Source organism: Pseudomonas sp. ok266 (genome assembly GCF_900110195.1).
Classification (GTDB): Bacteria; Pseudomonadota; Gammaproteobacteria; order Pseudomonadales; family Pseudomonadaceae; genus Aquipseudomonas; species Aquipseudomonas neuropathica.
Window position 1 is genome coordinate 1 of the sequence record NZ_FOCU01000011.1, and the last position, 112598, is coordinate 112598.

At 59.3% G+C, this 112598-nt stretch carries 116 protein-coding genes, 2 tRNA genes and 1 pseudogene (1 of these 119 running past the window's edge); 32 read left to right on the forward strand and 87 right to left on the reverse strand.

Annotation, left to right across the window (positions count from 1 at the left end):
* The first annotated feature begins 167 nt into the window (after positions 1–167).
* The 9 genes from BMY54_RS20320 to pdeM all read left to right on the forward strand — a co-directional run bounded on the left by BMY54_RS20320 (position 168) and on the right by pdeM (position 10656).
* Positions 168–1202 carry a ligase-associated DNA damage response exonuclease gene (locus BMY54_RS20320; RefSeq protein WP_093436318.1) on the forward strand — a complete coding sequence of 345 codons (1035 nt, stop codon included), beginning with the start codon at positions 168–170 and terminating at the stop codon, positions 1200–1202.
* Positions 1199–2887 carry an ATP-dependent DNA ligase gene (locus BMY54_RS20325; RefSeq protein ID WP_093436322.1) on the forward strand — a complete coding sequence of 563 codons (1689 nt, stop codon included), beginning with the start codon at positions 1199–1201 and terminating at the stop codon, positions 2885–2887. The genes BMY54_RS20320 and BMY54_RS20325 overlap by 4 nt, the downstream gene beginning before the upstream one ends.
* 234 nt (positions 2888–3121) lie before the next feature.
* The gene (locus BMY54_RS20330; protein ID WP_093436327.1) at positions 3122–3904 is read left to right on the forward strand and encodes a transporter substrate-binding domain-containing protein; all 783 of its coding nucleotides are present in this window, start codon (positions 3122–3124) and stop codon (positions 3902–3904) included.
* Between the two features lie 56 nt (positions 3905–3960).
* The gene (locus tag BMY54_RS20335; RefSeq protein WP_093436331.1) at positions 3961–4689 is read left to right on the forward strand and encodes an ABC transporter permease; all 729 of its coding nucleotides are present in this window, start codon (positions 3961–3963) and stop codon (positions 4687–4689) included.
* Positions 4686–5396, forward strand: coding sequence for an ABC transporter permease (locus tag BMY54_RS20340; RefSeq protein WP_093436336.1), 711 nt, complete (start codon positions 4686–4688; stop codon positions 5394–5396). The genes BMY54_RS20335 and BMY54_RS20340 overlap by 4 nt, the downstream gene beginning before the upstream one ends.
* A 28-nt stretch (positions 5397–5424) precedes the next feature.
* Positions 5425–6543, forward strand: coding sequence for a succinylglutamate desuccinylase/aspartoacylase family protein (locus BMY54_RS20345; RefSeq protein ID WP_093436341.1), 1119 nt, complete (start codon positions 5425–5427; stop codon positions 6541–6543).
* Between the two features lie 13 nt (positions 6544–6556).
* Positions 6557–7321 (forward strand): ABC transporter ATP-binding protein, encoded by a 765-nt coding sequence (locus BMY54_RS20350; RefSeq protein ID WP_034154958.1) that lies wholly within the window; start codon positions 6557–6559, stop codon positions 7319–7321.
* 192 nt (positions 7322–7513) lie between these two features.
* Positions 7514–10003 (forward strand): ligase-associated DNA damage response DEXH box helicase, encoded by a 2490-nt coding sequence (locus tag BMY54_RS20355; protein WP_093436346.1) that lies wholly within the window; start codon positions 7514–7516, stop codon positions 10001–10003.
* Positions 10000–10656 carry a ligase-associated DNA damage response endonuclease PdeM gene (gene pdeM / locus BMY54_RS20360; RefSeq protein ID WP_093436351.1) on the forward strand — a complete coding sequence of 219 codons (657 nt, stop codon included), beginning with the start codon at positions 10000–10002 and terminating at the stop codon, positions 10654–10656. The genes BMY54_RS20355 and pdeM overlap by 4 nt, the downstream gene beginning before the upstream one ends.
* A gap of 46 nt (positions 10657–10702) precedes the next feature.
* On the opposite strand, the gene BMY54_RS20365 is transcribed toward pdeM, so the two are convergent.
* Both BMY54_RS20365 and dcd read right to left on the reverse strand, forming a co-directional pair.
* Positions 10703–10912, reverse strand: a complete 210-nt coding sequence (locus BMY54_RS20365; protein ID WP_093436355.1) for a hypothetical protein — start codon at positions 10910–10912, stop codon at positions 10703–10705.
* A 107-nt stretch (positions 10913–11019) separates the two neighbouring features.
* Complete coding sequence (gene dcd / locus BMY54_RS20370; RefSeq protein WP_093436360.1) at positions 11020–11586, reverse strand: dCTP deaminase; 567 nt, start codon at positions 11584–11586, stop codon at positions 11020–11022.
* Positions 11587–11940: 354 nt separating this feature from the next.
* Between dcd and BMY54_RS20375 the strand changes: the two genes are divergently transcribed.
* Complete coding sequence (locus BMY54_RS20375; protein WP_002554837.1) at positions 11941–12150, forward strand: cold-shock protein; 210 nt, start codon at positions 11941–11943, stop codon at positions 12148–12150.
* Positions 12151–12268: 118 nt separating this feature from the next.
* Here BMY54_RS20375 and BMY54_RS20380 read toward each other — a convergent pair whose 3' ends face one another.
* Entirely contained in the window at positions 12269–13276 is a 1008-nt protein-coding gene (locus tag BMY54_RS20380; RefSeq protein ID WP_093436364.1) for a DUF481 domain-containing protein, read from the reverse strand.
* Between the two features lie 165 nt (positions 13277–13441).
* On the opposite strand from BMY54_RS20380, the gene BMY54_RS20385 reads away from it, so the two are divergent.
* From BMY54_RS20385 to BMY54_RS20400, 4 genes are all read left to right on the forward strand, one after another.
* A complete protein-coding gene (locus BMY54_RS20385) occupies positions 13442–13795 on the forward strand; it encodes an MGMT family protein (RefSeq protein WP_093436367.1) in 354 nt (117 codons plus the stop codon).
* A gap of 43 nt (positions 13796–13838) precedes the next feature.
* The gene (locus BMY54_RS20390; protein WP_093436370.1) at positions 13839–15398 is read left to right on the forward strand and encodes an AmpG family muropeptide MFS transporter; all 1560 of its coding nucleotides are present in this window, start codon (positions 13839–13841) and stop codon (positions 15396–15398) included.
* A gap of 129 nt (positions 15399–15527) precedes the next feature.
* Positions 15528–17243 (forward strand): proline--tRNA ligase, encoded by a 1716-nt coding sequence (locus BMY54_RS20395; RefSeq protein WP_093436373.1) that lies wholly within the window; start codon positions 15528–15530, stop codon positions 17241–17243.
* Between the two features lie 17 nt (positions 17244–17260).
* On the forward strand, positions 17261–18214 hold the full coding sequence (locus BMY54_RS20400; protein WP_093436376.1) for a hypothetical protein: 954 nt from the start codon (positions 17261–17263) through the stop codon (positions 18212–18214).
* Between the two features lie 110 nt (positions 18215–18324).
* Here the strand turns inward: BMY54_RS20400 and dinB are convergent, their stop codons facing one another.
* On the reverse strand, positions 18325–19386 hold the full coding sequence (gene dinB / locus BMY54_RS20405; protein WP_093436380.1) for a DNA polymerase IV: 1062 nt from the start codon (positions 19384–19386) through the stop codon (positions 18325–18327).
* Positions 19387–19666: 280 nt separating this feature from the next.
* Here dinB and BMY54_RS20410 point away from each other — a divergent pair.
* The 5 genes from BMY54_RS20410 to BMY54_RS20430 all read left to right on the forward strand — a co-directional run bounded on the left by BMY54_RS20410 (position 19667) and on the right by BMY54_RS20430 (position 25286).
* Positions 19667–19743: transfer RNA gene (locus tag BMY54_RS20410), tRNA-Met, on the forward strand.
* Between the two features lie 222 nt (positions 19744–19965).
* A tRNA-Met gene (locus BMY54_RS20415) sits at positions 19966–20042 on the forward strand.
* 279 nt (positions 20043–20321) lie between these two features.
* Positions 20322–22961 carry a bifunctional lysylphosphatidylglycerol flippase/synthetase MprF gene (mprF, locus tag BMY54_RS20420; RefSeq protein WP_093436385.1) on the forward strand — a complete coding sequence of 880 codons (2640 nt, stop codon included), beginning with the start codon at positions 20322–20324 and terminating at the stop codon, positions 22959–22961.
* On the forward strand, positions 22961–24256 hold the full coding sequence (locus BMY54_RS20425) for a virulence factor family protein (RefSeq protein ID WP_093436391.1): 1296 nt from the start codon (positions 22961–22963) through the stop codon (positions 24254–24256). The genes mprF and BMY54_RS20425 overlap by 1 nt, the downstream gene beginning before the upstream one ends.
* 718 nt (positions 24257–24974) lie before the next feature.
* Positions 24975–25286 (forward strand): DUF3077 domain-containing protein, encoded by a 312-nt coding sequence (locus BMY54_RS20430; RefSeq protein ID WP_175559639.1) that lies wholly within the window; start codon positions 24975–24977, stop codon positions 25284–25286.
* Between the two features lie 196 nt (positions 25287–25482).
* Here BMY54_RS20430 and BMY54_RS20435 read toward each other — a convergent pair whose 3' ends face one another.
* On the reverse strand, positions 25483–27324 hold the full coding sequence (locus tag BMY54_RS20435) for a potassium transporter Kup (protein WP_371748304.1): 1842 nt from the start codon (positions 27322–27324) through the stop codon (positions 25483–25485).
* 350 nt (positions 27325–27674) lie between these two features.
* On the opposite strand from BMY54_RS20435, the gene rimO reads away from it, so the two are divergent.
* The 3 genes and pseudogenes from rimO to BMY54_RS31390 all read left to right on the forward strand — a co-directional run.
* A complete protein-coding gene (gene rimO / locus BMY54_RS20440) occupies positions 27675–29012 on the forward strand; it encodes a 30S ribosomal protein S12 methylthiotransferase RimO (protein ID WP_093436402.1) in 1338 nt (445 codons plus the stop codon).
* 316 nt (positions 29013–29328) lie between these two features.
* Positions 29329–29802, forward strand: a complete 474-nt coding sequence (locus BMY54_RS20445; protein WP_093436409.1) for a GNAT family N-acetyltransferase — start codon at positions 29329–29331, stop codon at positions 29800–29802.
* A 191-nt stretch (positions 29803–29993) separates the two neighbouring features.
* Positions 29994–30119 (forward strand): annotated as a pseudogene (locus BMY54_RS31390) (S4 domain-containing protein); the annotation flags it as partial.
* A gap of 340 nt (positions 30120–30459) precedes the next feature.
* Here the strand turns inward: BMY54_RS31390 and BMY54_RS31395 are convergent.
* Positions 30460–30510 (reverse strand): SEC-C metal-binding domain-containing protein, encoded by a 51-nt coding sequence (locus BMY54_RS31395; protein ID WP_225919992.1) that lies wholly within the window; start codon positions 30508–30510, stop codon positions 30460–30462.
* A gap of 266 nt (positions 30511–30776) precedes the next feature.
* On the opposite strand from BMY54_RS31395, the gene BMY54_RS20455 reads away from it, so the two are divergent.
* The 3 genes from BMY54_RS20455 to tsaA all read left to right on the forward strand — a co-directional run bounded on the left by BMY54_RS20455 (position 30777) and on the right by tsaA (position 33013).
* A complete protein-coding gene (locus BMY54_RS20455) occupies positions 30777–31247 on the forward strand; it encodes a YehS family protein (protein WP_007908719.1) in 471 nt (156 codons plus the stop codon).
* 129 nt (positions 31248–31376) lie between these two features.
* Complete coding sequence (locus BMY54_RS20460; protein WP_093436415.1) at positions 31377–32147, forward strand: SDR family oxidoreductase; 771 nt, start codon at positions 31377–31379, stop codon at positions 32145–32147.
* Positions 32148–32314: 167 nt separating this feature from the next.
* Positions 32315–33013 (forward strand): tRNA (N6-threonylcarbamoyladenosine(37)-N6)-methyltransferase TrmO, encoded by a 699-nt coding sequence (tsaA, locus tag BMY54_RS20465; protein WP_175559640.1) that lies wholly within the window; start codon positions 32315–32317, stop codon positions 33011–33013.
* A 100-nt stretch (positions 33014–33113) separates the two neighbouring features.
* Here the strand turns inward: tsaA and fpr are convergent, their stop codons facing one another.
* Positions 33114–33893, reverse strand: coding sequence for a ferredoxin-NADP reductase (fpr, locus tag BMY54_RS20470; protein ID WP_007908723.1), 780 nt, complete (start codon positions 33891–33893; stop codon positions 33114–33116).
* Between the two features lie 133 nt (positions 33894–34026).
* On the opposite strand from fpr, the gene BMY54_RS20475 reads away from it, so the two are divergent.
* Complete coding sequence (locus BMY54_RS20475) at positions 34027–34953, forward strand: LysR family transcriptional regulator (RefSeq protein ID WP_093436421.1); 927 nt, start codon at positions 34027–34029, stop codon at positions 34951–34953.
* Here the strand turns inward: BMY54_RS20475 and BMY54_RS20480 are convergent.
* Together BMY54_RS20480 and erdR are read right to left on the reverse strand one after the other, a co-directional pair.
* Positions 34950–35312 (reverse strand): diacylglycerol kinase, encoded by a 363-nt coding sequence (locus tag BMY54_RS20480; RefSeq protein WP_003222276.1) that lies wholly within the window; start codon positions 35310–35312, stop codon positions 34950–34952. The genes BMY54_RS20475 and BMY54_RS20480 overlap by 4 nt on opposite strands.
* A gap of 74 nt (positions 35313–35386) precedes the next feature.
* Entirely contained in the window at positions 35387–36037 is a 651-nt protein-coding gene (gene erdR, locus BMY54_RS20485) for a response regulator transcription factor ErdR (protein WP_093436424.1), read from the reverse strand.
* Here erdR and BMY54_RS30640 point away from each other — a divergent pair.
* Complete coding sequence (locus BMY54_RS30640) at positions 36030–36188, forward strand: hypothetical protein (RefSeq protein WP_156685511.1); 159 nt, start codon at positions 36030–36032, stop codon at positions 36186–36188. The two genes, erdR and BMY54_RS30640, sit on opposite strands and share 8 nt — an antisense overlap.
* Positions 36189–36260: 72 nt before the next feature.
* Here the strand turns inward: BMY54_RS30640 and BMY54_RS20490 are convergent, their stop codons facing one another.
* On the reverse strand, positions 36261–37010 hold the full coding sequence (locus BMY54_RS20490; RefSeq protein WP_007908736.1) for a tRNA-uridine aminocarboxypropyltransferase: 750 nt from the start codon (positions 37008–37010) through the stop codon (positions 36261–36263).
* A gap of 186 nt (positions 37011–37196) precedes the next feature.
* Here BMY54_RS20490 and BMY54_RS20495 point away from each other — a divergent pair, with 186 nt between their 5' ends.
* Positions 37197–37622: a PA3611 family quorum-sensing-regulated virulence factor gene (locus BMY54_RS20495; protein WP_016985722.1), complete on the forward strand. Its 426-nt coding sequence runs from the start codon at positions 37197–37199 to the stop codon at positions 37620–37622.
* On the opposite strand, the gene BMY54_RS20500 is transcribed toward BMY54_RS20495, so the two are convergent.
* Positions 37623–37817 (reverse strand): hypothetical protein, encoded by a 195-nt coding sequence (locus tag BMY54_RS20500; RefSeq protein WP_077571372.1) that lies wholly within the window; start codon positions 37815–37817, stop codon positions 37623–37625. It lies immediately after the preceding gene.
* A gap of 350 nt (positions 37818–38167) precedes the next feature.
* Here BMY54_RS20500 and BMY54_RS20505 point away from each other — a divergent pair, with 350 nt between their 5' ends.
* Entirely contained in the window at positions 38168–39286 is a 1119-nt protein-coding gene (locus tag BMY54_RS20505; RefSeq protein ID WP_093436427.1) for an LOG family protein, read from the forward strand.
* A gap of 55 nt (positions 39287–39341) precedes the next feature.
* Here BMY54_RS20505 and recX read toward each other — a convergent pair whose 3' ends face one another.
* From recX to BMY54_RS20735, 46 genes are all read right to left on the reverse strand, one after another.
* Complete coding sequence (gene recX, locus BMY54_RS20510) at positions 39342–39812, reverse strand: recombination regulator RecX (protein WP_093436430.1); 471 nt, start codon at positions 39810–39812, stop codon at positions 39342–39344.
* An 8-nt stretch (positions 39813–39820) separates the two neighbouring features.
* Complete coding sequence (gene recA / locus BMY54_RS20515; protein ID WP_007908746.1) at positions 39821–40876, reverse strand: recombinase RecA; 1056 nt, start codon at positions 40874–40876, stop codon at positions 39821–39823.
* 83 nt (positions 40877–40959) lie between these two features.
* Entirely contained in the window at positions 40960–41460 is a 501-nt protein-coding gene (locus tag BMY54_RS20520; protein WP_093436433.1) for a CinA family protein, read from the reverse strand.
* A 67-nt stretch (positions 41461–41527) separates the two neighbouring features.
* The gene (locus tag BMY54_RS20525) at positions 41528–42046 is read right to left on the reverse strand and encodes a lysis system i-spanin subunit Rz (protein ID WP_093436436.1); all 519 of its coding nucleotides are present in this window, start codon (positions 42044–42046) and stop codon (positions 41528–41530) included.
* Positions 42025–42591: a glycoside hydrolase family 19 protein gene (locus BMY54_RS20530; RefSeq protein WP_093436439.1), complete on the reverse strand. Its 567-nt coding sequence runs from the start codon at positions 42589–42591 to the stop codon at positions 42025–42027. Before BMY54_RS20530 ends, BMY54_RS20525 begins: the two co-directional genes overlap by 22 nt.
* A 36-nt stretch (positions 42592–42627) precedes the next feature.
* Positions 42628–42882 carry a hypothetical protein gene (locus tag BMY54_RS20535; RefSeq protein ID WP_093436442.1) on the reverse strand — a complete coding sequence of 85 codons (255 nt, stop codon included), beginning with the start codon at positions 42880–42882 and terminating at the stop codon, positions 42628–42630.
* A complete protein-coding gene (locus tag BMY54_RS20540) occupies positions 42882–44042 on the reverse strand; it encodes a glycine-rich domain-containing protein (RefSeq protein ID WP_093436445.1) in 1161 nt (386 codons plus the stop codon). Before BMY54_RS20540 ends, BMY54_RS20535 begins: the two co-directional genes overlap by 1 nt.
* Positions 44043–44060: 18 nt before the next feature.
* Positions 44061–44507, reverse strand: coding sequence for a tail fiber assembly protein (locus BMY54_RS20545; RefSeq protein WP_093436448.1), 447 nt, complete (start codon positions 44505–44507; stop codon positions 44061–44063).
* Entirely contained in the window at positions 44508–45404 is an 897-nt protein-coding gene (locus tag BMY54_RS20550; protein WP_093436451.1) for a gp53-like domain-containing protein, read from the reverse strand. It lies immediately after the preceding gene.
* Positions 45405–45439: 35 nt separating this feature from the next.
* On the reverse strand, positions 45440–45907 hold the full coding sequence (locus BMY54_RS20555) for a phage tail assembly chaperone (protein WP_093436454.1): 468 nt from the start codon (positions 45905–45907) through the stop codon (positions 45440–45442).
* Complete coding sequence (locus BMY54_RS20560; RefSeq protein ID WP_093436457.1) at positions 45907–46833, reverse strand: glycine-rich domain-containing protein; 927 nt, start codon at positions 46831–46833, stop codon at positions 45907–45909. The genes BMY54_RS20555 and BMY54_RS20560 overlap by 1 nt, the downstream gene beginning before the upstream one ends.
* Positions 46834–46972: 139 nt before the next feature.
* Entirely contained in the window at positions 46973–47488 is a 516-nt protein-coding gene (locus BMY54_RS20565) for a phage tail protein (RefSeq protein ID WP_093436460.1), read from the reverse strand.
* Positions 47485–48642, reverse strand: a complete 1158-nt coding sequence (locus BMY54_RS20570) for a phage tail protein (protein ID WP_093436463.1) — start codon at positions 48640–48642, stop codon at positions 47485–47487. Before BMY54_RS20570 ends, BMY54_RS20565 begins: the two co-directional genes overlap by 4 nt.
* Before the next feature lie 70 nt (positions 48643–48712).
* Positions 48713–49132, reverse strand: coding sequence for a tail fiber assembly protein (locus BMY54_RS20575; RefSeq protein ID WP_093436466.1), 420 nt, complete (start codon positions 49130–49132; stop codon positions 48713–48715).
* Between the two features lie 17 nt (positions 49133–49149).
* Positions 49150–50031 (reverse strand): gp53-like domain-containing protein, encoded by an 882-nt coding sequence (locus BMY54_RS20580; RefSeq protein ID WP_093436469.1) that lies wholly within the window; start codon positions 50029–50031, stop codon positions 49150–49152.
* A gap of 14 nt (positions 50032–50045) precedes the next feature.
* Positions 50046–50645, reverse strand: a complete 600-nt coding sequence (locus BMY54_RS20585) for a YmfQ family protein (protein WP_093436472.1) — start codon at positions 50643–50645, stop codon at positions 50046–50048.
* The gene (locus BMY54_RS20590) at positions 50633–51679 is read right to left on the reverse strand and encodes a baseplate J/gp47 family protein (protein ID WP_093436475.1); all 1047 of its coding nucleotides are present in this window, start codon (positions 51677–51679) and stop codon (positions 50633–50635) included. The genes BMY54_RS20585 and BMY54_RS20590 overlap by 13 nt, the downstream gene beginning before the upstream one ends.
* Positions 51669–52067 (reverse strand): phage GP46 family protein, encoded by a 399-nt coding sequence (locus BMY54_RS20595; protein ID WP_093436478.1) that lies wholly within the window; start codon positions 52065–52067, stop codon positions 51669–51671. Before BMY54_RS20595 ends, BMY54_RS20590 begins: the two co-directional genes overlap by 11 nt.
* The gene (locus tag BMY54_RS20600) at positions 52067–52576 is read right to left on the reverse strand and encodes a phage baseplate assembly protein V (RefSeq protein ID WP_093436481.1); all 510 of its coding nucleotides are present in this window, start codon (positions 52574–52576) and stop codon (positions 52067–52069) included. The genes BMY54_RS20595 and BMY54_RS20600 overlap by 1 nt, the downstream gene beginning before the upstream one ends.
* A gap of 135 nt (positions 52577–52711) precedes the next feature.
* The gene (locus BMY54_RS20605) at positions 52712–53761 is read right to left on the reverse strand and encodes a phage baseplate assembly protein (RefSeq protein WP_093436484.1); all 1050 of its coding nucleotides are present in this window, start codon (positions 53759–53761) and stop codon (positions 52712–52714) included.
* A 2-nt stretch (positions 53762–53763) separates the two neighbouring features.
* The gene (locus tag BMY54_RS20610) at positions 53764–55002 is read right to left on the reverse strand and encodes a DNA circularization protein (RefSeq protein ID WP_093436487.1); all 1239 of its coding nucleotides are present in this window, start codon (positions 55000–55002) and stop codon (positions 53764–53766) included.
* A complete protein-coding gene (locus tag BMY54_RS20615; RefSeq protein ID WP_093436490.1) occupies positions 54989–56764 on the reverse strand; it encodes a phage tail tape measure protein in 1776 nt (591 codons plus the stop codon). Before BMY54_RS20615 ends, BMY54_RS20610 begins: the two co-directional genes overlap by 14 nt.
* A 130-nt stretch (positions 56765–56894) precedes the next feature.
* A complete protein-coding gene (locus BMY54_RS20620) occupies positions 56895–57191 on the reverse strand; it encodes a phage tail assembly protein (RefSeq protein WP_007908778.1) in 297 nt (98 codons plus the stop codon).
* Positions 57188–57535, reverse strand: coding sequence for a phage tail tube protein (locus BMY54_RS20625; RefSeq protein WP_007908779.1), 348 nt, complete (start codon positions 57533–57535; stop codon positions 57188–57190). Before BMY54_RS20625 ends, BMY54_RS20620 begins: the two co-directional genes overlap by 4 nt.
* Before the next feature lie 67 nt (positions 57536–57602).
* Complete coding sequence (locus BMY54_RS20630) at positions 57603–59099, reverse strand: phage tail sheath subtilisin-like domain-containing protein (protein WP_093436493.1); 1497 nt, start codon at positions 59097–59099, stop codon at positions 57603–57605.
* Complete coding sequence (locus tag BMY54_RS20635; RefSeq protein WP_093436496.1) at positions 59099–59278, reverse strand: DUF2635 domain-containing protein; 180 nt, start codon at positions 59276–59278, stop codon at positions 59099–59101. Before BMY54_RS20635 ends, BMY54_RS20630 begins: the two co-directional genes overlap by 1 nt.
* On the reverse strand, positions 59275–59859 hold the full coding sequence (locus tag BMY54_RS20640) for a phage tail terminator protein (RefSeq protein WP_093436499.1): 585 nt from the start codon (positions 59857–59859) through the stop codon (positions 59275–59277). Before BMY54_RS20640 ends, BMY54_RS20635 begins: the two co-directional genes overlap by 4 nt.
* A 179-nt stretch (positions 59860–60038) precedes the next feature.
* Positions 60039–61067 carry a phage tail protein gene (locus BMY54_RS20645; RefSeq protein WP_093436502.1) on the reverse strand — a complete coding sequence of 343 codons (1029 nt, stop codon included), beginning with the start codon at positions 61065–61067 and terminating at the stop codon, positions 60039–60041.
* Between the two features lie 9 nt (positions 61068–61076).
* On the reverse strand, positions 61077–61289 hold the full coding sequence (locus BMY54_RS20650) for a tail protein X (RefSeq protein WP_093436505.1): 213 nt from the start codon (positions 61287–61289) through the stop codon (positions 61077–61079).
* Positions 61282–61665: a phage tail protein gene (locus tag BMY54_RS20655; RefSeq protein WP_093436508.1), complete on the reverse strand. Its 384-nt coding sequence runs from the start codon at positions 61663–61665 to the stop codon at positions 61282–61284. The genes BMY54_RS20650 and BMY54_RS20655 overlap by 8 nt, the downstream gene beginning before the upstream one ends.
* The gene (locus tag BMY54_RS20660) at positions 61665–63881 is read right to left on the reverse strand and encodes a phage tail tape measure protein (protein ID WP_093436511.1); all 2217 of its coding nucleotides are present in this window, start codon (positions 63879–63881) and stop codon (positions 61665–61667) included. The genes BMY54_RS20655 and BMY54_RS20660 overlap by 1 nt, the downstream gene beginning before the upstream one ends.
* Positions 63882–64010: 129 nt before the next feature.
* Positions 64011–64592 (reverse strand): phage tail assembly protein, encoded by a 582-nt coding sequence (locus tag BMY54_RS20665; protein WP_093436514.1) that lies wholly within the window; start codon positions 64590–64592, stop codon positions 64011–64013.
* Between the two features lie 178 nt (positions 64593–64770).
* Positions 64771–65277, reverse strand: a complete 507-nt coding sequence (locus BMY54_RS20670) for a phage major tail tube protein (RefSeq protein ID WP_016985055.1) — start codon at positions 65275–65277, stop codon at positions 64771–64773.
* Entirely contained in the window at positions 65277–66443 is a 1167-nt protein-coding gene (locus tag BMY54_RS20675) for a phage tail sheath protein (protein WP_034154903.1), read from the reverse strand. The genes BMY54_RS20670 and BMY54_RS20675 overlap by 1 nt, the downstream gene beginning before the upstream one ends.
* Positions 66444–66445: 2 nt before the next feature.
* Positions 66446–66631: a hypothetical protein gene (locus BMY54_RS20680; RefSeq protein ID WP_003222199.1), complete on the reverse strand. Its 186-nt coding sequence runs from the start codon at positions 66629–66631 to the stop codon at positions 66446–66448.
* 158 nt (positions 66632–66789) lie between these two features.
* On the reverse strand, positions 66790–67368 hold the full coding sequence (locus BMY54_RS20685; RefSeq protein ID WP_139213424.1) for a hypothetical protein: 579 nt from the start codon (positions 67366–67368) through the stop codon (positions 66790–66792).
* A 9-nt stretch (positions 67369–67377) separates the two neighbouring features.
* On the reverse strand, positions 67378–68994 hold the full coding sequence (locus BMY54_RS30975; RefSeq protein WP_256573923.1) for a phage tail protein: 1617 nt from the start codon (positions 68992–68994) through the stop codon (positions 67378–67380).
* Entirely contained in the window at positions 68995–69630 is a 636-nt protein-coding gene (locus BMY54_RS20695) for a phage tail protein I (protein ID WP_093436520.1), read from the reverse strand. It abuts the gene before it with no gap.
* Positions 69627–70622: a baseplate J/gp47 family protein gene (locus BMY54_RS20700; protein WP_093436523.1), complete on the reverse strand. Its 996-nt coding sequence runs from the start codon at positions 70620–70622 to the stop codon at positions 69627–69629. Before BMY54_RS20700 ends, BMY54_RS20695 begins: the two co-directional genes overlap by 4 nt.
* Positions 70619–70951, reverse strand: a complete 333-nt coding sequence (locus tag BMY54_RS20705; RefSeq protein WP_093436526.1) for a phage baseplate protein — start codon at positions 70949–70951, stop codon at positions 70619–70621. Before BMY54_RS20705 ends, BMY54_RS20700 begins: the two co-directional genes overlap by 4 nt.
* Before the next feature lie 15 nt (positions 70952–70966).
* Complete coding sequence (locus tag BMY54_RS20710; protein WP_093436529.1) at positions 70967–71575, reverse strand: phage baseplate assembly protein V; 609 nt, start codon at positions 71573–71575, stop codon at positions 70967–70969.
* 3 nt (positions 71576–71578) lie between these two features.
* Positions 71579–72100, reverse strand: a complete 522-nt coding sequence (locus tag BMY54_RS20715; RefSeq protein WP_093436533.1) for a hypothetical protein — start codon at positions 72098–72100, stop codon at positions 71579–71581.
* Positions 72101–72171: 71 nt separating this feature from the next.
* Complete coding sequence (locus tag BMY54_RS20720; protein ID WP_093436536.1) at positions 72172–72510, reverse strand: phage holin family protein; 339 nt, start codon at positions 72508–72510, stop codon at positions 72172–72174.
* 126 nt (positions 72511–72636) lie between these two features.
* On the reverse strand, positions 72637–73065 hold the full coding sequence (locus BMY54_RS20725) for a tail fiber assembly protein (RefSeq protein WP_093436539.1): 429 nt from the start codon (positions 73063–73065) through the stop codon (positions 72637–72639).
* 526 nt (positions 73066–73591) lie between these two features.
* Positions 73592–74326 carry a LexA family transcriptional regulator gene (locus BMY54_RS20730; RefSeq protein WP_093436542.1) on the reverse strand — a complete coding sequence of 245 codons (735 nt, stop codon included), beginning with the start codon at positions 74324–74326 and terminating at the stop codon, positions 73592–73594.
* 225 nt (positions 74327–74551) lie between these two features.
* Entirely contained in the window at positions 74552–75298 is a 747-nt protein-coding gene (locus tag BMY54_RS20735; RefSeq protein WP_175559641.1) for a class I SAM-dependent methyltransferase, read from the reverse strand.
* 250 nt (positions 75299–75548) lie between these two features.
* On the opposite strand from BMY54_RS20735, the gene mutS reads away from it, so the two are divergent.
* Positions 75549–78119, forward strand: a complete 2571-nt coding sequence (mutS, locus tag BMY54_RS20740) for a DNA mismatch repair protein MutS (protein ID WP_175559642.1) — start codon at positions 75549–75551, stop codon at positions 78117–78119.
* Positions 78120–78282: 163 nt separating this feature from the next.
* Positions 78283–78606, forward strand: a complete 324-nt coding sequence (fdxA, locus tag BMY54_RS20745) for a ferredoxin FdxA (RefSeq protein ID WP_007908827.1) — start codon at positions 78283–78285, stop codon at positions 78604–78606.
* 511 nt (positions 78607–79117) lie between these two features.
* Here the strand turns inward: fdxA and rpoS are convergent.
* The 8 genes from rpoS to BMY54_RS20785 all read right to left on the reverse strand — a co-directional run bounded on the left by rpoS (position 79118) and on the right by BMY54_RS20785 (position 86326).
* Complete coding sequence (rpoS, locus tag BMY54_RS20750; RefSeq protein ID WP_038357938.1) at positions 79118–80128, reverse strand: RNA polymerase sigma factor RpoS; 1011 nt, start codon at positions 80126–80128, stop codon at positions 79118–79120.
* Between the two features lie 106 nt (positions 80129–80234).
* Positions 80235–81104 carry a peptidoglycan DD-metalloendopeptidase family protein gene (locus BMY54_RS20755; protein WP_093436549.1) on the reverse strand — a complete coding sequence of 290 codons (870 nt, stop codon included), beginning with the start codon at positions 81102–81104 and terminating at the stop codon, positions 80235–80237.
* Between the two features lie 212 nt (positions 81105–81316).
* Positions 81317–81952 (reverse strand): protein-L-isoaspartate(D-aspartate) O-methyltransferase, encoded by a 636-nt coding sequence (locus BMY54_RS20760; RefSeq protein ID WP_171057346.1) that lies wholly within the window; start codon positions 81950–81952, stop codon positions 81317–81319.
* Positions 81953–81993: 41 nt separating this feature from the next.
* A complete protein-coding gene (gene surE / locus BMY54_RS20765) occupies positions 81994–82743 on the reverse strand; it encodes a 5'/3'-nucleotidase SurE (protein ID WP_007908831.1) in 750 nt (249 codons plus the stop codon).
* Complete coding sequence (truD, locus tag BMY54_RS20770; RefSeq protein ID WP_093436552.1) at positions 82731–83789, reverse strand: tRNA pseudouridine(13) synthase TruD; 1059 nt, start codon at positions 83787–83789, stop codon at positions 82731–82733. Before truD ends, surE begins: the two co-directional genes overlap by 13 nt.
* Positions 83786–84259, reverse strand: coding sequence for a 2-C-methyl-D-erythritol 2,4-cyclodiphosphate synthase (gene ispF, locus BMY54_RS20775; protein WP_034149878.1), 474 nt, complete (start codon positions 84257–84259; stop codon positions 83786–83788). Before ispF ends, truD begins: the two co-directional genes overlap by 4 nt.
* A 43-nt stretch (positions 84260–84302) precedes the next feature.
* A complete protein-coding gene (fghA, locus tag BMY54_RS20780) occupies positions 84303–85148 on the reverse strand; it encodes an S-formylglutathione hydrolase (RefSeq protein ID WP_093436555.1) in 846 nt (281 codons plus the stop codon).
* Positions 85149–85213: 65 nt separating this feature from the next.
* Positions 85214–86326, reverse strand: coding sequence for an S-(hydroxymethyl)glutathione dehydrogenase/class III alcohol dehydrogenase (locus BMY54_RS20785; RefSeq protein ID WP_093436558.1), 1113 nt, complete (start codon positions 86324–86326; stop codon positions 85214–85216).
* A 116-nt stretch (positions 86327–86442) separates the two neighbouring features.
* Between BMY54_RS20785 and BMY54_RS20790 the strand changes: the two genes are divergently transcribed.
* Complete coding sequence (locus tag BMY54_RS20790) at positions 86443–87339, forward strand: LysR family transcriptional regulator (protein WP_093436561.1); 897 nt, start codon at positions 86443–86445, stop codon at positions 87337–87339.
* 143 nt (positions 87340–87482) lie between these two features.
* On the opposite strand, the gene ispD is transcribed toward BMY54_RS20790, so the two are convergent.
* The 22 genes from ispD to tsf form a co-directional block, all read right to left on the reverse strand.
* A complete protein-coding gene (ispD, locus tag BMY54_RS20795) occupies positions 87483–88190 on the reverse strand; it encodes a 2-C-methyl-D-erythritol 4-phosphate cytidylyltransferase (RefSeq protein WP_093436564.1) in 708 nt (235 codons plus the stop codon).
* Positions 88187–88465, reverse strand: a complete 279-nt coding sequence (gene ftsB, locus BMY54_RS20800; RefSeq protein WP_007908838.1) for a cell division protein FtsB — start codon at positions 88463–88465, stop codon at positions 88187–88189. The genes ispD and ftsB overlap by 4 nt, the downstream gene beginning before the upstream one ends.
* Before the next feature lie 171 nt (positions 88466–88636).
* Complete coding sequence (gene eno, locus BMY54_RS20805) at positions 88637–89926, reverse strand: phosphopyruvate hydratase (protein ID WP_093436567.1); 1290 nt, start codon at positions 89924–89926, stop codon at positions 88637–88639.
* Between the two features lie 157 nt (positions 89927–90083).
* Entirely contained in the window at positions 90084–90929 is an 846-nt protein-coding gene (gene kdsA / locus BMY54_RS20810) for a 3-deoxy-8-phosphooctulonate synthase (RefSeq protein ID WP_016985082.1), read from the reverse strand.
* Positions 90930–90934: 5 nt separating this feature from the next.
* Positions 90935–92566 carry a CTP synthase gene (locus BMY54_RS20815; RefSeq protein ID WP_093436570.1) on the reverse strand — a complete coding sequence of 544 codons (1632 nt, stop codon included), beginning with the start codon at positions 92564–92566 and terminating at the stop codon, positions 90935–90937.
* 274 nt (positions 92567–92840) lie between these two features.
* Positions 92841–94169 carry a tRNA lysidine(34) synthetase TilS gene (tilS, locus tag BMY54_RS20820; protein ID WP_093437036.1) on the reverse strand — a complete coding sequence of 443 codons (1329 nt, stop codon included), beginning with the start codon at positions 94167–94169 and terminating at the stop codon, positions 92841–92843.
* A gap of 146 nt (positions 94170–94315) precedes the next feature.
* Positions 94316–95263 (reverse strand): acetyl-CoA carboxylase carboxyltransferase subunit alpha, encoded by a 948-nt coding sequence (locus tag BMY54_RS20825; protein WP_038357918.1) that lies wholly within the window; start codon positions 95261–95263, stop codon positions 94316–94318.
* A gap of 139 nt (positions 95264–95402) precedes the next feature.
* The gene (dnaE, locus tag BMY54_RS20830) at positions 95403–98924 is read right to left on the reverse strand and encodes a DNA polymerase III subunit alpha (protein WP_038357916.1); all 3522 of its coding nucleotides are present in this window, start codon (positions 98922–98924) and stop codon (positions 95403–95405) included.
* Between the two features lie 76 nt (positions 98925–99000).
* On the reverse strand, positions 99001–99627 hold the full coding sequence (gene rnhB, locus BMY54_RS20835; protein ID WP_093436573.1) for a ribonuclease HII: 627 nt from the start codon (positions 99625–99627) through the stop codon (positions 99001–99003).
* A gap of 11 nt (positions 99628–99638) precedes the next feature.
* Entirely contained in the window at positions 99639–100769 is a 1131-nt protein-coding gene (lpxB, locus tag BMY54_RS20840) for a lipid-A-disaccharide synthase (protein WP_093436576.1), read from the reverse strand.
* A 2-nt stretch (positions 100770–100771) separates the two neighbouring features.
* Positions 100772–101548 carry an acyl-ACP--UDP-N-acetylglucosamine O-acyltransferase gene (lpxA, locus tag BMY54_RS20845; RefSeq protein ID WP_038357910.1) on the reverse strand — a complete coding sequence of 259 codons (777 nt, stop codon included), beginning with the start codon at positions 101546–101548 and terminating at the stop codon, positions 100772–100774.
* A complete protein-coding gene (gene fabZ / locus BMY54_RS20850) occupies positions 101545–101985 on the reverse strand; it encodes a 3-hydroxyacyl-ACP dehydratase FabZ (protein ID WP_003222142.1) in 441 nt (146 codons plus the stop codon). Before fabZ ends, lpxA begins: the two co-directional genes overlap by 4 nt.
* A 106-nt stretch (positions 101986–102091) precedes the next feature.
* A complete protein-coding gene (gene lpxD, locus BMY54_RS20855; RefSeq protein WP_093436579.1) occupies positions 102092–103147 on the reverse strand; it encodes a UDP-3-O-(3-hydroxymyristoyl)glucosamine N-acyltransferase in 1056 nt (351 codons plus the stop codon).
* 3 nt (positions 103148–103150) lie between these two features.
* Positions 103151–103654, reverse strand: coding sequence for an OmpH/Skp family outer membrane protein (locus BMY54_RS20860; protein WP_007908849.1), 504 nt, complete (start codon positions 103652–103654; stop codon positions 103151–103153).
* Positions 103655–103699: 45 nt separating this feature from the next.
* Positions 103700–106075, reverse strand: coding sequence for an outer membrane protein assembly factor BamA (bamA, locus tag BMY54_RS20865; RefSeq protein ID WP_093436583.1), 2376 nt, complete (start codon positions 106073–106075; stop codon positions 103700–103702).
* A gap of 74 nt (positions 106076–106149) precedes the next feature.
* A complete protein-coding gene (gene rseP / locus BMY54_RS20870; RefSeq protein ID WP_093436586.1) occupies positions 106150–107502 on the reverse strand; it encodes a sigma E protease regulator RseP in 1353 nt (450 codons plus the stop codon).
* A 54-nt stretch (positions 107503–107556) separates the two neighbouring features.
* Complete coding sequence (ispC, locus tag BMY54_RS20875; protein ID WP_093436589.1) at positions 107557–108747, reverse strand: 1-deoxy-D-xylulose-5-phosphate reductoisomerase; 1191 nt, start codon at positions 108745–108747, stop codon at positions 107557–107559.
* The gene (locus tag BMY54_RS20880; RefSeq protein WP_093436592.1) at positions 108744–109550 is read right to left on the reverse strand and encodes a phosphatidate cytidylyltransferase; all 807 of its coding nucleotides are present in this window, start codon (positions 109548–109550) and stop codon (positions 108744–108746) included. Before BMY54_RS20880 ends, ispC begins: the two co-directional genes overlap by 4 nt.
* A complete protein-coding gene (uppS, locus tag BMY54_RS20885) occupies positions 109550–110305 on the reverse strand; it encodes a polyprenyl diphosphate synthase (protein WP_007908854.1) in 756 nt (251 codons plus the stop codon). The genes BMY54_RS20880 and uppS overlap by 1 nt, the downstream gene beginning before the upstream one ends.
* 14 nt (positions 110306–110319) lie before the next feature.
* Positions 110320–110877 carry a ribosome recycling factor gene (gene frr / locus BMY54_RS20890; RefSeq protein ID WP_034156333.1) on the reverse strand — a complete coding sequence of 186 codons (558 nt, stop codon included), beginning with the start codon at positions 110875–110877 and terminating at the stop codon, positions 110320–110322.
* On the reverse strand, positions 110874–111617 hold the full coding sequence (pyrH, locus tag BMY54_RS20895) for a UMP kinase (protein WP_003222124.1): 744 nt from the start codon (positions 111615–111617) through the stop codon (positions 110874–110876). Before pyrH ends, frr begins: the two co-directional genes overlap by 4 nt.
* Before the next feature lie 210 nt (positions 111618–111827).
* On the reverse strand, positions 111828–112598 hold the 3' portion of the coding sequence (gene tsf / locus BMY54_RS20900) for a translation elongation factor Ts (protein WP_093436595.1). It continues 93 nt past the right edge of the window; 771 of the gene's 864 nt are visible here — the last part of the coding sequence; the start codon falls outside the window, past its right edge; it ends in the stop codon at positions 111828–111830.

Here is a 112598-nt window from a genome sequence, read left to right on the forward strand (position 1 = left end):
TCTGTGTTCGACTCGGTATTTTACGTCGGCGTAGCTCTCCCAGACACCTCGGTCGGCTCCCTATCCCTCAGGGAGAGGGCTGGGGTGAGGGTTGCTCTTCAAAGTCGATAGAACTTCCAGCCCAGCGTCAGCCTCATAGCTAACAAGCCCCCCATTCTGGTAAGGACATGGACCTTGTTATCGCCCGCCCCGAGGGTTTGTACTGCCCTGCCGGAGATTTCTACATAGACCCGTGGCGCCCCGTCGAGCGCTCGGTGATTACCCATGCCCACGGCGATCACGCCCGTACCGGCAATCAGCACTACCTCGCCAGCAGCGCCAGCGAAGGGATTTTGCGCGCGCGTCTGGGGCAGGACATCAACCTGCAAACCCTCGCCTACGGCCAGCGCCTGACGCACCACGGTGTCACCCTGAGTTTTCATCCCGCCGGCCATGTCCTCGGCTCGGCACAGGTACGCCTCGAATACGGTGGCGAAGTCTGGGTCGCGTCCGGCGACTACAAGATTGAACCGGACGGCACCTGCGCCCCGTTCGAACCGGTGCGCTGCCACACCTTCATCACCGAATCGACCTTCGGCCTGCCGATTTATCGCTGGCAGCCCCAAGCGCAGGTGTTCAGCGAGATCAATCAGTGGTGGGCAGCGAACATCGCGGCCGGCAAGGCCAGCGTGTTGTTCTGTTACTCGTTCGGCAAGGCCCAGCGAATTCTCCACGGCATCGACGAAAGCCTCGGTCCGATCCTCAGCCTCGGTGCGGTCGAGCCGCTGAACCGGGTCTACCGCGAGGCCGGCGTGTATTTGCCGCCGACGATCTACGCCGGAGAGGTGAAAAAAAACGACCCGATCATGCGCCAGGCCCTGGTCATCGCCCCGCCTTCGGCCGGTGGCAGCAGCTGGATGCGCCGTTTTGGCGAGTACAGCGACGCATTTGCCAGTGGCTGGATGCGCTTGCGTGGTACCCGACGGCGGCGCGGCGTCGATCGCGGTTTCGTGCTCTCCGATCACGCCGACTGGCCCGGCCTATTGTGGGCCATCGAGCAAACCGGTGCGGAACGCGTCATGGTCACCCACGGTTCGATCGGCGTGCTGGTGCGGCATCTGCGCGAACAGGGTCTGGATGCCCAGGGTTTCAACACCGAATACGGCGATGACGAAGAAGAAAACCTCGCCACCGAACCGACCATCGCAGAGATGCCCGCATGAAAGCATTCGCCGAACTGTACGCCGAACTCGACGCGACCACCTCGAGCAACGCCAAACTGGCGGCGATGCAAGCCTACTTCGCCCAGGCCGAACCGCACGACGCCGCATGGGCGGTGTACTTTCTCTCCGGTGGCCGGCCCCGGCAACTGGTGCCGGTGAGAATTCTGCGCGAACTCGCCGTCGAGATCTCCGGCCTGGAACCGTGGTTGTTCGAGGAAAGCTATCAAGCGGTCGGCGACCTCGCGGAAACCATTTCGCTGGTACTCGCAGAAAACCCGCACAGCTCCGACGCTGGCCTCGCCGAGTGGATCGAAGACAAACTGCTGCCACTGCGCGGTGAAGCACCGGAATATCTGAACCGGCAACTGCCGGCCCTGTGGGCGCAATTGGATCGATCAAGCCTGATGCTGTGCATCAAATTGATCACCGGCAGTTTCCGCGTCGGCGTCTCGAAATTGCTGGTCACCCGGGCCTTGGCCTCGATGGCCGGGCTGGACAGCAAGCGTGTGGCGCAGCGTCTGGTCGGTTACACCGATCTGTCCAACCGGCCGAGCGCCGCCAGTTACCTAAAGCTGATTGCCCCTGAATCCAGCGATGAACATGCCCAGCGGGGTGGTCAGCCGTATCCGTTCTTCCTGGCCCACGCCTTGTCGCAACCGGTGGAAGAATTTGAAACGCTGATCGGCCCGCCCAGCGATTGGCAGATTGAATGGAAATGGGATGGCATCCGCGCCCAAGTGGTCAAGCGAGAGGGCCGACTATGGATCTGGTCGCGGGGCGAGGAACTGGTGACCGAGCGTTTTCCCGAACTGGAGGTGCTGGTACACGGCTTGCCCGATGGCACGGTGATCGACGGCGAAATCGTCGTGTGGAAAAGCACGCATCCGAGCACCGAAGACGCCTTTGATCCGCAATCGACCGAACCGCCAGCGGTGCAGTCCTTCGCCCTGCTGCAACAACGCATCGGCCGCAAGACTCTCGACAAGAAAATCCTCGAAGACGTGCCGGTGGTGGTGCTCGCCTACGACCTGCTCGAATGGCAAGGCGAAGACTGGCGCAACCAGCCGCAAGCGAAACGTCGGGCGCAACTGGAAGCGGTGATTGCGCGCTGCAACAGCCCGGTGCTGCTGGCCTCACCGGTGCTGACCGGCACTGATTGGTTGGACCTCGCCCGCCAACGCGAGTCCTCGCGGCGACTGGGTGTCGAGGGCATGATGCTCAAGGCGCGCGACGCGTTATATGGCGTCGGGCGCACCAAAGACATGGGCGTATGGTGGAAGTGGAAAGTCGACCCGTTCAGCGTCGATGCGGTACTGATTTACGCGCAGCGCGGGCATGGCCGGCGGGCCAGTCTGTACAGCGATTACACCTTTGCCGTGTGGGATGGCCCGCCCGATTCGAGTCAGCGCGCGCTGGTGCCGTTCGCCAAGGCGTATTCGGGGCTGACCGATGAGGAAATGCGTCAGGTCGACAGCATCGTGCGCAAGACCACGGTGGAGAAGTTCGGCCCGGTGAGCAGTGTGAAGCCGAGTCTGGTTTTTGAACTGGGCTTTGAAGGCATTGCCCTGTCACGCCGACACAAGAGCGGGATCGCGGTGCGTTTTCCGCGGATGCTGCGCTGGCGGCAGGACAAGACCGTGGATGAAGCCGATAGCTTGGCCACTTTGCAGGATCTGCTGGCCTGACCCCTTTTCCCGGGACATCAATCGATCATTTGATCGATCGGCTTCAAATCAGTGCACGCTTTCTGCAATGCCCATTTCCGGGCATTCAATCGCCCTCATCCCTCCCCGCCCAACCTTTTAAAACACTTGTTCGGGACTCTGGTTCGGAAATTGCTACTTTCTATAGGTCGTATGCGTTCCAGTAACAATAATTCTGCGCCACAAGCGCTCATATTGGTTCTTAGGGATTGAATAATGAAAAAAGCATTGCTGACCCTTTCTGCACTGGCGTTGTGCATGGCCGCTGGCTCCGCGCTGGCCAAGGAATACAAAGAGCTGCGCTTTGGCGTTGACCCTTCGTACGCACCGTTCGAGTCGAAAGCGGCCGACGGCAGCCTGGTGGGCTTCGACATCGACTTGGGCAACGCGATCTGCGCCGAACTCAAGGTCAAGTGCAAGTGGGTCGAAAGTGACTTCGACGGCATGATTCCGGGCCTCAAGGCCAACAAATTCGACGGTGTGATCTCGTCGATGACCGTGACCCCGGCTCGCGAAAAAGTCATCGACTTCTCCAGCGAACTGTTCTCCGGCCCGACCGCTTACGTGTCGAAAAAAGGCTCCGGCATCACCGCCGACGTTGCTTCGCTGAAGGGTAAAACCGTCGGCTACGAGCAAGGCACCATTCAGGAAGCCTACGCCAAAGCCGTGCTGGACCAGGCCGGCGTGAAAACCCAGGCCTATCAGAACCAGGATCAGGTGTACTCCGACCTGACCTCCGGCCGTCTCGACGCCGGTATTCAGGACATGCTGCAAGCCGAACTGGGCTTCTTGAAGTCGCCACAGGGTGCCGACTATGACGTCAGCAAGCCAGTCGACAACGAATTGCTGCCAGCCAAAACCGCTGTCGGTATTAAGAAAGGTAACACTGAGCTGAAGGCGCTTTTAGATAAAGGTATCAAAGCGTTACACGATGACGGCAAATACGCCGAGATTCAAAAGAAACACTTTGGCGATCTGAATCTGTACAGCGGCAAATAATGCCCCGGCGCCCATCCTCGATGGGCGCCTTTTCCATCCGCTCAGGTTGCTGATTTATGTTCGAAAACCTCTTACAAAATCTGGGGCTCTCCGCCTTCAGCCTCAAGGGCTTCGGCCCTTTGCTGTTGGAAGGCACCTGGATGACCATCAAATTGTCGGCGTTGTCGCTACTGGTGGCCGTGTTGCTCGGTCTGCTCGGCGCCAGCGCCAAACTGTCAAAAATTAAACTGGTGCGCCTGCCCGCCCAGCTCTACACCACGCTGATTCGCGGGGTGCCGGACCTGGTGCTGATGCTGCTGATTTTCTACAGCCTGCAAACCTGGCTGACGTCCCTGACTGACTACATGGAATGGGAATACATCGAGATCAACCCGTTCAGCGCCGGGGTGCTGACGCTGGGCTTCATTTATGGCGCGTATTTCACCGAAACTTTCCGTGGCGCGATCCTCGCCGTGCCGCGCGGTCAGGTTGAAGCCGCCACCGCGTATGGCCTCAAACGCGGCCAGCGCTTTCGCTTCGTGGTGTTCCCGCAAATGATGCGTTTCGCCCTGCCGGGCATCGGCAACAACTGGATGGTGATGCTCAAGGCCACCGCGCTGGTGTCGATCATCGGCCTCGCCGACCTGGTCAAAGCGGCGCAGGACGCCGGTAAAAGCACTTACCAACTGTTCTACTTCCTGGTCCTCGCCGCGTTGATCTATCTGCTGATCACCAGTGCCTCGAACTTCATCCTGCGCTGGCTCGAACGCCGCTACGCCGCCGGTGCCCGGGAGGCCGTACGATGATCGAACTTCTGCAGGAATACTGGCGCGCCTTCCTCTATACCGACGGCCAGAACATTACCGGGCTGGCGATGACGCTGTGGCTGCTCAGCGCCTCGATCTTCATCGGTTTCCTGGTGTCGATTCCGCTGTCGATCGCGCGCGTCTCGAGCCACTTCTACATCCGCTGGCCGGTGCAGTTCTACACCTACCTGTTCCGTGGCACGCCGCTGTATATCCAGTTGCTGATCTGCTACACCGGGATCTACAGCCTGGCCGCCGTGCGTGCGCAGCCGCTGCTCGACAGTTTCTTTCGCGATGCGATGAACTGCACGATCCTCGCCTTTGCCCTGAACACTTGCGCCTACACCACGGAAATTTTCGCCGGGGCGATTCGCAGCATGAACCACGGCGAAGTCGAGGCGGCCAAGGCTTACGGGCTGACCGGCTGGAAACTGTATGCCTACGTGATCATGCCGTCGGCGCTGCGCCGTTCGTTGCCGTATTACAGCAACGAAGTGATCCTGATGCTGCACTCGACCACCGTGGCCTTCACCGCGACCATCCCCGACATCCTGAAAGTTGCGCGGGACGCCAACTCGGCGACCTTCCTGACCTTTCAGTCGTTCGGCATCGCCGCGTTGATCTACCTGACCATCACCTTTGCGCTGGTCGGCCTGTTCCGCCTTGCCGAACGCCGATGGCTGGCCTTCCTCGGGCCGACTCACTAGGCCCAGTTCAGGAATAAAGAGATAAAAAATGCGCCACCTGATTCATGACTTGCTGGCCCCGCTGCCGGGGACCGCACGACAGATCCACAGCTTCCACTTCGGCCCGGAGCAGGCCAAAGGCAAGGTCTACATTCAGTCCTCGCTGCACGCCGATGAATTGCCCGGCATGCTCGTGGCCTGGCACCTCAAGCAGCGTCTGGCGGAGCTGGAAGCCGCCGGGCGCCTGCGCAGCCAAATCGTGCTGGTGCCGGTGGCCAACCCGGTCGGCCTCGAACAAGTGCTGATGGACGTGCCGTTGGGCCGCTACGAACTGGAGAGCGGGCAGAACTTCAACCGCTGGTTCGTCGATCTCAGCGAAGAGATCGGCAACGCCATCGAAGGCAAGTTGAACGACGATCCGCAACACAACCTCGAACTGATCCGCACGCATCTGCGCGACGCGCTCGCCCGCCAGACCGCCAGCACGCAACTGCAATCCCAGCGTCTGACCCTGCAACGGTTGGCCTGCGACGCGGACATGGTGCTGGACTTGCACTGCGATTTCGAATCGGTGGTGCACCTTTACACCACGCCCGAAGCGTGGCCGCAGGTCGAACCGCTGGCGCGCTACATCGAAGCTCAGGCGAGCTTGCTGGCCACCGACTCCGGCGGTCAGTCGTTCGACGAATGCTTCACCCTGCTGTGGTGGCAACTGAAGGAGCGCTTCGGCGAACACTTCGAGATTCCGCTGGGCAGTTTCTCGGTGACCGTCGAGTTGCGCGGTCAAGGCGATGTCACCCATCCGCTGGCCAGCCGCGACTGCCAGGCGCTGATCGATTATCTGATCCAGTCCGATGCGATTGTCGGCGAGACCAAATCGCAACCACCGTTGCCGTTCCCCGCTACGCCGCTGGCCGGTGTGGAACCGGTGACCACCCCGGTCGGCGGGCTGCTGGTATACACCGCCACGGCGGGTCAATACCTCGACGCCGGGCAACAGATCGCCGAAATCATCGACCCGATCCACGACCGGGTCACCCCCGTTCATTGCACCAGCGCCGGCGTGATGTACGCCCGCTCGCTGCGACGCATGGCCACTGCCGGCATGGTTATCGCCCACGTCGCGGGCGCTGAAGCCTATCGCAGCGGCTACCTACTTTCGCCTTGAGGATGTCTGTCCCATGTACAAACTGACCGTTGAAGGCCTGCACAAAAGCTATGGCGACCATCAGGTGCTCAAAGGCGTTTCGCTCAAGGCCAAGACCGGCGACGTGATCAGCCTGATCGGCGCCAGCGGCTCGGGCAAAAGCACCTTTTTGCGCTGCATCAACTTTCTCGAACAACCCAACGATGGCGCCATGAGCCTCGATGGCCAGGCGATCCGCATGGTCACCGACCGCCACGGCATGCACGTCGCCGACGCCGATGAACTGCAGCGCCTGCGCACGCGGCTGGCGATGGTGTTCCAGCACTTCAACCTGTGGAGCCACATGACCGTGCTGGAAAACATCACCATGGCCCCGCGCCGGGTGCTGGGTTGCAGCAAACAGGAAGCCGACGACCGTGCGCGGCGTTATCTGGACAAGGTTGGCCTGCCGGCACGAGTGGCCGATCAATACCCGGCGTTTCTCTCAGGCGGTCAGCAACAGCGCGTGGCGATTGCCCGGGCGCTGGCGATGGAGCCGGAGGTAATGCTGTTTGATGAACCGACCTCGGCGCTCGATCCGGAATTGGTCGGTGAAGTGTTGAAGGTGATTCAAGGGCTGGCCGAGGAAGGCCGGACCATGATCATGGTGACCCATGAGATGAGCTTCGCCCGTAAAGTTTCCAGCCAGGTGTTGTTTCTGCATCAGGGTCTGGTGGAAGAAGAAGGCGCGCCCGAGGATGTGCTCGGCAACCCTAAAAGCGAACGCCTGAAGCAATTCCTCAGCGGCAACCTCAAATAGCCATTAGTGCAAAACCCTGTGGGAGCGAGCTTGCTCGCGAAAGCATTCTGTCAGTCACATTGATTTTGAATGTTCCGCCGCCTTCGCGAGCAAGCTCGCTCCCACAGTGGACCTCCGCAGCCTACAAAAATCAAACTTGTCCGCCCGCCCCGTGGTCTCTGGAAGAACCCCTCCAGAGCGCGCGCAGCCCGCATGGCGAAATCCTCCGACCTGGCAAAAATCTGGTTCAGCGCCCGCAACTGGAAGCCGTTCGCCTTTCAGAAACAGGTCTGGGCGGCGGTCAAAAACGGCCAATCCGGTCTGCTCCACGCCAGCACCGGTGCCGGCAAAACCTATGCGGTGTGGTTTGCCGCGCTCAATCGCTTCGCCAAACCCGCCGCTGTTGTTGAAAGCCCACGCAAGCGCAAACCACCGGCCGAACCACTGACCGTGCTGTGGATCACGCCCATGCGCGCCCTCGCCGCCGACACTGCGCACGCCCTGCAAACACCGGTCGATGACCTGCAGATCCCATGGAGCATCGGCCTGCGCACCGGCGATACCAGCAGCAGCGAACGAGCCCGGCAGAGCCGGCGCCTGCCGACCACGCTGATCACCACCCCGGAAAGCCTGACCTTACTGCTCGCTCGTGCCGATGCGCAGGTGGCGCTGGCGAGTCTGCGCATGATCGTCGTCGATGAATGGCACGAACTGCTCGGTAACAAGCGCGGCGTGCAACTGCAACTGGCCCTCGCACGCCTGCGGCATTGGCAACCCGAACTGATCGTCTGGGGGGTGTCGGCCACTCTCGGTAATCAATCCCACGCCGAACAAGTGCTGATCCCACAGGGCGGCGGCATCAGCATTCAGGGGCAAAACGAAAAAGCGCTGAAGGTCGACACCCTCCTCCCACCGGCGATTGAACGTTTTCCGTGGGCCGGACACATCGGCCTGAAGATGCTGCCGCAAGTGGTCACCGAACTGGAGGCCTGCGCCAGCACTTTGGTGTTCACCAATACCCGGGCGCAATCGGAAATCTGGTATCAGGCACTGCTGGAGGCACGGCCGGACTGGGCCGGGTTGATCGCTTTGCATCACAGTTCACTGTCTCGCGAGACTCGCGACTGGGTCGAACAGGCCTTGAAAGACGGGCACCTCAAAGCCGTGGTCTGCACCTCGAGCCTGGATCTGGGCGTGGATTTCCTGCCAGTCGAGCGCGTGCTGCTAATCGGCTCGGCCAAAGGCGTCGCGCGCCTGATGCAACGCGCCGGTCGTTCAGGCCACGCGCCGGGACGCACCTCGCGAGTAACGCTGGTGCCGACTCACAGCCTTGAGCTGATCGAAGCCGCTGCCGCCCGTGATGCCGTCGAACAACGGCGTATCGAACCACGCCAGTCACCGCACAAACCGCTGGATGTGCTGGTCCAGCATTTGGTCAGCATGGCCCTTGGCGGTGGATTTTTACCCGATGAGCTGTACGAAGAAGTCCGTGGCGCCTGGGCTTATCGTGACCTGACCGCTGCTGACTGGGCCTGGGCGCTGGCTTTCGTACGCCATGGCGGGATGTCTCTGACAGCCTATCCGGATTACCGCCGGGTCGAGCCAGACGAGCACGGCGTCTGGCGGGTGCCGGATGCGCGATTGGCGCGGCGCCATCGCATGAGCATCGGCACCATCGTCAGTGACGCGAGCATCCATCTGAAATTCTGGAGCAAGGGCGGCGGTGGCAAACAGTTGGGCAGTGTCGAGGAAGGTTTCATCGCACGGCTTAAACCGGGTGACGGTTTTCTCTTCGCCGGGCGTTTACTGGAGTTGGTGCGAGTGGAAAACATGACCGCTTACGTCAAACGCAGCACCGCAAAAAAAGCCGCCGTGCCGCGCTGGAATGGCGGGCGCATGCCGCTTTCCAATGAGCTCGCCGCCGCTGTCGTCAGTCGTTTCAGCGCGGCCGCGCAGGGTGAGTTTGTCGGGCCGGAAATGCACGCACTGCGGCCGTTACTGGAAACGCAGATGCGCTGGTCTGGACTGCCCACCACCGAAAACCTGTTGGCCGAGGTGCTGAAGTCCCGCGAAGGCTGGCACCTTTTCCTCTATCCCTTTGCCGGGCGCCAGGTGCATCTGGGACTGGCGAGCCTGTTGGCATGGCGCGTCAGTCAACGGCAGCCCGTGACGTTTTCCATCGCGGTGAACGATTACGGCCTGGAATTGCTGAGCGCCACGCCGATCGACTGGGCCGAGTATTTGAATGCCGATCTCTTCAATGCCGATGATTTATTAGCGGACGTTCTGGCCAGTCTGAACGCAGGCGAACTGGCCTTGCGCCGTTTTCGCGAGATCGCGCGGATTGCCGGGCTGGTCTTCGCCGGCTACCCCGGCGCACCGAAAAGCACCCGACAGGTGCAGGCGTCCAGCGGACTGTTTTTTGAAGTGTTCAAACAATACGACGCAGATAATCTGTTGCTGGCCCAGGCCGGGGAAGAAGTCCTGCGAGAAGAACTGGATATTCGTCGCTTGGAACAGACATTGGAGCGGATCAACGGGATGAAACTGGACGTGCATCAGGTTAAACGTCCTACACCACTGGGCTTCCCGCTGCTGGTGGAGCGCATGCGCGAAAGCATGAGTTCGGAAAAACTCGCTGATCGCATCAGGCGAATGGTTGGTGATCTGGAGAACAGCGCCGACAAGGATAAATCCTCATGAGTTCAGGCTACCCGGTACGCCTGGCCGGCGAAGAACTATGGCTTTTGCCGGAAAAAGCCCTGTACTGGCCCGCGCAACAGGTCCTGCTGATTGCCGATGTGCATTTCGGCAAAGCGGCGGCTTACCGCAGTCTGGGTCAACCGGTTCCGCACGGCACCACGGCGAGCAATATCGCAGTGATTGATCGGCTGCTGGCGAAGCTGCCCTGCCGGTTATTGATCTTTCTCGGTGACTTCCTCCACGGGCCCGGCTCTCATGCGCCAGGCACGCTGGACGCGCTGGCACAATGGCGCGCGCGCCACGCTGATCTGCCGATGACACTGATTCGCGGCAATCATGACAAACGCGCCGGTGATCCACCTGAATCGCTGAATATCCGGGTGGTGCCGGAACCGCTGCTGCTCGGGCCATTCGCCTTGCAGCACGAGCCTGATCCGCACCCTGAAAGGCACGTGCTGGCGGGTCACGTACACCCGGTCTATCGGCTGCGCGGCAAGGGTCGGCAAAGCTTGCGCCTTGCGTGTTTCAGGCTCGGCGAACGCCTCAGCCTGCTACCGGCATTCGGCGCCTTCACCGGCGGCTATGCGGTCGAGCGCGAAGAGAGTTGCAGGATTTTCGTCATCGGCGATAACGAAATATGGCCAGTCAGTTGAAGTCTTTGCAGACCTCATCTGACTGGCCATTGGTTGTCAATGCAGATCAGGCAACCGGTGCCGGTGGCGGCTCGTCCGGAAGCGTCGGTTCGCCAGGCTCGCTTGGTTGCTCGTTGGGGGTATCGGGATTGGGCTGTCCGGGAATTCCGCCGGCCATGCTCAGTGGCGGATGCGCCAACAAGGACCAGGCCAATACGCCAATCTGATTGGGCTCGAGCCTTGCCAGTTCGGCAGTGATTTGCGGATCGATCTTCATAGGGCACTCCTCGGCGAAGGCCCGTTTTGCCGAAAGCAAAAACGGGCAGTACACCCCATAGAGTGTCTGCCCGCCAAAGAATTCCCGCGATCTGTCGGATGGACCGATCAGGTGCGCGGCAAGGTCACGCCACGCTGGCCCTGGTACTTGCCACCGCGATCCTTGTAGGACACTTCACATTCCTCGTCGGATTCGAGGAACAGCATCTGTGCCACGCCTTCGTTGGCGTAGATTTTCGCCGGCAGGTTGGTGGTGTTGGAGAATTCCAGGGTCACGTGGCCTTCCCACTCAGGCTCAAGCGGGGTGACGTTAACGATGATGCCGCAACGCGCGTAGGTGCTTTTACCCAGGCAGATGGTCAGCACATTGCGCGGAATGCGGAAATATTCGACGGTGCTGGCCAGGGCGAAGGAGTTCGGTGGAATGATGCAAACATCGCTGTGGACGTCGACGAAGCTGCCCGGATCGAAGTTTTTCGGGTCGACGATGGACGAGTTGATGTTGGTGAACACCTTGAAGTGATTGGTGCAGCGCACGTCGTAGCCGTAGCTCGATACACCGTAGGAGATCACTCGGCTGTCATCGCTGCCGCGCATCTGGCGCTCGACGAACGGCTCGATCATGCCCTGTTCCTGCGCCATGCGGCGAATCCACTTGTCCGATTTGATGCTCATGGCGGGGTGTCCTGAATAGCGAGGTGGAAAAATTCTGTCCGGCATCTTACCGGGCGCGCCGCCGGGTTCAAAGTGCGCGGTGCAATTCTCGCCGAACACCCATGAAATACGGGCTTTGGCGACGAACCGTCACACCGCCGATCCCGAAAACAGAGAAACCTTCGCAAGAAGCATTGGCACTTCTCGGAAACTGGGTTAAGGTGGCGTCACTGTGTTGCTTGTGTCACTGAGAATCTCTACACGATATGTTGAATTTCGATCCAACCATCTACAAGAATTTTTCCTGCTCTTTGCACTCAGTCTCGGCCAGGGTTCTTCCTGAGTCGCAGTTATCTTTGTTCAAGGAGTTACACCATGTCTAATCGCCAAACCGGTACCGTTAAGTGGTTCAACGATGAAAAAGGCTTCGGCTTCATCACTCCACAATCCGGTGACGACCTGTTCGTTCACTTCAAAGCTATCCAATCCGACGGCTTCAAAAGCCTGAAAGAAGGCCAACAGGTTTCTTTCATCGCTACCCGCGGTCAGAAAGGCATGCAAGCTGAAGAAGTACAAGTTATCTAACTTGTAGCTTCTTTAGAAAAGAGCCCCGCCCTTAAAAGCGGGGCTTTTTTGTGGGCGTCTGTTTTGTACAGGCAAAAAAAATCGCAGCCTGCCAGGGCTGCGATTTTTTGTGGGTGCCTTACCAGGCCACGCCAAACCCGGCGGTGTAGCGGGTCTTGTTCAAATCCGCATCGTTGGTGCCGCTGATGATGTCGCGTTCAGCCTTGAGGTTGAGCGACGCCCAGTCGGTGACCTTGTAGCGCAGCCCCAATTCAGCATCCAGCGCGTAATCGGCAACACCCGACAGCGGCTTGCCCACTTCACCGTTGGTGAAGAACTCGACTTTCTTGCCGATCAGGTAACGGTTGTAATCCCACTTCATCGCGACGGAATAGAAGTTGTCTTTGCTACCATCGCGATACTCGTAGTCGGTGCGGTTAAGCAGCGAGCCCAGCGAGAACGCGCCCAACTCGTCATCCCAGAACTGGTAGCCAGGACCGGTACCGACCACACGCTGGCGTGCCAGCTCTTCGATGTGATCGCGCTTGTAGTTCAGACGGCCTTGCCAAAACCATTTATCGGTCAGGAAGCGGTCGAGTGCGTATTCGGCGCGCCAGTTGTCGGTGGTGGTCTCGTCGTCCTGCACTTCGCGGTTGTATTCACCCTCGGCGGTATGACGCCAGCGCCCATGCCGTGCTGTGGTCTTGAAGCCGACATCGTAGTCATCGGTGTCTTTCTCGGCGCGTTGATAATCCAGCGCCAGGTCGACATTGCCCTTCCACACCAGATCCTCGACCACCGGTTTCGGTTTGAGAATCTGCTGAATGCTCGCCAGCTCAACGGTTTTCGGCGCCTCACCGTTGGCCAGGGTGACCTTGCCATCTTCGGCAGCCGTCAGCGACTTGGACACTTCACCGCTGTAGGCATCCTGTTTGACCAGCAAGTGCTGATCACTGTCCAGCGTCTTGACCTCTTTCCAGTCAATGGTGACCGCACCGGCGTATTTGGTCTGGATCAACAGCTTGCCGCCATCGAACACGGTGATGGTGCCGCTCAACTTGTCACCGTTCTTCAACCAGACGGTGTCGGCAAGCAGGGGCGTGGACGCACTGAAAACAGCAAGGCACAGCAGGGATCTGGACAACATAAGCAAATCGAAGGCTCAAGTTTGCGAAAAAAGGTCGGCATTATCCGTAGGAATAAGACCCTGACAAGGACTGACCGGACTATTTCCGATGAGTTCATTTCTCAATTGCGCGATCACCGATTACTCTGAAAGCCATCAAACTGTTCATGCTCAGGAACCGCGCACGTGAAAGACCCGCTCGACAGCGTTGAAAACGATGCGCAAATCCGACGCACGGCGCTCTACTCGACGCTCGCCCAAGTGCCCGAAGGCAAAGTCGTCAGTTATGGTCAGTTAGCTGAACTGGCCGGGCTGGGGCGCGCCGCCCGCTGGGTCGGCCGCACCTTGAGTCAGTTACCCAGCGATACAAAGCTGCCCTGGCACCGTGTGCTGGGCGCCGGCGGTCGGATCAGCCTGCCGGTGGGCAGCCCGTCCGGCGATGAACAACGGGCTCGATTGCGCATGGAAGGCATCACCGTCCTGAACAATCGTGTGGATATTCAGCGCCATGGCTGGCGTCCGGTAGAGCACAGCGGTTAGAGTGCGCGCTTTGTTTCCGCAATCTTGAGGCAGACTTCAGCCCATGCCCCGTAAAACCTGGCGCGCCGCGCTAGCCGCTTATGCCAGTCCTTCGACGCTCGTGCTGTTGTTGCTCGGTTTCGCCGCCGGCCTGCCGTACATGCTGGTGTTCTCTACGCTATCCGTCTGGCTGCGTGAAGCCGGTGTCGCCCGTGAAACCATTGGCTACGCCAGCCTGATCGGCCTGGCCTATGCGTTCAAATGGGTCTGGTCACCACTGCTCGACCAATGGCGCCTGCCTTTGCTGGGCAAACTTGGCCGTCGCCGTTCGTGGCTGGTGCTCTCACAAGCCCTGGTCATCCTCGGCTTGATCGGCATGGGTTTCTGCGACCCGCAAAAGCACCTGTCCTGGTTGATCGCCATTGCGGTTGTCGTCGCCTTCGCCTCCGCCACCCAAGACATCGCGGTCGACGCCTATCGCCTGGAAATCGCCGAAGACAACCGCCAGGCCGCCCTCGCCGCCAGCTATATGTCCGGGTATCGCGTGGCTGCACTGCTGGCCACCGCTGGCGCGCTGTTCTTCGCTGAGGGCTTCGGCTCCACTGGCTTCAACTATCAGCATTCGGCCTGGGCCGGCACCTACGCGCTGTTCGGTGCCTTGATGATTCCCGCGCTGCTGACCACGCTGTTCATGCGCGAGCCACCGGTGCCGCTACGCACTCAGTTGCAGGCCGGGCGTTACACCTTCATGCACCAACTGATGTCGGTGTTTGTGCTGATCGTGTTGCTGGTCTCGGTACCGGCGATGTTCACCCAGCTCTACAACACTGATTTCGCCAGCGTACTGTTCGGCGGCATGAGCCCGCTCGACCTGCTGCTTGAAGACCGCGCGTTTCTGCGCGCCATTCTGTATACGCTGCTGACCGGTCTGTGCCTGTCGACCATGGGCCGTCGCGGCCTCGCCCCGGTGCTGACGCCGGTCAACGACTTCATTCTGCGCTATCGCTGGCAGGCACTGCTGTTGCTCGGCCTGATCGCCACTTATCGAATGTCGGACACGGTGATGGGCGTCATGGCCAACGTGTTCTACATCGACCAGGGTTTTACCAAGGATCAGATTGCCAGTGTCAGCAAGATCTTCGGCCTGATCATGACGCTGGTCGGCGCCGGCATGGGCGGCCTGCTGATCGTGCGCTTCGGCATTCTGCCGATCCTGTTCATCGGCGGCGCGGCCTCGGCAGCCACCAACCTGCTGTTCGTCATGCTCGCCGACATGGGCCCGAACCTGCAGATGCTGGTGGTGACTATATCCCTCGACAACTTCAGTTCCGGCCTGGCGACGTCGGCGTTCGTTGCCTACCTGTCGAGCCTGACCAACCTGAAGTTCTCGGCCACGCAATACGCGCTGCTCAGCTCGATCATGCTGCTGTTGCCGCGCCTGATGGGCGGCTATTCCGGGGTTCTGGTGGAGAAGTTCGGTTACCACAGTTTCTTCCTGATCACCGCCCTGCTCGGTGTGCCGACTCTGCTGTTGATCGCCCTGCACTGGTTCCAGGAGAGCCGCCGCCAAGGCCCGACGCCAACGCCCGAGCCTGTGCCGACACCGGTCGCAGAAGAATCGTAAGACGTTTCGGCAACGGCGGGAGGAATCCCGCCGTCGTGCCTCCCTACTGACCTCACGCCTGTACGTCGGCAAAACTCGCCGGTACACTGCGGAGTCATTTCCAGTCATAGCAACCGACAACGGCCAACCATGCGCACCAGTCAATTTTTGCTCGCCACACAGAAAGAAACGCCTTCCGATGCGGTCGTGATCAGCCACCAGCTGATGCTGCGCGCCGGCATGATCCGCAAGCTCGCCTCCGGCCTGTACACCTGGCTGCCCATGGGCCTGCGAGTCATGCGCAAGGTTGAAGCCATCGTTCGCGAAGAGATGAACGCTGCAGGTTCTCTGGAAGTGTTGATGCCGAGCACCCAACCGGCCGAGCTGTGGCAGGAATCGGGGCGCTGGGAAGAGTACGGCCCTGAGCTGCTGCGCATCAAAGACCGCCACGGTCGCGACTTCTGCGCGGGCCCGACCCATGAAGAAGTGATCACCGATCTGATGCGCAACGAGTTGAGCAGCTACAAACAGCTGCCGATCAACCTGTACCAGATCCAGACCAAATTCCGTGACGAAATCCGCCCACGCTTCGGCTTGATGCGTGGCCGTGAATTCATCATGAAAGATGCTTACTCGTTCCACGCTGATCAGGCATCGCTGCAGGTCACCTATGACCGCATGCACCAAGCGTACTGCAACGTGTTTACCCGCTTGGGCCTGAAATTCCGTCCGGTTGAAGCCGACAACGGTTCGATCGGTGGCGCCGGTTCGCACGAATTCCACGTACTGGCCGAGTCCGGCGAAGACGACATCGTCTTCAGCAACGGTTCCGACTACGCGGCGAACATCGAAAAAGCCGAAGCGGTGCCACGCGAAACTTCGCGCCCTGCTCCGACCGAAGAGCTGCGCCTGGTCGATACGCCAGACACCAAAACCATCGCGGCGCTGGTGGAAAAATTCAATCTGCCGATTGAAAAGACCATCAAGACCCTGATCGTGCGCGCCGAAGAAGAAGGCAAGCTGATCGCGCTGGTCATCCGCGGCGACCACGAACTCAACGAAATCAAGGCTGCCCAGCAACCTGGCGTGGCCAGCCCGCTGGTCATGGCCACCGATGCCGAACTGCGTGACGCCATTGGCGCCGGCGCCGGTTCGCTCGGCCCGCTCAACCTGCCGCTGCCAATCATCATCGACCGTTCGGTCGAGCTGATGAGCGACTTCGGTATCGGCGCGAACATCGACGACAAGCACTACTTCGGCGTGAACTGGGAGCGTGACCTGCCGGTTCCGACCGTCGCTGACCTGCGTAACGTAGTCGCCGGTGACCCAAGCCCGGACGGCAAAGGCACGCTGGAAATCAAGCGCGGCATCGAAGTCGGGCACATCTTCCAGCTGGGCAACAAGTACAGCAAGGCGATGAAGTGCGAAGTGCTGGGCGAGAACGGTAAGCCAGTCACCCTGGAAATGGGTTGCTACGGCATCGGCGTATCTCGCGTGGTGGCTGCGGCCATTGAGCAGAACAACGACGCCAACGGCATCATCTGGAGCGACACCTTGGCGCCGTTCCAGATCGCTCTGGTGCCGCTGCGCTATGAAACCGAGCAGGTGCGCGAAGCCACCGACAAGCTGTACGCCGAACTGACAGCTGCCGGCTTCGAAGTGCTGCTGGACGATCGCGACAAGAAAACCAGCCCGGGCATCAAGTTCGCGGACATGGAGCTGATCGGCATTCCACACCGGATCGTGGTCAGCGACCGCGGCCTCGCCGAAGGCAACCTGGAATACAAGAGCCGTACCGAGCCGGAAGCGCAAGCGCTGCCGGTCGCCGATGTGGTGTCCTTCCTTCAGGCCCGTATCCGCCGCTGAAACCAGATAGAGACGTCATGTTCAAGCGAAACACCTTAGGCCTCGGTGGCACCGCCCTGTGCGGTGCCCTGCTGGTCAGCGGCTGTGCCAATCACATGTCACAACGCAGCGAGCACGAAGAGCGGGTCGAGCGAAAATTGCTCGACCACAGCCTGCAGATCGATGTCGGTGAGCCTAAGGAGCTTGAGCTGCCGCAGCGACGCGTAAAGATCAACGAGCAGAAGACCTTCGAAGTCACCGAGTTCGAAGTGACGCGTCGCTACGATCGCTACACGCCTTACCAGCCTTGGCGGGAGATCTATGAGATTCCGCTGGGCGCGGTAGCCGTGGTGGGCGGCATCGGCGCCAACGTGGTCAATGTGTTCGCCCTCGGCAACTTGCCGGACAGCGTCACCAAGGACTGGCTGAGCTATGGTTTTGCCGGGCTCAACCCGTTCATGAACGCGCAGTCCAACGGTCGTGCGCAACAGAACCTGGCCGGCATCGATGAAGTCCAGCGCGACAAGCGTACGGAGTATTCGAGCCTGCCGTGGAGCGAACGTCCGGTGCAGGTCAAGGCTGGCAAACAGACCTTCGACATGACCACTGATCGTAACGGTGTGCTGCGCCTGAACCTGCTCGACAGTCCGTTTGCCGAAAATGACCTCAATCATGTCGGCAAACTGCAGATCAGCGTCGAAGACGCCAAGGATGACGTGCACTCTGACTCATCGCTGATGATCAGCAGTCATCTGCGCGGCAAGTTGCTGGAAGCGCACGGGCTGATTTATGACGACCTGGAAGACGACGAAGTGAGCCAGTGGGTGCACCGGGTCAAACGTCTGTCGGAACTGGGTCTGGAAGAAGAAGCCAGCGAGCTGGAACAAAGCCTGATCGAATTGACGCGCAACGATCCTGAGTTGCAGACCGAGTTTCTCAAGTCTTTGACCAAGGATGCCGGGCGATTGGTGGCTGATCCAGGACCGAACTGACAGCTGAAAGCTTCGCGAGCAGGCTCGCTCCCACAGGGGATTGGTGAACGACACAAATCCAATGTGGGAGCGAGCCTGCTCGCGAAGAGGCCCTGACGCACACCGGAAAATTACCGTTCAAACAACTCCATCTGCTCAAACCCTCCGCGTAAATCCTCCAGCCTTACCCCAACCCCCAACAACCGCACCGGTTTACCGCCGCGATTAAACGCCTGCGTCAGCATCAACTGATAACTGCCCAGATCCCGCCCCGCCCCGGCCTGCTCCAGTGTGGTCTGGGTGAAATCATGAAACTTCACTTTGACGAACGGCTTGCCCGGCCGATAACTGCTGTCGATCCGCGCCATACGGGTTTTCAGGGTTTCGAGCAGTTCGGGCAATTTATCCAGGCAACTGCGTAGATCCGGCAGATCAACGTCGTAGGTATTTTCCACACTGATCGACTGACGCCGGCTGTCGTTATGCACCAACCGATCATCGATCCCACGGGCCAGACTCCACAGTCGCTCGCCAAAACTGCCGAACTCGCGCACCAGCGCCAGCTTGTCCCACTCGCGCAAGTGCTGGCAGTCGACGATCCCCAGCTTGCCGAGCTTGTCGGCGGTGACCTTGCCGACGCCGTGCAACTTGCTCACCGGCAAACCGTTGACAAACTCCTCCACCTGATCCGGCGTAATAACGAACAGTCCATTGGGCTTTTTCCAGTCACTGGCGATTTTTGCCAGAAACTTGTTCGGCGCCACGCCCGCAGACACAGTGATGTGCAATTGATTGGAGACCCGCCGGCGAATGTCTTGGGCAATGCGTGTGGCACTGCCGCCGAAATGCGCGCTATCGGAAACATCCAGATAAGCCTCATCCAGCGACAGCGGTTCAATCAGGTCGGTGTAATCGCTGAAGATCGTGTGTATTTCTTTCGACGCTTCGCGATAGGCGTCCATGCGCGGCTTGACGATGGTCAGGTCCGGGCACAGCTTCAAAGCATGTCCCGAAGCCATCGCCGAACGCACGCCATAGGCCCGCGCTTCGTAATTGCAGGTGGCGATCACCCCGCGCCGGTCCGCCGAACCACCCACCGCCAACGGCTTGCCGGCCAGACACGGGTCATCGCGCATCTCGATGGCGGCGTAGAAACAGTCGCAGTCAATGTGGATGATTTTTCGCTGAGTCATGTCAGAAAAGTAAACGTGGCGAACCGGATCGGCAGTATCTCACTGACACCTGTATATAGCACCAGTGGTATGAAGGTTCTTTCCGAACGGCAGGAAATGTCCTTTGAATTTATTTTATCAATCGACGAGAGGCATCCAATAGAGCTGAAAGCCTTGCGCCACCTGCCCTGCAGCAGGAAAAACACCCGACAAAAAGCGCTAACCGATTGAACCTCAACAGATTTTATCCAGATTGCGGGTTGACACCCCGGCGTTCCTCTGTAGAATGCCGACACACAGACGCGGGATGGAGCAGTCTGGTAGCTCGTCGGGCTCATAACCCGAAGGTCGTCGGTTCAAATCCGGCTCCCGCAACCAAACATCAAAAAAGGCTACTCGAAAGAGTGGCCTTTTTTGTGCGCGTCTGTTTTGTCGATTTCCTCTTTTTATAAAGAAGCGATCGCCAAACAGGAATTCTTTGCATTTCCGAAACTTAACGCACCACCTGCGACCGTTTGACGCGAATGCACACTTATTTGACCCTTTACGGGATTAGCGGTTGACACCTCGCCGTTCGCCTGTAGAATGCCGCCACACAGACGCGGGATGGAGCAGTCTGGTAGCTCGTCGGGCTCATAACCCGAAGGTCGTCGGTTCAAATCCGGCTCCCGCAACCAAACATCAAAAAAGGCTACTCGAAAGAGTGGCCTTTTTTGTATCTGTTGAAAAAGTCCTTTCGCAACAATGATCTGTCACTGTGCAGTGAACCGCTGGGGATCTTCAGAAGTCCTCACTTGCGACTATGCTTGAGTCGCAGGCAAGGCCTCTGCAATCCAGGAACTGCCCTCGCCGATACCCGGTGAGAGGCGTAGTATTTTGTGATTATTTTTTTCTACAGGGATTGGTAACTTGGCTGGATACCTCCATCCTGTCGCGCACAATCCAAGAGGTGATTGATGCGCGCCAACTCGTCTGATCCACAAGACACCGTCACAGCGGAACACCCGATCAAACCCGAGCGCCTGCGCTTGCTGGATCGGTTGAGCAAATACCGTCAGCCCATCGGGCTGGGGGTCACCTTGCTGTTGTTCGCCATTGCGCTGATTGCCTGTCGTCATCTGCTCGCCGAACTCGATCTCGATGCGTTGCACGACTCGATTCTTGACGTGCCGAAACCCGCCTTGCTCGGCGCCTTCGGTGCGACCGTGGTCGGCTTCATTATTCTGCTTGGCTATGAATGGTCGGCCAGTCGCTATGCCGGCGTGACCTTGCCGCCGCGCACATTGGCGCTGGGCGGCTTCACCGCGTTTGCGATTGGCAATGCGATCGGTCTGTCGCTGCTGTCCGGTGGCTCGGTTCGCTACCGTTTATATGCACGACTGGGTCTGGGGGCGTCGGAAGTCGCGCACATGACCTTGTTCGCCAGCCTGTCGCTGGGTTGCGCCTTGCCGCCGCTGGCTGCACTGGCAACGCTGAGCGACCTGCCTGCTGCCTCTCAAGCCCTGGGTTTGTCCGAAGGTCTGCTCGGCACGGTTGCCGCTGTTGTGCTGGCGCTTGGCGCAGTACTGGCTATCGGCATCTACCGTCGGCGCCTGCCGGAACAACCGTTGCGCGACAACCTGCTGGTCAGGGTTGGCCGGCGCACGCTGCGCCTGCCGGGCCGCCGCCTGACGTTCCTGCAACTGATCATCACCGCGCTCGACGTTGCCGCTGCCGCTACTGTCCTCTATCTATTGCTGCCGGAGGCGCCGCCGTTCGGCGCATTCCTGCTGGTGTACCTGTTGGCATTGGCTGCCGGCGTACTCAGCCATGTGCCCGGCGGTGTCGGTGTGTTCGAAGCGATTCTGCTGGCCGCTTTCGCCGACACGCTAGGTGCCGCACCACTGGCCGCGGCGCTGCTGCTGTATCGCCTGATCTATGTGGTGCTGCCGCTGCTGGTCGCCTGCGTATTCCTGCTGATCAACGAAGGCCAACGCCTGTTTCAAACCCAGACCATGCGCGCGGCGTCCGGCCTGGCGGCACCGATTCTGGCGGTGTTGGTGTTCCTGTCCGGCGTGGTGCTGCTGTTTTCTGGTGCGACGCCCGAGATCGATACACGTCTGGAGCACATCGGTTTTCTTATCCCGCATCGTCTGGTCGACGCCTCGCACTTCGGCGCCAGCCTGATCGGCGTGCTCTGCCTGATGCTCGCTCAGGGCCTGCGTCGGCGCTTGTCGGCGGCGTGGATGCTCACCACCATTCTGCTGCTGGTCGGCGCCCTGCTCTCGCTGCTTAAAGGTTTCGACTGGGAAGAAGCGACGCTGATGACCCTCACCGCAGCCTTGCTCGGTGTGTTCCGTCGCTCGTTCTATCGCCCGAGCCGCCTGACCGAACTGCCCTTCTCTCCCCTGTATCTGGTGGCCAGCCTCTGTGTGCTGGGTGCATCGACGTGGCTGCTGCTGTTCGCCTATCAAGACGTGCCGTACAGCCATCAACTGTGGTGGCAGTTCACCCTTGATGCTGACGCACCACGTGGCCTGCGCTCGCTGCTCGGCGCTGCCGTGCTGTTGCTGGTGATCGCGCTGACGTGGCTGCTGCGCACCGCGCGCCCGGTCATTCACCTGCCGACACCTGACGAACTCGATCGCGCGGCGAAGATTCTGATGGCGTCGTCGCAACCCGACGGTGGCCTCGCGCTGACCGGTGACAAGGCGCTGCTGTTTCACCAGAACGACGAAGCGTTCCTGATGTACGCACGCCGTGGCCGCAGCCTGGTGGCGCTGTACGACCCGATCGGCCCCGGCCAGCAACGCGCCGAGATGATCTGGCAGTTCCGCGACCTCTGCGACATTCACCACGCTCGCCCGGTGTTCTACCAGGTGCGCGCGGAGAACCTGCCGTACTACATGGACATCGGCCTGACCGCGATCAAACTCGGCGAAGAAGCCCGGGTCGATCTGCTTCGCTTTGACCTGGAAGCCAAGGGCAAAGAGATGAAGGACCTGCGCTACACCTGGAACCGTGGCACACGCGATGGCTTGTCGCTGGAGATCCACGAGCCGGGTCAGGCGCCGATGGACGAGCTGAAAGTGATTTCCGATGCGTGGCTGACCGGCAAGAACGTGCGTGAGAAAGGCTTCTCCCTCGGCCGCTTCAGCGACGATTACCTGAAGCATTTCCGCATCGCGGTGATTCGCTTCGAAGGTCGCCCGGTGGCATTCGCCAACCTGCTCGAGACTTACAGCCATGACCTGGCCAGTCTCGACCTGATGCGTGCGCACCCGGACGCCCCCAAGCTGACCATGGAATTCATGATGGTCGGCCTGATTCAACACTATAAGAGTCACGGATACGCGCGCTTCAGCCTGGGCATGGTGCCGTTGTCGGGGTTGCAACCCCGGCGTGGTGCACCGCTGACCCAGCGTCTGGGCTCGATGGTTTTCCGCCGTGGTGAGCAGCTGTACAACTTCCAAGGCTTGCGCCGCTTCAAAGACAAGTTCCAGCCTGACTGGGAACCCCGTTATATGGCCGTGCCCGCCGGACTCGATCCGCTGGTGGCGCTGGCCGACACTGCTGCCCTGATCGCGGGCGGCTTGACTGGATTGGTGAAACGCTGATGATTCAACGCTCCCTGAAGTACATCCTGGCCGCACTGATCGTGCTGGCCGTGATTGCCGGCGGCGGTTTCTGGTACCTCAAACGCCCGGCACCGGAACCGACCGTCGAACAGCTGACCCCGACCGACGGCGCCGCCATGACCCGCATCATCCCCGGCACCAAGCCCAAGGCGCAGGTCCTGATAGCGGTCAACGACGACCAGAAACTCAGCGAAAAACAACTGACCACCCTGAGCCGCAGCGCTTCGGCGCAGATCGTTCAGGTGATTCTGCCCAAGGACTGCCTGCTGCAAAGCCGCGCCCTGCAAACCGGTCTGCGTGAACTGAATGGCCCGGCCACGCTGGTCAGCGGCATCGGCCCGGGCGCCGTGCTGGCCTGGCGCTGGTTGTCGGAGCAGAAAGACGACAAGGCCCAAGCCATCTCCGTCGACCTCGCTCTGGAAAAAGGTGGCTGCACCCACCTGCTGCCGAAATCCGCCGCCCACGGCCACTGGCTGGCAGCGTGGAACGACAACCCGGACGACGCCAGCGCAGGTTTCGTGCGCGATCAACCGAACGCCGAAACCAGCATCAGCGACTACGACATCAACCTGCCGCAAGTGCTGAACAACGAACTGCGCAAGATCCTCGTCGGCGGCGACAAGGCCAACGGCGGTCTGGCGATCCCGGTGGTTGAAGTGCCGGCCGGTCAAGCCAAGGACACCGTGACCCTGTTCCTTTCCGGTGACGGCGGCTGGCGCGATCTCGACCGCGACGTGGCGGGCGAGATGGCCAAGATCGGCTACCCGGTGGTCGGCATCGACACCCTGCGCTACTACTGGCAGCACAAGAGCCCGGAGCAAAGCGCGCTGGACCTGACCGAACTGATGCAGCACTACCGGCAGAAATGGGGCACCAAGCGCTTCATCCTCACCGGTTACTCGTTCGGTGCCGACGTTCTGCCGGCGATCTACAACCGCCTGCCGGAAACCGAGCAGCAGCGTGTAGACGCTATCATCCTGCTGGCCTTCGCCCGCACCGGCAGCTTCGAAATCGAAGTCGAAGGCTGGCTGGGCAACGCCGGCAAAGAAGCCGCCACCGGCCCGGAAATGGCCAAGCTGCCAGCGGCCAAGGTCGTGTGCATCTACGGTGAAGAAGAGACCGATGAAAGTGGCTGCACGGACAAGACTGCAGTCGGCGAAGCAGTGAAACTGCCTGGTGGCCACCACTTCGACGAGAACTACCCGGCGCTGGCCAAGCGCTTGGTGGACTTGATCGAGAAGCGTCAGAGCAAGGACTCGGTCGCCGAAGAGTGATCTGAGCCACGCCCACAAAAAGCCCCCGCAACTTCGCAGTTACGGGGGCTTTTTACATTCCAGCCGCCACCACAATCGCTGTGGGAGCGAGCTTGCTCGCGAAAGCGGCGGGTCAGTCAACAGATTCGCCGACTGACACTAAGACTTCGCGAGCAAGCTCGCTCCCACAGGGGGATTGCGCTGGATTCAGCAGTTTTGTGCCAAGACTCGCAAATCTCTTGACTCTTCAGGAAGCTAAAAAAACCAAGTGTCCACATTCCATAAAACGTGGACACCTGCTTAATTGGCATTATCGAATCGTCAACTCCACACTCATTCATCTGCCGAACAAATACCCGCAAAGCCGCCAGCAACGTTTAGTTTCGTTTACTTCTGGTCTCGCAATATCAGATGACGCCCACAGACCTTGTAGGCAAACTCCGAAACTCGTGTTTGGACGCTTTGCCGCTCTGTTGCGCTGTTTTTCGACGGGATACTCTCCGGACGTCGCTGACCCATTCAGCGATCGGGCTTGGTAACCCGGTGGAATAAGGCGCAACAGCGCACCCGACACGACTCAGGCGAAATCCCGTCCGAGTCCCTGTGTTATGGCAGCTGTGCGTGGGACGCTTTCGGGCGTGCCGGTTTCCTTGATTCCCCGGTTTACCAACCTGCGCACAGCTGCCACCCATTCGCTTGGTATCGGATGCGGCAGCTCTCGAAATCAAGGGAACTGACCATGAACAATCCACCTGATCTTAAAACCATCGGCTTCACCCCTTTCCTCTACAACTCGGATCAAGCGTTCTTCAACGTCCGCGCCGGCATCCCGATCATCGATGCCTTGTCCCAATCCTCCGACCTGCTATCCCTCGCAAAATCCTTCGCCGAGGATGCAGCCTTCATCAAAGACACCGACCGCCATGCCTGGGCCGCGCATTATCTGACAGTGATGGGCAAAGCTTTGATTGATGATGTGATCCAAGCGCTGATCCCACGACCTGCGCGCACGAAGAGCGAATCCGAAGAAGAATTGCCTGAAAGCCACTAACATCACAGAACCCTTGTGGGAGCGAGCTTGCTCGCGAAAGCGGTGGATCAGCCACCACATGTCTCGACTGACACTCAGCCTTCGCGAGCAAGCTCGCTCCCACAGGGGATTTGCGATGGGTTTGAGGTTTATGCACAGGCACAAAAAAGCCCCCGCCAACCACAAGGCTGACGGGGGCTCTTTCTATAACGCGAAGTTACATCTCCACCTGCGTCCCCAACTCAATCACCCGATTCAGCGGCAGATTGAAGAAGCGCAAATTACCATTGGCATTCTTCAACATGAACGCAAACAGCGCCTCACGCCAACGCGCCATGCCTTCCAGCTTCGAGGCAATCACCGTTTCCCGGCTGAGGAAGTACGTGGTGCGCATCGGGCTGAAGTCCAGATCATCCAGATGACACAGCTTCAGCGCCTGCGGCACGTCCGGCTCATCGGTGAAGCCGAAGTGCAGGATCACCCGGAAGAAACCTTCGCCGTGTGCTTCCACTTCGAAGCGCCGCGATGGCGGTACGCGCGGGATGTCTTCGTAGACCACCGTCAGCAATACCACTTGCTCATGCAACACCTGGTTATGCAGCAGGTTATGCAACAGTGCATGCGGCACGGCGTCGGAGCGCGCGGTGAGGAACACCGCAGTGCCCTGCACCCGATGCGGCGGTTGCACGCGGATGCTGCTGATGAAGATCGGCAGCGGCAGTGCGCCTTCGTCGAGACGATCGACCAGCAGTTGTTTACCGCGCTTCCAGGTGGTCATCAGCACGAACAGCGCGATACCGGCGATCACCGGGAATGCGCCGCCCTGAACGATCTTCGGCACGTTGGCGGCGAAGTACAGACCGTCCACCAGCAGGAAGCCGATCAGCACCGGCACCGCAAGGATCGGTGGCCATTTCCACAGCAGCAGCATCACCGCCGACACCAGAATGGTGGTCATCAGCATGGTGCCCGTCACTGCCACGCCATAGGCCGAGGCCAGTGCGCCGGAGGATTCGAAGCCCAGCACCAGCAGCACAACGCCAACCATCAGCGCCCAGTTCACCGCGCCGATGTAAATCTGGCCCTGCTCATCACTGGAGGTGTGCTGGATGTACATGCGCGGGATGTAACCGAGCTGAATCGCCTGACGTGTCAGGGAGAACGCGCCGGAAATCACCGCTTGCGAAGCGATCACCGTGGCCAGCGTCGACAGACCGACCAGCGGAATCAGCGCCCAGCTCGGCGCCAGCAGATAGAACGGGTTACGCGCCGCTTCCGGGTTGTCCAGCAGCAACGCACCCTGGCCGAAGTAGTTCAGCACCAGCGCCGGCAGCACCAGCAGGAACCACGCCCGGGCAATCGGCTTGCGACCAAAGTGGCCCATGTCGGCGTACAGCGCTTCGGCACCGGTCAGGGCCAGCACCACGGCGCCGAGGATCGCCACGCCCATGCCGGTGTGGACCATGAAGAAACGCACGGCCCAGACCGGATTCAGCGCATGCAGCACTTCTGGCGTGTGGCTGATGCCATACACACCGAGGGCGCCGAGGACGAGGAACCATGTGACCATGATCGGCCCGAACAAGATGCCGATCCGCGCCGTACCGTGACGCTGGATCAGAAACAGTCCGACCAGCACCACCAGCGACAGCGGCACCACCCAATGGTCGATACCCTCAAACGCCAGCCCCAGACCTTCAATCGCCGACAGCACGGAAATCGCCGGGGTGATCATGCTGTCGCCGTAAAACAGCGCCGCACCGATCAGTCCGCACACCACCAGCAACGACCGCAGCTTCTTGCGATGCCCGGCCGCGCGACGGGCCAGTGCGGTGAGCGCCATGATGCCGCCCTCACCCTGGTTGTCGGCGCGTAGCACGAACATCATGTATTTGATCGACACGACCCAGATCAGCGACCAGAAGATCAACGACAGAATGCCCAGCACGCCGTCGTGATTGACCGGTACGCCGTAACCGCCGGAAAACACTTCTTTGAGGGTGTACAACGGGCTGGTGCCGATGTCGCCGTAAACTACCCCGACTGCCGCGACCAGCATGCTCAGCGGCTTGGTTGCCGAACCCTCGGCGCCTGCCGCATGACTACTTGCCTGACCCATCCAACACTCCTACTTCTCAGAACCGGCTTCTTTGAATGAAGCACTATGCTTTGTGGTGCAGCATGCGCTGTTTTACCTGTTGTTACAGACGTTTTGTTGACTGTAAAAAATTGGTAAAGCTCAACGGCGCGAAGCATAGCGCAGCACTCGTCGTATTTCCCGGCATAAAGCTGGTCAAGTGCGCTCCTCACCGCTAGAATTGCGCACTTTTTGATCAGAGGCGCGCCCTAAGCGCCCATCCGTCGGCTTTCGCACCAAGAAAGCGATGTCACAAAATACCGAGGTTAGACATGTCCACCACTCCTGCGCCGGCCAATCCAAAGGTTGGCTTTGTATCTCTGGGTTGCCCGAAAGCACTGGTCGACTCCGAGCGCATCCTGACCCAGCTGCGCATGGAAGGCTATGACGTGGTGTCCACCTATCAGGACGCCGACGTGGTCGTGGTCAATACCTGCGGTTTCATCGATTCGGCCAAGGCTGAGTCGCTGGAAGTGATCGGCGAAGCGATCAAGGAAAACGGCAAGGTGATCGTCACCGGTTGCATGGGCGTGGAAGAAGGCAACATCCGCAACGTGCACCCGAGCGTGCTGGCCGTGACCGGTCCGCAGCAGTACGAGCAAGTGGTCAACGCCGTGCACGAAGTGGTGCCGCCGCGTAAAGATCACAACCCGCTGATCGACCTGGTGCCGCCGCAAGGCATCAAACTGACCCCGCGCCACTACGCCTACCTGAAGATCTCCGAAGGCTGCAACCACAGCTGCTCGTTCTGCATCATCCCGTCGATGCGCGGCAAACTGGTCAGCCGTCCGGTCGGTGATGTACTCGACGAAGCTCAGCGCCTGGTCAAATCCGGCGTTAAAGAGCTGTTGGTGATCTCGCAAGACACCAGCGCCTACGGCGTTGACGTGAAATACCGCACCGGCTTCTGGAACGGCGCGCCGGTGAAAACCCGCATGACCGAACTCTGCGAAGCGCTGAGCACCCTCGGCGTCTGGGTCCGCCTGCACTACGTTTACCCGTACCCGCACGTTGACGAGCTGATCCCGCTGATGGCTGCCGGCAAGATCCTGCCGTACCTGGACATCCCGTTCCAGCACGCCAGCCCGAAAGTGTTGAAGTCGATGAAACGCCCGGCGTTCGAAGACAAGACCCTGGCGCGGATCAAGAACTGGCGCGAAATCTGCCCGGATTTGATCATCCGTTCGACCTTCATCGTCGGCTTCCCGGGCGAAACCGAAGAAGACTTCCAGTACCTGCTGAACTGGCTGACCGAAGCCCAGCTCGACCGCGTCGGCTGCTTCCAGTACTCGCCGGTTGAAGGCGCTCCGGCCAATGATCTGGATCTGGAAGTGGTGCCGGACGAGGTCAAGCAAGATCGTTGGGATCGCTTTATGGCGCACCAGCAGGCGATCAGCTCGGCCCGCCTGCAAATGCGCATTGGCCGTGAGATTGAAGTGCTGGTTGACGAAGTTGACGAGCAAGGCGCGGTTGGCCGCTGCTTCTTCGACGCCCCGGAAATCGATGGCAATGTGTTTATCGATAACGGCAGTAATTTGAAGCCTGGCGACAAGGTCTGGTGCAAGGTGACTGACGCTGACGAATATGACCTGTGGGCTGAGCAGATCTAAGGTCAAAAGCCCCTCACCCCAGCCCTCTCCCAGAGGGAGAGGGAGCTGACCGTGTTGTTCTTTCGAATTACACCGACCTGAACGTTCGAGTCGAGCTCAGGTTTTCAACAGCATGAAGATCAGCTCCCTTCCCCCTCGCCCCCTTGGGGGAGAGGGTTGGGGTGAGGGGGTGAGCTCTTGCTGGCGACAGAAACAGCCAGCAAGACACCGCAAAAAATACAAAAAGCCCCGCTCTTTTTACGAGATGCGGGGCTTTTTTACGGCTATCGTTTAGCGGGGGACGGACTCCCTTGAAACGGACAAGAGGCAGACGGGCATGCGTCACCATTCGGTCATCCACACGCCGAAACTCAGCGATTACCAGGAACTGACCCGGGTCTGGGAGGCCTCGGTCCGTGCGACCCATGATTTTCTGCCGGACAGCTATATCGAACTGCTGCGCAATCTGGTGCTCACCCGCTATCTCGATGCAGTAATGCTGATCTGCACCAAGGATGCTAACCAGCGCATCACCGGATTTGCCGGAGTTGCAGCGGGCAAGATTGAAATGTTGTTCATCGATCCCGAACATCGTGGCCAGGGCTTGGGCAAGAAACTGCTCACCTACGCGATGCAGCACTTGAATGCCGATGAACTCGACGTCAACGAGCAGAACCCACAAGCCTTGGGCTTTTACTTCAAGCAGGGTTTTGAGGTGATCGGCCGTTCGGAGGTGGATGGCATGGGCCAGCCGTATCCGTTGCTGCACATGCGCCTGCGACAAAATCAGCAACGCTCAGGCAACGGCTGATACACCAGGGAACCCCTGTGGGAGCGAGCTTGCTCGCGAATGCGGTGTACCAGTCACTGCACACATAGACTGGCAGGACGCCTTCGCGAGCAAGCTCGCTCCCACATTGAATTCAGCGCCTGTAAATCGAACCGGGCTTAACCGGCGCCACACAGGTACAATGCCCACCCCTTTTTTGTTACGGCCCTGTCATGACTGACCCGATTCGCCTCTCCAAACGCCTCATCGAACTGGTCGGTTGCTCCCGCCGGGAGGCCGAGCTGTTCATTGAGGGCGGCTGGGTCTCCGTGGACGGCGAAGTGATTGACGAGCCGCAATTCAAGGTCGGCGACCAGAAGGTCGAGCTCGATAAGGACGCCAAGGCCACCGCACCGGAGCCGGTGACCATCCTGCTCAACGCGCCGGCTGGCATGGATGTCGAGACCGCCATGCAATCGCTGAGCGCCGAAACCCTCAGCGAAGAACACCGCTTCAGCAAGCGCCCGTTGCGCGGGCACTTTCTGCGCCTGACCGCCAGCGCCGACCTGCAAGCCAAGGCTAGCGGCCTGCTGGTGTTCACTCAGGACTGGAAAATCCTCCGCAAACTCACCGCCGACGCCGCGAAGATCGAGCAGGAATACGTGGTTGAAGTTGAAGGAGACATGGTCGCCCACGGCCTCAATCGCCTGCAGCACGGCCTGACCCACAAGGGCAAGGAGCTGCCGCCAGTCAAGGCCAGCTGGCAGAACGAAAACCGGCTGCGCTTCGCCATGAAAAACCCGCAGCCCGGCATCATCGCCCAGTTCTGCGAAGCGGTGGGCCTGAAGGTCATCGGCATCCGTCGCATCCGCATCGGCGGCGTCTCGATCGGCAAGGTCCCGGTTGGCCAATGGCGCTACCTGTCCGGCAAAGAGAAGTTCTAAGACTTCCACTGCCGCCACACATTCCGGCAGCGCGCCCGCGTGCTGCCCACAACGCTTATCAGGATTACTCACATGATTCATAACGACGTACTGCGCAGCGTGCGCTACATGCTCGACATCAGCGACAAGAAAGTTGTCGAAATCATCAAGCTCGGCGGCATGGAAGTAGCGCTCGCCGACGTAGTGACCTGGCTCGACAAGAAAGAAGAAGACGAAGAAGGTTTCGTGCGCTGCCCGGACGAAGTCATCGCGCACTTCCTCGACGGTCTGGTGATCTTCAAGCGTGGCAAGGACGAAAGCCGTCCGCCGCAGCCGATCGAAGTGCCGGTGACCAACAACATCATCCTGAAAAAGCTGCGCGTGGCCTTCGAACTGAAAGAAGACGACATGCACGCGATCCTCAAGGCCGCCGAGTTCCCGGTGTCCAAGCCTGAGCTGAGTGCGCTGTTCCGCAAGGTCGGCCACACCAACTACCGCCCGTGCGGCGACCAGTTGCTGCGCAACTTCCTCAAGGGGCTGACCCTGCGCGTTCGCCCGGCCTGATCCCCTTCTGCGGTGGCGACTGATGGTCGCCGCCGCAACGCATGACCGCTCATTCCCTCTGAAAATAGTGGCTCCGCTTTTCGCGGCTGACGACTAGGGTGTATTGATCCCTAGCACTCAGGACTCGCCATGCACCCGTATTTCTCCCTGCAAGGCCGCACCGCTCTGGTGACCGGCGGCACCCGTGGTATCGGCAAAATGATCGCCAAAGCCTTTGTCGAGGCTGGCGCGCGCGTCTATGTCTGCTCGCGCGACGCCGAAGCCTGCCATCAAACCGCGGAAGAACTCAGCGCCTTGGGCAAGTGTCACGGCGTGGCGGCGAATCTGGCGACGGAAGAAGGCGTGCAGGAACTGGCCGCGCGCCTGGGCGAGCAGATCACGCATCTGGATATTCTGGTGAACAACGCCGGCACTACTTGGGGCGCGCCGCTGGAGAGCTACCCGGTCAAGGGTTGGGAAAAAGTCATGCAGCTCAACGTGACGTCGGTGTTCAGTTGCATCCAGCAGTTTCTACCGTTGTTGCGCAAAGCGGGTTCGGCGGCGAACCCGGCACGGATCATCAACATCGGTTCAGTGGCGGGGATTTCTTCGTTTGGCGAGCAGGCGTATGCCTACGGGCCAAGTAAGGCCGCCCTGCATCAATTGTCGCGGATTCTCGCGCGGGAACTGGTGAGCCAGCACATCAACGTCAACGTGATTGCGCCGGGGCGCTTTCCGAGCAAGATGACCCAGCATATTGGCAATGACCAGCAGGCATTGGCCGAGGATACCGCGCTGATTCCGATGAAGCGTTGGGGGCGTGAAGAGGAAATGGCGGCGTTGGCGATCAGTCTGGCGAGTACGGCTGGGGCCTATATGACCGGGAATATTATTCCGCTGGATGGTGGGTTCAGTCTGTAGATCGGCGGCGCGGCCTTCGCGAGCAAGCTCGCTCCCACAGGGATCTTGTGCACGCCATAGATCAAATGTGGGAGCGAGCTTGCTCGCGAAGAGGCCGGTCCTGGTACCACCAGACTTGAGGGCTACCGGGTTATCATGCCCACCCTGCCACGCTTCGAATGCAAACCATGACTTACAGCGTCTCCCCCATCGGCTTCGTGCGCTCCTGCTTCAAGGAGAAATTTGCCATCCCCCGTCAACCGCAACTGGCCCCCGCCGCCCGTGGCGTGCTGGAACTGGTGGCGCCGTTCGATCAGGGTGACGCCGTGCAAGGGCTGGAGCAGGTCAGTCACGTCTGGCTGCTGTTTCTGTTCCATCAGGCACTGGAAGACAAACCACGGCTGAAAGTCCGCCCACCGCGACTGGGCGGCAACAAATCCATGGGCGTATTCGCCACCCGTGCCACCCATCGACCAAACGGCATCGGCCAATCGGTGGTGAAACTGGACAACGTCGAAGCCAATCGGTTGTTCATCTCCGGGATCGACTTGCTCGACGGCACGCCGATTCTCGACATCAAGCCCTACGTGCCTTACGCCGACATCATTCCCAACGCCGCCAACAGCATCGCCAGCGCCGCGCCGCAGTTGATTGACGTGCAGTGGACGGACTCAGCGCTGAAACAAGCGCACACACACGCTCAGCGCCTTGGCGAACCCTTGGTTGAGCTGATTGAACAGTGCCTGGCCCAGGATCCGCGTCCGGCCTATCAAACCCCGGCGCCTGAACGCGAGTACGGTGCGCAATTCTGGGATCTGGATGTGCGCTGGCATTACCCGACGCCAGAGCAGATCCGCGTGCTCGAAGTGATTCCTGCCACAGCCTGAGGCCGCACCCACATGGATCGTGGCAGGCATGAAGGAAATGTTTCGGGCATAAAAAAGCCCCCATTGCCTGCATAGGCAATGGGGGCTTTTTAAGGGGGGCTTACTTCTCGACGAACGCACGCTCGATCAGGTAATCACCCGGCTCGCGCATCCGCGCCGAGATCTTCAGGCCGAAGCTGTCGAGCACTTCGCTGGTCTCGTCGAGCATGCTCGGGCTACCGCAGATCATCGCGCGGTCGTCCTGCGGGTTGATCGGTGGCAGGCCGATGTCGCTGAACAGCTTGCCGCTGCGCATCAGGTCGGTCAGGCGACCCTGATTCTCGAAAGGCTCGCGGGTCACGGTCGGGTAGTAGATCAGCTTGTCACGCAGCGCCTCGCCGAAGAACTCGTTCTGCGGCAAGTGCTCGGTGATGAATTCGCGATACGCGACTTCGTTGACGTAACGCACACCGTGAACCAGGATCACTTTTTCAAAGCGCTCGTAGGTTTCCGGGTCCTGAATCACGCTCATGAACGGCGCCAGACCGGTGCCGGTGCTCAGCAGGTACAAGTGCTTGCCCGGGTTCAGGTCGTCGAGAACCAGGGTGCCGGTAGGCTTCTTCGAGATGATGATCTCGTCGCCTTCCTTCAAGTGCTGCAGTTGCGAGGTCAGCGGGCCGTCCTGCACCTTAATGCTGAAGAACTCCAGATGCTCTTCCCAGTTCGGGCTGGCGATCGAGTAAGCGCGCATAAGCGGGCGGCCGTTGGGCTGTTGCAGGCCGATCATCACGAACTGACCGTTCTCGAAGCGCAGGCCCGGATCGCGGGTGCACTTGAAGCTGAACAGAGTGTCGTTCCAGTGATGAACACTGAGGACACGCTCGTGGTTCATGTTGCTCATGTACGTTTGACTCCTGGAGATTGGGTCTGCGCTGGCTTTTGAAGGCGACGGTGCGCAATTGCATCGCATTCTAATAGCGACGACAATATCTGTTAACTGGATTATTAAGATAAGGGTTATCGGTTATATCGATATGCGATTTACTCTCCGTCAACTGCAAGTCTTCGTCGCCGTCGCCCAGCAGGAAAGCGTATCCCGTGCTGCGGGTCTGCTCAACCTCTCGCAGTCGGCCGCCAGCACGTCGATCACCGAACTCGAGCGCCAATCCAGCTGCCAGCTGTTCGACCGCGCCGGCAAACGGCTGAGCCTCAACGCCCTCGGCAAACAGCTCTTGCCGCAGGCGGTGGCCCTGCTCGATCAGGCCAAGGAAATCGAAGACCTGCTCAACGGCAAATCCGGTTTCGGCTCGCTGTCGGTGGGCGCGACGCTGACCATCGGCAATTATCTGGCGACCCTGCTGATCGGCAGTTTCATGCAGCGCCACCCGGAAAGCCAGGTGAAGCTGCACGTACAGAACACGGCCAATATCGTGCAACAAGTCGCCCACTACGAAATTGATCTGGGTCTAATCGAAGGCGATTGTAGCCACCCGGACATCGAAGTGCAGAGCTGGGTTGAAGATGAGCTGGTGGTGTTCTGCGCGCCGCAGCATCCGCTGGCCCAACGCGGCAGCGCGACCATGGAAGAACTGACTCGCGAGGCATGGATTCTGCGTGAACAGGGTTCCGGCACGCGGCTGACCTTCGATCAGGCCATGCGTCACCATCGCAGCGCACTGAATATCCGTCTGGAGCTGGAACACACCGAAGCGATCAAACGCGCGGTGGAATCAGGACTAGGGATTGGCTGCATCTCGCGGCTGGCGCTGCGTGATGCGTTCCGCCGCGGCAGTCTGGTGCCGGTGGAAACGCCGGATCTGGATCTGGCGCGACAGTTCTACTTCATCTGGCACAAACAGAAATATCAGACTTCTGCCATGCGCGAATTTCTCGATCTGTGCCGCGCTTTCACCGCCGGGGTGCAGCGCAGCGACGAGATCGTTTTGCCGACAATCGCTTAAAGCAGAATCACTGCCCACACCAGCGCGATCATGCTCAATGCCACGAATTGTGCGGCGCTGCCCATGTCCTTGGCATTCTTCGACAGTGGATGCAGTTCCAGCGAGATGCGGTCAATGGCCGCTTCTACCGCCGAGTTCAGCAACTCGACGATCAGCGCCAACAGGCACACAGCGATCAACAGCGCTTGTTCGACACGGCTGACATTGAGGAAGAACGTCAGCGGAATCAGCACCACATTGAGCAGTACCAGTTGGCGGAACGCCGCTTCACCAGTGAAAGCTGCGCGCAGGCCATCCAGCGAGTAACCGGAGGCATTGAGGATACGTTTCAGGCCGGTCTGGCCCTTGAAAGGTGACATAAAGTAGAAACCAACCAAAAAGGAGTGGGAAAGCTAGATCAACAAAAGTCAAAAAAGCGTGAAGACGCCAGCCATTATTGGCTCGGAATTGACTCAAGTTGTTGCAGCAGTAAAGCCGCTTGCGTGCGAGTGCGCACATTCAGCTTGCGAAAGATCGCCGTGACGTGGGCCTTGATGGTCGCTTCCGACACGCTCAGTTCATAGGCAATCTGCTTGTTCAGCAGGCCTTCGCAGACCATGGTCAACACGCGGAACTGCTGCGGCGTCAGGCTGGCAAGGCCATCGCTGGCGGCTTTGGCTTCGTCGGAAACGGCGACTGCCTCGAACGCTTGCGGCGGCCAGAACACATCGCCATCGAGCACTTTACGCACCGCTTCCTGAATCACGCTGAGGTCGCTGGACTTGGGAATAAAACCACTGGCGCCGAACTCACGGGATTTGACCATCACCGAAGCTTCTTCCTGCGCCGAAACCATCACCACCGGAATCTGCGGGTACTGCCCGCGCAGCATGACCAACCCGGAAAACCCGAAAGCGCCGGGCATGTTCAGGTCCAGCAGGACCAGATCCCAATCAGCCTTTTCGGTCAGACGCGCTTCCAGCTCGGCGATGCTCGCCACTTCCACCAGCCGTACATCCGGGCCAAGGCCCAGCGTCACCGCTTGATGCAGGGCGCTACGAAACAGGGGGTGATCATCGGCAATCAGGATGTCGTATGTGGCCATTTTTCAAATGATCCTGTTTTTGATGGCAGACCCGGAGCATTCCGGTCTGGCCAAAGCAACTCAAGATGCCGCTTTCAAGCGATATCCACAGGGGCACGTTCAACGCCAATCATCAGCAAACACGGCGTTTCAAACCTTGGCCGCACCCTAATCGGCGCCAAGCATGCCCAGCGAAGACGGGGTGGTCAAGCAGCACGGCCGCTGGCTTGTACAGTATGGGCCACTATTGGGCCAACTCGGGCTGCGGCTTTCGTATATAGGGCAGCAACTCGGCGTGAGCCGGCGTCGATTCATTCATGTCCAGTTGCTGTTTGGCGCCGAGGTAATGCTGGCTGAACACGTCGAAATAGGCGTCCAACGCCGAGGCGGCATCGCTGTCACCGGCCAGCTCCAGGCACAACGCCGCGACTTCGGCGGTGCACAGGTGCTCACTGCGGGTTGAACGGCGCAAGCGGTAGCGCGAGAGTTTATCGGGCAGCAGACTGAGAATCGGCAAGCGATCGAAATACGGGCTCTTGCGGAAAATCTTCCGCGCTTCGGTCCAGGTCGCATCCAGCAGAATGAACAACGGGCGCTTGCTGCTATCGATCGCGACAGTATTGGTCACTCGCGACGGCTCCACGTATTCGCCGGGAAACACCAGGTACGGTTGCCATTGCGGGTCATTGAGCAGCGCCAGCATCTGCGGATCGGGCTCGGTACGCGACCAGATAAACGCATGGTTATCGCGCACCACGTCGGCAATCAGCCAACCGGTGTTGCTCGGTTTGAACACTTCCTTGCCGGTCATGATCAGGCACACGCCCGACCGCGTCTCGACACTAGGTCGCCAGGCGCACAGGCAATGGCTGATGATCACCCGGCAATCGCGGCAACGTTCGGAGCGAAAGCCACGGGCCTGAATCGGCTTGATGCCCTCGTCCTCGCGCTGATCGCGCAAGCGGGCTACGGCGTTGGGGGCATGATGGGTCACGGGCAACGCCTTACGGCAGGAAAACTCGACACGCACAGCACTCGGCAAGGCTATAAAGGCCGGCAGTTTACCAGAGCGGCGAGTGCAAACCTGTACCGTCCCGACCGGCTCCCCTATAATCCGGCGCCACTGAACGCACAGCCACAGGGCTGGTCGAACCACCAGTCACTGAATCAGGAGAGTTTCATGCTGCGCCTTATCGTTCCTACCGCTGCCATTCTGCTGGCGTCGTCCTTCACCGCTCAGGCTGCATCCCTGAGTGAGCAGAATCTGAACCGCGAGCTGCGCAACGTCGCCGCACAAAGCAGCGTCGGCACGCCACGCGCCATCAGTGAAGACATTCTTGATCAGGGCTTTACCGTGGAAGGCACGCAGTTGATCAACCACCTGAGCGTGCAGAAGAGCCACGCCGACAAAATGCGCGCTGACCCTAAAGCCGTGTATTTCCAGTTGGGCGCCTCGGTGTGCAATAACCCGTCGTTCCGCAAGCTGATGGCCAAGGGTGCGATCATGCGTTACGACTTCACTGAAGTGAAAACCAACAAAGCGATCGGCTCCGCCAGCTACCAGGAATCGGATTGCCCGAAAGCCGCCCCGGCGAAGAAGAAGTAATCATCGCGAATTGGCGCGCCGCTGTTCATCCTCGGCGCGCAGTTCGGCCAGCAAGGCCTGTAGATAGTGGGAACGGCGCTCGCCGCCCGCCAACCGCCGGCAGCACTCCTCTTCGAGACTGAGTTGATTGGTCTCGGCTGCCGCTTTCAACATCCGATACAGCTGCGTATCGATCTCCAGAATCACTCTGGCCATATGTCCCGCCTCCTTGCCACCCACGAATCCTTGAATTGCATGCGCCTGGCCTACGGTCGTTGACGCAAAGCTGTCGTACGGCGCCTGTACGTTAGTTAATCAGAGGGATTGCCGCTTGGCGCACGTTCGGACGAGCGGTGAAGCAACGCGCGGAAAATCAATAAACGATTGCCAGCCAAAACTTTACGGCGCAATGATCAAGTCAGCGCAAATCCGTGCGAGGGTCTAGATTCAGTGTATTCCCGATCTTTTTTCAACGGCAGGCAAGGAACTGCCGATCGTGTGTTTTTTGCAGCGCGGCACTGACGCCGCTCGTCAGGGCCGACGCCCTGTGCAGAAGGAGACGTTGAATGCCTTACCAACCGAATGACCTCTTGAGCCGTCATTTTCAGGAAAGCGGTCCCGACCTCATCAGTAAGGTCGAAGAACAACTCAACCGTGTTTCACCCAACAGCCCGAATATCCCTATCTACCGCGACATGATCCTGACCGTGCTGCGCATGGCCCAGGAAGACCACAATCGCTGGAACGCCAAGATCACCTTGCAAGCCCTGCGCGAACTGGAGCAGGCGTTTCGGGTACTGGAGCAATTCAAGGGCCGACGCAAAGTCACCGTATTCGGTTCGGCGCGCACACCGGTCGAACATCCGTTGTATGCGATGGCTCGCGAACTCGGTGCAGCCTTGACCCGCTCGGGGATGATGGTCATCACCGGGGCTGGCGGCGGCATCATGGCCGCCGCGCACGAAGGTGCCGGCCGCGATCACAGCCTCGGGTTCAATATCACCCTGCCCTTCGAACAGCATGCCAACCCGACGGTGGACGGCACCGGCAATCTGCTGCCGTTCCACTTCTTCTTTACCCGCAAGTTGTTTTTCGTCAAAGAGGCCGACGCACTGGTTTTATGCCCCGGTGGCTTCGGCACGCTGGATGAAGCGCTGGAAGTGCTGACATTGATCCAGACCGGTAAAAGTCCATTGGTGCCGGTGGTGCTGTTGGATGCGCCGGGCGGCACGTTCTGGCAGGGCGCGATGGACTTTATCCGCCAGCAACTGGAGAGCAACCGCTACATCCTGCCGACCGACATGAAACTGATGCGACTGGTCTACAGCGTCGACGAGGCGGTGGAGCAGATCAACCAGTTCTACAGTAACTTCCACTCCAGTCGCTGGCTCAAGCGCCAATTCGTAATTCGCATGCATCACAAACTCAGCGATCAGGCGCTGGAGCACATGCAGGAAGCATTCGCCGATCTGTGCCTGAGTGACCAGTTTCATCAGCACGACTACGCCGGCGAGGAACACGATGAAGCGCAGTTCAGCCATTTGGCGCGACTGGCCTTCACCTTCAACGCGCGCACTCACGGGCGTCTGAGGGAGTTGATCGATTACATCAACCTACCGGAAAACTGGGCAGATTCCCAACCGCAAACAGCGCAACGCAGCCGCGAACCGTCAAAGGTAATTTGAGGGCAAAAAAAAACGGCCCGCTATTTTCATAGCGGGCCGTTTTTATTGAATCGGTTTAATCGTCCATCCCTCGACCGCTGAACAAGCGGTTGATCATCTCCATCGAGAACCCCCGATAGGCCAGGAACCGGCCCTGTTTGGCCCGTTCTTTCGCATCAATCGGTAAATGCCCGGAGAACTTGCGTTGCCACGTCTCCTGCAATTGCTCCTGCCAACTGATACCGCTTTCGCGCAGGGCGAGTTCGATATCGGCGCGCTGCAAACCGCGCTGGCTCAGCTCTTCGCGAATCCGCAGAGGGCCATAGCCGGAACGGGCACGGTAGGAAACAAAGCTTTCAAGGTAACGGGCTTCGGAAAGCAGCCCCTCTTCCGTCAAACGGTCGAGGGCTGTTTCGATCATCTGCGCCTCGGCGCCGCGCTGACGCAATTTGCGCGTCAGCTCGACTCGACCATGCTCGCGACGTGCGAGCAGGTCCATGGCGGTTCGTCGCACCGCGACGAGGGTATCGAGTACTGCAGTGGTCATCGCTGCAATCAGATGTCAGCGTCGGCCAGGTCGTCTTCAGTCTCTTTGACTGCTGAGGCCTTGGAGTCGATCACGGCTGGAGTAAGCAGCTTGTCACGCAGTTGCTTCTCGAGCTTCGCGGCGATTTCCGGATTGTCCGCCAGGAACTTGGCCGAGTTGGCCTTGCCCTGACCGATCTTGGTGCCTTCGTAGGCATACCAGGCGCCGGACTTCTCGACGAAACCGTGCAGCACGCCCAGGTCGATCATCTCGCCATTGAGGTAGATGCCTTTGCCGTAAAGAATCTGGAACTCGGCCTGACGGAACGGCGAAGCGACCTTGTTCTTCACAACCTTGACGCGGGTTTCGCTGCCGACCACTTCGTCGCCTTCCTTCACCGCGCCGGTACGGCGGATGTCGAGACGAACCGAAGCGTAGAACTTCAGCGCGTTACCACCGGTGGTGGTTTCCGGGCTGCCGAACATCACGCCGATCTTCATACGGATCTGGTTGATGAAGATCACCAGGCAGTTGGCGTTCTTGATGTTACCGGTAATTTTACGCAGCGCCTGGGACATCAGACGGGCTTGCAGGCCCACGTGCATGTCACCCATTTCGCCTTCGATTTCAGCCTTCGGTACCAGGGCTGCCACGGAGTCGACGATGATCACGTCAACAGCGTTGGAGCGCACCAGCATGTCGGTGATTTCCAGCGCCTGTTCGCCGGTGTCCGGCTGGGACACCAGCAGGTCGTCGACGTTGACGCCCAGTTTGCCGGCGTACTCAGGATCGAGGGCGTGTTCGGCGTCGACGAATGCGCAGGTCGCGCCGGCTTTTTGCGCCTGAGCGATCACGGACAAGGTCAGCGTGGTTTTACCGGAAGATTCAGGACCGTAGATTTCAACGATACGGCCTTTTGGCAGACCGCCAATGCCGAGTGCGATGTCCAGACCCAGAGAGCCAGTCGAGATAGCCGGGATCGCCTGACGGTCTTGATCGCCCATACGCATCACGGCACCCTTGCCGAATTGACGTTCGATCTGACCCAGGGCCGCAGCCAAGGCTTTCTTCTTGTTGTCGTCCATTAAAGTCCTCACGTAATCAATAAGGCCTGACGGCCAACACCTGTATAAGTAGCCAGTATTATTCCACAGCGTTCGCGGATCGCCTACCCCTGATTTTCGATTTCTCGTGCCGCTAGTCGCAAGAGCCCCTCTAGCGCGGCCTTCACCGTTTGTCGGCGGACTTCATCGCGGTTGCCGGGAAAGTGCTGAACCTCAGTGGTGACCGTCTCGCCAACGCCCCACGCCAGCCACACCGTACCGACCGGCTTGTTCGGCGAGCCACCGTCCGGCCCGGCGACACCGCTGACCGCTACGGCAAATCGCGCCAGGCTTTTGTCCTGGGCACCACGTACCATCGCCTCGACCACCTCGCGGCTGACCGCCCCGACTGTTTCGAACAACTCGACCGGCACATTCAGTTGCTGAGTTTTCTGCCGGTTGGAATACGTGACGTAGCCAGCCTCAAACCACGCCGAACTGCCCGGGATCCGCGTGATGGCTTCGGCAATCCCGCCACCGGTACAGGATTCAGCGGTGGTGACGTGGGCATTGAGCAGTTGCAGACGTCGGCCAAGGTCGGCGGCCAGTTGAGTGATCTCTTTCACGGCGTGCTCCGGATCGTGTGGAATGCCTCCACCGTACACGAGCCGGTTGCGCTTTCAATACACAGACTCATTCAAAATGTTCGGGCGCGAGCGCTCTGACATACGCCTGACACGCCTGCAAGGCGATCAGTCCACGGTCGCCGGTGTCGGTGATGGCGATAATTCGTTGAGCATGCGCCGGGTCAAGTCGGGCGCGTACGGTTGCATGATCCACGCGGCCGGGGCTGGCGGTGGCTGGCATGTTGCAGCCTGGGGTAGCGTCGCTGGCGTCGAGAAAGACTGACAGGCGCACATCAGCAGTGGCAAGACGATCGCGCAGGCGATCCTGATCACGTTGGGCATCGCTCAGCGCTCGGTAGTGGGTTTGTTCACTGGTCGCCAGCCGCTGCTCCAGCGCCAGACGTTTATCCTGCTCAGCCTGTTGCGCAGTGGCGGCGGTCTGCGTCAGTTGATTAAGGGTTTCGGCGTTTAACCGGGCCTGCTCGGCCCACTGTCGGCCGTAGCGCCACTCCTGAAATTGCCAGGCCGCTGCAAAGGCACCAGCAGCCAGCAACACAACGGCGATCACTCGCCAGGGGATTGGCATAGCAACGCCCTCGCCCGTGCCCAGATTTCCAGGCGATCCTGCAGGCCGTTCAACCCGCCGTTGATGCGACGGGTAATGGTGTTGAACTGATCGCGATCAGCCAGTTCGTTCAAGCCGTTCTGTTCCCAGAACCATGCCGCAGACTCGGCGGCCCATTGTGGCTGTTCGAGCAGTTCGGGCAGGGACAACAGACGTTCATCGCCGAACAGGCCAACGCTGCACTGGCGGTAATTCGAACGGCCAGTAATCTGGATCAACCCGCGTCCGCGGTATTTTTGCCCGTCGCCGTCAGCCTCTGGTGTGTTGCCCAGACGCAAGGCCAACGTACCGGTGTCGTATTTGCTCAGGTATTGGTTGTTGCCCAGTTCGCGCACGTAGCGCAATTGCCCGGACTCGTGACCGACTTGCGCAAGGAACGCCGCGACGCGTTTGGGCGAGTCGATGTGACGGCGCGCCATCGCGCTGTTGAGTGCAGAAACAAAAACGCCCGCTTGGGAGCGGGCGTTGGGCATGATGTCGATAAGGTTGCTTTCAGTTATTTGCATAATGCTTGATCCTCCCTGGATATTGCCCCGATTGAATCACGGTTGACGGCCAATGCCTGTCAGCCATTTTTTTGCCAGAGTTTTCAGGGTGCCGTCCGGCGTATGTTCTTCGGGTAATGCAAACACCCAACCGAGGGTGCCGAAGTTGGCGGTCCAGTCGATTTGCGGTGCTGGAGTGATTTCAGTGATGTCGACCCAAAGCAGATCCGGGTGAAACATCTCGGCCATATTGCCTTCGGTGGAGAACAGTTCGACCACAGTGCAGTTGACGATGCGTGCGTAGGTGTTCATCAGGCGTACTCGTAGATGATCACGGCGCCTGAAGCACCTGCGCCACCAGGTCTGCCAGGTTGACTGGGTGCGTTGGCAATTCCTCCCGCACCGGAACCGAAACCGGAGCCTGGTGCGGCCAGAGAACCTGCTGCGCTGTTGCCAAAACCGCCTCCACCCAACGGCGAGCTACCACCGTGCCCAGCAAGGGTCGAGCCGTTGACAGAGATCCCGGGAGCGCCCGCGTTTCCCGCGCTGTTGACGATGTTGCCTCCACTGGCCGACTGGCCGGGATAGCCTCCGGTATAAAGTCCCATCCCCTGGTTCGCAACAAAGCCAATCCACGGCGACCCTCCACCACCGGCAGCCGAAACCAGCGAGCCGAAAGAGCTGGTGCCTCCTCCCCCGGCATTCGCCGCGGCCTGTCCCGCGCTTCCCCCAGCCCCCACAGTGACAGCCTGACGAGAACCAAGCGCCTCGGAAGGTAACCACGCTTCAGCATAACTACCGGAGGCGCCGCCACCCACGGTTGCATATTGGGAAGTTGTGGTCGCCCCGACTCCCGCACTTCCACCACCACCGCCCACAACCTTGACCAGAACGTGCTTCGTCCCGGCTATCGGCTCATAGGTGCCGGATACGGTAAACGTCTTTACCCCCAACAACCGGCCGCTCGCAGCATTACCACCGCTCGCATACACCAGCACCCAACTGTCCAGCGCCGCGCTGTACACCACCGAACACACACTGCTGCCGACAATCTCCGCTGGCCGCAATGCACTCTGTCCAAGGCTCAATAACGGCTTGGGCAGCAAGCCATTCGGTGCGAACGTGCTGGCTCCAGTGTTGGCATTACCAGCGGTAAAGCGCAGCGCCAGACCGTCCTTCAACGAAGTGATGACCGGCACGTAGTTGGCCATGTACAGATTGGCGGCGCCGATATCGGTCGCATGCTTGCCTTCACCGGCCTGACTGATTTTTTTCAGCGCCTGCAATAGCTGCGTCGCATCGGTTTCGTTTGGTTCAAGACCCGCAGATTTGACGACGTTCAACAATTCATCGGTAACGCTGTTGCCCCAGGTCGCCGGGATCAACGATCCGGGCAATCCCGCGACAACATCTTCATTGACGAACTTGCCGTTCACCAGCCCGACGCTGGGAGCGCTTTTTGGATAATCCATTTCAACTTCCCTGATGACTTACAGCGCAGCAGCCAACCACTTCGGCGCTACCGGCCGATGCTCGCCGAACGGAAAAAAGGAACCCTGCGGCCAGTCGCGCAATTCACGGCGATACGTCTGCAATTGGGCATATTGCTCTGTGGTCAGCGTCGTGCCGCCGCCGTCTTCCAACTCATCGCGATCACGCGCCACCAACCCGTCGGTGGCGGCCAGTTGCGCAGTGCGCCAACGGCGCTCGGCGTCAGCCGCTTCATCGGCCGAAGGAGGCGCAGGATCGACCAGAATCGGATAGCCGTTATCCGCACGCACGCCGATCACTTTTGCCGCAACGGCCAATTGCTGCAGCAGCGAGATCCAGTAAGTCTGAGGAATCTCGATGACATCGTCGGGAATGTCAGTTGAGTTGATACCCGGTACATAAACGCCCCGGGTGCTGGCGCTGAACAAAACGTTGAACGGATTCATTCAATAGCCCTTTGCGTAATAATTGATGCCCCAACCCGCAGCGACGCTGCCGCTGTAATCACGAACCTTGAGCTTGCAGCCTTGTTGCTTTCCAGAACCCGCAATCAGGATGACCATCGCCCCGTCACCGCCGGCATGAGTGGCCACCAGAGAAGAAAAGGCTGTAGGAAAAGAGATTGGGAAAATGACGTCGACTTCGCCCTTCGCATCCGTTGTGCCGACACCCCATTGCTCAATGTTGCCGCTGGCAAACCGTTGGTAACCGACGTTGCCATAGACGCCCGAATGGGCCGTGGCATAACGATCGCTGATCGACCCTCCGTACAGCCGCCATTGGCTCGCCAGTTTGATCAGGCATGCGGAGTCGCCGAGTCCGAGTTTCAGCGACCCGAACGTGCCGTTGCAGGTTTCAATTTGCTCGTTTGCGGCGGGGTTGATGGTCAGAACACCGTTGCCCGCATTGATCACGTGTAGCGTGCTGGCATGGGCAATGCCATTGATGGAGGGCAACGTTGCCGTGATCGGCGTTGCGCTGGCGAAACTCGCCACGCCCCCCACGTGGGCTACGGTCAGGACAGTGCTGGTCGGGTAAGAAACGAAGCCGGAAAACTGCAGACCCGCGCGGGCGACGAACTCGGTAGTGGCAACCGCTTTGCCTTGATTGAATTGCGGCGCCGTGACGAACAGGTTGTTGCTGCGCAGCGCACTGAGCAGTTGATTATTGGCGGCCTCCGTCGGTGTCAGCCCTGCGCTCTGGATGACCGTCAACAACTCTTGCGTAACACCATTACCCCAACTGGCCGGAATCAACGACCCTGGCTTGCCCGTCAGTAAATCTTCATCGACAAACTTGCCATCTACCAACCCGGCGCTAGGAACACTCTTTGGATAATCCATGATTCAACTCCTTGTTTAAAAATGCCTGAGACCAGTCAATCCGCATTGGCGCCCCACCATTGCGGTGCTGTCGGGCGAGAAACCGCCGTCGGGAAACCTTTAGCCTCAGGCCAGTCACGCAGCGCCTGGCGGTACTCCAGCAACTCCAGATACTGCGCGGCCTTGAGCGTCGTCCCACGCCCCAGCGCCTGCTCGTCGCGATGCCGCGTCACCCACCATTCAGTGGCCGACAGACTGGACTGACGCCAGGTGCGCGCTGCTGCCAAAGGCTCTTGCTCATCGGGGACGATTTCAGGGGTAACGACCGGACGGATCGTTACAGACAACGGCGCAATTTCCTGGCGCAGTTCGCCGACGGGTGCGCCTATTTCGATCTGCATGCCGTCCGGCACCTGCACCATCGTCTCGACGAAAGCAGGGGCAAACAGTTGGGTAATCGCGTAGTCGCCGGTATCGATCAGTTCGACCGCGACACCGTTTTCCACTCGTGCATAGAGGGCCATTACTCGTACTCCCAGATTTCACAGAAGGCGTTGCCGCCGACACCGCTAAGGACAGAGGCGGACGCACTGGTCGAACAAGAACCGCTGCCACCCGAGCCTCGGCTCCCTGAAGTACCGGGGCCACTGAGGCCCATTAACGGGCCACCGCCATCAAACGGGCTCGCCCCGCCACCGCCGGCCAATACGCCCCAATTGGCGTTGTACATGGCGTAACCACCGCCCACTCCACGTGCGTTAGCCAGGTTGCCACCTGTGACGGCTTGCCCTCCGGCGCCACCCTGGACGAAGCCGACTGCCGTGGCTGTCACGGGGAAGGTCAGGATTTGCCCGCCCATGCCTCCCGCCACGCTCATGTAGCTGCCAAAAGAAGCACCACCACCGGCCTGCCCCATCGAGTTACGTGAAGCGCCACCCGCTCCCAGTGAAACCGGCACGCCGGCCATCATTTCTGCGCTCACGTCGTACAAACTCTCGCCATAGGCGCCACCGCCACCGCCACCGCCGATGCTGTGATAACCCGCTGCCACTGGTGCACAGCCGCCCCCCGAGCCTCCGGCTCCAACCAGACGCACACGAATGCGCCTGGCTCTTGGGTTCGGCTTGTAAACCGTGATCCCGACCGTCTCGATCTGCCGGACTGCCAGCAACCTCCCCACCGCATCGGTGATGCCATAGCCGGCCAACGTGGTTGGGGTATTTTTCAGTTTGGTGAAATCAACGAGGGCGCCGATGGCTGTGGCCAGTTGATCGGTTCTGGCTTCATCCGGAGTCAATCCCGCAGCCTTGATCGCGTTGAGAATTTCTTGCGTGACGCTGTTGCCCCACACCGCCGGAATCAACGACCCCGGCGTACCCGCCACCGGGTTTTCATCGACGAAGCGGCCATCGACCAAGCCGACGCTGGGGACGCTTTTTGGATAATCCATAGAATGTTCGTTCCTTTGAAATGACAAATGACCGGCGTCGACACAGCGTCTTCTGCGTGCCTGTCCACGGTCCGTTTTCTGAAAATAAAAAGCCCACAACGAAGTGGGCTTGGGTGACTCGGAACGCAGAATTTTCGGCTTAGCTGGAAAGGCCGCTGGCCAATTCGCGAATGGCGATCAAAGCTTCGTCACCAGCGCTGCGCGCCAGATCCATGTTGCCCTTGGCAGCCTGCGCGCGAATTTGCGCTTTGGCCTTCAGGCGCAGCGCACGCAGCGCCAGCAGATGGTCGGTCAGTTGATAGGCCTTGCTCAAAATCTGCTCGGCGGCCTGTTTGGCGCTGCGTCCTTTGGCAACCCATGCAGCGACCGACAGCGGCACTTCCTTTTTCGGGTAACCGGCGTCCTGATAGGCCTGAGCATCGGCGGCAGCCTGGGCGTACTCCATGGCTTTGAGCGGGTCACCAGCCAGAGCGGTACGGGCGTCGTCAGCGGCGGCGTCGACTTTGGCACACAAGCGTTCAGTTTCCTGCATGTCCAGCGCAGCCTGTTTATCGTCGTCCAATACCCATTTCTCACCGTCCCAGTCATGGGCAGCGGAGGGTTGAGGAAGGCGCAACTCGCCGTCAATCTGATGGAGTTCCTGAATGACGATCATCGAATCAGCTCCCACTGCAATTGGACGTTCACAGCTTCCCCGAAATTGATCGCGATGCCGGCGGTATAGTCGGTTAGCGGATGACTCTTGATCCCCATGCTGAGTAGCAATTCATCACTGTCAGCATTGGATTGCCCCAGATTGTGCTCAGCCTGATAGGACTGCCAGAGCGAGCGCAAATTGGCATGATCAAAACTGGCGGTCAGCGTCGAAACCGTGACGTCGTAGACGATGTTGTTGGTGAATATCACGCACGGTTGCACAGTAGACGGGTTCCAGCCTCCCGCATTATTGGATACACCCGTCGATACCGGTGACAGATAGCTATAGTTGCCCCCGGCCCATCCAGTCGCCGGAAACGCGACGCTCGTTACGGCCGTCGATGACGGCGTCGGATTGCCTACCACAAGCCGCGCAGCACGCGCATGCGGGTCTAGGGGCAGAAACACTGCACCCGTGCCGTTGACGGTCTGAGTCCAGGTCAAGCGTGCACGGTTGTAAATCGCACGCACTGTCGGCACGGAGCCTGGCGCGCCGGTGACGACCCAGGCCAGACACATGTCCAACACCGAACTCTGAAAACCGCCGCCGGCAGCGCCGTTGGCCAAACCTTTCAGCGTCTCGGGTGTCACGTCGTAAATCGTACCGCGCTGGGTATAGAAACTCAGCACACCACCCACCACCTGCGCCCGCAAAAAGTAGCTCGAGCTGGGCAGCAGGTCTGCACTGCTCCAGGCCTGGGTAGTGAAAGTACGTGAACGCCCCAACTGACCCGCCACCACTTCCTGACCAAGGCTGACGTATACGCCCGCCGGTACGGACACTCGCCCGCCACTGCTCGATACGGCGGCTGGCGTGATGGTTAACCGGGCATCCGCCGTGGCAACGGTTGGCAAAGGCAAAGCCGATAGCGGCAACGCCAGATCCTGGTTCCAGCCCTTGGCCGTCACCGATTGAATCGCCTGCAACAACTGATCGTATTTCTTCTCATCGGGGGTCAGCCCCCCGGCATTGATCACGTTGAGAATTTCCTGCGTGACCCCATTCCCCCAATCCGCCGGAATCAGCGATCCGGGCGTTCCGATCATCGGGTTTTCATCAACGAACTTCCCATTCACCAATCCGGCGCTGGGCACACTGTTTGGATAATCCACGCGGGGACCTCCCGTTATTCTGGGTGACTGTTTACGAAGCTGTTTTGCAGGCTTCATGTCAGAAAGAGCATCAAGCCGGTAGCACTGGCCAGTCGATGTTCTGCGGATAACCTGGCTGCCTGTCGATCTTGTTGAGCGCCAGTTTGTAGGAGGCATACGCCTTGAACCGCTGCATGTCTTCGGCATCCAGCAATCCTGCAATGTAGGCGTCGGCCATACCGACGGTCTGCTGATCGGCTTCAGCCAGCAGCTCGTCACGCCGCGCCAGGGCCAATGCTCGCTGTTCGCTTTCAACCAGCAGCGATGCGTTCGGCAATGCATGCTTGGTGACCTTGCCGTCGGTCCACTTCCAGATGCCATCGCGTTCCTCGATCGTGCGCAGGAACAACTCATCAGAGATTTCTAGAGCAGTGGCAGGCATCTGCGTGTGAATCGCCGAGTCATAGCGCCCGAGCAGTTCGCCCTGGGCATCAAAATCAATGTATTTCATTTCATTCACCGTTGATTTCAGAAGCCGATGGCGAACCAGTTCCAGCCGCCAGGGTCAGCATTGGAGAAGCGCTGAAACTGGCTTTGCGAGAGTCGGTAAAGGGAAAAGCGCAGGTCGGAGAATGCCGGTGAAAGATCGCCGCCCGAGAGAAAGAGCACGCTTTTGGGAAAGGCAATCGGATAGGTAATGGTTTCGCTGAGTGCGCCGCCCGTGGCCAGTCCCCATTGCAGGATCAGGCCACTGGGCAAACGCTGATAGCCGCCTGCAGTGTTCAAGGAAGCGGTAAACGCTGGCGAGTACTTGAGCGCACCATCACCAGAATCCAGGCCCCAGCCACCACCGAGCAGAAGCCGGCGAAAAGTAACGTAGCTGCCACCGACAAATGACAACGTGTTATCCGGTGCACCAGCGCTGGCGGTGCCCAGACTCTCGCCACTCCTGACTTTCACGTTCAAACTACCGGAACCTGCGACCAGCGACACCAAGCCTCCCGCAGGCACCGTTGACCATTCCGGCAGGGTCACCGTACCTGGGCTGGTGAAGATCGAGAGTTTGCCGACGTCAGCGACCGTCAACGAAACATCACCCACGTAATTGGTCTGCCCCGCCAGACTGCCGAGTGCGCGCTGCACAAACTCCGTCGTCGCGACTTTCTGACTGACATCGAATTGTGGCGGCGTTTCAAACAGCTTTTTGCCACGGATGGCCTCGAGCAGTTGGGTGTTCAAGCCTTCGGTCGGTTCGATACCCGCCGCTTTGATAACCGCCAACACCTCTTCGGTAAGGGCGTTGCCCCACTCCGCAGGAATCAGCGATCCGGGGGTTCCGGTGAGGGGATTTTCATCGACAAAACGACTGTTGACCAAACCGACACCGGGCATGCTTTTCGGATAATCCATCCCCTCATTCCTCCCTAGTCATAATTAATGTGCACCTTGGTATGCGCCGGCGCACTGCGGTGAATCAGGCATTCCAGCGCCGAACCCGGATTAACGCCGAAGCGCTCGCCCCAATAGCTCGCGCCGAAACGCCGACCCAGCAGCAAGCGTCCGCCGGTATTGAGCGTCCACATGAACTGCGCTTCCCACGTGCCCCAGTGCGCCGAGCCGAAACGCGAGCGGCCCATGCGCGGGGCTTCGAGTTCGGTGATGGTCGCGTTGGGGTAGCCCTGGCTTTTGGCGATGTCGATGTAGTAACCGACAGCCTGGCTGCCGACCGCCAGCAAGCGCCGGCGGACGGCGAGGCGGCGGTCGTCGAACAGCGGTGTGGCGCCCAGGCACGGGTCGGGCAGGTTCATCACCCGTTCCCAGTCCGGCACCAGTTCGCTGACGCCGGCCGGGTCCATTTCGTTGAGCAGGTCGGCGGCGCGGGCATCAAGGCGTGCCAGTTCGACGGCGACGCCTTGCAGCACTTCTTCGAGTTCCGGTACGCGTTCCGGGTCCCACGCCGGGCCACTGGGCAGCAAGGCGCGCAGCTGCGCCTGATATTGCGCGGCGGTTCTTATGCCCCCCATACGCAACCTCCGAAGGTGAGCAGTTCGCTTTGCCCGGCAGGCACGTCAGCGGCCGGCGCGGTCAGGGTGTGATCGTACTCACCACCGGCGCTGCTGATGGCTTCGCGGATATGGCTGATCAGCAACGGCACACCCAGATCGGCCTCACGGTTGTGCAGGTCGCGCAATTGCGCTTCAACGGCGGCACGCACGGCGGTGGTGTCCGGATTGACGCTCTTGAAGCGATACACCACCGGCACCTGAATCGGCCGCTGCACGTGCACTTCCGCAGTCACCGGACGCAGCGGTTCGATGTAGTCCTGAACCTCCGCCAATTGCTCATCGTTGGGCACCGGTTGCGGGTCTTCATCACGCATGATGAACACCGTCACCGTGCCCGGCCCGAGCAGGCCGCCACGACACCAGGCGCGCGTTACACCCGGCACTTCCAGTGCCCAGGTCTCGTAGTCACTGGCCGAGCCGCCATGGGGAATCACGCGGTAGGAACGGATCACCCGCGAGCGCAGCGACTCCAGACTTTCCCGTGCCACGCCGCCGCTGAGACCCGGCGCCAGCACCACGAAACTGTTGCCGACCACGCCGGCAATCGGTTGCACCGGTGTCAGCGCCAGACCGGCGTCGGCATTACCGAGGCTGCCGGCATCCAACGCCGCGATGGTAGTGGTGTTGCTGCCATTGACGGTGGTGCGTGCGGTGGTGACTTTGTAGGTGCGGCCATCGCTCGCTTGCAACAACGTGTCGACATCCAGCACGGCACCGGCCGTGGCGGTAAAACTGACGCTGCCGGTGGCGACTTGCGCGGGTTTGCGCGGTTGGTTCAAACGAAGTGCGGCGATGCGCTCCAGGGTCGACTCATCGGCCTTGTCGGGCAGGATCTGCTCGGCAATCCAGTCGAGATAACCGTACAGACCATAAGCCGCGCCACCGAGGGTACGGGCCAGCACTTGCGCATCGGACTGGCGCAGCGAATCGCCGGCCAGGTCGCTTTGGGTGCGCTTGATCAGCACCGGCAGCGAAGGGGTTTCAAACGGCATAGATCACCTGCCAACTGTTATCGGGGTTGATGTCCAGACGTTCGCCGTCGGCCAGGGTCAGGACCGTGCGCAGGTTCAGGCGCTGGGCGTCGAGGCGTTCGCTGATGATGTCGATGGCGCTGCAGTGGCCGTCGTCGATCAGCCATTGCAAGGCTTCGCGGGCATAGAACTCGGCGTCCATCTGCGTTTGTCGAGTCAGCTTGACCCGGCGCAACAGCCACAGCCGCGAACCGATGCGATCGTCGGCGACGGTGGGAAAGGTATCGCCCCACCAGCCGAAACGTTCTTCGTCGTCGAGGGCGTCGTCATCGGCGGCGCGGCGCCAGGTGAACAGGCTGATGAGTACGGCGCGGGTCAGCGCGGCGTGGAGGTTCGGGCTGATCAGCATCACTTGCCTCCTGCCGGCGCGCCGGTCTGGCCGCTGCCGGCCTGTACGCCGACGTGCACGTGTTTGATCTGGCTGATGCCACCGGCGAGTTGATCGCCGGTGGAGACGATCTTGCCGGTCTGGTTGATCACCGGCGTATCGAAGTTCACCGCGCTGCTGGCGCGGATGTTCAGCGTGGCGGTTTCAATGTCGATGATCCGCCCGCGTTTGAAGTGAATTTTGTCGCCTTCGTCGGTGTAGATCGCCACTTCGCCCGACGCCAGCGATTGCAGGCGATAACGGCGGTCGGCGATGACCAGCGCGATGGCGTGGGAGCGATCGCCGCCGAGAAAAGTGACGACACCTTCGGCGCCGGCCAGCGGGTTACTGGTAAAGCCGTAGGGTTCGAAATGCTCCATGTCGTCGTTCACTTCGCCGGCGGTGAGGCGCATTTGCAGCGATTGCAGCTTGGATGCCGAATTGGCGAGCACGACAGTGCCGCGCGCCAGCAGGCGTGTCAGTAGGCTCATGAATTGTCCTCAAGTGGTGAGGTTGACGCTGATCCCTGTGGGAGCGAGCTTGCTCGCGAAAGCGTCCTGACAAGCACCAGAGCGGTGTCTGATCTGACGCCTTCGCGAGCAAGCTCGCTCCCACAGGGTCGGGTGTCAGGCTGAAGTTTTCTTAGGGGGTGTCGGATTGGCATCGAAGGTATGCGGCGGCGCCACTTGCAGCGTGGTCACCGAGCCTTGCGCCGACAGCGAATACGTGACTTTGGAAATCAGCATGTCGCCATCAAATCCAAGCACCGGATCCGTGACCTTGACCAGCGTGTTATGGCGCCACAGATCGCCGTTGGACTGGCGCCAGCCCTGCACCTGATAGGTGGTGGTCTGCGCCCGGCCCATACGGGTGGCGCTCTCCCACAGGGCGCGCTGCTGGGCCAGTTCGAACGTCAGCGCGGTGCCCTCGTTGATGATCGTGGTTCGTCGTCGTTTGAAGCTCAGATCGGTCGCGCTGGATTCAACCTCGCTGACTGCCGCCCCGCTCTTCTTGTCCGAACCTTTCTGCTGGCCGATCACCCGGTATTCGGAAAACACCTGGCTCTGATCCATCGACGCGCTGGCGGACAAAATATTCTTGCCCAGCTCCAGCGCATCACTGGCCCGCCCACCGCTGCCCGGCTTGGCCAGCACCAGCCGACCCTGCTCGTCATCGGTGGAAAACACCCGCAGCAGCGAGAGCAAACGGTCGATCGACTGAAACACCGTTTCTCCCGGCACAATCGTGTGTTTGGTCAGCCGCGCGGTCTCGGGGATTTCATTGACCACTATCAGCCCGTACTCCATCGCCAGCGCCTGAACAATGCTCAGCAGCGGTTGTTCCTGCCACTGGTTCGGCGTGTTCCTGGCAGCGCAATCGACCAGATCCTGAGTCTTGGAACTGCCCTCGATGCTCAGGCTGATCTGGCGTCCGTCATAGCGGATCGGGGCCTTGAACACATAGCCGGTGAGCACCAGGTCCTGGCCGATTTTCACTTCGCAGGGGTCACCCGGTTTGATCCGCTGATCCACCGTCTGCCCCGGCCACTGCCAGGTGATGTCGAGTTTGAAGGTGCGGAACTGGCGCTCCAGATCAGCGGTGATTTCCACGCTTTTCCAGCCGCCGTATTCCATGTTGTTGACGGTCAGCGTGACATGGTTGTCCATTACGTCCATGACTACTCCCGAGAGACTTTCACGTCGTTGGGTGGCAGATACAACGGGTTGGTCGCTCCGTTACGCTGGACCACTTCGGTCACCCGTGTCGCATCACTGAATTGTTTGTAAGCCACTACCAGTGCCGGCAAACTTTCCTGAAACGACTTGGTGACCAGACGCACCCCCGATGACGCTACGGCTTTGAGGTGCGCCACCAGAGCATCCTGCACGTCGCTGATAGCCTGATAGTGCGCTGGACCGGCTTTGTTTTTGGCCATTTGGAGCGCCTCGACCAAGTCCTTTTGAAGCGCCTGCAAATCGTCGGTAGCCGGTACTTCCTGTCGAGAAATCGGCTGCTTCGACTGCTGATCCAAGGAAGGGGTCGACAGCAACTTCACCGGTTTCGCCGCCACCGGCATTGAAGCGACCCATTGCGCCACTTTGACAATCAGAGTGTCCTGCACCAGATCGGCCATGGCTTGCGCCGCCGCATTGGTGTCCTTGCCCGTGGTGATCTTCGGCGCATCAGCCTTGCGAATCGCTTCGAGTTGTTGGGACACGTCGGCAATCACGCCACGGTAGCCCTCCTTCGCGAACGCCTTGAGCTCCTTGATATCGCCGAGCAACCCCTTGAACTCCGCCGCCACTTCCTTGGGCAACTCCTTGACGGCTCTGACCAGTTCAGTGATTTCCTTGTATTGCGCGATCAGTGGTTTCAGCTGTTCCTTAATCACATCGAACACCCCGGTCAGGCTGTTTCGCAGATTGTTAATGCCAATCCGTGCCGCTTGAATCCGGACAATGACCTCTTCGAAACGCGACACTGCGGACCCCAGCAAAGTGTCAGCCTTGGCCAACAGGACTTTTTGCGTACTGACGGTGGCGGTCGGAAACGGCAACGGCCGATCGGGGTAGAACTTCAGACTGAACGTCACCAGCCCGCCGTCCTGGCGGGTATGGGTCATGTCGCACTCACCGACCTTGACTTGCAGGCGCCCGAGCCACGGGTGCACCAGCTCACCATTGCCCGCCTCCAATGCCTTGAGCAGCTTGTCGCGCTGCTCCAGGCAGTCGGCGCCGATGATGAATGCCGTGATGTCGTGAGTCTTGGCCTGCTGGCCCAGATCCTCGAAATACGGCAGGTCGCGTTGCGGGTATTCATGCAACTGACCTTTGCGACCGACCGGGGTTTTCGCCTGATCGATCCAGAAGCCGACACCACGAAAGGATGCCGGCAACAAACGGTCACGCCAGTTCATTGGAACCTCCTGCCGACAGCGAGCGATAGCCGATGCGCGACGACAGCGCCAGCCCTGGTTGATTGGTTTGCGGTTGATCGGTACGCAGGCCTGCCGGCGCATTTTCGAAGCGCACGGTCAGGCCGCCTTCGAGTTGCGTGCGGTTGTTGATTGCGCTTTGTTGAATCAGTGCGCCAGAACTCTGTGGCAACGAACCACTTTGCAGTGCACCGTTACCCGTGGCTTGCGGTGTTGCTCCGAAGAACGCGGGTGCCAGTTCCCCTTTGCCTTCGGCATTGGTATGGCGTTGCGCTTCGGTGAACGTTTCAACCTTGCCGGTGACCTTGGCGATCAGTCCGGCAAAGCCGCCGTCGAACAGCTCTTTGATCGGCGCAATAACGGTTTGCAGTTTTTGCCACAACTCGCCGAACCATTCGGTGATCGGCCCCCAGTTTTTGATGATCTGCCCCAACGGCGTCCATTCGAACATGTTGTGCAAAAACTCGAGTACCGGTGCGGCCAACGCCTGCACCACGCCCCACAGCGCCGAAAACACTTCGCTGATCGGTTGCCAGTACATGGCGATCTGTTCCAGCGGCGACCATTCGAACAGGCTCTGGAAGAAGCTTTTGATCTGCTGCGTCGAGTTTTGCAATGCGGCCCAGATCGGTTCGAAGAACGTGACGATGCTGCCCCAGTTGTTGACGATCATCCCCAGTGGGGAATAGTCGAACAACGTGCCGAAGAAGTCCTTGATCGCTTGCGCCGCCGGTTGCAGCGCCGTCCAGATCGAGGCGAAGAAGCCAGTGATCGCCCCCCAGTTGTTGATGATCATCCCCAACGGTGTCCAGTCGAACAGACCTTTGAGGAACGCCATCACCGGCACACTCAAGGCCTTGAGCAAGTCCCAGATTGCCGAAAACAGACCGGTCAGCGGCGCCCAGTTTTCCAGGATCATGCCGGCGGGCGTCCACGAGAACACCGATTTGAAAAAGTCGATCACTGGCGCGGTGACCGCTTTGACCTTTTCCCAGATCCCGGAGAAAAAGCCCGCGACCGGTGACCACAGCGCCGCCAGTGCATCCAGCGGTCGCCAATCGAGGATCGAGCGCAACGTTGCCATCGCACTCACACCGATGTTTTTCACGCCCTCCCACATGCCCTTGAAAAAAGCGCTGATCGGCGTCCAGTTGGCATAAATCAAACCGGCCGCCACCGCGATGCCCATCGCGATCAACATGATCGGATTGGTCTTGAGCACCATGCTCATCACGTCCATCACCTGGGTCATGCCGGTGACAGCGGTTTGCATGGCGGAGAAAGCAATCGCCCCCGCCGCCAGGCCTTCGACCAGTTTCGGGTTGTCGGCGAGCAGGCTGCCGACCTGGGTCAGCATCGGTTCCAACCCGACCACCAGTGCGCCCACCGCCGGCACCAGTGCCGCGTCCACGGCGGCCGAAACCTTTTCCATCGATGCACTGAACACGTTCATGTTTTGCGCAGCGACTTTCGGCGTAGCGGGCAGGTCGACGGTTTTTGCCGTGTCGCTGACTTCGGTCAATTTGCCCTGAAACGCCGCCGCCGATTTGATCCCGTCCACGAACGGCGTGATCACGCTGCCGCCCTTGAACAGGCCACTGATGTCCAGCTTACCGAGGCCGGTCTGTTCGAGATTGTTCTTGAAGCTCTCGACCTTGACTCGCAGGGCGCCGAGTTTGGGCGACAGTTCATCGATGCCCGTAATCAGCACCGGCGTTTTCACTTTTTTCTCTTCGTCTGCCATCACTGTACCTGCTGCATCGCATTGATCCGTTGCGCGTGCTCCAGCGATTCGCGGAGCACATCCAGTGGCCTGGCCATCATCTGTTCGGGGTCAACCTTCCAGAACCAGGCCAGGTCATAGGCGACGGCGATCAGGTCGGTGATGGCGCCGACGCCGCACTCATGAAAAAACTTGCAACGGCCCAGCTCAGCGCATTGAGGTCAGCCAGATCGAGCTGGTTGACCGACGACGGTGGAATACCGGCGCACACGGCGATGTATTTGGCCGCCACGTCCATGTCGAGGCTGACTTCTTCGCTCTTGTCGATCTTGTACGGCAGCGCCTTGATCGCTCGCACCTCCTGCACCGTCGGACGGCGCAGGACGAGTTCGGTCAGGGGCTCGCCGTGAGCTTCGATCGCAACCTGAAGCTTCACGGCGCCGCTCATTGCCAGGTCCCCTTGATGCCTTCGAATTTCAGTTCGATGGTGGCGTCATCGCCTTTGGAGACTGGTTCTTCGACCAGGTAGGCGCCGGCCAGTACGTAGACTTTGCCGTTGCTGAATTCGCAGGTGACGGTGATGTCGGTGCCTTCGATCAGCTTCTTCAGCGGGAAGTCGGCTGTGTGCAGCGCGGTCACTTTGAACGACGGCGCGATGTCGGTTTCCTTGTAGAAGCCGGGTACGACGGTTTCGCGTTTGACCGCCATCAGCGGGGCTTCGCAGCCGCCATTGATGGTCAGTTGTGCGCCGTCGACTTTGACGTAGCAGGTGCCTGCAATCAGTTGACCCATGGTGTTACTCCCTTGAATAAAAAAGCCCACACGCGGTGGGCTGAATGCTGGTGGTCAAACGCGGCGATCAAGCCGCGTCGTCGTACTGCAGACGGAATTGGTTGAGCAGTGCGAACACGCGAAGACCGTTGATGTAATCCGGCGGGAACAGCACGTTCACGCGGCTCGGGTCCTGCACGTCGCGCTCGACGATCAGGTGCTCGGCAAACAGCTCGGCGTTCTCGACGTGACCTTCCAGTTCGAGCTTGGCGTACTGGGCGATCAGCTCGCCGCGAATGGTCGCTGGGGTGACGATTGGCTGGCCGGCGCCGAAACGGGTGCCGTCGGAAGCCAGTTTGTGCCGGCCGTACTTGCTGGTGATCACGCTTTGCAGACGGCGCACGATGAACGCCGACTGGTGCATGGTTTCGCTGTCCAGGTAGGAGTTATCGGCCTGACCGTAAGCGTTTTTCTGGTAAGTGGTGATCGAGCGCTGGATGCGCACGTAGCCGCCTTCGTAGTACGCGGTGGCGATGCCGTAGTTGAGCAGCGACTGACGCTCGGTCAGGGTGAAGCGCTCACTCGCCGGTGCCGGGTCAACGCCCGGCAGGCTGCCGCTCTGGGTCGGACGGCTGGCGTCGGCAGAGATGAATACGGCGGTGCGTGCAGCCAGTGCGGCGGCTTGTACCCAGAACGGTTGCGGTACGCCCGGCTCCAGCGCCTGAATGGTCATGTGCTGATCGTTACGCGCCTGGCCTGCTGCGACCAGCGTACCGACGGTGCCGCGCTTGGCGCTGTAGACGTGACCGAACAGTTGCTTGGCCCACGACCAGCGACCGGTGCTGTCATCCATGACCGCTTGCCAGGTGTTGAGGGTCGACAGATCGGACCATGGCAGTGCGATGAATTCGAACGGCTCGTCACCCAGCGCGGCAATGGCTTCAACCTGATCCGGCACACCGGCACCGCCGGTCATGGCAGTGACCGCAGTGGTCAGGCCAGCCGGGGTTTCTTCGCCGTTGCTCTTGCCCAGGCGATTGAATTGCAGGCTGATGTCGTTGCCGCTGTCGCCAGTCCATTTGGCGATCAGGGTGACCACACCTTCGGCAGCGGCAGCGCTGACCGGCAGGTCGGCGGTGGCGTTGATTTTTTGCGCCAGGGCGGTGGCCGCTTGGGCAGCGGTGGCACCGTTGACCACGGTGGCTTGCACACGCACGCCGCCGACATACAGATTGAGCACGCCGGCCTGAGTGGCGGTGCCGGTCAGGGTCAGCACGCCTTTGGCGATCGCACCTTCGGTGTTGTGCAGCGGCAGGCACCAGATCTCACCGATCGGGTCGGCCTTGCGGAAGGTCTCGTACATCGAGGCGAGCATCGAGCCTTGGCCACCGATGCTTTTCGCCAGCGCAACGCTGGACACCAGCACCAGTTTGCCGACTTCCGTCGGCGCGATGTTGTCGTTGACCTGAGCGACGATCAAACGACGCAGGGTCGAACTCGCGCTATTGGCGGCCGAGTTGTCCATTTCGGCATAGAACAGCGGTACACGAATGTCCGCAGGGATGTTGCTGAATCCGATCGCCATTATTTGGCTCCCTTTTGTTTGGCTGGTGCGGTTTTGAGGGTGATATCGCCGTCGGCCAGACGTCGGCGCCACCAGGCGCTGTCCAGCACTTCACGGCCTTCGGCCGGCAGCAGATCGCCCGCCTCCGGGTCCGGTACGACACGGCCAGCGGCCGGCAGTACGGTGATGCGATTGCTCATGGGGTTACGTCTCCAGAGAAAGTCATTTCCACGCGCCCATCGGGGCCCGGGCGTTTCAGGTTGGGGTCGGCCGGGTCGATCGCATCGACCCGCACGGTGGCCCCGGTAAAGGACGACAAACCGTCCAGTTCGCGTTCGTGCCAACTCTCCGCAGGCTGACTCGGCAGATTGCGGCCGAGCTGGAACTCAGCAAAAAAGCGCAGCCGGTAAAAGGCGCGGCTGCTGTTGATCGAGACCATTTCGCCGCCGTCGTAAACGATGGCGCTGTAGGTCGAATCTGGTTTGAAACCGACCAGCGCGCGCCACAACTCGGCGCGCAGGTCGTGCAACAGATCCAGCGCTTTTGTAGCGTCGGTAGCGTCAAGCACCAGGACGATTTCGAAGCGGTCGCGGATCGGTTGGGTGGTGAGGTTTTGGGTGGTGCTGTTGCTGGCCAGATCGGCGATTGGCAGCACGTGGGCCGAGGGTGTCGGCAGTTCCGGGTTGCCTTGCAGCAAGGCCAGATCGAGGCCCACCGAAATGTGATTGGCAAGGCCAGGGCATTGCCCACGCAGTTGCGTGAGGATCGGGGTGATCTTCATGGGGATACTCCAGAATGAATGCGATCTGCAGCGCACTGCAAAACCTGTGGGAGCGACGGTGCGACGATTCGACTTGCTCGCGAAAGCGGTGTTTCAGTCGATGACTCTTTTGAATGTCAGATTGCATTCGCGAGCAAGCTCGCTCCCACAGGGATCTTCACCGCTGTGAGATTGAGGAATCAGTCTTTGGCTTCGGCTTTCGGGTCGAGGCACGACGCATCGATCAGGCAGCGATAGCTGTTCTCACGATTGCCACTGGCGGTGACCTTGTCGATCGACCAGCGTCCGCGCATGAAGTCCGGCCAGGTGTCATCGAGCAGCACCAGGCCTTCGGCGGCCAGCCGTGGATCGCCGGGGCAGGTGATCTTCACCTTGAACTTTTGCCGGAGCATTTTGCGCACTTCGCCTTCTCCCACGGCGATGGCATCGGCTTCGCTGGGTTGGTGCTGGCGCAGGATCTTGTACGGCGAAAGCCCGGTTTTGACCTCTTGCAAAATACCCGTAGCAGTATCCAGCCAGCGGGTTATGCAGCCCTGATTCTGCGCCCGCGCAGTCTCTTCCAGCGTGGCGCTGACAAAGGCGTGATCACCCGGCCGATTGTTGCTGGTCACCGACAGGATCACGTTCGCCAGCACTTTGCCGGACAGTGATTTGGTCTGACCGGGTCGCGCCAGCACGTAGATCTGATCGTACGGTTTGGCGACCACGTTGTACTTTGCCGCCAACCGCGTCAGAAAGCCCATGTCGGTTTCGTTGGTTTGGTCGATGTGCTCGATCCGTATCAGTGACACATCGGGGGCAACTCGCGGTGAGAAACCATGCCGCGACACCAGTTCGCGAAACAGTCCGCCGAGCGTCGTTGGACCATGGCTGGCGGTGCGGCGCTGCTTGAAACCGGTCTCGTCATCCTTGCTGAACGGTGCAGCTGTGGCCACCAGTGTCAGGCGGAACGGGAACAGCGTCGGCGTCAGCCGTGTCACTTTGAACTGGCCCTTGTCGACCATTTCGGTTTCTCGGTAGCCGACCTTCAGTCCGATTCGGCCTCCGAGGTTCGGCAGCCCGTCGAGGCCTTCAAGGTCCACGGTCAGAGTCAGTTGATCAGACTCGATCCCGGCGGCATCGATGTGCTCCCAACTGATCAGACGCTGATTGAGCAGGGCCGCATGGGCGCCGTAGATTTCTACCGCCGGGGTAAAACCCAATGTCATGCAACCTCCTTAATCCCAGGCTGTGAGCGGGTTGATCGCGGCGGGTTTTGTATCGAGTTCCGGCAGTACCACCCAGACACCTGCGGACAGGACCGGGCCATGCTCGGCGAGGGTCGTATTGAGCTTCCACAGGGCCTCTTCGGCAGAATCATCGCTGCGCCCGGTTTCGCGATAAAGCAGCAGATTCACCGAATCACCGGCCACGCTTCGAACTTTACGCATTATTGAACTCCGCCAATTCAATGACCCAATCGACGACCATCGCCGTGCCGTCATCGATGATCTGGCTCTGGTTTTCCTGAATATTGTTGATTCGCCACAGGCCCCAATTGCGACCGATGCCGTCGATCAATGGAAGTGGGATACGCTGGGCCTGCAACGCACGCAATTCGTCGAGCCGATCCATCGCCACGGCGTACATCGACTTGCCGGTGATGGTCAGGGTTTCCGGTTTTTGCCCGGTCTGGCTGGACTTGGGTTTGCTGGTCAGGATCTGGATTTCGCTCCAGCCTCCGTCGGACTTTCGCGCCAGCGTGCTATAGGCGAAGTCGCGTGACAGGCCGAAGATGAAACTGCCTAAAGCCATTTGTTGTTTCATCAGGCGACTCCATCGGTGAGGGCTGCGTCACGGCGGGTGGCGAGCGGATTATTGGTCAACAGCGGCAAGAACTGGCCGTGGAATTGCCCGCTCAGTTGCTGGCCGATGATCGTACGAATCTGCTCGGCAGTATCTGGCGCCGGGCAGGTGACCTGGATCAGTGGGGAGAAGGTGACTTGCTGGTTTTGATTTTGGGTGGGAGCGTTGACCAGATTCTTTGCGACCTCTCCCGGCGCAGCGAGTTTATCGGCGGGCGGACTGGCGAGTTTTTCCCCCAGGTAGGACCCTGCGAGTCCACCTACGACACTCCCGATGGCCGTACCGACACCCGGAAGAATAAGCGAGCCGAGAAACGCGCCAATAGCTGTACCCGCCAGCTCACCTTTTGCGCTTCCCACCGCGTTGTCATCACCTTCACGCAAGCCTTTCAGGCCTGTGTATGCGGCATGGGCGACCATCAAAGGTGCAGCGACTTTACTCACCAAAGGCATAGCCCGAGACAGCATCGGCATGACATTCGCACCTGCGCTGCGCACTGCGGGCAAGACCTTGGCAGCCGTGCTTTTGATGGCGGGCATGACTTTGAGCGCTGCACCGCGCAAGCGATTGCCCAGGCTTTGGCGCACAGCTGGCGTGCGGGGCTGAGCACTTTTCGCAGGTGGCTTGGCTCGTTTGCCTTGACCCGACCCGCGAGCTGATCGCTTCTTTTTTCGACCGCCACTGTCGTCATCGTCACCGTCGATCATATCGCCGATTTCGGACGGTAAACGCGCTGCAGCCAGTCGCAATAGCCTCGTGGAAATCGCATCGAGCACTGAAGACACACCGGTCTTCAATGTGCCCGCTACGAACGGCGTGGCAGCCGCCCCAAGCAACGTCAGTGCAGCTGTGACGAACGGGAAGCTTTCGGCTGCGGCGCTCAGTCCATTGACCACCGCCGTGAGCGCGACGGCAAAGCCATCTGTCACCGGGGCCAATGAGTTGCCGACTGCCGTGGACAGCCTGTTGAGACTCGCATCCAGCGCATTCCAGCGTCCCTGCGATGTATTGCCATAAGCCTCAGCGGTTTGCGCCGCCGAACCTGCATCCTCACCGCGTTTGGATGTTGCATACAGGGATTTGTCAGAAACCAGTTTGAACGCAGTTTGAGCATCCTCAGGCTTCTTCAACAACTCAAGGATTGCATCATTGTTGCCAAACAGCGTTTTTGTCAGTGAAGCCTGTTTCTCTTCAGGTTGTTTCCTGAGTTCTTCCAGAACCAACTTAATCGTTTGGGGGGCATCTTCACTCATCCCACGTGCCAGCGACTCGGGGTTCAGCCCCATTTCGGCCCAGGCCGAGCGCTGCGCCGATGAGGCGGACTGACCTTTACCCAGAACCGTCGTGAAACTCTTCAGCGCCGCTGCGGCATCTGTCTTGTTAGCGCCACTGTTCAGAAATGCTGCCGCAAGTGCAGCCACTTGCTCGGGCGTCATCCCTGCAGCTTTGGCGCCCTCCCCGGCACTTTGAACGACGGAACCGATGTCAGCGGTTTTGACGTTCAGGCCGCTGTTGCCAAGGTAGCTGGTCGCGTCTGCCAGATCCTGGCTCTGCACCCGATCAAGCTTCAGAGCGGTGCGCCAGCCCGCCAACATCTCGCCAGCAGCCTTGACATCGATCTTGAAGGCCGAGGCATTGATGGCGGCATCACGAGAGAAGTCCTGTAATGCCTCCTTTTTCTGCTCGCCCTTCAGACCATCACTGATGCCGGACCGCAGCGCTGCGAGTTGCACTTGCAGCAAATCCGCGCCAGTAGCCCCACTAGGGGCAACCCGTTTATCACTGGCGATTTCCAGGTTCGTTTCCGAGAGTGCCTGAAGCGATTCGTTGCTCAGGTGCAGCACCTGATTCAATTCAACCAGCGCCGTTTCGTTGGCCATTGCCGATTGAGTGATTTTCGGCGGCGGACGCTGCTCGATTTCGGCCTTGAGTTTGGACTTCGGCTCAGCGCTTGCAGCAGGGGCTGCTGCGCCGGCCTTGAACAACGACTGCTGGCTGACCAGTAGTTCGCGCAGCTTGATCTGCTCTTGGGTCAGCAAACGAATATCCACGCTTGCCAACGCCAGTGTCAGGTTCAGATCCTGCAGCGGTTTGCCGAGGTTGTCGGGCACCGAAAATCCGCCTGTTGTATTGCCGCTCTCACCGGCGTACGTGAGCGCATATTTAATCTCTGCCATTGCCGCTCTACTCCTGTTTCACGCCAAGGCGAGTGATCGCTATGTCGTAGCGGCGCAACGCCTTTTCGGCGTCCCATTCGAGAATTTCCGCCTCACTTACCGGGTAAATGAGCGGGACGATATCGAGGATTACTTCGATATCGCGTTCCGAAAGTAGGCCGCCGGCTGGTTTAAAAAATCGTCGATGCGCACCTGCAATTGCGTCCAGTCCGGGACGGTCATCAGGGCCAGATCGGGGATCATCAGGCCGGTGCAATGGGCGGTGATGAACTCGGCGCGTTCCTTGGCCGTTTTCAATTTCTTCATCACTTTGGTGGCGCGAAGTGCCGGCATTTCCAGCGACAGCGAGGTCACGGTGCGGCCGGTCACTGCGAGCGGTTGCAGCAGTTGCACTTCGTCGGGATCGGCGGATTTTTCCGCGTCTTCGACCTGCTCCAGAAAGTACGACGCCGGACGGGTCGACATCTCGTGCACGTACTGGGCGATGCTCACGTAGTCCGGGCGCTTGAGCTGGTCGAGTTCCTTGACCGACAGGCCGGTGGCGAGCAGGGCCAGTTCGAAGAACTGATCGTCTTCGTCATCGCCGGCGCGTTCCAGCGCTTCTTTCTGTGCGGCGTAGAACAGCGGTTTGAGCTGGATCGTTTCGATCTGCGAACCGTCGTCGCCGGTAACTGGCGACAGCAGGTCATGCTGGGGTGGCATCCACGACATGTATGAATTCCTTGGTGATTCTTGGGGGTTACTCAATTTCTGCCAGTCACACTGGCCCACTGTGGGAGCGAGCCTGCTCGCGAAAGCGGTCGTTCAGTCACATTGATGTTGAATGTGCCAAAGGCTTCGCGAGCAGGCTCGCTCCCACAGGGTTTTGTGATTGCCTGTGAGCCGTGAGTTACGGCATCAGCACCGCACGCCGCGCATCACCGAGGATGTCGACGCCGTTGAGCACGAACTTCTGGGTACGCACGTCGATGTCGATCACCGGCACGCCGTTTTCCAGGCGGTTGTAGGTGCGGCAGGACAGCTCCAGGTTGGTCTTGGGTTTTTCACCCATTTTCACTGCGGTTTCTTCGAGGGATTTCAGCTTGCCGCCAACGGTGTGATAGGTGAACCAGGTGTTGCCATCCTGATCCTGACCGGCTTCACGCACGTTCAGCAGGATGTCGTCGCCCAGCTTCACACCCAGTGCGAGCATGACTTCGGCGCCGAGGCCTTGCAGGGTCAGCTTGGCGTTGAGCGCTTTGCCGCCCTTGGCCATTTCTTCGACGATGAAGCGGCCGCCACGCATTTCTTCCACGTCGAATTCGATCTTCGGCGGGGTGAATTCTTCAACGGTTGCCGACAACGGCAGGCCTTGCAGGGTGGCCGCGATGGCCTGTCTTACGCGGTTGGTAAACATTAGAGAACGTCCTCCAGGAACTGCTCGATGATTTCATCGCGGGCGTTGAGTTGATAAACCATGTGTTCGTTCGGCGCGTAGCGGCCGTAGTCGATGACCACGTACCAGGTGCCGTTCTTGTACTTCTCGACGCTGTTCAGTTCCGGGTGCAGATAGACGCTGCCGCCAGGAATGGTTTCGTCGGCGACCAGGGTTTGCAGCCAGTCATTGATGCGCTTGACCTCTTGATCCATGAAGGATTTGGTGAGGTTCTTGGCCATGGCTTTCTGGCCGGCCTTGACCAGCTTGCGGCTGATCGCATCTTCGAGGCCGACGTAGCTGATGAACTTGCCGGTGATCGAGCGGTTACCCAGCAGCGAGAAGCCGCCGAGCACGGTGCGGGCGTAGTAGCTGACGCCGTAGCGGTTGAGCAGATCGCCTTCGGTGGAGGTGTCGAGGATGTTGTATTCAACGACCCGCGAAACGTCTTCAGCGTAGGTCACCTGGTTGCCCGGGCTCTCCCACTGCTTGACCTTAGCCAGCGCGGCAATCGCCAGGCTGGAAGGCGACAGGAAGACGTTTTTCTTCGCTGCTTTCGAGTACACGGCGGGCATGTTGTGCACCACCAGGCAACGGTCGAAACCGAGGTCGGCGCCGCCCAGCTCCTGGCTGTACAGCACCTGATCGGCGACCGAGGCGTCCTTGCCGTCCAGCACCACACGTGCCTTGATGCGCTTGCCGAACGAAGCGAACTCGCTGGCCACCGCTTTGGTGCCGGTGAAGCCCGGCGCACCGATGATGGTCAGGTCTTCCGGGACACTGCCCAGCGCGGCCAGACCGAGCTTGCGACCGGTCAGCGGATCAACACCGCCGATCACGTTGTTGACGGTGTCGGCCGGGGTCGCGCCCGCTTCGACGATCACCACGTAGACCGGCACCTTGACCACTTTGAGGATCTGGTAAACCGCGTGATACAGAGTGCCTTCTTCCGAACCGGTCGGATCGAGCAGCGCATGGGTGGTGAAGCTGTTGATGCGGAACGGTGCGTTACGCGGAATCAGCGGATCGGCTTTCGGCGCAGTGCCGACCAGACCGATCACGTTGTCACCCAGGCCACCCATGGCCTCGGGGGATTCGGTGGCATTGACGGTAATGCCGTTGTGCTCGAAGTTCAGAACCTCAGCCATATTCAGTCAGCCTTCTTGGCAGCGGCCTTTTTGGCCTGGGTGGTGGGGGTTTTCAGTTCCAGTCGACCGGCGGTGTGCAAGGCACTGGCCTCGACGTCGAGCAGATCGAGGTCTTGACCGACGCTCGACCAGTGCCCACCGCCGGTGGGGAATGGGACGAGCACGGTGTAGGTTTGGCGGGTTGCCATTTTTCGTTTCTCCATAAACGGGAAAGCCCCTCGTGGGGAGGGGCTTGGCGGGTGTTGAGTGCTTTTGGGGTTAGAAAAAAACACCCCGAATTCGGGGCACTTATTGGAGCGCTGCGCTATCTAGGGCGGCCCGTGAAAAGACCACCAGGACTTCATGGTTAACCTATTGCGGGTCTAACGTCGGCAGCCGCTGCTTGAATCGCAATGATTGCTTCATCAGCAATCTGCTTGGCCTCCATAGTGGCCCCCGCTGCGATCTTCTGTTTGATCTGCTCCTTCGCCTGCAGGCGATTCTCGCGGATCAGGTTTAATACCTGCACATATTGGCTGGCCTCAGCCAGCATGCTGTCGGCGGCTTCACGTGGCGTTCGACCCGTGATCGCCCAAGCAGCGACCGTGCGCGGCACTGCATCATCCGGATAGCCATCATCCTTGAACTGCTGAGCCTCAGCAGTAGCACGTTCATACTCAACTGCACGCAATGGGTCGCCGGCAACGAGCCGCCGAATTTCGTCAGCATAGGTGTCTATCCGCAAACAAATCTCGTCGGCGGTTGGCACTGGCTCTCCGTCCTGCACCCACATGCCAGTCCATTCCCCAGTTTCCTTGTCTCGTGCTCCGGTAAATCGCGGGTTCCAGCAAGGCTGGGGAAGTGGAATGAGCGTCCAGTCAGAGTAATTTTTATTACTGGCGTCGGAGAAGAGAAATCCGCCTTTTGAATCGAGGATGTAATACATGGCTTGCCTTCACGCTAGTTGAGTGCAGAGGTGAATTTGAGCTTGGTAGGCGCTAGCTCCAGCCGACGCTCCCACTGACAGGTCGATGCTGAGGTTCCCGTTGGTTTCAAGTGACCAGGAGAGGTAACCAAACGCCAAGGGTGACGACGTAACCCAATCGCCGGTGCCACAACATCTGAATCGAGGCCTTGCTCCGGGCGGTAGAACACACAAAAGAGTTGATTGACCACCAATCGCAGTTCCACGGGCAAAGTCGATGGAGACATACAAGTTGCCGTTCGCCGTCCAGTAGCGCGAAGTGTTTGCGTCGTAGAACCCGTTCAGAAAGGCCGGAGCGGCCAGGTTTTTAGTTGTCGAGAAGTCGGCAATGGCCTGATTGACGACGCCCTGGGTACCCGCTGTGGTGTAGGCATCGGTTATCCCGTAACCCGCGAGAGTAGCCGGCTTGCCGGAGCCAATTTTCGACCAGTCAAGTAACGGGATGTCTGTCGCGGAAAGTGCTGCTCCCCCTGTCACCAAACCTTTAGTGTTAACGGTAACCTTTGTGTAAGTACCGGCAGCAGCGCCTGAGTCGGCAAGCGCTATGGATATGTTGGCATTTGCCGATCCGTCAAACGACGCGCTACCGCTCGCCGCGCCGGAGACGGAAATACTCCGAGGCGTTTCAAGCTTTCGAGCCGCAACTGCCGTTGCGTTGATTCCAAGGGCATCAGTGATCCCGAACCCGGCCAACGTATTGGGGTTGGCCCCCGCAGTCGCCCGGCCATATTCATCCACCGTCAGACTCTTGTAAGTCCCGGCAGCAATCCCGGTGCGCCCGGCCAGCATCTTGAACGTCAGCGCGGTGGTGCCCAGGATGACCGGCGCATTGGTGGTCAGGTGCCACAGCGAATCACCGTTCGCCGTGCCCTCCTCCACCATGACCGTCAGGCCCGGCGTGACCTTGGCATTGCTATTGGCATCATTCGCCCGCACCCAGTCGCCATTGGCGACGATCCACAAGCCGTTGTCCTTCGCTAGCGTCTGGTTCGCAACAAGCACGCGGTCGCCAGCAATCACTGCGACACCGTCAATTTGCTGCGCACCGCTCAACACAATGTTGCTGGATGCCGCAACACGCACCGACTGCTTACCATCCAGCTTGCCGAGTTCTTCGGCGAGATAACTCATGACCCAGGCACGAGTGGCTTTGACCACGGTGTCGTCGATCAGCAACGTCACCAGCGACGCATTACTGGTCTCGAAAATCGAGCGAATGTAAAACTCTTTACCCGAACCCGACGTCGCCAGTACCGGTTTGAACGACTCTGGATATTTGACGATGGCGTAGAGAATCCCGGTATCAGTCCACAGCCCCGCCTCTCGCACATACCAACCGCCAACATCCGGCGGAATGGTCACTTCGGCGAGCAGCCAGCTCGGATTTTTCTCGTCCTGGAACAGCGCATTGAGCGGCCCGCGCCAGACTTCGCGTTTCAGCGCAGTGGCGGTGGCGGCCGGGTTGTAGACCGTGCCGCCGCCGTCACCGACGGAAATCTGCGTCAACTTGATCGGCGTGCCCGCGGCCTTGCACGCCGTTTCGTAGGCAATCCCTGCGTTGGTGAGCAGGGTGTAATAGTCAGCCATTCAGGCCCCCTGAGGATAAATAGTGGATGTTTCGACGGTGTACATGCCGGCGGCCATGAACGCCTCTCCCGAGGTTTCAAGGCCTTCGATGAACACCGGATAAACCGTGGTCAGCTCACCGCAGAACGTCGCGGCGGCGATGACGTGATTGCCGAAAGCGCTCAAGCCGACCGAGACCGTCAGCACATCGCGTTCGCTCTTGGCATCCGCCAGACGTCGGTCGAGACGGGCGTCGATTTCTTCGCTGTAGGGCTGGTCGCTAAAAGCTCGTACGGAAAAGCTGTACGGCGCACCGGGCGGTGTCTGTTCGTACCAGGCGCGGATCTCGGGTCTTAACTGCAAACCCTTGGCGGCGTTTTCCAACGCCTTGCGGGTGCCAGCCTGGCGCGCGGTGGGCCAGGCCAGTTCAACGGTCAGGCGTTTTTCCGCTTCCGGTGCGGCGGTGCTCCATTCGGCGACACCACGATCCGCTGCCAGATAAGGCAGAAAGGCGACAGGCGTTTCGCTCGGGTTCATCAGTTCGGGAAACGGCGGCGCGATGCGATCAAGCAGTGCGCCGAAGCCCAGATCCAGACTTCGTTCGAGTGCCGAGCTGTTGGCCGGCAGCAGCGTCGGACGCTGAGTTGGCTCACTCATAGCGTCAGCACCTCAACTTCGACTGCGGTGCAGTACGGCGCTTGAAACGCCGTCGTCACGATCGGCGCCAGCGGTTCGAGAATCTGCAATTGCACAGCGCCGGCGCTGTGCAGCGTGTAGTCGATCCAGCTTGGATCAACGCGGCCTTCAAGACGATGGCAACTGTCGGCGTAGGCCTGCAATTGCTGTTGCGCGGCGACTTTGGTCAGACCCGAATCCGGGCCGGAATTGATCTTCGCGACGACGCGGATCTTATAGCGCTGAATATCGGCTGCCTTGACGCTGACGAGGTCGGTTTCAGGTCGCACGTCGGGGCGAGCGAAATGCTGACGAACGCCGTCAAGCAAAGACGCGGAAGGCGTGCCATCACCGTCGCGGGACAGCACAGTGACCTGCACTTCGCCCGGCGCGGTGCGCCGACCATTGCCATCCTTGACCTGTGCAGCGAGGCCGTCCGGGTTGAAGGTGTAAGTGACATTCACCACACCTGCCTCAGTGGATTCGACATGCACCGTCGGACGCTCGCCGAGGGTGAAAACTTCGCGGCGATACTGCATCCGCGAACCTGCTGCCGGCGCATGGGGCGCCAGGTAATAACGCAAGCGGGCATCGTCGTCGCTTTCATAAATCGCCGGCACTGGCGGGAATGCCGCCGGGTCGCCGGGATCAAGCAACTGCCGCTCCAGGCCCATGTCCGCTAGCCGCGCATCGAGGTTGCTCCCCGTCGCCCACCACGCCAGCATCTGTTTGATGCGGGCGTTGTATTTGCGTTCGTGGGTTTGCAGCCGAACACAGAAAGCCTCAAGCGCCAGGGTCAGCAGTTCGCTTTCGTTTTCCAGGCTGGTCTTGAGTTTTGCGGCACTGTCCGGCGAACGCACACCGACATATTCGATGACGAAAGTCTTGAACTCGGCGAGCAAGTCTTCGAAGGCTTCAACGGTGATCAGCGCGGGTTCGGCCAATTGGTTCTGGCCGGGGATCAACATGCTCATGTCACGACCTCGAAGGTTTGTTGACGGTTTTTCCAGATGCCGGCGAAGCGCAGCCGCAGACCGGCGCCCTGGCGGCTGGCGACGATCACTTGTGGCTGAAAATCGTCGATGCCGTTTTGCTTGTTGTAGAACGCCTGCGCGGCGTGGCTCTGGGCCAACAGCAGAACGTCGTCACCGAGGTTCTGCCCCAGCAGCGTGGGGATCAACGATCCGTACAACGGGCGTTTTTGCCGGGTGCCCAGCGGTGTGGTCAGGGCCCGGGTCGCGCGCTGCACAAATTGCAGCCAGTCGTCGACCGTGGCCCCGCTGTCTCTATCGATTCCGATCATGTGGAGGCTCTTGAATCAGGGGCTGATGACACGGCCCTGGTGATCGACCAATGGACCGCTGAAGTGCACGCCAGAGGCGTCGATGGTCAGGCCGACGGCCCCCAGTTGCAGGGTGATCAGTTGTGGCGTCATCGCCAGTCGCGCCGGGCCGATGCTCAGTTCCAGCGACTCGCGAGAACCTCTGAAAGCCGCTGGGCCGTTTTGCCAGTGGAGGGTGTGCGTGGCATCGTCGTAGCCGCTTTCGCTGCCGTCGACATGAACCCGTCGCGTCAGCGTGGGGACAGTCGAAACGGGTGGAAAGCGATCACTGTTCAGGCCGAACAGGGCGACACTTTGTGCGCCACTTTCGCCGCTGCCGTAGTTGAACAGCAGACACTGCTCACCCACGGTCGGAATCCGCGACTCACTCTGTGCGCCGGCGCTGGGGTTGAAAAACTTGATCGCTGGCGTGAGCAAGCCACCGTGGCTGACCTGGCAGGTATTGCTCGCCGCATCGACTGTCTGGCAAATGCCGATGCGGCAGAAGCTTTCAGCGCGGCGGTGCAGGTCGTCGATTTCCGCTTCCATTTCGGCCAGGCGTTCGATGATCGGCCCCAGTTGCATGCGCAATAACGCGTCGAACATCGGTCAGGCCTCCAGCGCGGTGTATTGGTCTGGATCGTCGATGTTGCTGACTTCCCAGGTGCGGGCGAATTTCGGTGTGCCCAGTGGATCATCGAGCAAGGTCGGGCCGAGGTAGAGGGTCTGGTTGAACGTCAGGGTCCAGGTTTTGATTTGCTGGTCAGCGCGGGTCAGCAACGACGGCAATCCATCGATATTGGTCGGCAGATCACATTGATCGCCAGGCAGTCCCCAGCGATTGTCGGTGATCAAATTCTTCAGCACAGCGATCAGATCGCATGCTGCAAATGCGCTGGCAGAAAGGGCCGGGATGACTTGCAAGGACACCGTCATGACATGCGCAATTCGCCCGTCAGCGCCACGTACTCCCGCCCCATTCCGGTCGAAGTCGATCAACACCCAGGCCTGATCGCCCGGTGCAGTGAAATCATCGTGATTGCCGACATTGATGTTGAGCCCGGCAGTGTTGCGCAGCGTCGTCGCGATGGCTGTGAACAGTTGCGACGGCTGCTGGATCGGTGTGGGCATACATGACCTCCTTTTCAATCGTCCACGCGAAACCCTGCCGCCAAAATGGCGGCACGGAAAATTGGTTTTGGTTAAGGTTGGTCGCGAGGCGGAACTTCGCAGACGCCGATGCGCTTGGCGGCCCAGCGTTCGTACAAGCCGATGGCGACGTCGGCGCCGGCCATCGCTGTCAGGCAACCGAACGCGCCGGCGGCCCAGATCGAAAGTCCTGCGGCATACAGCAGCATGATTGCCGACACGCCGCAGATCATGCAGGCGCCGGAGCGCAGGGCCAGGCGTCGCAGCAATGACCAGCCACGGGCACCTTCCTTGTCGGCGCGCCACATTTCGCCGGAAACTCCGCCGACGACGGCAAGGAGGATGACCAGCCAGATCGGCATATCGGCCAATGCTTGTTGCTCGGTTGTCATGTCACGCCTCCCGGGGGTGAGTGATTTGTGTTGGGTTCAATCGTTATCTCTTGAGGTAGGCATTCCAAAAAGCCCGGCAGTCTCCGGGCTTTTCAGTAATGCGGCCCGGAAAACCGCACAGCTGATTTAAACGAAAGGGAAAGGGATCGCTGGCCAAGTAATGGTGTACGGGAAATCAGGTTGATTTTTGTATTCGCTCACGGCGACAACGTATTGCTTGAAAGCCAGTAACGCTGCTTCTTCGGCAGGCGTTGCGACGCCCAGATCCACCTTGTAATCAAATGGATTGAGCAGCAGCCATTTTTGCGTGTCTGCCAGCAGCATGGCCGCCATAACCTGACCTTCGCGCACTAGCTGGTCATAAGTAGGCGCGACAAACTCCCAATGATCACTGACCCTGAAAGCATTCCATCCGACCTGAACTGTCGTGTTACCCGTGGCATCCGCCCATTCTCCCCACACACCATCTGGAGGGTTCACCGGCATCGCTTCATCGGTATCCAGAATTTGATAAACCTTCAGGTTGAACAGGGCGATAAAAACGTATCGATTCATGCATTTCTCCTTTTTAGATTTACAACCCCTGGGGGTTGGCGGCTCGATCAGATCGAAGCCAGGCAGGCATTCAAAAAAGCCCGGCGCTGAAGCCGGGCTTTTCAGTAATGCGCTCCTTCGCCTTCCTTCAAATCCTGTTTTCAAGAAGGAAGCTGACTTTTCGGCGCTACTGGCGCGGTACGAGTCCGTTCAAATTGTTTTTCCGACCGCGGTCCCTGCCCGCCGGATAACTGCTTCTGGTGCTTTACGCTGCACACCCGGGTCAGTTGCCAACCCTCTGAACCGTTGAGGCCGGTTCATCGCTGCCTGTTCTTGTGGAACTAAAGAGCTTTCTTGCCAGCCGCTTTGTCGAGCGGCTTGGTGGCAAGAATATGCATGAATGCATATCCAGTCAATGCGCAAATGCATTTATTTATGCACAGGAAATGCGCAGATGCATGGAAGCCCCGCAGCTCAAGGGTTTGGCGGTTTCATCAAGGCGAAAAAAAACCCGCCTGCGAGGCGGGTTTATCTGAGAAGGGTCGGGTTAGCGGGCGTACATGCCCCACCAGAAGACGTGACCGAGGATGACGATTTGCTCCTCCTGGATTTCCTGGAAGCTGTAGTCCTCGTCCGGGTGTTCATCGCGATTGAAGCTGCGCAGACGAATGCCGGTCGGCAGGCGATAGAGTTGCTTCACGCGCAACTGGCCGTTGTGATTGATCGCGTACAGGTCGCCATCAATGATGTCGCCGATGCCGCACTTGCCGGCGTTGACGCCGACGGTGGCACCATCACGCAACACCGGCAACATGCTGTTGCCACGTACTGTCACGCATTTGGCCTGGTCGAACTGCACACCGTTATGGCGCAGGCTGCGCTTGCCGAAGCGCAGGCTAGAGCGCTCGCTCTCTTCGATGACGAATCTTCCTGATCCAGCAGCCAATTCAACCTCGCGAAGGAACGGCACCGATACTTCGTCATCATCGACCGGCGTATCGTCGTCCCACAGCATTATGTCCTTGAGTTCCGCGTGCACGTCATCACGCGCGCCACCGGCCGACGGCGCGACATCCGCGCGCCCGCGCAATTGATCGGTGCTCACGGCGAAGTACTCGGCGATCTTCGAAATGTGTTTATCCGAAGGATCGACGATCTTCCCGCTGAGAATCCGCGAGAGAGTGGATTGAGGCACGCCGGTGCGACGGTGGAGCTCCGTGGGGGAGATCCCGTGCTGGTCGAGCAATGCTCTTAAGACGGAGGCTACGTTGCGTTTTTGCATAACGCGCATAGTGCTTGAAGTTATTCGCGAAGACAAATGCTAAATCGCATAGCTAATGCATAAATCAATATTTGATGCAAAAACGCTTATGTAACCACTCACAAGTCATTCAGCATCGGCTTTCAGCTACTCCCTATCAACACTTGGCTCACCGCTTTGTGACCACTCCTCTGTCCTGCTGGCGAAAAAAGCCCGCTCAATGGCGGGCTTTTGAAAAATCGGATTTTATCGCTTACAAAAGAATGTGTCCCTCCAACCTTCCGAGTAGTCGACCATAGAAACTCTGGCCTCGGGGTTGGTCTGGAAATACTCTTCCCAGTTGAACGTCTCTGTTTCATAACCAAAATGCTTGGCCATGAATTTTACTGCCTGGCGCGAAGGCCTTCCCACGATGGTGAAACCCTTGCGAGTAAGAGAATCAGTCCACGCCATCTGCTGATCATCTACCTGATCAAGCAGCATCTGAACGCCATACGGGTTGCCGTAAACCACGCGTGGATCGTTATTGGTTGGATCTGCCAGTTCCTCGGAAACAGGAGTAACTTCGGTGTCGATGACAACAAATTTTGCGCCGGTTCGTTCAATCAGGTCGAACAACTCGGCATGGCGAATAGTGTGGTAATAAAAACCAAGACAGAAAACTACGTCAAAGGTCTTGCCTTTGATCTGGTCAAATACGTCACCTTGCAGGAATTCATATCGAGAACTATCGATCCCATACTCGGTGAACGTCTCTATAGCATTTGAAATCAATTCCTGGCGCGGCTCGATTCCGGTGACATGTGCAGCCCCAGCCTGAAGGGAAGCAAAGGACCAACGACCGTCATGGCTGGCAATATCCAGAACTCTCTTCCCTCGAATGAGTTCAGCGTTTCGTTCCATGATGGCTCGGTACCGGGAGTTCAGGCGATCCGGAAACGGGCTCGTCTGGCTGGTCTTATAAAATCGAGGAAATTCATCAAAAAATCCCATGCTATTTTCCTTATATCTGTCTTCAAGCGCTGACGCACATTTAAAGGCTGGCATCATACACCAGAGCGCCCTTTACAAGATTCGCGGAATTATTCTTTCCTGCACTAACCGCGCGCCCCTATTGACTGAAGTGTCATGAGGTAGCCTGGTTCAGGGCTATCTGAGCCCGCCGGCAACAATGCCGAAAAATTCCCTGTACCATTAGACAGATATGAGTTGTCAAATAGACAGGTAGAGCTGAACTCCGCGTATGACCGACCTTTCAAACCACACCCCGATGATGCAGCAGTACTGGCGCCTGAAGAATCAGCACCCGGATCAGTTGATGTTCTACCGCATGGGCGACTTCTACGAGATCTTCTACGAAGACGCGAAGAAGGCGGCCAAGTTGCTCGACATCACCCTGACCGCGCGCGGACAGTCGGCGGGGCAGGCGATTCCGATGTGTGGTATTCCTTACCACGCGGCGGAAGGCTATCTGGCGAAGCTGGTGAAGCTTGGCGAGTCCGTGGTGATTTGTGAGCAGGTCGGCGATCCGGCCACCAGCAAAGGCCCGGTTGAGCGTCAGGTCGTACGGATCCTCACGCCGGGTACGGTCAGTGATGAAGCGCTGCTTGATGAACGCCGCGACAACCTGATTGCAGCCCTGCTGGGTGACGAACGTCTGTTCGGCCTTGCCGTGCTGGACATCACCAGCGGCAGTTTCAGCGTGTCGGAAATCAAAGGCTGGGAAAACCTGCTGGCGGAACTGGAGCGGATCAACCCGGTTGAGTTGCTGATCCCGGATGACTGGCCGAGGGATCTGCCAGCGGAAAAACGCCGTGGCGTCAGTCGTCGTGCGCCGTGGGATTTCGAGCGTGATTCAGCACTGAAAAGCCTTTGCCAGCAGTTCTCCACCCAAGACCTGAAGGGTTTTGGCTGCGAGAACCTGACCCTGGCCATCGGCGCTGCGGGTTGCCTGTTGGCCTACGCCAAGGAGACCCAGCGCACCGCCCTGCCCCACCTGCGCAGCCTGCGCCACGAGCGTCTGGATGACACCGTGGTGCTGGACGGTGCAAGCCGTCGCAACCTCGAACTCGACACCAACCTGGCCGGTGGTCGCGACAACACCCTGCAATCAGTCGTTGATCGCTGCCAGACCGCCATGGGCAGCCGTCTGCTGACCCGTTGGCTGAACCGTCCGTTGCGCGATCTGACCGTACTGCTGGCGCGCCAGACTTCGATCACGTGCCTGCTCGATCGCTATCGTTTCGAAAAGCTGCAACCACAGCTCAAGGAAATCGGCGACATCGAGCGAATTCTCGCGCGGATCGGCCTGCGTAACGCACGTCCTCGTGACCTTGCTCGCTTGCGCGACGCCCTCGGTGCCCTGCCTGAACTGCAAGTGGCGATGACTGACCTGGAAGCACCGCACCTGCAAGGTCTGGCGACCATCACCAGCACCTACCCGGAACTGGCGGCACTGCTGGAAAAGGCCATCATCGACAATCCGCCGGCGGTGATCCGTGACGGCGGCGTGCTGAAAACCGGTTACGACAGCGAACTCGACGAGCTGCAATCGCTGAGCGAAAACGCCGGCCAGTTCCTCATCGATCTCGAAGCCCGCGAGAAAGCTCGCACCGGTCTTAGCCACCTGAAAGTCGGTTACAACCGCATTCACGGCTACTTCATCGAATTGCCGAGCAAGCAGGCCGAGTCGGCACCGGCGGACTATATCCGTCGGCAAACCCTGAAAGGCGCCGAGCGCTTCATCACGCCGGAACTGAAAGAGTTCGAAGACAAAGCCCTGTCTGCCAAGAGCCGTGCCTTGGCGCGCGAAAAGATGCTCTACGAGGCGCTGCTGGAAGACCTGATCAGCCAGTTGCCACCGCTGCAGGACACCGCCGGCGCGCTGGCCGAACTGGACGTGTTGAGCAACCTCGCCGAGCGTGCGCTGAATCTTGACCTGAACTGCCCGCGCTTCGTCAGCGAGCCGTGCATGCGCATCTCCCAGGGTCGTCACCCGGTGGTCGAGCAAGTGCTGACCACGCCGTTCGTGGCCAACGACCTGAGCCTGGATGACAACACCCGTATGCTGGTGATCACCGGCCCGAACATGGGTGGTAAATCCACCTACATGCGCCAAACCGCATTGATCGTGTTGCTCGCTCACATTGGCAGCTTCGTGCCCGCAGCCAGTTGCGAACTGTCGCTGGTCGACCGCATCTTCACTCGAATCGGTTCCAGCGATGACCTGGCCGGTGGCCGTTCGACCTTCATGGTCGAGATGAGCGAAACCGCCAACATCTTGCACAACGCTACCGAGCGCAGCCTGGTGCTGATGGACGAAGTCGGGCGCGGCACCAGCACCTTCGACGGTCTGTCGCTGGCATGGGCGGCGGCCGAGCGTCTGGCGCATCTGCGCGCGTATACGCTGTTTGCCACCCACTACTTCGAACTGACCGTGTTGCCGGAAGCCGAGCCACTGGTGGCCAACGTCCACCTCAATGCGACCGAGCATAACGAACGCATCGTCTTCCTGCACCACGTGCTGCCGGGACCTGCCAGCCAGAGCTACGGTCTGGCGGTGGCGCAACTGGCTGGTGTGCCAAGTGAAGTGATCGTGCGTGCCCGTGAGCACTTGAGCCGACTGGAAGAAACCGCTTTGCCGCATGAAGCGCCGAAACCTGCCGCCAAGGGCAAACCGGCGACGCCACAGCAAAGCGACATGTTCGCCAGCCTGCCACACCCGGTGCTCGATGAACTGGCTAAACTGGATCTGGATGACCTGACCCCGCGCCGAGCTCTCGAAATGCTCTATGCACTGAAGAACCGGATATAAGCACTGAAGAAGCGGATATAACGCAAACGGCTTCAAGCTGTTAGAATCTCGCGCGGTTTGGGATGCTGCTGGCTAATAGCCTGGCCAGCAGGTATCGCTCCCGAACCTGGCGACCCCAACCGTGAAGGGGCAACGCTGCCGCCGCCTGAGGAGAAAATTAGAAATGACCTTCGTCGTCACCGACAACTGCATCAAGTGCAAGTACACCGACTGCGTAGAAGTGTGTCCGGTGGACTGCTTTTACGAAGGCCCGAACTTCCTGGTGATTCACCCGGATGAGTGCATCGACTGCGCCCTGTGCGAACCGGAATGCCCGGCTGTAGCTATTTTTTCCGAGGACGAAGTTCCGGAAGAGATGCAGGAATTCATTCAACTCAACGTTGAGCTGGCTGAAATCTGGCCGAACATCACCGAGAAGAAAGAATCGCTGCCGGATGCCGAAGAGTGGGATGGCGTCAAAGGCAAGATCAAAGACCTCGAGCGCTGATCAGCCCCGCGCTCGAACGAAAAGGCCCCTCGCGGGCCTTTTTACTTTTCTGCAGGCGAAAAAAGGGGCGGTATGACCCGCCCACATTTTTTCCCTATTCCCTGTATTCCTTTTCATCGTCCTGATGAATCGCGTCCTGCGATGTCCGTTCCCCTCTTCCTTGAAGGGCGTGTCTGTCCGTCGACACAGCCCCGATACTAGAGAGTTCCCTGACAAGAGCAATCGGCTGCGGGTGCCGAAAAAGATTGTCATAAGCACTTAATGTTAAAAAATAAACATATAAAACAATAAGTTAAATTACGGCGATGTCCGTAATCGACGTCTGCCGTCTTGTAAAAATAGGGAACACTTACGAGAGAGTAAGCCAAGGCTTACACCCCGAGACTACAAAGGATGGAAATGCCAACCGTACGTCCGACAATGAAAAAGAGCGGCGGAATGCCCAGAAAATCGAGGCCAACAAAAAACCCCGAACCAGTCGGGGCTTCTTGCGGGCGAGCGTGTGAGGCGCTTACTGGAACAGCGACTCGCTCGACAGGCCATTCTTCTCGAGGATTTCACGAAGGCGCTTGAGGCCTTCTACCTGGATCTGCCGCACCCGTTCCCGGGTCAGGCCGATCTCCAGGCCTACATCTTCCAGCGTGCTGCTCTCGTGGCCGCGCAGACCGAAGCGGCGTACAACCACCTCGCGCTGCTTGTCGGTCAACTCCGACAGCCATTGATCGATGCTCTGCGACAGGTCGTCATCCTGCAGCAGTTCACAAGGATCGGTCGGACGATCGTCGGTAAGGGTGTCCAGCAGGGTTTTATCCGAATCCGGACCCAGCGAGACGTCGACCGAAGAAACCCGCTCGTTCAGGCCAAGCATGCGCTTGACCTCACCCACCGGTTTTTCCAGCAGGTTGGCGATTTCTTCGGGTGAAGGTTCGTGGTCGAGCTTCTGCGTCAGCTCCCGTGCAGCCCGCAGGTACACGTTGAGTTCCTTGACCACATGGATCGGCAACCGGATGGTCCGGGTCTGATTCATGATCGCGCGCTCGATGGTCTGACGAATCCACCAGGTCGCGTAGGTCGAGAAGCGGAAGCCGCGCTCGGGATCGAACTTTTCCACCGCCCGGATCAATCCGAGGTTGCCCTCTTCGATCAGATCCAGCAGCGACAGCCCCCGATTGACGTAACGCCGGGCGATTTTGACCACCAGCCGCAGGTTACTTTCAATCATGCGCTTGCGTCCGGCCGGATCGCCACTTTGCGACAGTCGCGCAAAATGAACTTCTTCTTCCGGAGAGAGCAGTGGGGAAAAGCCGATTTCGTTGAGATACAACTGCGTGGCATCAAGTGCACGCGTGTAGTCGATGTACTTATGTTGTTTAAGTGAAGCGGAGTGTTTGGATTTGGAACGAACGGAAGGTGGAGCAGCCCCTTCATCATTCGACATCGAAGATTCCGAATCGATGCCGGTCTCCATAAGGAGAACCTCATCGTCGATGTCAAACTCCGGCACTTCTTTACTGAGAGCCATTGTTATAGTCCTTTGGTGAGTTCGACCCCAAGCTCAAGCGACGCCTTTATCCTTGGCAGCGCTGGAGCCTGTCCCCTCTACGCGACGGAACAGGCTGGCTTACAAATCAACGTCTTGGCAGGAACTGCAGCGGATCTACAGGTTTACCTTGGCGGCGAATCTCAAAATGCAGTTTCACCCGGTCTGTACCCGTTGACCCCATTTCGGCAATTGTCTGTCCGACCTTGACCTGCTGTCCCTCCCGAACCAACAGCCTGCGGTTATGTCCGTAGGCACTGACGTAGGTTTCGCTGTGTTTGATGATGACTAATTCGCCGTAGCCCCTTAAGCCACTCCCGGCGTATACCACCGTCCCATCAGACGCAGCTAAAACAGGCTGTCCCAAATCTCCGGCGATATCAATTCCTTTATTCAAACTACCGTTTGAAGAGAATTTTCCAATCAGAATGCCATTAGATGGCCATCCCCAGCCGGTCGGGGCTGGGCCTGCCGGAGGCAACGGCGCGGGCGCTTGCTTGTTGGCGACGGACGGTACAGCCCCCGTAGAACCGGTGGTTGTAGTGGTCGTGGTGCCATTTGCCTGGCGCCGGATTACCGTGGTTTTACTCGACGAAGAAGGTGAAGAACTGCTGTTGCTCACCACCGCCGTCGGCGTTGAACCGGTGCGGCCGTCGAAGCGAATCGTCTGACCCGGATGGATCGTATACGGCGTAGGAATATTGTTCCGGGCCGCGAGGGCTTTGTAGTCCCAGCCGTAGCGAAATGCGATCGAAAACATCGTATCGCCCGGACGGACTACATACTGTCCGGTCGTCACCGTAGGACGCTGGGCCACCGCGTTGTTGCGATCGACCACCCGCACATTGCTCGATTTGGTGCTGGAGCAACCGACCAGCAAGGTGCTCAAGACAAGGCCAGTCACCAGGCGCTGAAAGCTCGTGTTACCCATACGCTGCGCAATGACTGTGAGACTCACCCGCCGCTCCCTTTGTGGTGGCTGAAAAATGTGGAATGCCGGATGTCGGCATGAGGTGTCGCAAGTATAACGGGCCGGATCGGCTTTACCTTTAATGAAGCGAAATCGCTTCACGCACACGTTTGCCATCTGACAATCTGCTGCGTTTAAACCATCGTTGCCCGAGTAAGACAGAGGCGAACGAAAGGAATTCAGCGCGCGTAAACAAATGCTCAGGCCAGTGGCCCATTGAGCAACGGCACAAAACGGACAGCCCCGAGAACATGCCGGGAAAAGCCGTTTTCCTCACGCACGATCAGCAACAATTGCTGCACTTCCCCGGAGCCTACCGGAATCACCATGCGTCCGCCCGGAGCCAGTTGATCAAGCAAGGCTTGCGGTACATCCGTGGCCACGGCGGTGACGATAATGCCGTTATAAGGTGCCAGCGCCGGCCACCCTTCCCAACCATCGCCCCAGCGGAACACCACGTTGCGCAGGTTCAGTTCAACCAAACGTTCCTTGGCGCGATCCTGCAGTACCTTGATGCGCTCAACCGAGAACACCCGCTCAACCAGTTGTGACAACACCGCCGTCTGGTAACCGGAACCGGTGCCGATCTCCAGCACCTTATCCAGTGGGCCCGCCTCCAGCAGCAGCTCGCTCATGCGCGCCACCATATAAGGCTGGGAAATCGTCTGGTTATTGCCGATCGGCAGCGCCGTGTCTTCATAAGCACGGTGTGCCAGCGCTTCATCGACGAACAGGTGACGCGGCGTACGCCGGATCACTTCCAGCACCTTGGCGTTGGACACGCCCTCTTCGTACAGGCGCTGGATCAGCCGCTCGCGGGTACGCTGAGAGGTCATGCCGATCCCGCTGCGCAGCCTGTCTTCATGTTCACGGGCCATCAGCGCAGTCCCTCCAGCCAGCCATCGAGGCTTCTGAACGCATCGTTGAAGGTTCGATCGAGCTGCAACGGGGTGATGGAAACGTAGCCCTGCATCACCGCATGGAAGTCCGTGCCCGGGCCGCCGTCTTCGGCGTCGCCGGCTGCAGCAATCCAGTAACCGGCCTTGCCACGCGGATCGACCACTTTCATCGGCGCCGCCGCACGGGCGCGATGGCCGAGGCGGGTCAACTGAATACCGCGAATATGGTCGATCGGCAGATTGGGAATGTTCACGTTGAGCACCGTGCGCGGTGGCAGATCAAGCCCGGCATGGGCCTCGACCAGTTTGCGCGCAAAGTAGGCCGCTGTCGGCAGATTATCCACCTGTCGCGAGACCAGCGAAAAAGCGAACGACGGACGTTCGAGAAAACGTCCCTCAAGGGCGGCCGCCACTGTCCCGGAATACAGCACGTCATCGCCAAGATTGGCGCCGAGGTTGATCCCGGAAACCACCATGTCCGCCTCGCGCTCCAGCAAGCCGTTGAGGCCCAGGTGCACGCAGTCGGTCGGAGTGCCGTTGAGGCTGATAAAGCCGTTGGCCAGGTATTGCGGGTGCAGCGGACGGTCGAGCGTCAGCGAACTGCTGGCGCCGCTTTTGTCCTGCTCCGGGGCGATAACCACGCACTCGGTGTAATCCGCCAGCGCAGCATAAAGCGCGGCGAGACCGGGTGCGGTTACCCCATCGTCGTTAGAAATCAGAATACGCATGGGCTGTCCGTCTGCCCCACCGGCACCAGATCAACGAGTTCGCGCACCAATACGGTGGCGAAGCATCCGGCCGGGAGGACGAATTCCAGTTGCAGAATGTCAGGCTGGGGATAATGCCACGTCAACCCGCCAATGGGCAGCCGCAGGATGCGACGTTCGTGGCTCATACCGGCGTTGATCAACCAATCGCGCAGCTCTGCTTCACCGGCAGCAATCCCCTGCTCCAGATCATGGACAGCGCCTGCGGTCGGCGAGTCACCCTCGCCCCACTGCGGGCCGGTCGGATGCAGGTCAAGAATTGCCAGACGCGGGTCACTGCACTCGGCTTCTCCGGCCGGGAAAAAACTGCGGCTGTCGGTGAACGCGAGCAGGTCGCCGACCTGGGCTTTTTGCCAGGTGCCATCGGTCACTCGTGCGGCGAGCACCTTGTTGAAGAGAAAACTGCGCGCCGTCGAGAGCAGGCGCGAACGCACATTGCGTTGTTCCGGCAAGGCCTTGCGCGCCGCCCACGAACGCGCGTCAACGACGTTGCCGCCGTCGTGGCCGAAACGCTGGGCGCCGAAATAATTGGGGATGCCTTGTTGGGCTATCAGCTGCAGGCGCTGGTCAATCGCCGCTTTGTCGCCGTCGAACTGAGTCAAACGCAAGGTGAAACCGTTGGCCGAATGCGCACCGCGTTGCAGTTTGCGTTTGTGGCGAGTGGTCTTGAGAATCTTCAGCGTGTCGTTTTCCGCCGCCGACAGATCCGGATCGGCCTTGCCCGGCAATTGCACGCTGAACCACTGGCGAGTCAGCGCCTGACGATCCTTGAGGCCAGCATAGCTCACCGTGCGCAACGGCACGCCGGCAGCCTTGGCGATACGCCGCGCAGCTTCTTCAGTGTTCAGGCCGCGTTTTTCGACCCAGATCCACAGATGTTCGCCATCGCCGCTGAACGGAATATCGAGGACTTCATCGACCTGAAAGTCTTCAGCGATGGCTTTCAGTACCGCAGTGCCGAGGGGTTCACCATAGGCCCGCGGGCCGAGCAATTGCAGTTCGTTCATGCGCGCAGCAACAAGGCAACGGAGTGCACGGCGATGCCTTCTTCGCGACCGACAAAGCCGAGCTTTTCGGTGGTGGTAGCTTTCACGTTCACTTGATCCAACTCAACTTGAAGATCCGCCGCGATCAGCGCGCGCATCGATTCGATATGCGGGGCCATTTTCGGTGCCTGGGCAACGATAGTGTTGTCGACATTGCCGACTTTCCAGCCTTTGGCATGGATCAGCGCGACCACATGACGCAGCAGCGCACGGCTGTCGGCGCCCTTGAATTGCGGGTCGGTGTCCGGGAAATGCTTGCCGATATCACCCAGCGCAGCGGCGCCGAGCAAGGCATCGCTCAAGGCGTGCAGCAGGACGTCACCGTCGGAATGAGCGAGCAGCCCGAAGCTGTGTGCGATGCGCACGCCGCCCAGAGTAATGAAATCGCCTTCAGCGAAACGGTGCACATCATAGCCGTGGCCAATACGCATAAAAAAACGCCCCGATTTTTGTCAGGGCGTGATTCTACCTGCATTAGTCCCGAAGGGCTTGTGCGTGATGCTGCAAGTGGTCGTCTATGAAGCTTGAGATGAAGAAATAGCTGTGGTCGTAGCCCGGTTGCAGGCGCAATGTCAGCGGATGACCCGCTTGTTTTGCCGCTTGTTGCAGAGCTTCGGGTTTGAGCTGGGTGGCGAGGAAGTCATCGCGATCCCCTTGATCGACCAGCAGCGGCAGTTTTTCATCCGCCTCGGCAATCAGTGCGCAGGCATCCCACTCTTTCCATTTGGAACGGTCTTCGCCCAGGTAGCGCGAAAAGGCTTTCTGACCCCACGGGCAATCCATCGGGTTGTTGATTGGCGAGAACGCCGACACCGATTGATAGCGTCCCGGGTTACGCAGCGCGCAGACCAGCGCACCGTGACCGCCCATGGAGTGACCGCTGATGCTGCGTTTGTCCGAGGCGGGGAAATGCGCTTCGACCAGTGCAGGCAACTCATGCACGACATAGTCATGCATCCGATAGTGGCGCGACCAAGGTTCCTGCGTGGCATTCAGATAGAAACCGGCACCGAGGCCGAAATCCCACGCGCCATCAGGATCACCCGGCACATCCGGCCCACGGGGGCTGGTGTCCGGCGCAACGATGATCAGACCCAGTTCGGCAGCCATGCGCATCGCGCCGGCCTTTTGCATGAAATTCTCGTCGGTGCAGGTCAGGCCCGACAACCAGTACAGCACCGGCAACTTGCCGCCCTGCTCCGCCTGCGGTGGCAGGTACACGGCGAACACCATGTCGCAACCGAGCACGTCTGAGCGATGGCGATAACGCTTGTGCCAACCGCCGAAACTCTTCTGACAGGAGATGTTTTCCAGACTCATGTAAAGACTCCTACACGGTCATGAGCGCAAGCCTTCAAGACTTGCGCCCATGTCGCCACGATTGATCAGAAATGAATGACGGTACGGATGCTCTTGCCTTCGTGCATCAGGTCGAAGGCCTTGTTGATGTCTTCCAGGCCCATGGTGTGGGTGATGAAAGTATCCAGCGGAATCTCGCCGCTCTGGGCCATGTCGACGTAGCTTGGCAACTCGGTACGACCGCGCACGCCACCGAATGCCGAACCGCGCCAGACGCGACCAGTCACCAGCTGGAATGGACGGGTTGCGATTTCCTGGCCGGCACCGGCCACACCGATGATCACCGACTCGCCCCAACCTTTGTGGCAGCACTCAAGGGCGGCGCGCATCAGTTGCACGTTGCCGATGCATTCGAAGGAGAAGTCGACGCCGCCATCGGTCATGTCGACAATCACTTCCTGAATCGGACGATCGAAATCTTTCGGGTTTACGCAGTCGGTAGCGCCGAGTTGTTTGGCGATCTCGAACTTGGCCGGGTTGATGTCGATGGCGATGATTCGCGCAGCCTTGGCTTTCACCGCGCCAATGACTGCGGACAAACCAATGCCGCCCAGACCGAAGATGGCCACGGTGTCACCGGGTTTGACCTTGGCAGTGTTGAGCACCGCACCGATACCGGTGGTGACGCCGCAGCCCAGCAGGCAAACCTTTTCCAGCGGCGCATCTTTAGAGATCCTGGCCACGGAGATTTCCGGTAACACGGTGTATTCCGAGAATGTCGAAGTACCCATGTAGTGGAAAATGGTTTCGCCCTTGTAGGAAAAACGCGAAGTGCCGTCCGGCATCAAACCCTTGCCCTGAGTCGCGCGAATCGCCTGACACAGGTTGGTCTTGCCCGACTTGCAGAATTTGCACTGGCCGCATTCCGGGGTGTACAGCGGAATGACGTGATCGCCCACCGCAACCGAGGTCACGCCTTCGCCGATCGCTTCGACGATGGCGCCGCCTTCGTGGCCGAGGATCGACGGGAAGATGCCTTCCGGGTCTGCACCGGACAGGGTGTAGGCATCCGTGTGGCAAACCCCGGAAGCCACCACGCGCAACAACACTTCACCGGCCTTGGGCATGGCGACATCGACTTCTACGATTTCCAGCGGCTTCTTGGCCTCGAAGGCAACGGCGGCGCGCGACTTGATCATGCTGACTCTCCAGTGAATCCATTGAATAAAAAACCAGACGACCAGTGTAGTTCAACGCCAACTGATGAATAATCCGGACAAAAGCAAAACATTATTGCCATACAGGGATAATCCCGATGTCCGAAAGCCGCTGGGAAGGCATTGACGAGTTTGTTGCCGTTGCCGAATGCAGCCAGTTCACCGCCGCCGCCGAACGCCTTGGGGTTTCGTCCTCGCACATCAGTCGACAAATCGTACGGCTGGAAGAAAGACTTCAGACGCGCCTGCTCTATCGCAGCACACGCCGGGTGACGCTGACCGAGGCTGGGCAGACCTTCCTGCAACATTGCCAACGCTTGCAGGATGGCCGCGAAGAAGCCTTGCGTGCCGTCGGCGATCTGACCAGCGAACCGAAAGGCATGCTGCGCATGACCTGCGCGGTGGCTTACGGCGAGCGTTTTATCGTGCCGCTGGTGACGCGGTTTATGGGCCTTTATCCGCAGTTGCGCATCGATATCGAATTGAGCAATCGCCAGCTTGATCTGGTGCATGAAGGCCTGGATCTGGCGATTCGCCTGGGTCGTTTGCAGGACTCGCGATTGGTCGCGACACGCCTGGCGCCACGCCGAATGTATCTGTGCGCGTCACCGTCCTACGTCGAGCGGTACGGTCGCCCGCATAGCCTGTCGGAATTGAGTCGGCACAATTGCCTGATTGGCAGCTCGGACATCTGGCAGCTTGAGCAAAACGGGCGGGAGTTTTCCCAGCGGGTGCAGGGCAACTGGCGCTGCAACAGCGGGCAAGCGGTGCTGGATGCGGCGTTACAGGGGGTGGGGTTGTGTCAGTTGCCGGATTATTACGTGCTGGAGCATTTGCACAGCGGCGCGCTAATTTCGTTGCTGGAGGCGCATCAGCCACCAAATACGGCGGTGTGGGCGCTGTACCCGCAACAGCGGCACTTGTCGCCGAAGGTGCGCAAGTTGGTGGAGTTTCTCAAGGAAGGATTGGCTGAGCGGCCGGAGTATCGAAGCTGAGTGATGGGTTGCTCATGCGTCCGCCTTCGCGAGCAAGCTCGCTCCCACAGTGGACCTGCAGTGACTGCAAATCTGGTGTCAGGCGCAAATCAAATGTGGGAGCGAGCTTGCTCGCGAAGGCTGCGGAATAGGCGCCACAGCAATCAGCGGCGGTTAGCCCAACGCTGACGCAACCACTCCAGATCTTCCGGCCGGGTCACCTTGAGGTTATCCGCCCGCCCTTCAATCAGTCGCGGCGCCAGGCCAGCCCACTCCATCGCCGAAGCTTCATCGGTAACCAGCGCATCCGCGACCAGACTGTCGGCCAACGCCCGATGCAACGCACCGAGGCGGAACATCTGCGGGGTGTACGCCTGCCAGATCACGCTGCGATCCACGGTTTCAACCACGCGCCCGTGCTTGTCGACCCGCTTCAACGTGTCGCGCGCAGGCACCGCGAGCAAACCACCGACCGGATCATCCGCCAGTTCATCGAGTAACTGGTCGAGATCTTCGCGACTCAGATTCGGCCGTGCCGCATCGTGCACCAGCACCCAATCTTCATCGTCGGCACCTTGCGCGTGCAGGTGCAGCAAAGCATTGAGCACCGAGCCGGAACGCTCCGCGCCGCCTTCAACGCGCTGAATGCGCGAGTCGCCCGCGCACGCCAGGTTCGGCCAGTAAGGATCATCAACCGCAAGACTGACCACCAGCCCCTTGAGGCTTGGATGGTCGAGGAAACAGCCGAGGCTGTGTTCGAGAATTGTGCGCCCGCCCAGTTGCAGGTATTGCTTGGGACGGTCCGCGGCCATTCGGGCACCAATGCCCGCAGCAGGAATCACGGCCCAGAAGGCCGGCAGGGAATTGATCATTGGGCCAACTGGTAAAGGGTTTCGCCGTCCTTGACCATGCCCAGTTCGTGACGAGCCCGCTCTTCAACGGTCTCCATGCCCTTTTTCAACTCGCTGACTTCAGCGTCCATCACGCGATTGCGCTCCAGCAAACCTTCGTTCTCGGCGTGTTGATCAGCTATCTGCTGATTCAGCTCGGCGACTTGCGCCAGACTGCCATTGCCCACCCACAGGCGGTACTGCAAACCGGCCAGTAGCAAGAGCAAAACGAGAAACAACCAGTAAGGACTGCGCATCGAATATCAGGTATCCAGTGAAAAAAGACAGCCACGCCAAAACTTTGAAGCATCTGATAGCACGAAGCCTGGAAGACCCAGGCTTGTGCTGTTAAGGCATCAGATTAGTGGCAAATCCATCGCTGTCACGACTTTTTCGACACAATCCGGTGTCCTTCCATCGATTTGTACTTAGCCGCGGAACTCGCTGCGACCGTTGTACTTGGCCTTGCCATTCAACTGCTCTTCGATACGCAGCAGTTGGTTGTACTTGGAAACGCGGTCGGAACGGCACAGGGAACCGGTCTTGATCTGGCCAGCCGAGGTGCCCACAGCCAGGTCGGCAATGGTCGAATCTTCGGTTTCGCCCGAACGGTGCGAGATCACTGCGGTGTAACCGGCAGCCTTGGCCATCTGGATGGCTTCCAGGGTTTCGGTCAGGGTGCCGATCTGGTTGAACTTGATCAGGATCGAGTTGGCGATCTTTTTATCGATGCCTTCTTTCAGGATCTTGGTGTTGGTTACGAACAAGTCGTCGCCCACCAGTTGAGTCTTCTCGCCGATCTTGTCGGTGAGGATCTTCCAGCCAGCCCAGTCGGACTCGTCCAGACCGTCTTCGATCGAGATGATCGGATAACGTTCGGTCAGGCCTTTGAGGTAATCGGCGAAACCTTCAGCGGTGAACACCTGGCCTTCGCCGGACAGGTTGTACTTGCCGTCTTCGTAGAATTCGCTGGCCGCGCAGTCCAGGGCCAGGGTCACGTCGGTGCCCAGCTTGTAACCGGCGTTGGCCACTGCTTCGGAGATCACTTTCAGCGCGTCTTCGTTGGAGGCCAAGTTCGGTGCGAAACCGCCTTCGTCGCCAACGGCAGTGCTCAGGCCACGGGCCTTCAGCACAGCTTTGAGGTGATGGAAAATCTCGGTGCCCATGCGCAGACCTTCCGAGAAAGACTTGGCGCCAACCGGCTGTACCATGAATTCCTGGATGTCGACGTTGTTATCAGCGTGCTCGCCACCGTTGATGATGTTCATCATCGGCACCGGCATCGAGTAGACACCCGGAGTACCGTTGAGGTTAGCGATGTGTGCGTACAGCGGCAGGTCCTGGTCCTGCGCAGCAGCCTTGGCCGCAGCCAGGGACACGGCGAGGATGGCGTTGGCGCCCAGGGTTGCCTTGTTTTCGGTACCGTCGAGCTTGATCATCGCGTGATCCAGGGCTTTCTGGTCGCTTGGGTCGGTGCCCAGCAGCAGATCGCGGATCGGACCGTTGATGTTGGCTACCGCTTTGAGCACGCCCTTGCCCAGGTAACGGCTCTTGTCGCCATCACGCAGCTCGAGTGCTTCACGCGAGCCAGTGGATGCACCGGACGGCGCGCAAGCGCTGCCGATGATGCCGTTGTCGAGAAGCACGTCCGCTTCCACGGTGGGATTGCCACGGGAGTCGAGAACTTCACGACCTTTGATGTCGACGATTTTTGCCATTGTTGTAAACACTCCAAAGTTGACGAAAACGACGCAGCTAGAGGAAATCTTTTTACCGTCGGCAAGGGGTGTGCAGCGGGCAGGCTTGCAGACGATAACGCTCATGCCCGAGGGCATGAGCGACAAATCGTGCGGTACTTTACCGGAGAATTGAGGTTTACGCGGTTTCTACCGTCGGAAAACTCTTCACCAGTTCGTCCAAAGCCTTGAGCTGGGCCAGAAATGGCTCCAGTTTGTCCAGACGCAAGGCGCAAGGGCCATCGCATTTGGCGTTGTCCGGATCCGGATGCGCTTCGAGGAACAGACCTGCCAACGACTGGCTCATGCCCGCCTTGGCCAGATCCAGAACCTGGGCACGGCGACCGCCGGCGGAGTCGGCACGACCACCCGGCATTTGCAGCGCATGGGTCACGTCGAAGAATACCGGGTACTCGAACTGCTTCATGATGCCGAAGCCGAGCATGTCGACCACGAGATTGTTGTAGCCGAAGCTCGAACCACGCTCGCAGAGGATCAATTGATCGTTACCCGCTTCCACGCACTTGTTCAGGATGTGTTTCATTTCCTGAGGCGCGAGGAACTGGGCTTTCTTGATGTTGATCACTGCATTGGTCTTGGCCATCGCGACGACCAGATCGGTCTGGCGCGACAGGAAGGCCGGCAGTTGAATGATGTCGCAGACCTCAGCGACGACCGCGGCCTGATCAGGCTCGTGGACGTCGGTGATGATCGGCACGCCAAAGGCTTGTTTGATGTCCTGGAAGATGCGCATGCCCTCTTCCAGGCCAGGACCGCGATAAGAGGTCACAGAAGAACGGTTAGCCTTGTCGAAACTGGCCTTGAACACGTAAGGGATACCGAGTTTTTCGGTGACCTTTACGTACTCTTCGCAAACCTGCATGGCCATGTCACGGCTTTCCAGCACGTTCATGCCGCCGAACAGCACCATGGGTTTGTCGTTGGCAATTTCGATGTCGCCGACGCGGATGATCTTCTGTGCCATCGGGGTTACGCCTTCTTCTGGTGTTGAGCCAACGCTGCTTTGACAAAACCGCTGAACAGCGGATGGCCATCACGTGGTGTCGAGGTGAACTCAGGGTGGAACTGGCAAGCGACGAACCATGGGTGATCGGCCGCTTCAACCACTTCAACCAGCGCCGCATCAGCGGAGCGACCGGAGATTTTCAGGCCCGCTTCGATCAGCTGTGGCAGCAGGTTGTTGTTCACTTCGTAACGGTGACGGTGACGCTCGACGATCACGTCCTTGCCGTAGCAGTCGTGGACCTTGGAACCGGCTTCAAGCAGGCAGTCCTGAGCGCCAAGGCGCATGGTGCCGCCCAGATCGGACGATTCGGTACGTACTTCAACGGCACCGGTCGCGTCTTCCCACTCGGTGATCAAACCGACCACCGGATGACCGCTGGCGCGATCGAACTCGGTGGAGTTGGCGTCTTTCCAGCCCATCACGTTACGGGCGAACTCGATGACCGCCACTTGCATACCGAGGCAGATACCCAGGTATGGAACCTTGTTTTCGCGAGCGTACTGAACGGCAGTGATCTTGCCTTCCACGCCGCGCAGACCGAAGCCGCCCGGTACGAGGATCGCGTCAACACCTTCGAGCAGCGCAGTGCCCTGGTTTTCGATGTCTTCGGAATCGATGTAACGCAGGTTGACCTTGGTGCGGTTGCTGATGCCGGCGTGACTCATCGCTTCGATCAGCGACTTGTAGGCGTCCAACAACTCCATGTACTTGCCGACCATGGCGATGGTCACTTCGTGTTCCGGGTTCAGCTTGGCGTCAACCACTGCGTCCCACTCGGACAGATCCGCGCTGCCGCATTGCAGACCGAAACGCTCAACGACGAAATCGTCCAGACCCTGCGAGTGCAGGATGCCCGGGATCTTGTAGATAGTGTCGGCGTCTTCCAGCGCGATCACCGCACGTTCTTCAACGTTGGTGAACTGAGCGATCTTGCGACGCGACGAGATGTCGATCGGGTGATCGGAACGGCACACCAGCACGTCTGGCTGCAGGCCGATCGAACGCAGTTCTTTGACCGAGTGCTGGGTTGGCTTGGTTTTGGTCTCGCCAGCGGTGGCGATGTACGGCACCAGTGTCAGGTGCATCAGCATCGCGCGCTTGGCGCCGACTTCGAAACGCAGTTGACGGATGGCTTCGAGGAACGGTTGCGACTCGATGTCACCGACGGTGCCACCGATTTCAACCATCGCCACGTCAGCGTCACCGGCACCCTTGATGATGCGGCGCTTGATTTCGTCGGTGATGTGCGGAATCACCTGGATGGTTGCACCCAGGTAGTCACCACGGCGCTCTTTGCGCAGCACGTGCTCGTAGACACGGCCGGTGGTGAAGTTGTTGTTCTGGGTCATGGTCGTGCGGATGAACCGCTCGTAGTGCCCCAGGTCCAGGTCGGTCTCGGCGCCGTCGTGGGTGACGAACACTTCACCGTGCTGGAACGGGCTCATGGTGCCCGGATCGACGTTGATGTACGGATCCAGCTTCAGCATGGTGACCTTAAGTCCCCGCGCCTCCAGGATGGCTGCCAATGAAGCCGATGCAATGCCTTTCCCCAATGAAGAAACAACACCGCCCGTGACGAATATGTAGCGCGTCATGAAAAACCCTAGAAGTCTGCGTTAAAGCGGTACGAGCCGCCGGGGAAAGCGAAGGAAGGCCGAAGCCCCCGATCACCTGCATTAATCACAGTGCACCTTTCAAAAAAACCGCCGCGTTGGGACAGACCGGCAGGTGAAACACCGGTACGTTGCTCGCTACACATTTTTTGGAATCGCCCAGCAAAGACTGCTTGGTAATCGGCAACTCCTGCAATTCAGGCGAATCCACAGAAGTTGTATCAAGAAGGGAGCGTAGTCTACCGGAATGCTCCTTTCAGCTCAAACCTTGATCTTCGTCTGTTGGCAGCCAATGCAATTTCCAGCCGTCCTGTGCATGACCATCAAGTCCCGGCAGGTTCGCCACCGCGAGCAATTCATCGCCGCGAAACAGCAGCGGCAATCTGCCACGCATGAAGCCCGGGACCGCGCGCTCATTGAGCAGGCGCTTGAGGTCACGGTGGCCGCGATCCGCCAGATGCATGACTTCACCGCCCTGACGATAGGCAATGCGCAAAGGCCCGACGGGAGTCTGCCCGCTGAACGTGACATGTCCGTTATCGGCCAAGCGTAGCGCTGACGCCGGGCTCTGCCACTCGACGCCGATCATCGGCGTGCGTAGCCAGTGACCGCTGAGCCACCACAGACGACCGGCACTGCGGTGCAACTCGCCATCGGCCAGACGCCAGACCGGTGACGCATCAGGAGCGGCATCGCACAGATCCGTCCAACCCGACCAATGGTCGGTGTCAGGCAGGCGCGTCAGCGGCTCAAGCCAGTGACTGAGGGCGTTTCGCTGGCGGGCGGCAGACAACGCCGCCAGCGGCGCCAACTCCAGCGACGGTAATCCCAGCCATTCGAAATCATGAGCGGTAGCGGCTTGCGTCAGATCGATCTGCGCCAATTCATCCAGCAACCCTTGGGCTTCACGCAGATGCGCGGCGCTGCGGGCCATGTTCGCCTGCGCTTGCGGCCAGCGCTCGCTCAGCACCGGCATAACCTGATGGCGCAGGTAATTGCGCGAGAACTGTCGATCCTGATTTGACGGGTCTTCGATCCAGCTTAACGAGTGAGCCTGTGCGTAACGTTCCAGCTCGGCTCGAGTGACATCCAGCAACGGGCGAATCAACATGCCCTGCCCCACTGGCCTTTGCTGCGGCATTCCCGACAATCCGCGCACTCCCGCTCCACGCAGCAGCCGGAACAGCAGTGTTTCCGCCTGATCATCACGGTGCTGACCAGTGATTAACGCCTCATTAGCTTGGGTCAGCGCACTGAACACGGCGTAACGCGCATCCCGCGCCGCCCGCTCCAGACTCGCGCCTGGTTGCACCGTCACATGCTCGATCAGCAACGGCACTCCCAGCGCATCACACACGGACTGGCAATGCTGCGGCCACGCGTCAGCCGCAGCTTGGAGGCCGTGGTGAATATGAATAGCGCTGAGTGGAGGGAGGGATTCGGATTTTGCGAGATAGGCGAGCAGATGCAGCAGAACAGTGGAATCGAGACCACCGGAGAATGCAATACGCCAATGAGTGGCGTTGCGCCAAGGCTCAAGGCTCAGTAATAACCGGGAAGGCAAATCAATCGAGAGCTGACTCATTTTTTCACCTTCACCGAAACCAATGTGGGAGCGAGCTTGCTCGCGAAAGCGGTTCAACATTCAACATTTTCGTTGCCTGTTATAACGCCTTCGCGAGCAAGCTCGCTCCCACAGTGTTTTGCATTGTCAGCTGAATCGGCGTTCGATCAGAGACCGTAGCTCATCAGTCGATCATAACGGCGCTTCAGCAACGCTTCGTTATCGAACTTCTTCAGCATCGCCAGTTGCGAGCTCAGCTCGGCACGGATCGACGCAGCGGCAGCCGCCGGATCACGGTGCGCGCCGCCCAGAGGCTCGCCAATCACCTTGTCGACAATGCCCAGGCCTTTCAGACGCTCGGCGGTGATGCCCATTGCTTCAGCAGCATCCGGCGCTTTTTCGGCGGTTTTCCACAGAATCGAAGCGCAACCTTCCGGCGAGATTACCGCGTAGGTCGAGTACTGCAGCATGTTCAGCTGGTCGCAGACGCCAATGGCCAGTGCACCACCGGAACCACCCTCACCGATAACGGTGGCGATGATCGGGGTCTTCAGGCGCGACATCACGCGCAGGTTCCAGGCGATCGCTTCGCTCTGGTTACGCTCTTCAGCGTCGATACCCGGGTAAGCACCCGGGGTGTCGATGAAGGTCAGGATCGGCATTTTGAAACGCTCGGCCATCTCCATCAGACGGCAAGCCTTGCGGTAGCCTTCCGGACGCGGCATGCCGAAGTTACGGCGCACCTTCTCACGGACTTCACGACCCTTCTGGTGACCGATGATCATCACCGGCTGGTCTTCCAGACGGGCGATACCGCCAACGATGGCCGCGTCGTCAGAGAAGTGACGGTCGCCGTGCAGTTCGTCGAACTCGGTGAAGATGTGCTCGATGTAGTCGAGGGTGTACGGTCGTTTCGGGTGACGCGCCAGACGTGCGATCTGCCAGCTGGTCAGCTTGCCGAAGATGTCTTCGGTCAGCGTTTTGCTCTTGTCCTGCAGGCGGGAGATCTCATCGCCGATATTCAGCGAATTGTCATTACCGACCAAGCGCAACTCTTCGATCTTGGCTTGCAGGTCGGCGATCGGCTGTTCGAAATCTAGAAAATTCGGGTTCATAGGCGTCCGTCTTGGGTCGTGTCCCAAATGAGCTTGGGCCGGCCGGTTGTCTATTCGCGCCCTACCTTAAGGGAGAGGCGCGCTGAGGTCGAGATTAAAAATTCAGGTTGCGGGCAAGCGCCATGATGGCACTTGCCGGTCAACGGTATTGGAGGAAGACGTTGTCTCGCCCGAACTGGTCACGCAGGGCTTGAATCAACGCATCCGCCGGATCGATCCGCCAAGTCTCGCCGAACTGCAGCAAGGTCTTCGCATCCGGGCTGGTGTACTCCATGGTGATCGGGCACGCGCCGCGATGACGCTTGAGCAAATCCCCCAACCAGCGTAGCTGATCGCCTTTCAGATCCTGGGTTTGCAGCTTCAGGCGCAGGCTTTCGGCGAGATTGGTGCGCGCGTCTTCCATGCTCATCACCCGCTTGACGCGCAGGCGCAGGCCACCGGAGAAGTCATCGTTGCTGACTTCGCCTTCGACCACCACCATCGCGTCGGTCTGCAACAACGACTGCGCAGAGTGGAACGCATCGGCAAACAGCGACGCCTCAATCCGCCCCGAACGGTCGTCGAGGGTGATGAAACCCATCTTGTCGCCCTTCTTGTTCTTCATCACCCGCAGGGCAATGATCATCCCCGCCACGGTTTGCGTATCGCGCGCCGGCTTCAGGTCGATGATGCGCTGACGGGCGAAACGGCGAATCTCGCCTTCGTATTCGTCGATCGGGTGACCGGTCAGGTACAGGCCCAAGGTGTCTTTCTCACCTTTGAGGCGCTCCTTAAGCGTCAGCTCCTTGGCCTTGCGGTGCGACGCATACACGTCGGCGTCTTCCTCGACAAACAGCCCGCCAAACAGGTCGGCGTGACCAGAGTCGTGGGTACGCGCGGTCTGCTCGGCCGCCTTGATCGCCTCTTCCATCGCTGCCAGCAGCACGGCGCGGTTGCGGTCGATGTTGGCCTGATAAGCCTTCTGTTCGTCATGGAAGTACGGCCCCAGACGATCCAGCGCACCGCTGCGGATCAAGCCGTCGAGGGTACGTTTGTTGATGCGCTTGAGGTCGACCCGCGCGCAGAAGTCGAACAGATCCTTGAACGGACCTTCCTGACGCGCCTCGGTGATCGCCTCAACCGGGCCTTCACCAACACCTTTGATCGCGCCCAGGCCGTAGACGATGCGGCCGTCGTCGTTCACCGTGAACTTGAACTCCGAAGTGTTCACGTCCGGCGCATCGAGGCGCAGTTTCATCGTGCGCACTTCCTCGATCAAGGTCACGACCTTGTCGGTGTTGTGCATATCCGCCGACAGTACCGCAGCCATGAACGGCGCCGGGTAGTGGGCTTTCAGCCAGGCTGTCTGGTACGAGACCAGGCCGTAGGCGGCGGAGTGGGATTTGTTGAAGCCGTAACCGGCGAATTTTTCTACCAGGTCGAAAATGTTACCGGCAAGGTCGGCGTCGATGTTGTTGGTCGCGCAACCTTCAATGAAACCGCCGCGCTGCTTGGCCATTTCCTCGGGTTTTTTCTTACCCATCGCCCGACGGAGCATGTCCGCACCGCCGAGGGTGTAACCGGCCATGACCTGAGCAATCTGCATCACCTGTTCCTGATACAGAATGATGCCGTAAGTCGGTGCCAGAACCGGCTTCAAACCCTCGTACTGGTAATCCGAGTGCGGATACGCCAGTTCGGCGCGGCCGTGCTTACGGTTGATGAAGTCGTCCACCATGCCGGACTGCAGCGGGCCCGGACGGAACAGGGCCACCAGTGCGATCAGATCTTCCAGGCAGTCGGGCTTGAGCTTTTTGATCAGCTCTTTCATGCCGCGCGATTCAAGCTGGAACACCGCGGTGGTTTCAGCTTTCTGCAACAACGAGTAGGTCGGTTTGTCGTCCAGCGGGATAAACGCGATATCCAGCGGCGGCTCGTTGACCTTGGCACGGTCGCGGTTAATGGTTTTCAGCGCCCAGTCGATGATCGTCAGGGTCCGCAGACCGAGGAAGTCGAACTTCACCAGACCAGCCGCTTCAACGTCGTCCTTGTCGAACTGGGTCACCAGACCGTCACCGGCTTCATCGCAATAGATTGGCGAGAAGTCCGTCAGTTTGGTCGGCGCAATAACCACACCACCGGCGTGTTTACCAACGTTACGCACAACGCCTTCGAGCTTGCGCGCCATTTCCCAGATTTCCGCAGCTTCTTCATCAACCTTGATGAAGTCACGGAGGATTTCTTCCTGCTCGTAGGCTTTTTCCAGGGTCATGCCGACTTCGAACGGAATCATCTTCGACAGACGATCCGCCAGGCCGTAGGACTTGCCCTGCACCCGCGCCACGTCACGCACCACAGCCTTGGCCGCCATGGAACCGAAGGTGATGATCTGGCTTACCGCGTTGCGACCGTATTTTTCGGCCACATAATCGATAACGCGGTCGCGACCGTCCATGCAGAAGTCGACGTCGAAGTCGGGCATGGAGACCCGTTCCGGGTTAAGGAATCGTTCGAACAGCAGGTCGTATTCCAGCGGATCGAGGTCGGTGATCTTCTGTACATAAGCCACCAACGAACCGGCACCCGACCCACGGCCCGGACCTACCGGCACGCCGTTGTTCTTGGCCCACTGGATAAAGTCCATCACGATCAGGAAGTAACCGGGGAAACCCATCTGGATAATGATATCCAGCTCGAAATTCAGCCGGTCGACGTAGACCTGACGCTTGGCTTCGTAGTCTTCGGTGGTGTCCTTGGGCAGCAGCACCGACAAGCGTTCTTCCAGACCGTCGAAGGAGACTTTGCGGAAATACTCGTCGATGGTCATGCCATCGGGAATCGGGAAGTTGGGCAAAAAGTGAGTGCCCAGCTTCACTTCGATATTGCAGCGCTTGGCGATTTCGACGGTGTTTTCGATGGCGTCGGGAATATCGCTGAACAGCTCGATCATTTCCTCGGCGCTTTTCAGGTATTGCTGATCGCTATAATTCTTCGAGCGCCGCGGATCGTCGAGGGCACGGCCCTCACCGATGCACACGCGGGTTTCGTGGGCGGCGAAGTCTTCCTGCTTGATGAAACGCACATCGTTGGTCGCCACCAGCGGCGCGCCGAGCTTGTCGGCGAGTGCAACGGCACCGTGCAGCTGTTCTTCATCGTTAGGGCGATTGGTGCGCTGGATTTCCAGATAGAAACGATCCGGGAATACCGCCATCCATTCGCGCGCCAAGGCTTCAGCTTCAGCCGGGTTGCCGCCGATCATGGCCATGCCGATCTCGCCTTCTTTGGCGGCGGACAGCATGATCAGGCCTTCGTTGGCTTCAGCAACCCACTCGCGCTCGACGATGATCATTCCGTTGCGCTGGCCTTCGATGAAGCCGCGCGAGATCAACTCGGTGAGGTTGCGATAGCCCTTGGCGTTCATCACCAACAGGCTGAGCCGGCTCAGCGGTGCGTCCGGGTCCTTGTTCGACAGCCACAGGTCGGCGCCGCAGATCGGCTTGATGCCCGCGCCCATGGTGTTTTTGTAGAATTTGACCAGGGAACACATGTTGTTCTGGTCGGTGACCGCGACCGCCGGCATGTTCATGGCCGTCAGTGCCTTGACCAGCGGCTTGATCCGCACCAGCCCGTCGACCAGGGAGTATTCAGTGTGCAGGCGTAGATGAACGAATGAAGCCGGCATAGTGATCCTGTCCAGTTACATAGAGACAACAAGGCCCGGATTGTACCGGGCCTCGAACAAAACATCAGCCTTGCGACTAAACCTGCGTCAGACCTTCCAGCGCTTCGTAAGCCAGACGCACCGGGGCGAACGAGCGCCGGTGAATCGGCGTCGGGCCAAGACGCGACAAGGCTTCCAGATGAACGGGCGTCGGGTAGCCTTTATGGCCGCCGATGCCGTAACCCGGATAGATCAATTCGAATGCCGCCATTTCGCGGTCGCGACTGACTTTGGCCAGAATCGACGCGGCAGCGATGGCTGGAACCTTGCCGTCGCCCTGCACCACCGCTTCGGCACGCATCGGCAGTTGCGGGCAGCGGTTGCCGTCGATCATCGCCAGTTTCGGCTGAATGTGCAGGCCGGCCACCGCGCGCTGCATGGCCAGCATGGTCGCGTGCAAGATGTTCAGCTCGTCGATTTCTTCCACTTCGGCGCGCGCAATACACCAGCTCAAGGACTTTTCGATGATTTCGTCGTAAAGCTTTTCGCGCTTGGCCTCAGTGAGTTTCTTCGAGTCGTTGAGACCGAGGATCGGCCGGTTCGGATCGAGGATCACCGCCGCCGTCACCACCGCACCGCACAACGGGCCACGACCGACTTCATCAACGCCGGCAACCAACTCTTCTACTTCGGCGACCAGAGTGAAATCCAGGCCCATCTGCATGCTTGTCTTGCTCATCGCGTTTGACCGATCAGGTTAAGGACGGCGTCCGCCGCCTGATTGGAGGCATCCAGCCGCAACGTGCGGTGGATCTCGTCGAAACCACGGGTCTGTTCTTCGCCACCTTCGATCAGTGGCGACAGGGTCTGTGCCAACGCGTCGACTGTCGCATCATCCTGCAACAATTCCGGGACCAGCAGGCGCTGGGCCAGCAGGTTCGGCAAGGACACGTACGGGCTCTTGACCATGCGTTTGAGGATCCAGAACGTCAACGGCGCCAAGCGGTACGCCACCACCATCGGCCGCTTGTACAACAGCGCTTCGAGGGTCGCGGTGCCGGAGGCAATCAACACGGCATTGCACGCTGCCAGGGCCAGATGGGATTTGCCGTCGAGCAAGGTCACCGGCAGATCACGCCCGGCGAGCAGCTCTTCAAGTTGCGCGCGGCGTTCAGGGTTGGCGCACGGGATGACAAAGCGCAAACCCGGGCGCATCGCACGCAGACGTTCGGCGGTGTCGAGGAACAGCGCGCCCAGACGGGAGACTTCGCCGCCGCGACTGCCGGGCATCAACGCCACCAGCGGGCCGTCGGGCAGGCCCAGCTCGGCACGCGCCGCAGCGCGATCAGCTTCCAGCGGAATGGTATCGGCCAGCGTGTGGCCGACGAACCGCACCGGCACGCCCTTTTCTTCGTAAAATTTTGCTTCGAACGGCAGCAGCGTCAGCATCAGGTCGCAGCCTTCGCGAATCTTCAGCACACGCTTCTGCCGCCACGCCCACACCGACGGGCTGACGTAATGCACGGTCTTGATCCCGGCCTGACGCAGCTTGAGTTCGATATTGAGGTTGAAGTCCGGCGCGTCGATGCCGATGAACACATCCGGCTTCTCGGCGATCAGCGTCGCGATCAGGTCTTTGCGGCGCTTGAGCAATTCGCGCAAACGACCGAGGACTTCCACCAGGCCCATGACCGACAAGCGCTCCATGGGAAAGTAGGAAGTCAGGCCTTCAGCCTGCATCAACGGGCCACCGACGCCGATGAAATCGACCGCCGGATGCTGAGCCTTGAGCGCGCGCATGAGGCCGGCACCGAGAATGTCACCGGAAGCTTCACCCGCCACCAGCGCAATACGCAGATTGGCCATGATCAGCGCGTGATGCCGCGAGTCGACGACTGGATGGAGTCGCGGAATATCGCAACTTCCGGGTATTGCGCAGCAGGTTCAGCCAGTTCGGCCAGCGCCTGCTCAACCGTCAGACCTTGGCGATAGACGGTTTTGTAAGCGCGACGCAGGGTATGAATCGCGTCTTCGCTGAAACCGCGACGGCGCATGCCTTCGAAGTTCATGCTGCGCGCTTCGGCAGGGTTGCCGAACACGGTGACGAACGCAGGAACGTCCTTGCCGATCGCAGTGCCCATACCGGAAAAGCTGTGAGCGCCGATGTGGCAATACTGGTGAACCAAGGTGAATCCGGAAAGGATCGCCCAGTCATCCACGTGCACATGCCCGGCCAACGCGGTGTTGTTGACCAGAATGCAGTGATTGCCGATGACGCTGTCATGCCCGATGTGGGCATAAGCCATGATCAGGTTGTGATCGCCCAGCGTGGTTTCCGAACGGTCTTGCACGGTGCCACGGTGAATGGTCACGCCTTCACGGATGACGTTGTGGTCACCGATCACCAAGCGGGTTTCTTCACCCTTGTACTTCAGATCAGGCGTGTCTTCGCCTACCGAGGAAAACTGGTAGATGCGATTGTGCTTGCCGATGCGGGTCGGGCCTTTGAGGATTACATGCGGCCCGATCACGGTACCCTCGCCGATTTCCACACCTGCGCCGATGATCGACCACGGGCCGACCTCGACGCCATCAGCCAGAACGGCCGACGGATCGATGATTGCGCGAGGGTCAATCAAACTCATAGCTTGCGTTCCGCACAGATGATTTCAGCCGAGCAGACCGGCTTGCCATCGACCGAAGCCTGGCATTCGAACTTCCAGATCTGACGCTTGCAGCTGATGAACTTGGCTTCGAGGATCAACTGGTCGCCCGGCAATACTGGCTGGCGGAAGCGCAGCTTGTCGGAACCGACGAAGTAATACAGCGTGCCGTCGGCAGGCTTCACATCAAGCATTTTGAAACCGAGGATCCCGGCAGCCTGAGCCATCGCTTCGATGATCAGCACGCCCGGCATGATCGGGTGCGCCGGGAAGTGACCATTGAAGAACGGCTCATTGATGCTGACATTCTTGTAGGCGCGAATGCGCTTGCCTTCAGTGTCCAGTTCCACCACCCGATCCACCAGCAGGAACGGGTAACGGTGAGGCAGGTATTCGCGAATCTCGTTGATGTCCATCATTTCGGGGGGAAGCCTATGTAAAGATTGGGAGCGCGACTGACGCGCACTCCTCTAGCAAATCAAGGAGGCAGTCTAGAGGCTGTGCACACTTGATATGGAAATGGTATCAGCCATCTGATGAAGCATTGCCGTCAGGGGTCACTTCCCCTACGCGCTTTTCCAGCTGTTTCAAACGTCGCGCGATGTCATCGAGCTGACGGATGCGGGCCGCGCTTTTGCGCCATTCGGCCGCCGGTTGCATGGCTGTGCCGGAAGAATAGGCACCCGGCTCGGTAATCGAGTGAGTCACCATGGTCATCCCGGTCAGGAAAACGTTGTCGCAAATATCAATATGGCCCACCAGGCCAACACCGCCGGCCAGCATGCAATGCTTGCCGATTTTGGTGCTGCCGGAGATCCCGACGCAGGCCGCCATGGCAGTGTGATCACCGACCTGAACGTTGTGGGCGATCTGGATCTGGTTGTCGAGCTTCACGCCATTGCCAATGACGGTATCGGCCAGCGCGCCGCGGTCGATGGCGGTATTCACGCCAATCTCGACATCGTCGCCGATGGTCACGCCACCGATCTGGGCGATCTTCTGCCAGATACCTTTTTCGTTGGCGAAGCCGAAGCCTTCACCACCAAGCACGGCACCGGACTGGATCACCACACGCTTGCCGATACGCACATCGTGATACAGCGTCACGCGTGGGGCGAGCCAGCCGCCTTCACCGATTTCGCTGCGGGCACCAACAACGCAATGTGCGCCCAGTGTCACCTGCGCGCCAATTCGCGCACCGGCTTCGATCACCACAAAGGGGCCGATGCTGGCGCTTGGATCAACCACCGCGTCCGGCGCAATCACCGCTGACGGATGGATACCCGCAGCGGCTTTTGGCTTCGGATCGAACAGGTGGGAGATGCGCGCGTACGCCAGGTAAGGATCAGGCACCACCAACGCATTACCGGCAAAACCTTCGGCGTCGGCCTCTTTGAGCAACAGTGCTGCCGCCTGCGAGCCCGTCAGGTATTTGCGATATTGAGGATTTGCCAGAAAGCTCAACTGAGCTGGGCCAGCCTCTTGCAAAGTGGCTAGCCCAGTAATTTGCTTCTCAGGGTCGCCACGCAGGGTGGCGCCGAGGAACTCGGCCAACTGGCCGAGCTTGATAGTCACGGTCATGGGTTACTTCAGCTGATTCATGCGCTCGATTACCTGGCGCGTGATGTCGTACTGAGGCTTGACATCGATCACTGCGCCACGCTCGAACACCAGGTCAAAACCACCTTTCTTGATGACTTCTTCCACTGCGCTATCCAGTTTCGGCTTCAGTTGCTTGAGCATTTCGCGGTCGGCAACGGCTTTGGCTTCGTTCAGTTCCTTGGACTGGAACTGGAAGTCACGGGCCTTTTGCTTGAATTCCAGCTCCAGACGCTCGCGCTCACCTTGCTGCATTTTGTCGCCACCGGCCATCAGACGGTCCTGAATGCCCTTGGCGCTGCTTTCCAGCGTCTTCAGCTTGGTCAGTTGCGGACCGAACTTCTTCTCGGCATCAACGGCGTATTTCTTCGCCGCGTCGGATTCCAGCAAGGCCATCTGATAGTTCAGAACGGCAATTTTCATGTCGGCAAATGCCGGGCCTGCCACCATCAAGGAGGCCAGGAGAACCAATTGAGTCAACTTACGCACGATGCACTCCTACAAAATCCATTGTCGTTATCTTGGGTCAGACGCTTAGAACGTCTGGCCGAGGGAGAATTGGAACACTTGAGTATCAGCGTCATCCGGCTTCTTGACCGGCATGGCCAGCGCGAAGCTCAGAGGACCCAGTGCGGTGACCCAGGTCACGCCAACACCCACGGAACTGGCCATGTTGCTCAGGCTGATGTCGTTACACTTGGTGTTCGACGTCGAGCCATTCGCATTGGTAGTGTCCTTGCACTGCGAGTCAAATACGTTACCCACATCCCAGAATACCGAAGTGCGCAGGGAACGCTGGTCTTTTACGAATGGCAGCGGGAACAGAACCTCGACACCACCCTGGATCAGGACGTTACCACCGAACGGCAGTGGATCCTGGTCCGGGTCAGCCAGCGTGCCCGGGTTGGTACCACGGCTCGGCGTACTGCGCGGGCCGAGGGTACTGTCCTTGAAGCCACGAACCGAGTTGAAACCACCAGCATAGTAGTTTTCATAGAACGGCAAGCCGTCGGTCGAACCGTAACCGTCGCCATAACCCAATTCGGTGTGCAGACGCAGGGTGTAGTTCTCGCTGATCGGCTGGAACAGCTGACCGCGGTAATCAAGTTTGTAGAACGACAGGTCACTGCCAGGAATGGTGGATTCCAGAGTCAGGCTCTGGGAACGGCCACGGGTCGGCAACACGCCTTTGTTCAGGGTCGATTCGGACCAGCCGGCCGACGCCTTGAAGTTCAGGTACTTGTCGCCTTCCTTGTTAACGAAGTCGAAAATTTCGTCAACGGTATAGGTACCGGTCTTGATCGTGTCTTGTTGAGCGGACAGGCCGAAGGTCAGACGCGAAGTTTCGCTGATCGGGTAACCAACGTTCACGCCGGCACCCAGGCTGTCTACCGCATAGCTTGCTACGTCGACGTCGAGGTCTTTGTAGTCAGTGGTGCGATAGAACGCGTTGTAACCCAGGCTGACGCCATCGGCGGTCCAGTACGGGTCAACGTAGCCGAAGTTGTAGCGGCTCTGGTATTCGCTTCGGGTCAGGCCAACGCTGACGCGGTTACCGGTACCGAGGAAGTTGTTCTGGGTGATCGAACCACCCAGGATGAGACCGGCACTCTGGGCGAAACCGACGCTGGCGGTAATCGAACCGGAAGCCTGTTCTTCAACGGCGTAGTTCACGTCAACCTGATCGTCGACACCCGGAACAGCCGGGGTTTCAACGTTGACTTCTTTAAAGAAGCCCAGACGCTCAAGACGGGTTTTAGACTGGTCGATCAGGTAAGTCGAAGCCCAGCCGCCTTCCATCTGACGCATTTCACGACGCAGCACTTCGTCTTCGGACTTGGTGTTGCCACGGAAGTTGATGCGGTTGACGTAGGCACGCTTGCCCGGATCAACAGCGAACAGGATGTCTACAGTGTGATCATCATCGTGTGGCTGAGGTACGCCGTTGACGTTGGCGAAGGTGTAACCCTCGTTACCCAGACGACGGGTGATCAGCTCGGATGTGGTAGTCATCAGCTTGCGCGAGAACACCTGCCCCTTCTGCACCAACAGCAGGGACTTGACCTGATCTTCAGGGACTTTCAGATCACCACTGAGCTTGACGTCACGAACGGTGTACTTCTCGCCCTCAGTGACGTTGACAGTGATGTAGACGTGCTTCTTGTCCGGGGTGATGGACACCTGGGTCGAAGCGATATCCATGTTGATATAGCCACGGTCCAGGTAGTAGGAACGCAGACGCTCCAGGTCACCGGAAAGTTTTTCACGGGCGTACTTGTCATCGTTCTTGAAGAACGACAGCCAGTTGGTGGTTTTCAACTCGAACAGGTCGGTCAGGTCTTCCTCGGGGAAAACCGTGTTGCCTACCACGTTGATGTGCTGAATGGCCGCAACGGTGCCTTCGTTGATCTTCACCTTCAGGCCCACGCGGTTACGCGGCTGCGATACCACTTCGGTATCAACGGTAGCCGAGTAGCGACCTTGCGCGACGTACTGACGTTGCAGTTCGTTACGCACACCCTCAAGGGTGGCACGCTGGAAGATCTCGCCTTCGGCCAGACCGGACTGTTTGAGACCTTTCATCAAGTCTTCAGTGGAGATCGCCTTGTTGCCTTCGATCTCGATACTGGCGACCGACGGGCGTTCAACGACCGTGATTACCAGAACGTTGCCTTCGCGGCCCAGCTGGATATCTTGAAAGAAACCGGTTTTGAACAACGCACGAGTGGATTCCACCAGGCGACGATCATCCGCCTGCTCACCGACGTTCAACGGCAAGGCACCAAAGACGCTACCCGCGGAGACCCGCTGGAGGCCATTGACGCGAATATCAGAGATAGTGAAGGACTCGGCGTGAACTTCGGCGATCATCAATACGGTGAGAACCGCAGTTAGCAGCAGACGTTTCATGAAGTCCTTTCTTATTCCAACTGGCAATAAACAAACTGCCGCAAAATGCGGCAGATTCGCAATTCAGCGAAGCGTTACAGACGACCCAGATCGTTGACCAGAGCAAGCAACATCACCCCGACCACCAAACTGATACCGATCTGTATCCCCCAACCTTGCACCCGATCCGACAAGGGACGACCACGCGCCCACTCGATCAGATAAAACAACAAATGCCCCCCATCCAGTACAGGAATGGGCAGCAAATTCAGAACGCCCAGGCTAATACTCAGATAAGCAAGGAAATTCAGGAAATCAGCGACGCCCGACTGGGCAGAAGCGCCCGCCACTTTAGCAATGGTTATCGGTCCACTCAAGTTTTTTACCGAGAGCTCGCCGAACAGCATTTTCTTCAGTGAATCGAGCGTCAGAATGCTCATGGTCCAAGTGCGACGGGCACCCTCGCCAATTGCAGCCAACGGCCCGTAACTGACCTCGCGGATCATCTCCGGTGGCCAGTCGACAGCTTTTACGCCCGCCCCCAGATATCCGCTGGGCGATTTGCTTTCACCGCGCGCTGCCAGGGTCACAGGGACGTCGATTTGAGCATTGTCGCGCTCGATACGCAGCATGATTTTGGTATCAGGACGCGTACGTACCGTATCAACCACTTGCTGCCAGTCATTCAACGCCTGACCGTCGAGCGCCAACAGACGATCGCCAGTCTTCAAGCCGGCCGCCTGGGCCGGACCTTTCGGATCAAGTTCGGCGAGTACCGGCGGCAAGGCCGGGCGCCACGGGCGAATCCCCAGGGAGCGGATCGGATCCGGCTCATCTGCGCCTTTGAGCCAGTTATCCAGCTTCAGCTCACGCGGCGAATCGACAGTCGTGCCCTGTTCGCGCACCAGCAACTGCAGGGAACCGCTTTCACCAAGACGCCGGACCAATTGCAGATTGACGGCAGCCCAACCGGTAGTCGGCTCCCCATCGACAGCAACAATTTCCTGACCAGCGTTCAAACCGGCAGTGGCGGCGATACTGCCGGATTCAACTGCACCAATGACCGGGCGAATCTGCTCGCTGCCGAGCATGGCCAATACCCAAAAGAACACCAACGCCAACAGGAAGTTGGCAATGGGGCCGGCGGCAACAATGGCGATACGCTGACGCACGGATTTGCGGTTGAATGACTGGTCAAGCTGATCGACTGGCACTTCGCCTTCGCGCTCATCGAGCATCTTGACGTAGCCACCCAACGGTATCGCCGCGATTACAAATTCGGTGCCTTGCTTGTCATGCCAGCGCAGCAACGGCATGCCGAAGCCTACGGAAAAGCGCAGAACCTTGACGCCACAGCGACGCGCGACCCAGAAATGGCCGAATTCGTGAAAGGTGACCAGCACACCCAAGGCGATCAGGGTGCCGGCAATCATATAGAGCGCGCTCATCTACTTTCTCCGCAATCCTGTTCAGTGCCGCGTGTAGCCATTGTGTTGCAAATTTTATCGAGCGTGACGCTTCAACCATTGCTCAGCCAGGACTCGCGCCTTGGCATCAGCCGTAAACACGGCCTCGAGATCTGCCAATGCAACAACCGGCTCGAGGCTCAAGACTTCCTCGATGATACTCGCGATTTCCAGGTAACGGACCCGTCCGTCGAGAAACGCCGCCACCGCCACTTCATTGGCCGCATTGAGCATCGCCGGAGCGCTGTCGCCAGCCTCGGCAGCTTGCCGCGCCAGACGCAGGCAAGGGAAGCGTTCTTCATCCGGCGCCTCGAAATCCAGACGCGCGACGGCGAACAGATCCAGTGGTGCTACACCGGAATCAATGCGCTCCGGCCAGGCCAGGGCATTGGCAATCGGCGTACGCATATCGGGATTGCCCAACTGCGCCAGTACCGAACCGTCGACATAATCGACCAGCGAGTGAATCACGCTCTGCGGGTGAATCACCACCTCGACCTGCGAAGGCTTTGCATCGAACAACCAACAAGCCTCGATCAGCTCAAGACCTTTATTCATCATGCTGGCCGAATCGACCGAAATCTTGCGCCCCATGGACCAGTTCGGGTGCGCACACGCCTGATCAGGTGAAACATGCGCCAATTCACTCATGGGCGTCTGTCGGAACGGACCACCAGAGGCTGTGAGTAAAATCCGACGGACACCGACCGAGCTCAATCCACGAGCAAAATCCGGTGGCATGCACTGGAAAATCGCGTTGTGTTCGCTGTCGATCGGCAGCAGCACTGAACCGCTCTTGCGCACCGCTTGCATGAACAAGGCGCCGGACATCACCAGCGCCTCTTTATTGGCCAGAAGAATCTTCTTGCCTGCTTCAACTGCCGCCAAGGTCGGACGCAGCCCTGCTGCACCCACGATTGCTGCCATCACCGCATCGACTTCCGGAGCAGCAGCGACCTGACACAGGCCCTCTTCCCCTACCAATACGCGGGTCGGCAAACCGGCGGCACGCAAATCGTCCTGCAAACTGCGCGCGGCAGCTGCCTCGGGCACCACAGCGAATTGCGGCACGTGGCGCACGCACAAGGCGAAAAGCTCGCTCAAACGCGTGAAACCACTCAACGCGAAAACCTGATAACGCTCAGGATGCCGGGCAATGACATCGAGTGTGCTCAGGCCGATCGAGCCCGTCGCACCCAAAACGGTAATCTGTTGTGGGCGACTCACGGTGCAGCCATCCACAGCAGCACGGCGAATACCGGAATGGCCGCGGTCAGACTGTCGATACGATCAAGCACGCCGCCATGACCGGGCAGCAGATTACTGCTGTCCTTGATACCGGACTGACGCTTGAACATGCTTTCGGTCAGATCGCCAACCACGGAGATGAAGACGATCAGCGCAGCGCCAATCAAGCCTTTAAGCAACTCGGCGACGGTCCAGTCGCGGACAAACGCGACAATGGCGGTAATCAGCAGACTCAGCACCAGACCACCGTACACGCCTTCCCAGCTTTTCCCCGGACTGACTTGCGGGGCGAGCTTGCGCTTGCCGAATTTGCGCCCGGAGAAGTAAGCACCAATATCGGCACCCCAGACCAAGACCATCACCGCCATGATCAGCCAGTTACCCAGCGGGTACTGCTTGATCTGCACCAGACCTTGCCAGGCCGGCAACAGAATCAGCAAGCCAATGACCAGTTTGGTGGCAGCCGTGGACCAATGCTCGCTGGAACGCGGATATGTCAGCACCAGATAAGTCGCCACCGCCCACCAGAGCACCGAAGCCCCCAGCACCCAAGGTGCCAGGCCCGGCAGCACATACATGACGAACAACATCAATGCGACGACCGCGGCATACCCGACGCGGAACGATTGAGCGGTAAAGCCCGCCAGACGCGCCCATTCCCAGGCGCCCAGACTCACGACCAGACCGATGAACAGGGCAAAACCCGAACCTTCGAGCAGGAAAAAACCGCACAAGGCGATCGGCAGCAGGATCAGCGCAGTGATGATTCGTTGTTTAAGCATTAAACCCGGGCTCCAGCTTCGACCTGTTCGCTCGTTTTACCGAAGCGACGCTGGCGCGAAGCGAAATCGGCCAGCGCATTACGCATGGCATCGTGTTTGAAGTCCGGCCAGAACAGGTCGGAGAAGTACAACTCGGCGTAAGCCAGTTGCCACAGCAAGAAGTTGCTGATGCGGTGTTCGCCACCGGTACGGATGCACAGGTCCGGCAATGGCAGATCGCCGGTCGCCAGACAGGTTTGCAACAGATCCGGGGTGATGTCTTCCGGGCGCAGGTGCCCGGCCTGGACTTCACGCGCCAGACGCTGGGCAGCCTGTGCAATATCCCACTGACCGCCATAATTGGCGGCGATCTGCAGGATGAAACGGTTGGCACCGGCCGTCATCGCTTCAGCTTCACGCATTGCTGCCTGAAGCTCCGGATGAAAGCGTGAACGATCGCCGATGATGCGCAGGCTGATGTTGTTGTCGTTGAGGCGCTTGGCCTCACGACGCAATGCCTTGAAGAACAGATCCATCAAGGCACTGACTTCATCGGCCGGGCGCTGCCAGTTTTCACTGGAAAACGCGAACAGGGTGAGCACCTCGACCTTGGCCTCGGCGCACACCTCGATGACGGCCCGCACAGCATCCACGCCCGCTTTATGCCCGGCGACACCCGGCATAAAGCGTTTTTTCGCCCAGCGATTGTTGCCATCCATGATGATCGCGACATGGCGCGGCACCGCGGACGGCGCAGTCTGCTTGGTCTTGTCCATTAAAAGCTCGAACCTTATACGGCCATCAGATCCGCTTCTTTTTGCTTGGTAGCCGCGTCGATATCAGCTTCAGCCTTGTCGGTGATTTTCTGAATATCGGCAGCAGCACGACGCTCTTCGTCTTCGCTGATTTCTTTGTCTTTGACCAGCTTCTTCAGCTCACCCAAGGCATCACGACGAATGTTGCGCACGGCAACTCGCGCGTCTTCGGCGGCACTGCGCGCCTGCTTGGTGAAGCCCTTGCGGGTTTCTTCAGTCAGGGCCGGCATGGAGATCAGCAACAACTCGCCCAGGTTGGTCGGGTTGAGGTTCAGGCCAGCGCTCTGGATTGCCTTGTCGACTGCGGCGAGCATGTTGCGCTCGAACGCAACGACTTGCAGGGTACGCGAGTCCTTAACGGTGATGTTCGCCACTTGAGTGATGGAGGTGTCTGCGCCGTAGTACGGCACCATCACGCTACCCAGAATGCTTGGGTGAGCCTTGCCGGTACGAATCTGACCAAAGGCGTGGGTCAGAGAGTCCAGGGATTTCTGCATGCGCTCTTGAGCGTCTTTTTTGATTTCGTTGATCATTGTTGACCTTCCTCGATCAGGGTGCCTTCAGCGCCGCCATGGACGATGTTCAGCAGGGCACCGGGCTTGTTCATGTTGAATACGCGCAGCGGCATCTTGTGGTCGCGGCACAGGCAAATAGCGGTCAGATCCATCACACCCAGCTTGCGATCCAGTACTTCATCATAAGTCAGATGATCGAACTTCTCGGCATGCGGGTCTTTGAACGGGTCAGCGGTGTAGACGCCATCGACCTTGGTCGCCTTGAGCACGACATCGGCATCGATTTCGATTGCACGCAGGCAGGCTGCCGAATCCGTGGTGAAGAACGGATTACCGGTACCGGCCGCGAAAATCACCACGTCTTTGGAGTTCAGGTGGCGCATGGCTTTGCGGCGATCATAGTGATCGGTCACGCCCACCATGGAAATGGCCGACATCACGATGGCCGAGATATTGGCACGCTCCAGCGCGTCGCGCATGGCCAGGGCGTTCATCACAGTGGCCAGCATGCCCATGTGGTCACCTGTCACCCGATCCATACCGGCTTTGCTCAACGCCTCGCCACGGAACAGGTTGCCACCACCGATCACCAGACCGACCTGTACGCCGATGCCGACCAGTTGGCCGACTTCCAGCGCCATCCGATCCAGCACTTTTGGATCGATCCCGAACTCTTCCGAGCCCATCAGGGCCTCGCCGCTAAGCTTGAGTAGAATGCGTTTATAGCGAGCCTGATAACCACTGCCCTGCTGAGCCATTGCGAATCTCTCCTGCGGCGTATTTAAAAATTCTTTGCGAGCTGTTTACAGCTGGCGTTCACTCTAGCTTGGCGCTGCTTCAGCGCCATCGGAACATGGCTTTGTAAGTCAGTTCCAAGTGGAAACCAATTAAAAATTGGCAACCCCATCTGAAAAGAGGCTGCGCGCGTAAGCGGGCAGCCTCTTTCGGGCGACAGTTGAAAAACCGTCTTATTGCTTGGCGGCAGCCAGCTGGGCAGCAACTTCTTCAGCGAAGTTGTCGACCGGCTTCTCGATGCCTTCGCCTACTTTGTAGTAAGTGAAGGAAACGATTTCTGCGCCGCCTTTCTTGGCCAGCTCGCCAACCTTGATTTCAGGGTTCTTGACGAACGCCTGCTCAACCAGGCTTGCTTCTGCCAGGAACTTGCTGATACGGCCTTTGACCATGTTCTCAACAATGTTTTCTGGCTTGCCTTTGATCTTCTCTTCGTTCAGCTGCAGGAACACAGCTTTTTCACGCTCGATCGCTTCAGCCGAAACTTGCGAAGGCAGCAGGAACTCAGGGTTGCTGGCAGCAACGTGCATCGCGATGTCTTTGGCCAGCTCGACGTCACCGCCTTTCAGAGCCACAACAACACCGATCTTGTTGCCGTGCAGGTACGAACCTACAACGTCGCCTTCGATACGGGTCAGACGACGGATGTTGACGTTCTCGCCTACTTTGGCAACCAGTGCTTCACGAGCAGCTTCTTGCGAAGCGATCAGCGGAGCAGCGTCGGTCAGCTTGTCAGCGAAGGCTTTTTCAACGCTGGCAGCAACGAAATTTTTGAAGTCGTCTTGCAGGGCCAGGAAGTCGGTCTGCGAGTTCACTTCCAGGATAACGGCAGCTTTACCGTCGTCCTTGATTGCGATTGCGCCTTCAGCGGCAACGTTGCCAGCCTTTTTCGCAGCCTTGATCGCGCCCGAAGCACGCATGTCATCAATGGCTTTTTCGATGTCGCC

Bases quoted from the DNA above. Each gene is read 5' to 3' on its own strand.
- BMY54_RS20425 (WP_093436391.1), top strand. From the start codon at position 22,961: ATGATTCAACGCTCCCTGAAGTACATCCTGGCCGCACTGATCGTGCTG.
- BMY54_RS20650 (WP_093436505.1), bottom strand. From the start codon at position 61,289: ATGCGTAAAGTTCGAAGCGTGGCCGGTGATTCGGTGAATCTGCTGCTT.
- BMY54_RS20365 (WP_093436355.1), bottom strand. From the start codon at position 10,912: ATGAAGATCGATCCGCAAATCACTGCCGAACTGGCAAGGCTCGAGCCC.
- BMY54_RS20715 (WP_093436533.1), bottom strand. From the start codon at position 72,100: ATGCCCACACCGATCCAGCAGCCGTCGCAACTGTTCACAGCCATCGCG.
- erdR (WP_093436424.1), bottom strand. From the start codon at position 36,037: ATGGCCACATACGACATCCTGATTGCCGATGATCACCCCCTGTTTCGT.
- dinB (WP_093436380.1), bottom strand. From the start codon at position 19,386: ATGACTCAGCGAAAAATCATCCACATTGACTGCGACTGTTTCTACGCC.
- BMY54_RS20665 (WP_093436514.1), bottom strand. From the start codon at position 64,592: ATGTCGTGGATGCCACCCCAGCATGACCTGCTGTCGCCAGTTACCGGC.
- pdeM (WP_093436351.1), top strand. From the start codon at position 10,000: ATGAGTTCAGGCTACCCGGTACGCCTGGCCGGCGAAGAACTATGGCTT.
- BMY54_RS20545 (WP_093436448.1), bottom strand. From the start codon at position 44,507: ATGAATCCGTTCAACGTTTTGTTCAGCGCCAGCACCCGGGGCGTTTAT.
- BMY54_RS20625 (WP_007908779.1), bottom strand. From the start codon at position 57,535: ATGGGTCAACTGATTGCAGGCACCTGCTACGTCAAAGTCGACGGCGCA.
- fpr (WP_007908723.1), bottom strand. From the start codon at position 33,893: ATGAGCAACATGAACCACGAGCGTGTCCTCAGTGTTCATCACTGGAAC.
- BMY54_RS20790 (WP_093436561.1), top strand. From the start codon at position 86,443: ATGTCCGAAAGCCGCTGGGAAGGCATTGACGAGTTTGTTGCCGTTGCC.
- BMY54_RS20375 (WP_002554837.1), top strand. From the start codon at position 11,941: ATGTCTAATCGCCAAACCGGTACCGTTAAGTGGTTCAACGATGAAAAA.
- BMY54_RS20525 (WP_093436436.1), bottom strand. From the start codon at position 42,046: ATGCCAATCCCCTGGCGAGTGATCGCCGTTGTGTTGCTGGCTGCTGGT.
- dnaE (WP_038357916.1), bottom strand. From the start codon at position 98,924: ATGCCGGCTTCATTCGTTCATCTACGCCTGCACACTGAATACTCCCTG.
- BMY54_RS20435 (WP_371748304.1), bottom strand. From the start codon at position 27,324: ATGCTGGTCGCGGCAGTCGGGGTAGTTTACGGCGACATCGGCACCAGC.
- BMY54_RS20340 (WP_093436336.1), top strand. From the start codon at position 4,686: ATGATCGAACTTCTGCAGGAATACTGGCGCGCCTTCCTCTATACCGAC.
- pyrH (WP_003222124.1), bottom strand. From the start codon at position 111,617: ATGGCTCAGCAGGGCAGTGGTTATCAGGCTCGCTATAAACGCATTCTA.
- BMY54_RS20660 (WP_093436511.1), bottom strand. From the start codon at position 63,881: ATGGCAGAGATTAAATATGCGCTCACGTACGCCGGTGAGAGCGGCAAT.
- dcd (WP_093436360.1), bottom strand. From the start codon at position 11,586: ATGAGCATCAAATCGGACAAGTGGATTCGCCGCATGGCGCAGGAACAG.
- ispF (WP_034149878.1), bottom strand. From the start codon at position 84,259: ATGCGTATTGGCCACGGCTATGATGTGCACCGTTTCGCTGAAGGCGAT.
- BMY54_RS20760 (WP_171057346.1), bottom strand. From the start codon at position 81,952: ATGACCTCTCAGCGTACCCGCGAGCGGCTGATCCAGCGCCTGTACGAA.
- BMY54_RS20495 (WP_016985722.1), top strand. From the start codon at position 37,197: ATGCTGCGCCTTATCGTTCCTACCGCTGCCATTCTGCTGGCGTCGTCC.
- BMY54_RS20620 (WP_007908778.1), bottom strand. From the start codon at position 57,191: ATGAGCGGCGCCGTGAAGCTTCAGGTTGCGATCGAAGCTCACGGCGAG.
- lpxA (WP_038357910.1), bottom strand. From the start codon at position 101,548: ATGAGTTTGATTGACCCTCGCGCAATCATCGATCCGTCGGCCGTTCTG.
- BMY54_RS20355 (WP_093436346.1), top strand. From the start codon at position 7,514: ATGGCGAAATCCTCCGACCTGGCAAAAATCTGGTTCAGCGCCCGCAAC.
- BMY54_RS20815 (WP_093436570.1), bottom strand. From the start codon at position 92,566: ATGACGCGCTACATATTCGTCACGGGCGGTGTTGTTTCTTCATTGGGG.
- BMY54_RS20325 (WP_093436322.1), top strand. From the start codon at position 1,199: ATGAAAGCATTCGCCGAACTGTACGCCGAACTCGACGCGACCACCTCG.
- rpoS (WP_038357938.1), bottom strand. From the start codon at position 80,128: ATGGCTCTCAGTAAAGAAGTGCCGGAGTTTGACATCGACGATGAGGTT.
- BMY54_RS20540 (WP_093436445.1), bottom strand. From the start codon at position 44,042: ATGGATTATCCAAAAAGCGCTCCCAGCGTCGGGCTGGTGAACGGCAAG.
- lpxB (WP_093436576.1), bottom strand. From the start codon at position 100,769: ATGGCCAATCTGCGTATTGCGCTGGTGGCGGGTGAAGCTTCCGGTGAC.
- BMY54_RS20505 (WP_093436427.1), top strand. From the start codon at position 38,168: ATGCCTTACCAACCGAATGACCTCTTGAGCCGTCATTTTCAGGAAAGC.
- BMY54_RS20675 (WP_034154903.1), bottom strand. From the start codon at position 66,443: ATGGCTGAGGTTCTGAACTTCGAGCACAACGGCATTACCGTCAATGCC.
- BMY54_RS20380 (WP_093436364.1), bottom strand. From the start codon at position 13,276: ATGTTGTCCAGATCCCTGCTGTGCCTTGCTGTTTTCAGTGCGTCCACG.
- BMY54_RS20635 (WP_093436496.1), bottom strand. From the start codon at position 59,278: ATGAGCAATCGCATCACCGTACTGCCGGCCGCTGGCCGTGTCGTACCG.
- BMY54_RS20825 (WP_038357918.1), bottom strand. From the start codon at position 95,263: ATGAACCCGAATTTTCTAGATTTCGAACAGCCGATCGCCGACCTGCAA.
- eno (WP_093436567.1), bottom strand. From the start codon at position 89,926: ATGGCAAAAATCGTCGACATCAAAGGTCGTGAAGTTCTCGACTCCCGT.
- fdxA (WP_007908827.1), top strand. From the start codon at position 78,283: ATGACCTTCGTCGTCACCGACAACTGCATCAAGTGCAAGTACACCGAC.
- BMY54_RS20655 (WP_093436508.1), bottom strand. From the start codon at position 61,665: ATGAAACAACAAATGGCTTTAGGCAGTTTCATCTTCGGCCTGTCACGC.
- tsaA (WP_175559640.1), top strand. From the start codon at position 32,315: ATGACTTACAGCGTCTCCCCCATCGGCTTCGTGCGCTCCTGCTTCAAG.
- BMY54_RS20630 (WP_093436493.1), bottom strand. From the start codon at position 59,099: ATGGCGATCGGATTCAGCAACATCCCTGCGGACATTCGTGTACCGCTG.
- bamA (WP_093436583.1), bottom strand. From the start codon at position 106,075: ATGAAACGTCTGCTGCTAACTGCGGTTCTCACCGTATTGATGATCGCC.
- BMY54_RS20600 (WP_093436481.1), bottom strand. From the start codon at position 52,576: ATGAGCCTACTGACACGCCTGCTGGCGCGCGGCACTGTCGTGCTCGCC.
- BMY54_RS20680 (WP_003222199.1), bottom strand. From the start codon at position 66,631: ATGGCAACCCGCCAAACCTACACCGTGCTCGTCCCATTCCCCACCGGC.
- fghA (WP_093436555.1), bottom strand. From the start codon at position 85,148: ATGAGTCTGGAAAACATCTCCTGTCAGAAGAGTTTCGGCGGTTGGCAC.
- BMY54_RS20605 (WP_093436484.1), bottom strand. From the start codon at position 53,761: ATGGACGTAATGGACAACCATGTCACGCTGACCGTCAACAACATGGAA.
- mprF (WP_093436385.1), top strand. From the start codon at position 20,322: ATGCGCGCCAACTCGTCTGATCCACAAGACACCGTCACAGCGGAACAC.
- fabZ (WP_003222142.1), bottom strand. From the start codon at position 101,985: ATGATGGACATCAACGAGATTCGCGAATACCTGCCTCACCGTTACCCG.
- BMY54_RS20725 (WP_093436539.1), bottom strand. From the start codon at position 73,065: ATGAATCGATACGTTTTTATCGCCCTGTTCAACCTGAAGGTTTATCAA.
- BMY54_RS20670 (WP_016985055.1), bottom strand. From the start codon at position 65,277: ATGTTTACCAACCGCGTAAGACAGGCCATCGCGGCCACCCTGCAAGGC.
- BMY54_RS20560 (WP_093436457.1), bottom strand. From the start codon at position 46,833: ATGGATTATCCAAAAAGCGTCCCCAGCGTCGGCTTGGTCGATGGCCGC.
- BMY54_RS20595 (WP_093436478.1), bottom strand. From the start codon at position 52,067: ATGCTGATCAGCCCGAACCTCCACGCCGCGCTGACCCGCGCCGTACTC.
- uppS (WP_007908854.1), bottom strand. From the start codon at position 110,305: ATGGACAAGACCAAGCAGACTGCGCCGTCCGCGGTGCCGCGCCATGTC.
- ispD (WP_093436564.1), bottom strand. From the start codon at position 88,190: ATGATCAATTCCCTGCCGGCCTTCTGGGCCGTGATTCCTGCTGCGGGC.
- mutS (WP_175559642.1), top strand. From the start codon at position 75,549: ATGACCGACCTTTCAAACCACACCCCGATGATGCAGCAGTACTGGCGC.
- rseP (WP_093436586.1), bottom strand. From the start codon at position 107,502: ATGAGCGCGCTCTATATGATTGCCGGCACCCTGATCGCCTTGGGTGTG.
- BMY54_RS20400 (WP_093436376.1), top strand. From the start codon at position 17,261: ATGTTCAAGCGAAACACCTTAGGCCTCGGTGGCACCGCCCTGTGCGGT.
- BMY54_RS20710 (WP_093436529.1), bottom strand. From the start codon at position 71,575: ATGTTCGACGCGTTATTGCGCATGCAACTGGGGCCGATCATCGAACGC.
- BMY54_RS20640 (WP_093436499.1), bottom strand. From the start codon at position 59,859: ATGAAGATCACCCCGATCCTCACGCAACTGCGTGGGCAATGCCCTGGC.
- BMY54_RS20580 (WP_093436469.1), bottom strand. From the start codon at position 50,031: ATGGATTATCCGAAAAGCATGCCCGGTGTCGGTTTGGTCAACAGTCGT.
- BMY54_RS20550 (WP_093436451.1), bottom strand. From the start codon at position 45,404: ATGGATTATCCAAAGAGTGTTCCTAGCGCCGGGTTGGTAGATGGCAAG.
- BMY54_RS20720 (WP_093436536.1), bottom strand. From the start codon at position 72,510: ATGACAACCGAGCAACAAGCATTGGCCGATATGCCGATCTGGCTGGTC.
- ftsB (WP_007908838.1), bottom strand. From the start codon at position 88,465: ATGCGCAGTCCTTACTGGTTGTTTCTCGTTTTGCTCTTGCTACTGGCC.
- BMY54_RS20610 (WP_093436487.1), bottom strand. From the start codon at position 55,002: ATGAACTGGCGTGACCGTTTGTTGCCGGCATCCTTTCGTGGTGTCGGC.
- BMY54_RS20535 (WP_093436442.1), bottom strand. From the start codon at position 42,882: ATGAACACCTACGCACGCATCGTCAACTGCACTGTGGTCGAACTGTTC.
- BMY54_RS20345 (WP_093436341.1), top strand. From the start codon at position 5,425: ATGCGCCACCTGATTCATGACTTGCTGGCCCCGCTGCCGGGGACCGCA.
- BMY54_RS20480 (WP_003222276.1), bottom strand. From the start codon at position 35,312: ATGTCACCTTTCAAGGGCCAGACCGGCCTGAAACGTATCCTCAATGCC.
- recX (WP_093436430.1), bottom strand. From the start codon at position 39,812: ATGACCACTGCAGTACTCGATACCCTCGTCGCGGTGCGACGAACCGCC.
- BMY54_RS20880 (WP_093436592.1), bottom strand. From the start codon at position 109,550: ATGCTTAAACAACGAATCATCACTGCGCTGATCCTGCTGCCGATCGCC.
- BMY54_RS20455 (WP_007908719.1), top strand. From the start codon at position 30,777: ATGATTCATAACGACGTACTGCGCAGCGTGCGCTACATGCTCGACATC.
- kdsA (WP_016985082.1), bottom strand. From the start codon at position 90,929: ATGGCACAGAAGATCATCCGCGTCGGCGACATCGAAATTGCCAACGAC.
- BMY54_RS20320 (WP_093436318.1), top strand. From the start codon at position 168: ATGGACCTTGTTATCGCCCGCCCCGAGGGTTTGTACTGCCCTGCCGGA.
- BMY54_RS20730 (WP_093436542.1), bottom strand. From the start codon at position 74,326: ATGCAAAAACGCAACGTAGCCTCCGTCTTAAGAGCATTGCTCGACCAG.
- frr (WP_034156333.1), bottom strand. From the start codon at position 110,877: ATGATCAACGAAATCAAAAAAGACGCTCAAGAGCGCATGCAGAAATCC.
- BMY54_RS20585 (WP_093436472.1), bottom strand. From the start codon at position 50,645: ATGGGGGGCATAAGAACCGCCGCGCAATATCAGGCGCAGCTGCGCGCC.
- surE (WP_007908831.1), bottom strand. From the start codon at position 82,743: ATGCGTATTCTGATTTCTAACGACGATGGGGTAACCGCACCCGGTCTC.
- BMY54_RS20615 (WP_093436490.1), bottom strand. From the start codon at position 56,764: ATGGCAGACGAAGAGAAAAAAGTGAAAACGCCGGTGCTGATTACGGGC.
- BMY54_RS20390 (WP_093436370.1), top strand. From the start codon at position 13,839: ATGCCCCGTAAAACCTGGCGCGCCGCGCTAGCCGCTTATGCCAGTCCT.
- BMY54_RS20430 (WP_175559639.1), top strand. From the start codon at position 24,975: ATGAACAATCCACCTGATCTTAAAACCATCGGCTTCACCCCTTTCCTC.
- BMY54_RS20705 (WP_093436526.1), bottom strand. From the start codon at position 70,951: ATGATCGGAATCGATAGAGACAGCGGGGCCACGGTCGACGACTGGCTG.
- BMY54_RS20350 (WP_034154958.1), top strand. From the start codon at position 6,557: ATGTACAAACTGACCGTTGAAGGCCTGCACAAAAGCTATGGCGACCAT.
- BMY54_RS20685 (WP_139213424.1), bottom strand. From the start codon at position 67,368: ATGTATTACATCCTCGATTCAAAAGGCGGATTTCTCTTCTCCGACGCC.
- rnhB (WP_093436573.1), bottom strand. From the start codon at position 99,627: ATGCAGATGGGCCTGGATTTCACTCTGGTCGCCGAAGTAGAAGAGTTG.
- BMY54_RS20445 (WP_093436409.1), top strand. From the start codon at position 29,329: ATGCGTCACCATTCGGTCATCCACACGCCGAAACTCAGCGATTACCAG.
- BMY54_RS20330 (WP_093436327.1), top strand. From the start codon at position 3,122: ATGAAAAAAGCATTGCTGACCCTTTCTGCACTGGCGTTGTGCATGGCC.
- BMY54_RS30975 (WP_256573923.1), bottom strand. From the start codon at position 68,994: ATGGCTGACTATTACACCCTGCTCACCAACGCAGGGATTGCCTACGAA.
- BMY54_RS20460 (WP_093436415.1), top strand. From the start codon at position 31,377: ATGCACCCGTATTTCTCCCTGCAAGGCCGCACCGCTCTGGTGACCGGC.
- BMY54_RS20695 (WP_093436520.1), bottom strand. From the start codon at position 69,630: ATGAGTGAGCCAACTCAGCGTCCGACGCTGCTGCCGGCCAACAGCTCG.
- BMY54_RS20530 (WP_093436439.1), bottom strand. From the start codon at position 42,591: ATGCAAATAACTGAAAGCAACCTTATCGACATCATGCCCAACGCCCGC.
- BMY54_RS20785 (WP_093436558.1), bottom strand. From the start codon at position 86,326: ATGATCAAGTCGCGCGCCGCCGTTGCCTTCGAGGCCAAGAAGCCGCTG.
- BMY54_RS20575 (WP_093436466.1), bottom strand. From the start codon at position 49,132: ATGAAATACATTGATTTTGATGCCCAGGGCGAACTGCTCGGGCGCTAT.
- BMY54_RS20475 (WP_093436421.1), top strand. From the start codon at position 34,027: ATGCGATTTACTCTCCGTCAACTGCAAGTCTTCGTCGCCGTCGCCCAG.
- BMY54_RS20335 (WP_093436331.1), top strand. From the start codon at position 3,961: ATGTTCGAAAACCTCTTACAAAATCTGGGGCTCTCCGCCTTCAGCCTC.
- lpxD (WP_093436579.1), bottom strand. From the start codon at position 103,147: ATGACCGTGACTATCAAGCTCGGCCAGTTGGCCGAGTTCCTCGGCGCC.
- BMY54_RS20645 (WP_093436502.1), bottom strand. From the start codon at position 61,067: ATGACATTGGGTTTTACCCCGGCGGTAGAAATCTACGGCGCCCATGCG.
- tilS (WP_093437036.1), bottom strand. From the start codon at position 94,169: ATGAGTCAGCTCTCGATTGATTTGCCTTCCCGGTTATTACTGAGCCTT.
- BMY54_RS20590 (WP_093436475.1), bottom strand. From the start codon at position 51,679: ATGCCGTTTGAAACCCCTTCGCTGCCGGTGCTGATCAAGCGCACCCAA.
- BMY54_RS20700 (WP_093436523.1), bottom strand. From the start codon at position 70,622: ATGAGCATGTTGATCCCCGGCCAGAACCAATTGGCCGAACCCGCGCTG.
- BMY54_RS20555 (WP_093436454.1), bottom strand. From the start codon at position 45,907: ATGGCCCTCTATGCACGAGTGGAAAACGGTGTCGCGGTCGAACTGATC.
- BMY54_RS20500 (WP_077571372.1), bottom strand. From the start codon at position 37,817: ATGGCCAGAGTGATTCTGGAGATCGATACGCAGCTGTATCGGATGTTG.
- BMY54_RS20735 (WP_175559641.1), bottom strand. From the start codon at position 75,298: ATGGGATTTTTTGATGAATTTCCTCGATTTTATAAGACCAGCCAGACG.
- rimO (WP_093436402.1), top strand. From the start codon at position 27,675: ATGTCCACCACTCCTGCGCCGGCCAATCCAAAGGTTGGCTTTGTATCT.
- BMY54_RS20565 (WP_093436460.1), bottom strand. From the start codon at position 47,488: ATGATCGTCATTCAGGAACTCCATCAGATTGACGGCGAGTTGCGCCTT.
- BMY54_RS20395 (WP_093436373.1), top strand. From the start codon at position 15,528: ATGCGCACCAGTCAATTTTTGCTCGCCACACAGAAAGAAACGCCTTCC.
- recA (WP_007908746.1), bottom strand. From the start codon at position 40,876: ATGGACGACAACAAGAAGAAAGCCTTGGCTGCGGCCCTGGGTCAGATC.
- truD (WP_093436552.1), bottom strand. From the start codon at position 83,789: ATGAACGAACTGCAATTGCTCGGCCCGCGGGCCTATGGTGAACCCCTC.